The sequence below is a fragment of the Arthrobacter sp. 01T425 genome (assembly GCF_056398725.1).
In genome coordinates, this window is the sequence record NZ_JBFTPY010000004.1 from 55,499 (window position 1) to 168,435 (window position 112,937).

General features: G+C 66.3%; 114 protein-coding genes and 3 tRNA genes (2 of these 117 running past the window's edge). 83 read left to right on the forward strand and 34 right to left on the reverse strand.

Features of this window, described 5'->3' with window-relative positions; translation table 11 throughout:
* Nucleotides 1–411 carry the beginning of a DNA-3-methyladenine glycosylase family protein gene (locus AC1DNG_RS06900; protein WP_476886990.1) on the reverse strand. The gene continues 570 nt to the left of window position 1, outside the view, so the window shows 411 of its 981 coding nt (coding positions 1–411); its start codon is at nt 409–411; its stop codon lies beyond the left edge, outside the window.
* Between the two features lie 164 nt (nt 412–575).
* Here AC1DNG_RS06900 and AC1DNG_RS06905 point away from each other — a divergent pair, with 164 nt between their 5' ends.
* Complete coding sequence (locus AC1DNG_RS06905; RefSeq protein WP_476851356.1) at nt 576–1,004, forward strand: VOC family protein; 429 nt, start codon at nt 576–578, stop codon at nt 1,002–1,004.
* Between the two features lie 34 nt (nt 1,005–1,038).
* On the opposite strand, the gene AC1DNG_RS06910 is transcribed toward AC1DNG_RS06905, so the two are convergent.
* The gene (locus tag AC1DNG_RS06910; protein ID WP_476886991.1) at nt 1,039–2,232 is read right to left on the reverse strand and encodes an ArsB/NhaD family transporter; all 1,194 of its coding nucleotides are present in this window, start codon (nt 2,230–2,232) and stop codon (nt 1,039–1,041) included.
* An 81-nt stretch (nt 2,233–2,313) separates the two neighbouring features.
* Between AC1DNG_RS06910 and AC1DNG_RS06915 the strand changes: the two genes are divergently transcribed.
* The 6 genes from AC1DNG_RS06915 (at nt 2,314) to AC1DNG_RS06940 (ending at nt 9,196) form a co-directional block, all read left to right on the forward strand.
* Complete coding sequence (locus AC1DNG_RS06915) at nt 2,314–3,699, forward strand: cystathionine beta-synthase (protein WP_243181137.1); 1,386 nt, start codon at nt 2,314–2,316, stop codon at nt 3,697–3,699.
* Nucleotides 3,700–3,716: 17 nt separating this feature from the next.
* Nucleotides 3,717–4,925 carry a cystathionine gamma-synthase gene (locus AC1DNG_RS06920; protein ID WP_476851353.1) on the forward strand — a complete coding sequence of 403 codons (1,209 nt, stop codon included), beginning with the start codon at nt 3,717–3,719 and terminating at the stop codon, nt 4,923–4,925.
* A gap of 95 nt (nt 4,926–5,020) precedes the next feature.
* Nucleotides 5,021–5,542 carry a winged helix-turn-helix transcriptional regulator gene (locus AC1DNG_RS06925; RefSeq protein WP_223913761.1) on the forward strand — a complete coding sequence of 174 codons (522 nt, stop codon included), beginning with the start codon at nt 5,021–5,023 and terminating at the stop codon, nt 5,540–5,542.
* A complete protein-coding gene (locus tag AC1DNG_RS06930) occupies nt 5,539–6,900 on the forward strand; it encodes an MFS transporter (RefSeq protein ID WP_223913762.1) in 1,362 nt (453 codons plus the stop codon). Before AC1DNG_RS06925 ends, AC1DNG_RS06930 begins: the two co-directional genes overlap by 4 nt.
* A gap of 108 nt (nt 6,901–7,008) precedes the next feature.
* Nucleotides 7,009–8,367, forward strand: a complete 1,359-nt coding sequence (locus AC1DNG_RS06935; RefSeq protein WP_476886992.1) for a glycosyltransferase 87 family protein — start codon at nt 7,009–7,011, stop codon at nt 8,365–8,367.
* Between the two features lie 67 nt (nt 8,368–8,434).
* A complete protein-coding gene (locus AC1DNG_RS06940) occupies nt 8,435–9,196 on the forward strand; it encodes an SDR family oxidoreductase (RefSeq protein ID WP_476886993.1) in 762 nt (253 codons plus the stop codon).
* Between the two features lie 89 nt (nt 9,197–9,285).
* Here the strand turns inward: AC1DNG_RS06940 and AC1DNG_RS06945 are convergent, their stop codons facing one another.
* The 5 genes from AC1DNG_RS06945 to AC1DNG_RS06965 all read right to left on the reverse strand — a co-directional run bounded on the left by AC1DNG_RS06945 (nt 9,286) and on the right by AC1DNG_RS06965 (nt 14,618).
* A complete protein-coding gene (locus tag AC1DNG_RS06945) occupies nt 9,286–9,768 on the reverse strand; it encodes a hypothetical protein (RefSeq protein ID WP_476886994.1) in 483 nt (160 codons plus the stop codon).
* A gap of 289 nt (nt 9,769–10,057) precedes the next feature.
* The gene (locus AC1DNG_RS06950) at nt 10,058–11,266 is read right to left on the reverse strand and encodes an acyl-CoA dehydrogenase family protein (RefSeq protein WP_476886995.1); all 1,209 of its coding nucleotides are present in this window, start codon (nt 11,264–11,266) and stop codon (nt 10,058–10,060) included.
* A gap of 9 nt (nt 11,267–11,275) precedes the next feature.
* Nucleotides 11,276–12,811, reverse strand: a complete 1,536-nt coding sequence (locus AC1DNG_RS06955; RefSeq protein ID WP_476886996.1) for an APC family permease — start codon at nt 12,809–12,811, stop codon at nt 11,276–11,278.
* Nucleotides 12,808–14,019, reverse strand: a complete 1,212-nt coding sequence (locus AC1DNG_RS06960) for a glutathionylspermidine synthase family protein (protein WP_476886997.1) — start codon at nt 14,017–14,019, stop codon at nt 12,808–12,810. The genes AC1DNG_RS06955 and AC1DNG_RS06960 overlap by 4 nt, the downstream gene beginning before the upstream one ends.
* A 2-nt stretch (nt 14,020–14,021) precedes the next feature.
* Nucleotides 14,022–14,618 (reverse strand): Tat pathway signal protein, encoded by a 597-nt coding sequence (locus AC1DNG_RS06965; RefSeq protein ID WP_476886998.1) that lies wholly within the window; start codon nt 14,616–14,618, stop codon nt 14,022–14,024.
* 185 nt (nt 14,619–14,803) lie between these two features.
* Here AC1DNG_RS06965 and AC1DNG_RS06970 point away from each other — a divergent pair, with 185 nt between their 5' ends.
* From AC1DNG_RS06970 to AC1DNG_RS06990, 5 genes are all read left to right on the forward strand, one after another.
* Complete coding sequence (locus AC1DNG_RS06970) at nt 14,804–15,457, forward strand: MOSC domain-containing protein (protein WP_476886999.1); 654 nt, start codon at nt 14,804–14,806, stop codon at nt 15,455–15,457.
* 390 nt (nt 15,458–15,847) lie between these two features.
* Entirely contained in the window at nt 15,848–17,965 is a 2,118-nt protein-coding gene (locus AC1DNG_RS06975) for a DEAD/DEAH box helicase (RefSeq protein ID WP_476859379.1), read from the forward strand.
* A 233-nt stretch (nt 17,966–18,198) separates the two neighbouring features.
* Nucleotides 18,199–18,270: transfer RNA gene (locus AC1DNG_RS06980), tRNA-Thr, on the forward strand.
* Nucleotides 18,271–18,332: 62 nt separating this feature from the next.
* Nucleotides 18,333–18,406: transfer RNA gene (locus tag AC1DNG_RS06985), tRNA-Met, on the forward strand.
* Nucleotides 18,407–19,424: 1,018 nt separating this feature from the next.
* A complete protein-coding gene (locus tag AC1DNG_RS06990; RefSeq protein WP_476887000.1) occupies nt 19,425–20,786 on the forward strand; it encodes a lipocalin-like domain-containing protein in 1,362 nt (453 codons plus the stop codon).
* A 170-nt stretch (nt 20,787–20,956) separates the two neighbouring features.
* Here the strand turns inward: AC1DNG_RS06990 and AC1DNG_RS06995 are convergent, their stop codons facing one another.
* The 3 genes from AC1DNG_RS06995 to AC1DNG_RS07005 form a co-directional block, all read right to left on the reverse strand.
* Nucleotides 20,957–21,553: a recombinase family protein gene (locus AC1DNG_RS06995; protein WP_476887064.1), complete on the reverse strand. Its 597-nt coding sequence runs from the start codon at nt 21,551–21,553 to the stop codon at nt 20,957–20,959.
* Nucleotides 21,554–22,553: 1,000 nt separating this feature from the next.
* On the reverse strand, nt 22,554–22,808 hold the full coding sequence (locus tag AC1DNG_RS07000) for a hypothetical protein (RefSeq protein ID WP_476887001.1): 255 nt from the start codon (nt 22,806–22,808) through the stop codon (nt 22,554–22,556).
* A 276-nt stretch (nt 22,809–23,084) separates the two neighbouring features.
* On the reverse strand, nt 23,085–23,555 hold the full coding sequence (locus tag AC1DNG_RS07005; protein WP_476887002.1) for a hypothetical protein: 471 nt from the start codon (nt 23,553–23,555) through the stop codon (nt 23,085–23,087).
* A gap of 567 nt (nt 23,556–24,122) precedes the next feature.
* On the opposite strand from AC1DNG_RS07005, the gene yidC reads away from it, so the two are divergent.
* From yidC to AC1DNG_RS07020, 3 genes are all read left to right on the forward strand, one after another.
* Complete coding sequence (gene yidC / locus AC1DNG_RS07010) at nt 24,123–24,923, forward strand: membrane protein insertase YidC (RefSeq protein WP_476887003.1); 801 nt, start codon at nt 24,123–24,125, stop codon at nt 24,921–24,923.
* Nucleotides 24,920–25,579 (forward strand): NAD(P)H-binding protein, encoded by a 660-nt coding sequence (locus AC1DNG_RS07015; protein ID WP_223913773.1) that lies wholly within the window; start codon nt 24,920–24,922, stop codon nt 25,577–25,579. The genes yidC and AC1DNG_RS07015 overlap by 4 nt, the downstream gene beginning before the upstream one ends.
* 85 nt (nt 25,580–25,664) lie before the next feature.
* Nucleotides 25,665–27,236 (forward strand): Na+/H+ antiporter, encoded by a 1,572-nt coding sequence (locus AC1DNG_RS07020; protein ID WP_476887004.1) that lies wholly within the window; start codon nt 25,665–25,667, stop codon nt 27,234–27,236.
* A gap of 15 nt (nt 27,237–27,251) precedes the next feature.
* Here AC1DNG_RS07020 and AC1DNG_RS07025 read toward each other — a convergent pair whose 3' ends face one another.
* Nucleotides 27,252–28,430: an ROK family transcriptional regulator gene (locus AC1DNG_RS07025; protein WP_476870447.1), complete on the reverse strand. Its 1,179-nt coding sequence runs from the start codon at nt 28,428–28,430 to the stop codon at nt 27,252–27,254.
* A 103-nt stretch (nt 28,431–28,533) separates the two neighbouring features.
* Here AC1DNG_RS07025 and AC1DNG_RS07030 point away from each other — a divergent pair, with 103 nt between their 5' ends.
* From AC1DNG_RS07030 to AC1DNG_RS07050, 5 genes are all read left to right on the forward strand, one after another.
* Nucleotides 28,534–30,240: a glycoside hydrolase family 13 protein gene (locus AC1DNG_RS07030; RefSeq protein ID WP_476859387.1), complete on the forward strand. Its 1,707-nt coding sequence runs from the start codon at nt 28,534–28,536 to the stop codon at nt 30,238–30,240.
* Entirely contained in the window at nt 30,237–31,232 is a 996-nt protein-coding gene (locus tag AC1DNG_RS07035; RefSeq protein ID WP_476887005.1) for an aldo/keto reductase, read from the forward strand. The genes AC1DNG_RS07030 and AC1DNG_RS07035 overlap by 4 nt, the downstream gene beginning before the upstream one ends.
* A gap of 163 nt (nt 31,233–31,395) precedes the next feature.
* Nucleotides 31,396–32,259 (forward strand): HpcH/HpaI aldolase/citrate lyase family protein, encoded by an 864-nt coding sequence (locus tag AC1DNG_RS07040; RefSeq protein ID WP_223913776.1) that lies wholly within the window; start codon nt 31,396–31,398, stop codon nt 32,257–32,259.
* Between the two features lie 25 nt (nt 32,260–32,284).
* Complete coding sequence (locus tag AC1DNG_RS07045) at nt 32,285–33,229, forward strand: DUF2797 domain-containing protein (protein WP_476887006.1); 945 nt, start codon at nt 32,285–32,287, stop codon at nt 33,227–33,229.
* Between the two features lie 128 nt (nt 33,230–33,357).
* The gene (locus tag AC1DNG_RS07050) at nt 33,358–33,582 is read left to right on the forward strand and encodes a DUF3188 domain-containing protein (RefSeq protein WP_476887007.1); all 225 of its coding nucleotides are present in this window, start codon (nt 33,358–33,360) and stop codon (nt 33,580–33,582) included.
* Here AC1DNG_RS07050 and AC1DNG_RS07055 read toward each other — a convergent pair.
* Nucleotides 33,572–35,269: a SulP family inorganic anion transporter gene (locus tag AC1DNG_RS07055; RefSeq protein WP_476887008.1), complete on the reverse strand. Its 1,698-nt coding sequence runs from the start codon at nt 35,267–35,269 to the stop codon at nt 33,572–33,574. The two genes, AC1DNG_RS07050 and AC1DNG_RS07055, sit on opposite strands and share 11 nt — an antisense overlap.
* Nucleotides 35,266–35,679, reverse strand: a complete 414-nt coding sequence (locus AC1DNG_RS07060; RefSeq protein ID WP_476887009.1) for an ArsR/SmtB family transcription factor — start codon at nt 35,677–35,679, stop codon at nt 35,266–35,268. Before AC1DNG_RS07060 ends, AC1DNG_RS07055 begins: the two co-directional genes overlap by 4 nt.
* A gap of 197 nt (nt 35,680–35,876) precedes the next feature.
* Between AC1DNG_RS07060 and AC1DNG_RS07065 the strand changes: the two genes are divergently transcribed.
* From AC1DNG_RS07065 to AC1DNG_RS07080, 4 genes are read left to right on the forward strand one after another with little or no spacing between them, the layout of a single operon-like run.
* Nucleotides 35,877–36,359, forward strand: a complete 483-nt coding sequence (locus tag AC1DNG_RS07065; RefSeq protein ID WP_476887010.1) for an FAS1-like dehydratase domain-containing protein — start codon at nt 35,877–35,879, stop codon at nt 36,357–36,359.
* A gap of 2 nt (nt 36,360–36,361) precedes the next feature.
* Complete coding sequence (locus AC1DNG_RS07070) at nt 36,362–36,799, forward strand: MaoC family dehydratase (protein ID WP_476887011.1); 438 nt, start codon at nt 36,362–36,364, stop codon at nt 36,797–36,799.
* A 14-nt stretch (nt 36,800–36,813) separates the two neighbouring features.
* Nucleotides 36,814–38,139 (forward strand): MFS transporter, encoded by a 1,326-nt coding sequence (locus AC1DNG_RS07075; RefSeq protein WP_476887012.1) that lies wholly within the window; start codon nt 36,814–36,816, stop codon nt 38,137–38,139.
* Between the two features lie 56 nt (nt 38,140–38,195).
* Nucleotides 38,196–39,263 (forward strand): UDP-N-acetylmuramate dehydrogenase, encoded by a 1,068-nt coding sequence (locus AC1DNG_RS07080; RefSeq protein WP_476855670.1) that lies wholly within the window; start codon nt 38,196–38,198, stop codon nt 39,261–39,263.
* An 80-nt stretch (nt 39,264–39,343) separates the two neighbouring features.
* Here the strand turns inward: AC1DNG_RS07080 and AC1DNG_RS07085 are convergent, their stop codons facing one another.
* A complete protein-coding gene (locus AC1DNG_RS07085) occupies nt 39,344–39,862 on the reverse strand; it encodes a hypothetical protein (protein WP_476855671.1) in 519 nt (172 codons plus the stop codon).
* Between the two features lie 89 nt (nt 39,863–39,951).
* Here AC1DNG_RS07085 and AC1DNG_RS07090 point away from each other — a divergent pair, with 89 nt between their 5' ends.
* On the forward strand, nt 39,952–41,058 hold the full coding sequence (locus tag AC1DNG_RS07090; RefSeq protein ID WP_476855672.1) for a winged helix DNA-binding domain-containing protein: 1,107 nt from the start codon (nt 39,952–39,954) through the stop codon (nt 41,056–41,058).
* A gap of 69 nt (nt 41,059–41,127) precedes the next feature.
* Here the strand turns inward: AC1DNG_RS07090 and asd are convergent, their stop codons facing one another.
* The 10 genes from asd to AC1DNG_RS07140 all read right to left on the reverse strand — a co-directional run bounded on the left by asd (nt 41,128) and on the right by AC1DNG_RS07140 (nt 51,493).
* Nucleotides 41,128–42,270, reverse strand: a complete 1,143-nt coding sequence (gene asd, locus AC1DNG_RS07095; protein ID WP_476887013.1) for an aspartate-semialdehyde dehydrogenase — start codon at nt 42,268–42,270, stop codon at nt 41,128–41,130.
* Between the two features lie 45 nt (nt 42,271–42,315).
* Nucleotides 42,316–42,543, reverse strand: coding sequence for an NF038396 family protein (locus AC1DNG_RS07100; protein WP_028276519.1), 228 nt, complete (start codon nt 42,541–42,543; stop codon nt 42,316–42,318).
* Nucleotides 42,543–43,136, reverse strand: a complete 594-nt coding sequence (locus tag AC1DNG_RS07105) for a dihydrofolate reductase (protein WP_476887014.1) — start codon at nt 43,134–43,136, stop codon at nt 42,543–42,545. Before AC1DNG_RS07105 ends, AC1DNG_RS07100 begins: the two co-directional genes overlap by 1 nt.
* Nucleotides 43,133–43,936, reverse strand: coding sequence for a thymidylate synthase (locus AC1DNG_RS07110; protein WP_079550143.1), 804 nt, complete (start codon nt 43,934–43,936; stop codon nt 43,133–43,135). The genes AC1DNG_RS07105 and AC1DNG_RS07110 overlap by 4 nt, the downstream gene beginning before the upstream one ends.
* 33 nt (nt 43,937–43,969) lie before the next feature.
* Nucleotides 43,970–44,371 (reverse strand): GntR family transcriptional regulator, encoded by a 402-nt coding sequence (locus AC1DNG_RS07115; protein ID WP_476855674.1) that lies wholly within the window; start codon nt 44,369–44,371, stop codon nt 43,970–43,972.
* Entirely contained in the window at nt 44,368–46,014 is a 1,647-nt protein-coding gene (locus AC1DNG_RS07120; RefSeq protein ID WP_476887015.1) for a hypothetical protein, read from the reverse strand. The genes AC1DNG_RS07115 and AC1DNG_RS07120 overlap by 4 nt, the downstream gene beginning before the upstream one ends.
* 78 nt (nt 46,015–46,092) lie before the next feature.
* Entirely contained in the window at nt 46,093–47,070 is a 978-nt protein-coding gene (locus AC1DNG_RS07125) for an NUDIX hydrolase (RefSeq protein WP_476855676.1), read from the reverse strand.
* An 11-nt stretch (nt 47,071–47,081) separates the two neighbouring features.
* Nucleotides 47,082–49,346: an RNA degradosome polyphosphate kinase gene (locus AC1DNG_RS07130; RefSeq protein ID WP_223913793.1), complete on the reverse strand. Its 2,265-nt coding sequence runs from the start codon at nt 49,344–49,346 to the stop codon at nt 47,082–47,084.
* 89 nt (nt 49,347–49,435) lie between these two features.
* Nucleotides 49,436–50,458 (reverse strand): mycothiol synthase, encoded by a 1,023-nt coding sequence (mshD, locus tag AC1DNG_RS07135; RefSeq protein ID WP_476887016.1) that lies wholly within the window; start codon nt 50,456–50,458, stop codon nt 49,436–49,438.
* A 336-nt stretch (nt 50,459–50,794) separates the two neighbouring features.
* Nucleotides 50,795–51,493 (reverse strand): winged helix-turn-helix transcriptional regulator, encoded by a 699-nt coding sequence (locus AC1DNG_RS07140; protein WP_277526303.1) that lies wholly within the window; start codon nt 51,491–51,493, stop codon nt 50,795–50,797.
* Nucleotides 51,494–51,736: 243 nt separating this feature from the next.
* Here AC1DNG_RS07140 and AC1DNG_RS07145 point away from each other — a divergent pair, with 243 nt between their 5' ends.
* The 7 genes from AC1DNG_RS07145 to AC1DNG_RS07175 all read left to right on the forward strand — a co-directional run bounded on the left by AC1DNG_RS07145 (nt 51,737) and on the right by AC1DNG_RS07175 (nt 57,999).
* Nucleotides 51,737–52,471 (forward strand): permease, encoded by a 735-nt coding sequence (locus tag AC1DNG_RS07145; protein WP_476887017.1) that lies wholly within the window; start codon nt 51,737–51,739, stop codon nt 52,469–52,471.
* A gap of 167 nt (nt 52,472–52,638) precedes the next feature.
* Nucleotides 52,639–53,253: a nitrobindin family protein gene (locus AC1DNG_RS07150; protein WP_476887018.1), complete on the forward strand. Its 615-nt coding sequence runs from the start codon at nt 52,639–52,641 to the stop codon at nt 53,251–53,253.
* A 53-nt stretch (nt 53,254–53,306) separates the two neighbouring features.
* Complete coding sequence (locus AC1DNG_RS07155; RefSeq protein ID WP_476851316.1) at nt 53,307–54,056, forward strand: flavodoxin family protein; 750 nt, start codon at nt 53,307–53,309, stop codon at nt 54,054–54,056.
* Between the two features lie 101 nt (nt 54,057–54,157).
* On the forward strand, nt 54,158–55,240 hold the full coding sequence (ygfZ, locus tag AC1DNG_RS07160; protein ID WP_476887019.1) for a CAF17-like 4Fe-4S cluster assembly/insertion protein YgfZ: 1,083 nt from the start codon (nt 54,158–54,160) through the stop codon (nt 55,238–55,240).
* Nucleotides 55,241–55,254: 14 nt separating this feature from the next.
* Nucleotides 55,255–55,650 (forward strand): ankyrin repeat domain-containing protein, encoded by a 396-nt coding sequence (locus AC1DNG_RS07165; RefSeq protein ID WP_028276529.1) that lies wholly within the window; start codon nt 55,255–55,257, stop codon nt 55,648–55,650.
* 139 nt (nt 55,651–55,789) lie between these two features.
* The gene (locus AC1DNG_RS07170) at nt 55,790–56,353 is read left to right on the forward strand and encodes a PadR family transcriptional regulator (RefSeq protein ID WP_476887020.1); all 564 of its coding nucleotides are present in this window, start codon (nt 55,790–55,792) and stop codon (nt 56,351–56,353) included.
* A gap of 83 nt (nt 56,354–56,436) precedes the next feature.
* Nucleotides 56,437–57,999 (forward strand): MFS transporter, encoded by a 1,563-nt coding sequence (locus AC1DNG_RS07175; RefSeq protein WP_476887021.1) that lies wholly within the window; start codon nt 56,437–56,439, stop codon nt 57,997–57,999.
* A gap of 16 nt (nt 58,000–58,015) precedes the next feature.
* Here AC1DNG_RS07175 and AC1DNG_RS07180 read toward each other — a convergent pair whose 3' ends face one another.
* From AC1DNG_RS07180 to AC1DNG_RS07200, 5 genes are all read right to left on the reverse strand, one after another.
* On the reverse strand, nt 58,016–58,726 hold the full coding sequence (locus AC1DNG_RS07180) for a GNAT family N-acetyltransferase (protein ID WP_223913802.1): 711 nt from the start codon (nt 58,724–58,726) through the stop codon (nt 58,016–58,018).
* Between the two features lie 114 nt (nt 58,727–58,840).
* Complete coding sequence (locus tag AC1DNG_RS07185) at nt 58,841–59,866, reverse strand: 6-phosphofructokinase (RefSeq protein ID WP_018773638.1); 1,026 nt, start codon at nt 59,864–59,866, stop codon at nt 58,841–58,843.
* Nucleotides 59,867–60,092: 226 nt separating this feature from the next.
* Nucleotides 60,093–60,347 carry a PspC domain-containing protein gene (locus AC1DNG_RS07190; RefSeq protein WP_476887022.1) on the reverse strand — a complete coding sequence of 85 codons (255 nt, stop codon included), beginning with the start codon at nt 60,345–60,347 and terminating at the stop codon, nt 60,093–60,095.
* Between the two features lie 3 nt (nt 60,348–60,350).
* On the reverse strand, nt 60,351–60,614 hold the full coding sequence (locus tag AC1DNG_RS07195; protein WP_028276533.1) for a hypothetical protein: 264 nt from the start codon (nt 60,612–60,614) through the stop codon (nt 60,351–60,353).
* A 1-nt stretch (nt 60,615) separates the two neighbouring features.
* Entirely contained in the window at nt 60,616–62,250 is a 1,635-nt protein-coding gene (locus AC1DNG_RS07200; RefSeq protein ID WP_476887023.1) for a PspC domain-containing protein, read from the reverse strand.
* A 124-nt stretch (nt 62,251–62,374) separates the two neighbouring features.
* On the opposite strand from AC1DNG_RS07200, the gene AC1DNG_RS07205 reads away from it, so the two are divergent.
* Together AC1DNG_RS07205 and AC1DNG_RS07210 are read left to right on the forward strand one after the other, a co-directional pair.
* Nucleotides 62,375–63,757 (forward strand): ATP-binding protein, encoded by a 1,383-nt coding sequence (locus AC1DNG_RS07205; RefSeq protein ID WP_476887024.1) that lies wholly within the window; start codon nt 62,375–62,377, stop codon nt 63,755–63,757.
* The gene (locus tag AC1DNG_RS07210) at nt 63,754–64,431 is read left to right on the forward strand and encodes a LuxR C-terminal-related transcriptional regulator (protein WP_476887025.1); all 678 of its coding nucleotides are present in this window, start codon (nt 63,754–63,756) and stop codon (nt 64,429–64,431) included. Before AC1DNG_RS07205 ends, AC1DNG_RS07210 begins: the two co-directional genes overlap by 4 nt.
* A gap of 82 nt (nt 64,432–64,513) precedes the next feature.
* Here AC1DNG_RS07210 and AC1DNG_RS07215 read toward each other — a convergent pair whose 3' ends face one another.
* Complete coding sequence (locus tag AC1DNG_RS07215) at nt 64,514–65,731, reverse strand: pyridoxal phosphate-dependent aminotransferase (RefSeq protein ID WP_476887026.1); 1,218 nt, start codon at nt 65,729–65,731, stop codon at nt 64,514–64,516.
* Nucleotides 65,732–66,007: 276 nt separating this feature from the next.
* On the opposite strand from AC1DNG_RS07215, the gene AC1DNG_RS07220 reads away from it, so the two are divergent.
* The 10 genes from AC1DNG_RS07220 (at nt 66,008) to AC1DNG_RS07265 (ending at nt 74,923) form a co-directional block, all read left to right on the forward strand.
* Nucleotides 66,008–66,080 (forward strand) — tRNA-Trp (locus AC1DNG_RS07220).
* A gap of 79 nt (nt 66,081–66,159) precedes the next feature.
* Nucleotides 66,160–66,444: a preprotein translocase subunit SecE gene (gene secE / locus AC1DNG_RS07225; protein WP_028276538.1), complete on the forward strand. Its 285-nt coding sequence runs from the start codon at nt 66,160–66,162 to the stop codon at nt 66,442–66,444.
* 113 nt (nt 66,445–66,557) lie between these two features.
* A complete protein-coding gene (nusG, locus tag AC1DNG_RS07230) occupies nt 66,558–67,415 on the forward strand; it encodes a transcription termination/antitermination protein NusG (protein ID WP_476887027.1) in 858 nt (285 codons plus the stop codon).
* Between the two features lie 129 nt (nt 67,416–67,544).
* Nucleotides 67,545–67,976, forward strand: a complete 432-nt coding sequence (gene rplK, locus AC1DNG_RS07235) for a 50S ribosomal protein L11 (RefSeq protein ID WP_018773647.1) — start codon at nt 67,545–67,547, stop codon at nt 67,974–67,976.
* A gap of 184 nt (nt 67,977–68,160) precedes the next feature.
* Nucleotides 68,161–68,868, forward strand: coding sequence for a 50S ribosomal protein L1 (gene rplA / locus AC1DNG_RS07240; RefSeq protein ID WP_018773648.1), 708 nt, complete (start codon nt 68,161–68,163; stop codon nt 68,866–68,868).
* Between the two features lie 173 nt (nt 68,869–69,041).
* Nucleotides 69,042–70,181, forward strand: coding sequence for a GNAT family N-acetyltransferase (locus AC1DNG_RS07245; RefSeq protein WP_476887028.1), 1,140 nt, complete (start codon nt 69,042–69,044; stop codon nt 70,179–70,181).
* 167 nt (nt 70,182–70,348) lie between these two features.
* Nucleotides 70,349–71,458, forward strand: coding sequence for a GNAT family N-acetyltransferase (locus AC1DNG_RS07250; protein ID WP_028276541.1), 1,110 nt, complete (start codon nt 70,349–70,351; stop codon nt 71,456–71,458).
* A 326-nt stretch (nt 71,459–71,784) separates the two neighbouring features.
* A complete protein-coding gene (gene rplJ / locus AC1DNG_RS07255) occupies nt 71,785–72,378 on the forward strand; it encodes a 50S ribosomal protein L10 (RefSeq protein ID WP_028276542.1) in 594 nt (197 codons plus the stop codon).
* Nucleotides 72,379–72,455: 77 nt separating this feature from the next.
* Nucleotides 72,456–72,827, forward strand: a complete 372-nt coding sequence (rplL, locus tag AC1DNG_RS07260) for a 50S ribosomal protein L7/L12 (protein WP_028276543.1) — start codon at nt 72,456–72,458, stop codon at nt 72,825–72,827.
* 242 nt (nt 72,828–73,069) lie between these two features.
* Nucleotides 73,070–74,923, forward strand: coding sequence for a bifunctional metallophosphatase/5'-nucleotidase (locus AC1DNG_RS07265; RefSeq protein ID WP_476887029.1), 1,854 nt, complete (start codon nt 73,070–73,072; stop codon nt 74,921–74,923).
* Between the two features lie 95 nt (nt 74,924–75,018).
* On the opposite strand, the gene AC1DNG_RS07270 is transcribed toward AC1DNG_RS07265, so the two are convergent.
* On the reverse strand, nt 75,019–75,504 hold the full coding sequence (locus tag AC1DNG_RS07270) for an aminoacyl-tRNA deacylase (RefSeq protein WP_223913811.1): 486 nt from the start codon (nt 75,502–75,504) through the stop codon (nt 75,019–75,021).
* Between the two features lie 90 nt (nt 75,505–75,594).
* Nucleotides 75,595–76,794 carry an acetyl-CoA C-acetyltransferase gene (locus AC1DNG_RS07275; protein ID WP_476887030.1) on the reverse strand — a complete coding sequence of 400 codons (1,200 nt, stop codon included), beginning with the start codon at nt 76,792–76,794 and terminating at the stop codon, nt 75,595–75,597.
* A 396-nt stretch (nt 76,795–77,190) separates the two neighbouring features.
* Here AC1DNG_RS07275 and rpoB point away from each other — a divergent pair, with 396 nt between their 5' ends.
* The 7 genes from rpoB (at nt 77,191) to AC1DNG_RS07310 (ending at nt 89,869) form a co-directional block, all read left to right on the forward strand.
* Entirely contained in the window at nt 77,191–80,706 is a 3,516-nt protein-coding gene (gene rpoB, locus AC1DNG_RS07280; RefSeq protein WP_028275121.1) for a DNA-directed RNA polymerase subunit beta, read from the forward strand.
* A 105-nt stretch (nt 80,707–80,811) separates the two neighbouring features.
* Complete coding sequence (locus AC1DNG_RS07285) at nt 80,812–84,711, forward strand: DNA-directed RNA polymerase subunit beta' (RefSeq protein WP_223913813.1); 3,900 nt, start codon at nt 80,812–80,814, stop codon at nt 84,709–84,711.
* 399 nt (nt 84,712–85,110) lie between these two features.
* Nucleotides 85,111–85,485, forward strand: a complete 375-nt coding sequence (rpsL, locus tag AC1DNG_RS07290; RefSeq protein ID WP_018773658.1) for a 30S ribosomal protein S12 — start codon at nt 85,111–85,113, stop codon at nt 85,483–85,485.
* A 1-nt stretch (nt 85,486) separates the two neighbouring features.
* Nucleotides 85,487–85,957 carry a 30S ribosomal protein S7 gene (gene rpsG / locus AC1DNG_RS07295; RefSeq protein WP_011692813.1) on the forward strand — a complete coding sequence of 157 codons (471 nt, stop codon included), beginning with the start codon at nt 85,487–85,489 and terminating at the stop codon, nt 85,955–85,957.
* Nucleotides 85,958–86,026: 69 nt separating this feature from the next.
* Nucleotides 86,027–88,141: an elongation factor G gene (fusA, locus tag AC1DNG_RS07300; protein ID WP_079550516.1), complete on the forward strand. Its 2,115-nt coding sequence runs from the start codon at nt 86,027–86,029 to the stop codon at nt 88,139–88,141.
* A gap of 267 nt (nt 88,142–88,408) precedes the next feature.
* Complete coding sequence (gene tuf, locus AC1DNG_RS07305) at nt 88,409–89,599, forward strand: elongation factor Tu (RefSeq protein ID WP_018773660.1); 1,191 nt, start codon at nt 88,409–88,411, stop codon at nt 89,597–89,599.
* 144 nt (nt 89,600–89,743) lie between these two features.
* Nucleotides 89,744–89,869, forward strand: a complete 126-nt coding sequence (locus AC1DNG_RS07310) for a hypothetical protein (RefSeq protein WP_256860042.1) — start codon at nt 89,744–89,746, stop codon at nt 89,867–89,869.
* 17 nt (nt 89,870–89,886) lie between these two features.
* On the opposite strand, the gene AC1DNG_RS07315 is transcribed toward AC1DNG_RS07310, so the two are convergent.
* Nucleotides 89,887–91,311: a GH1 family beta-glucosidase gene (locus AC1DNG_RS07315; protein WP_476887031.1), complete on the reverse strand. Its 1,425-nt coding sequence runs from the start codon at nt 91,309–91,311 to the stop codon at nt 89,887–89,889.
* Nucleotides 91,312–91,721: 410 nt separating this feature from the next.
* Here AC1DNG_RS07315 and rpsJ point away from each other — a divergent pair, with 410 nt between their 5' ends.
* The 31 genes from rpsJ (at nt 91,722) to truA (ending at nt 110,409) form a co-directional block, all read left to right on the forward strand.
* Nucleotides 91,722–92,030, forward strand: coding sequence for a 30S ribosomal protein S10 (gene rpsJ, locus AC1DNG_RS07320; RefSeq protein ID WP_003803825.1), 309 nt, complete (start codon nt 91,722–91,724; stop codon nt 92,028–92,030).
* Nucleotides 92,031–92,047: 17 nt separating this feature from the next.
* A complete protein-coding gene (gene rplC, locus AC1DNG_RS07325) occupies nt 92,048–92,698 on the forward strand; it encodes a 50S ribosomal protein L3 (RefSeq protein WP_003803812.1) in 651 nt (216 codons plus the stop codon).
* 4 nt (nt 92,699–92,702) lie between these two features.
* Nucleotides 92,703–93,323 (forward strand): 50S ribosomal protein L4, encoded by a 621-nt coding sequence (rplD, locus tag AC1DNG_RS07330; RefSeq protein WP_476887032.1) that lies wholly within the window; start codon nt 92,703–92,705, stop codon nt 93,321–93,323.
* Entirely contained in the window at nt 93,320–93,625 is a 306-nt protein-coding gene (rplW, locus tag AC1DNG_RS07335; protein WP_018773664.1) for a 50S ribosomal protein L23, read from the forward strand. The genes rplD and rplW overlap by 4 nt, the downstream gene beginning before the upstream one ends.
* Nucleotides 93,626–93,654: 29 nt before the next feature.
* Nucleotides 93,655–94,494 carry a 50S ribosomal protein L2 gene (gene rplB / locus AC1DNG_RS07340; protein ID WP_026266473.1) on the forward strand — a complete coding sequence of 280 codons (840 nt, stop codon included), beginning with the start codon at nt 93,655–93,657 and terminating at the stop codon, nt 94,492–94,494.
* Nucleotides 94,495–94,506: 12 nt separating this feature from the next.
* Nucleotides 94,507–94,788 carry a 30S ribosomal protein S19 gene (gene rpsS / locus AC1DNG_RS07345; RefSeq protein WP_018773666.1) on the forward strand — a complete coding sequence of 94 codons (282 nt, stop codon included), beginning with the start codon at nt 94,507–94,509 and terminating at the stop codon, nt 94,786–94,788.
* Nucleotides 94,789–94,826: 38 nt separating this feature from the next.
* Nucleotides 94,827–95,192: a 50S ribosomal protein L22 gene (gene rplV, locus AC1DNG_RS07350; RefSeq protein WP_003803798.1), complete on the forward strand. Its 366-nt coding sequence runs from the start codon at nt 94,827–94,829 to the stop codon at nt 95,190–95,192.
* On the forward strand, nt 95,193–96,035 hold the full coding sequence (gene rpsC / locus AC1DNG_RS07355; RefSeq protein WP_028275116.1) for a 30S ribosomal protein S3: 843 nt from the start codon (nt 95,193–95,195) through the stop codon (nt 96,033–96,035).
* The gene (gene rplP / locus AC1DNG_RS07360) at nt 96,036–96,452 is read left to right on the forward strand and encodes a 50S ribosomal protein L16 (RefSeq protein ID WP_018773668.1); all 417 of its coding nucleotides are present in this window, start codon (nt 96,036–96,038) and stop codon (nt 96,450–96,452) included. It begins immediately after the preceding gene.
* A gap of 2 nt (nt 96,453–96,454) precedes the next feature.
* Nucleotides 96,455–96,784, forward strand: coding sequence for a 50S ribosomal protein L29 (rpmC, locus tag AC1DNG_RS07365; protein WP_018773669.1), 330 nt, complete (start codon nt 96,455–96,457; stop codon nt 96,782–96,784).
* On the forward strand, nt 96,781–97,089 hold the full coding sequence (gene rpsQ, locus AC1DNG_RS07370; RefSeq protein WP_018773670.1) for a 30S ribosomal protein S17: 309 nt from the start codon (nt 96,781–96,783) through the stop codon (nt 97,087–97,089). Before rpmC ends, rpsQ begins: the two co-directional genes overlap by 4 nt.
* 549 nt (nt 97,090–97,638) lie before the next feature.
* Nucleotides 97,639–98,007, forward strand: coding sequence for a 50S ribosomal protein L14 (gene rplN / locus AC1DNG_RS07375; RefSeq protein ID WP_003803789.1), 369 nt, complete (start codon nt 97,639–97,641; stop codon nt 98,005–98,007).
* Between the two features lie 3 nt (nt 98,008–98,010).
* Entirely contained in the window at nt 98,011–98,370 is a 360-nt protein-coding gene (gene rplX, locus AC1DNG_RS07380) for a 50S ribosomal protein L24 (RefSeq protein ID WP_028275000.1), read from the forward strand.
* Nucleotides 98,370–98,951 (forward strand): 50S ribosomal protein L5, encoded by a 582-nt coding sequence (gene rplE / locus AC1DNG_RS07385; RefSeq protein ID WP_018773672.1) that lies wholly within the window; start codon nt 98,370–98,372, stop codon nt 98,949–98,951. Before rplX ends, rplE begins: the two co-directional genes overlap by 1 nt.
* A gap of 96 nt (nt 98,952–99,047) precedes the next feature.
* A complete protein-coding gene (gene rpsH / locus AC1DNG_RS07390) occupies nt 99,048–99,446 on the forward strand; it encodes a 30S ribosomal protein S8 (RefSeq protein WP_018773673.1) in 399 nt (132 codons plus the stop codon).
* Nucleotides 99,447–99,464: 18 nt separating this feature from the next.
* Nucleotides 99,465–100,001, forward strand: a complete 537-nt coding sequence (rplF, locus tag AC1DNG_RS07395; protein ID WP_011692797.1) for a 50S ribosomal protein L6 — start codon at nt 99,465–99,467, stop codon at nt 99,999–100,001.
* Nucleotides 100,002–100,003: 2 nt separating this feature from the next.
* Nucleotides 100,004–100,387, forward strand: a complete 384-nt coding sequence (gene rplR / locus AC1DNG_RS07400) for a 50S ribosomal protein L18 (protein WP_018773674.1) — start codon at nt 100,004–100,006, stop codon at nt 100,385–100,387.
* A 26-nt stretch (nt 100,388–100,413) separates the two neighbouring features.
* Nucleotides 100,414–101,094, forward strand: a complete 681-nt coding sequence (gene rpsE, locus AC1DNG_RS07405) for a 30S ribosomal protein S5 (protein ID WP_173403037.1) — start codon at nt 100,414–100,416, stop codon at nt 101,092–101,094.
* 3 nt (nt 101,095–101,097) lie between these two features.
* The gene (rpmD, locus tag AC1DNG_RS07410) at nt 101,098–101,304 is read left to right on the forward strand and encodes a 50S ribosomal protein L30 (protein WP_018773676.1); all 207 of its coding nucleotides are present in this window, start codon (nt 101,098–101,100) and stop codon (nt 101,302–101,304) included.
* The gene (gene rplO, locus AC1DNG_RS07415; protein WP_018773677.1) at nt 101,305–101,796 is read left to right on the forward strand and encodes a 50S ribosomal protein L15; all 492 of its coding nucleotides are present in this window, start codon (nt 101,305–101,307) and stop codon (nt 101,794–101,796) included.
* 187 nt (nt 101,797–101,983) lie between these two features.
* Nucleotides 101,984–103,294, forward strand: a complete 1,311-nt coding sequence (secY, locus tag AC1DNG_RS07420; protein ID WP_026266474.1) for a preprotein translocase subunit SecY — start codon at nt 101,984–101,986, stop codon at nt 103,292–103,294.
* A 5-nt stretch (nt 103,295–103,299) separates the two neighbouring features.
* Entirely contained in the window at nt 103,300–103,869 is a 570-nt protein-coding gene (locus AC1DNG_RS07425) for an adenylate kinase (protein WP_173403039.1), read from the forward strand.
* Nucleotides 103,870–104,115: 246 nt separating this feature from the next.
* Nucleotides 104,116–104,943 (forward strand): type I methionyl aminopeptidase, encoded by an 828-nt coding sequence (map, locus tag AC1DNG_RS07430; protein ID WP_476851482.1) that lies wholly within the window; start codon nt 104,116–104,118, stop codon nt 104,941–104,943.
* Nucleotides 104,944–105,064: 121 nt separating this feature from the next.
* On the forward strand, nt 105,065–106,099 hold the full coding sequence (locus AC1DNG_RS07435) for a P1 family peptidase (RefSeq protein ID WP_476858993.1): 1,035 nt from the start codon (nt 105,065–105,067) through the stop codon (nt 106,097–106,099).
* A gap of 188 nt (nt 106,100–106,287) precedes the next feature.
* The gene (gene infA / locus AC1DNG_RS07440; protein ID WP_009358723.1) at nt 106,288–106,509 is read left to right on the forward strand and encodes a translation initiation factor IF-1; all 222 of its coding nucleotides are present in this window, start codon (nt 106,288–106,290) and stop codon (nt 106,507–106,509) included.
* Nucleotides 106,510–106,578: 69 nt separating this feature from the next.
* Nucleotides 106,579–106,692 carry a 50S ribosomal protein L36 gene (gene rpmJ, locus AC1DNG_RS07445; RefSeq protein ID WP_009358722.1) on the forward strand — a complete coding sequence of 38 codons (114 nt, stop codon included), beginning with the start codon at nt 106,579–106,581 and terminating at the stop codon, nt 106,690–106,692.
* A 173-nt stretch (nt 106,693–106,865) separates the two neighbouring features.
* Nucleotides 106,866–107,240 (forward strand): 30S ribosomal protein S13, encoded by a 375-nt coding sequence (gene rpsM, locus AC1DNG_RS07450; protein ID WP_028275004.1) that lies wholly within the window; start codon nt 106,866–106,868, stop codon nt 107,238–107,240.
* Between the two features lie 52 nt (nt 107,241–107,292).
* Nucleotides 107,293–107,694 (forward strand): 30S ribosomal protein S11, encoded by a 402-nt coding sequence (rpsK, locus tag AC1DNG_RS07455; protein ID WP_018773682.1) that lies wholly within the window; start codon nt 107,293–107,295, stop codon nt 107,692–107,694.
* A gap of 133 nt (nt 107,695–107,827) precedes the next feature.
* Entirely contained in the window at nt 107,828–108,838 is a 1,011-nt protein-coding gene (locus AC1DNG_RS07460) for a DNA-directed RNA polymerase subunit alpha (protein WP_018773683.1), read from the forward strand.
* A 76-nt stretch (nt 108,839–108,914) separates the two neighbouring features.
* Nucleotides 108,915–109,487, forward strand: a complete 573-nt coding sequence (gene rplQ, locus AC1DNG_RS07465; protein WP_476887033.1) for a 50S ribosomal protein L17 — start codon at nt 108,915–108,917, stop codon at nt 109,485–109,487.
* A 31-nt stretch (nt 109,488–109,518) separates the two neighbouring features.
* The gene (gene truA / locus AC1DNG_RS07470; RefSeq protein WP_243181084.1) at nt 109,519–110,409 is read left to right on the forward strand and encodes a tRNA pseudouridine(38-40) synthase TruA; all 891 of its coding nucleotides are present in this window, start codon (nt 109,519–109,521) and stop codon (nt 110,407–110,409) included.
* Between the two features lie 155 nt (nt 110,410–110,564).
* Here the strand turns inward: truA and AC1DNG_RS07475 are convergent, their stop codons facing one another.
* Complete coding sequence (locus AC1DNG_RS07475; protein WP_476887034.1) at nt 110,565–112,142, reverse strand: sensor histidine kinase; 1,578 nt, start codon at nt 112,140–112,142, stop codon at nt 110,565–110,567.
* 304 nt (nt 112,143–112,446) lie between these two features.
* Here AC1DNG_RS07475 and AC1DNG_RS07480 point away from each other — a divergent pair, with 304 nt between their 5' ends.
* Nucleotides 112,447–112,937, forward strand: partial view of a response regulator transcription factor gene (locus AC1DNG_RS07480; protein ID WP_476858990.1) — the 5' portion only. It continues 277 nt past the right edge of the window; only the first 491 of its 768 coding nucleotides appear in the window; the start codon lies at nt 112,447–112,449; its stop codon lies beyond the right edge, outside the window.

Here is a 112,937-nt window from a genome sequence, read left to right on the forward strand (position 1 = left end):
CATCCTGCCGGTTGCAGGCAGCCGGATCGCGAGGTTCCGGCGCCGGGCTTCAACCACCAGGCGCGGGAGGGTCGCGTGGAATGCGGGCTCGTCGAAGCCGGACCAGTCGTCGTCGCTCCCGAGCATGCGCGGGACGGAATCGACGGCGTCCCCCGCTCCGGGACCCCAGGCCTGCGCGTCCACGGCAGGGTCAGCCCGCGTCCCGGCCGTTGCCAGGCGCAGCGTGGCCGGACCGCGGGGCGTCGTGAACGCGAACCAGATGCCGTCCGGGGCAGTGCGGATGGACGGGTCGCCGTGGCCGCGCAGCAGCGTGCCGATGGTTTGCATCAAGTCGAACGGGCCGCCCGGGTGCCACCGCAATGAGGCGTCCGCCGCGGCGGCAATGCCTGCGGGGGCGTCTGCAAGGCTCATTCGAACATGTTCCCACGGCCCGCTGACAGCAGCGGCATCCGCGGCAACGACGCAGGGGCCGTAGGGCCCTTAACCTCCCGCGCTGCCGGGGCTAAAATCCGGCTGTGGCGTGATGTGTCCGCGCCCGCCTCTTGGCCCCGAATCCTTGTTCTTGGGAGAGTGTGATGGCTGGTGGAGTGGTACATTTCGAAATCCCCGCAGAAGACGAGGGCCGCGCACGCGAGTTCTACAGTTCGGCGTTCGGCTGGGAGGTAAGCCAGGTGCCGGAGATGAGCTACGCCATGATCAAGACGACGCCGACGGATGCCAACGGCATGCCCTCCGTGCCGGGCTCCATCAACGGCGGCATGTTCCGCCGCGAAGGCGACCTCACATCCCCGGTGGTCACGGTGGATGTCGATGACATCGACGCGGCGTTGGAGAAGATCAATGCACTGGGCGGCAGCACCGTCTTACCGCGCGAGGCAATCGGCACCATGGGCTGGGCCGCCTACTTCCGGGACACTGAGGGCAATGTGGTCGGCCTCTGGCAGAACGCCCCGCGTGAGGGCGGCGCCGGGGCAGCGAACGCCGGGAATGACATCGGCGCCTGACGCGCCGGGCACGCCGGCCCGCAGTGCATCCACCTCACTGCATCCCGGTGGTGAGCCACAGCGCCACGACCGCCAACGGGACGGTGAGGACGACGGCGGCCACGCCGGCGAGGGCGAAGCCTCCCCAGCGGATCTCCACATTCAGGGAGCGGAGCCGCTCGTGCCACAGCAGCGTGGCCAGGGACGCCCAGGGGGTCACCAGCGGGCCCAGGTTCACGCCGATCAGCAGGGCCGCCAGCCGGGCCGGGGAGCCACCCACCGGTTCCAGGGCCAGATAGGCGGGGAGGTTGTTGACTGCGTTGGCTGCCCCGGCGCCCAGGCCGGCGAGCTGCAGGAGCGCCGGCAGGCTCTCGCCCGTGCCGGCGATCCCGGTCAGGAACTGGGTGAGCCCGTTGGCGTGCAGGGTCTCCACCACCATGAACAGTCCGGACGTGAGCATCAGCGGGCGCCAGGGAATCATGGACCAGCGCAGGACGGAGCGCCGCCGCCAGAGGAAGAGCAGGAGCAGGGCAGCAGCCGCCGCGAGTGCCGGGATCTGCACCGGAACCCCGGAGACAAGCGCCGGGAGCAGGACCACCATGACCCCCGACGCCGAGTACAGCAGCACCCGGTCCCGGACCTTATGGACGGGCTGGGGGCCGTACGTGCCGCGCAGGTCCTTCCGGAACGCCAGCCACAGGAGCACCAGCGGCACGAGGATGCCCACCAGGGCCGGGGCCCACACGAGCGAAGCGAACGCGGCGGGGCTGAGGTTGAGCCGCTCCTGCGCGAGCAGGTTGGTCAGGTTGGAGACCGGCAGCAGCAGCGAGGCCGTGTTCGCCAGCCACACCGTGGTCAGCGCAAACGGCAGCGGCGGAATGCGGGCGTGAATGGCCAGCAGCACGACGACGGGAGTCACCAGCACCGCCGTCGTATCCAGCGACAGGAAGACCGTGGAAACGGTGGCCAGGGCGATCGCGAGGAACCACAGCAAGAGGACCCGGCCGCGGCCCAGGGCGGCCAGATGCTCCGTGACGACGCGGAAGAGCCCGGCCTCATCCACCAGTTCGGTGACAAGGGACATGGCGACCACGAACGCCAGAATCGGCACGGTGCGTGCTGCCAGCGCCTGGAAGGCGGGGACCGGCAGCAGCCCGGACACCAGCGCCGCGCACCCGGCCAGCAGCATGCCCGCGGGCAGCGCGTAGCTCTGGAACTTCTTCAGCCGGGCGATCCTCTTCACAGCCATATCCTCGCATCTGCCAGAGCCGTGGGAGCGCCGTGGCCGCGCCGACGTGCCCGCCGCGCCGGAGACGGTAACTTTGTACCTATGAAGTACGCCCCGTCCGTCCTGGACCTCATTGGCCATACGCCGCTCGTCAAACTCAACCACGTGACCGATGGCATCGCAGCCACGGTCCTGGTGAAGCTCGAATACCTGAACCCCGGCGGTTCGATCAAGGACCGCATTGCGGTCAAGATGATCGAGGAGGCCGAACGAACGGGCCAGCTCCTGCCCGGCGGCACGATCGTGGAGCCCACCTCGGGCAACACCGGCGTCGGTTTGGCGCTCGTGGCGCAGCAGAAGGGCTACCGCTGCATCTTCGTCGTGCCGGACAAGGTCGGCGAGGACAAGCGGGCCGTGCTCCAGGCCTACGGCGCGGAAGTGGTGGTCACGCCCACCGCCGTCCCGCCGGACAGCCCGCAAAGCTACTACGGAGTCTCCGACCGGCTCGTCACCGAAATCCCCGGCGCCTACAAGCCGGACCAGTTCTCCAACCCCGCCGCCCCGGCCAGCCACTATGAGACCACGGGCCCTGAGATCTGGCACGACACCGACGGCCGCATCACCCACTGCGTGATCGGCGCCGGGACCGGCGGCACGATCACCGGCACCGGCCGGTACCTCAAGGAAGTCTCCGCCGGGCGGCCCGGCGCCGAGGGTGGCGTCGTGAAGATCATCGGCGCGGATCCCGCCGGCTCGGTGTACTCCGGCGGCACGGGCCGCCCGTACTTTGTCGAGGGCGTCGGGGAGGACATGTGGCCGGCCAACTACGACAAGTCGGTCCCGGATGACGTCATTGCCGTCAGCGACGCCGACTCCTTCGCGATGACGCGCCGGCTGGCGCGCGAGGAAGGCCTGCTGGTGGGCGGCTCCTCGGGCATGGCCGTCGTGGCCGCCATGGAAGTCGCCAAGGACCTCCCGGCCGACGCCGTCGTCGTGGTCATCCTGCCGGACTCCGGCCGCGGCTACCTGGCCAAGATCTTCAACGACCAGTGGATGCGTTCCTACGGCTTCCTGGCCGGCGGGGACGAGGCGTCGGTGGGCGAGATCCTCAAGGCCAAGACCGGTGAACTCCCGGACCTCGTGCACATCCACCCGAACGAGTCCGTCCGCGACGTCATCAACATCATGAACGAGTACGGCGTCTCGCACATCCCCGTTTTGTCCCAGGAACCGCCAGTCGTCATGGGCGAGGTGCTGGGCGCCGTGGACGAACGCACCCTCACGGCCAAGCTCTTCCGCGGCGAGGCCAAGCTCTCGGACAAGATCTCCGAACACATGGAGGCCCGGCTCCCCGTGATCGGCTCGCTCGAATCGATCTCGACCGCCCGCGAACTCCTCTCCGACGCCGACACCCTCATGGTGACGTTTGTCGGCGCCCCGGTGGGGATCCTGACCCGCCACGACCTCCTCGCGTACCTCAGCAACTGACCAGTTCAAGGAGTCCCATGTCTGTGCCCGAAAGCCCGTCCTCAAAAAACCAGGGTTTCAACACCCGCGCCATCCACGCCGGCCAGGCGTTTGAGCCCCGCACCGGGGCGGTGGTGCCCCCCGTGCACTTCTCCTCGACCTATGCCCAGGACGGCATCGGCGGGCTGCGGGCCGGTTACGAATACGGCCGGGGCACCAACCCCACCCGTGACTCGCTGCAGGAGCAGCTGGCGGCCCTGGAAGGCGGGAGCGCCGCGTTCTCCTTTGGCTCCGGCCTGGCCGCCGAGGACTCGATGATCCGCGCCCTCACCCGCCCCGGTGACCATATTGTGCTCGGCAACGACGCCTACGGCGGCACGTACCGGCTCATCAGCCGGGTCCTGGGGGAGTGGGGCATCGGCAACACCCCGGTGGACATGTCCGACCTCGACGCCGTCGCGGCCGCCGTCGCAGCGGGCGGCACGGCCGACGGTGGCGGCAAGACCCGCCTGGTGTGGGTCGAGACGCCGTCGAACCCGATGATGAAGATCACCGACATCGAGGCGCTCGCGAAGGTGGCGCACGACGCCGGCGCGCTCCTCGTGGTGGACAACACCTTCGCCTCCCCGTACCTGCAGACCCCGCTGGCCCTCGGCGCCGATGTGGTGGTGCATTCCACCACCAAGTACATCGGCGGGCACTCCGACGTCGTCGGCGGCGCGATCGTGGTCAACGACCCCGACCTCGCCGAGAAGATCGGCTTTGTGCAGTTCGCCGTCGGCGCCGTGTCCGGGCCGATGGACGCTTTCCTCACCACCCGCGGGCTCAAGACCCTCGGGGTGCGCATGGACCGGCACAGCGACAACGCCCAGGCCGTGGCCGAATGGCTGCTGGGGCGCCCCGAAGTGGAGGCCGTGCTCTACCCGGGCCTGCCCACCCACCCCGGCCACGAGCTGGCCAAAAAGCAGATGAAGAAGTTCGGCGGCATGATCTCCGTGCAGTTCAAGGGCGGCGAGGCCGCGGCCCGCAAGGTGGCCGAATCGACCTCCGTGTTCACCCTGGCGGAGTCCCTGGGCGGGATCGAATCGCTCATGAACTACCCGTCCGAAATGACGCACGCCTCGGTCAAGGGCACGGAACTGGCGGTCCCGGTCAACCTGATCCGGCTCTCGTGCGGCATCGAGGACGTGGAAGACCTGATCGCCGACCTCGACGCCGCGATTTCCTCCCTGGCCGCCGGCAGCTAACTGCACCGTAGCTGCACCGGCCACCGACCCCGGCGCCCGGATCATTCCGCCGGGCCACCCTAGCTTTCTCTAAGAGAGTCAGCTAGGGTGGCCGCATGGCACTTCGATCCGACTGGTCCCAACGGACCTGCAGCATGGCCCGCGGCCTCGACATCCTGGGCGATCCCTGGAGCGTGCTCGTCCTGCGCGAGGTGTTCTTCGGCAACGGCCGCTTCGAAGCCATGAAGGCCCGGCTGGGGGCGGCCGATTCCGTGCTCACCAAGCGGCTCGCCGGGCTCGTCGCCGCCGGGCTCCTGGCCCGGAGACCCTACGACGACGGCGGCCGCACCCGCCAGGAGTACGTCCTCACCGCCATGGGCGAAGACGCCCTCCCTGTGCTCAACGCCGTAGTGATCTGGGCCGAAAAGCATCTCCCGGCGCCGTCCGGGCAGGCACACATGTTCGTCATCCACAGCGGCTGCGGGGAGCGGACCTCCTCGGCTGACACGTGCACGGCCTGCGGGGAACCGCTGACGGCCGCCAACACGAGCTGGCACAGCCTCTCCCGCACCGCGGACCCCGTGCCGCTGGCCTCGGCCGGCACCGGGACCCCTGTCCAGAACGGAACCGCCGCATGAATGCCCCCGAAACCACCGTAACCCCGGCGCCGGTCCGCCGCCGCATCCACCCGGCGTGGACCGTCGCCGCCGTGGCTTTCCTCGCGCTGGTCGGCGCGGCAGGGTTCCGGGCGGCCCCGGGTGTGCTGATGGTGCCGCTGCAGAACGAGTTCGGCTGGTCCACCACCGTGCTCTCCGCCGCGGTCAGCATCAACCTCGTGCTTTTCGGGCTCACGGCACCGTTCGCGGCAGCGCTCATGGAACGCTTCGGCATCCGCGCAGTCACGGCCGTGGCCCTGGTGCTGATCGGCGCCGGCAGCGCACTGACGGTCCTCGTGACCCAGTCCTGGCAGATCCTGCTGACGTGGGGGCTGCTGATCGGGCTCGGCACCGGGTCCATGGCGCTGGTCTTCGCCGCGACCATCGCCAACACCTGGTTCGCCAAGAGCCGCGGCCTGGTCATCGGCATCCTCACCGCCGGCAGCGCCGCCGGGCAGCTCGTGTTCCTGCCCTTCATCGCCGCCCTTGCCCAGGACCCGGGCTGGCGGCAGGCCTCGCTCCTCATCGGTGCCGGCGCGCTGGCCGTGGTGCCGCTCGTGCTGATGTTCCTGAAGAACTCACCGGCCGACGTCGGCGTGCTGCCCTACGGGGCGACGCCGCCGGCCCCCGGCCCGAACGCCGGCACGGAATCCAGCGGGCCCGAACCGACAGGACCGGCCGCCGGGCAGGAAGTGCAGGAGCCCCGCCGGAACGCAGCGGTCCGTGCCCTGCAGGTCCTCAAACGGGCCAGCAAAGTGCGTACCTTCTGGGCCCTGGTGGCCGGCTTCGCGATCTGCGGCGCGACCACCAACGGGCTGATCGGCACCCACTTCATCCCCTCCGCCCACGACCACGGCATGCCCGAAACCACCGCGGCGGGCCTGCTCGCCGTCGTCGGCCTCTTCGACATCATCGGCACCATCGCCTCCGGGTGGCTCACGGACCGCTTCAACCCCCGGATCCTGCTCGCCGTGTACTACCAGTTCCGCGGGATCGGGCTGCTGGTCCTGCCGCTGCTGCTCAGCGCCACCGTCCAGCCCAGCATGATCGTGTTCGTGGTCATCTACGGCCTGGACTGGGTCGCCACGGTGCCGCCGACCGCCGCGATCTGCCGCCAGGTGTTCGGTGCCGACGGGAGCGTCGTGTTCGGCTGGGTGTTCGCGGCCCACCAGCTCGGCGCGGCCGCCGCTGCCCTGGCGGCCGGGGCGGTCCGGGACGCGACCGGCCAGTACACCTACGCCTGGTTTGCCGCCGCTGCCATGTGCACCATCGCCGCCGTCATCAGCGCCACCATCCGCAAGGACGCCCGGAAGCCGGAGTCCGTCCCGGTCCCGGCGTAGCTGTTCTGTAGACTGACCCGACAGCGAGGGCGCGTTTGCGCCGCCCTGGACGGAACCGACCAAACGGCCAGCGTCTACATCAGCAGCCCGATGGGGGAGTACATGTCAGTGCCCGTTTCAGACCGCAGCCCGGCGCGGTATTCACCCGTCCCGCACCTGTTCCGGCTCTCCGTCATCCCGGCCATCGCCGCGGTGGGCTACTTCATCTGGATCTCGCTCGGAGTCTGGGGCAAGCACGGCCTGGACTTCAGCGTCTACTGGTACGGCGGCAAAATCCTCAACGACGCCGGCGCGGCGCCCTCAGCCCTGTATGCGGGCAACGTGGACTGGGCCGGCGGACCGGCGCTGATGTTTACCTACCCGCCGTTCGCCGCCATCGTCTTCGGCCTCTTGGCCCGGCTGCCCCTGGCGGCGGCGCTGACCCTGTTCAACGCCGCCGGCGCCGGGGTGGCGATCCTGGCCGCGGTCCGAACGGTCCGGTACTGGAACGCGAAAGCCCCCTGGCGCGACACCTTCCGGGCACCGGGCAACGGCTGGGCCGCCGCCGTCCTGGTCCTGGCGGTGCTGAACCTGGGTCCCTGGCGCGAGACCCTGGTGTTCGGCCAAATCAACGCCCTGCTGATGGGCCTGATCGCCGTGGACCTGTTGGCCCGCAACCGGCGCTGGGCCCGCGGTTTCCCCGGCAGCGGCTTCCTGGTGGGCGTCGCCGCCGGCATCAAGCTGACGCCACTGGTGTTCGGGCTCTACTTTCTGGTCCGCAAGGACTGGCGCGGGCTGGGCAACATGGCCGCCGGCTTCACCGCCACCGTGGCGGCCGGCTGGCTGCTCCGGCCCGCCGAATCCCTGCAGTTCTGGCTACAGATGCTGCCCGACACCTCCCGGATGGGGGGAGCGGGCTACGTGGACAACCTGTCCATTAAGGGCGCCCTGCTGCACTTCGGGGTCCCGGAAGCGCACGTCACCGTGCCGTGGCTGCTGCTGAGCCTGGCGGTTGTGGCCGTGGGCGCCGCAGTGATCAAGGCCGCCAGCGATCAGGGTGCCCGCGTCGTGGCCGTATCGGCGACCGCGCTCACCATGCTGCTGATCAGCCCGGTCTCGTGGTCCCACCACTGGGTGTGGGTCGCGGCGGTCTTTCCGGCTTTCGCCTGGACCCTGCGGGAAGCTCCGCGCCGGTACGTCGGGATGCGCTGGACCATGGGCGGCGTGCTGGGCCTGTCGATCCTCGTATTCCTGTTCTCGCCCAAGACCATCGGTACGGCCCTCGGCGCCGAAAACCTCGACATCCAGACGCCCGGGCTGTGGATCATGGCCTCCAGCGCCGGCGTCTTCTGCGCCCTGGCCGTGCTGGTGTGCTGGCTCGTGGCCCTGCGGCGGGATCCGCTGGGGCCGGAGCCGGACCTTGCCCCCGAGCCGGCTGCCGAACGGGACGTCCGGGCCGCCGACTCCACTTCCTCAGCCTCCTTGTAGGCACCGCTCGTAGCAGGCCGCGCACCTGGTAGGCACCGCGCCGGCCGCCACCGCTAGGCTGGTCGGCATGAGCTCCCCCGACGGACGTAAGACGGCCCTTGTCACCGGTGTCGGCCGGCTCGCCGGAATCGGCGCAGGCATCGCACGCCGCCTCGCCGCGGACGGCTGGGACCTCGTGCTGACGTACTGGCAGGACTACGACGCGCGGATGCCGTGGGGAGTCCAATCGGACGACGTCGAGCGCCTCACCGCCGAGCTCGAGGCGATCGGTGCCGCCGTCGTGGCGCTGCCGGCGGATTTCCAGGACCCGCACGCCGTGGACCGGCTGATGTCCGCCGCCGCGGCGGATGCCGGAACCCTGCAGGGTCTGGTGCTCAGCCACGCCGAATCCGTGGACTCCTCCATCCTGGACACGTCCCTGGAGAGCTTCGAGAGGCACTTTGCGGTCAACACCCGGGCCAGCTGGCAGTTGATTGCCGCTTTCGCCCGGCAGGCCGGTCCCGAGGGCGGCGCCATCGTGGCCCTGACCAGCGACCACACCGCTTTCAACCTGCCCTACGGGGCATCAAAGGGCGCCCTGGACCGGATCGTGATCGCCGCCGCCCGCGAACTCGGCCCGCTCGGGATCAGCGCCAACGTCCTGAACCCGGGACCGGTGGATACCGGCTGGATGGATGAGCCGCTCCGTGACGAACTGGCCCGCCGGCAACCCGGCGGCCGGCTGGGCACACCGGCGGACGTGGCCGGCACCGTCGCGTTCCTGCTCTCGCCCGAGGGCCGCTGGATGTCCGGGCAGCTGGTCAAGGCCGACGGCGGATTCTCCGCCTGAGCCGCTGAACCGCGGGAACGCTCTGATTCATGGAGCGTGTGTGGTGTTGGGGCAGCGTCCGGTGGTGGCCGGACCCGGTCAGCCGGCGCTCAGCCGGCGGTCAGCAGGGCGAGGGCGGTTGCCAGTTCGGTGGCGGCCCCCTGGAGGAGGCAGGCCGTCTCCCGTGCCCGGGTCTTGCGTCCGGACTGGAGGTCGGCATCGATGAGGTCGGCGATGAGTTCGAGCCGGCACGCACCGGCCTTGGATGCGGACCAGGACAGGCTTTGGGCGGCCAGGCGCGCGCCCTCCCAGTCCCCGCCGGCCAGGGCCTGGTGAATCTTTTCGACCCGGTGGGGAAGCATGAACTGGAATGTGCTGACGAAGTCGTGGAACTTCCACGACTGGACCGTCCCCGTGCTCTCCTGAAGCCGGTCGCGGTCCAGGACGAGTGCCGCGCTGATGCGGGCCCGGTGCCGGTGGGGTCCCTGGCCGGAAGCGGACCTGTCCTGGCCGTCCCCGCCCGCGCCGGCAGTGGCGTGACGTGCCGGAAAGAAACGAAGTGTCCACGCGGCTGGCTTCGCGTTGAGACTCATGATGTCCCCCTTTACTTGGCAGCCTGTTCCACCCGTCGGGCAGGAAGAGTGCTCAGCTCCTGTCTGGGACGGGCGGGACGACGTCGGTTCGACCGGCCAGAGAAGAAGTGCCGGGGGCTATTTGGCTGCCTCTGCTCCGGTGGCGATGGCACCACTGTACGAATGCGCCCCCGGGAGGACACGAGTGTTGGCTACCCGTAAACCCGGCAGTCACCACTTGTATCACTGGCCTCATCCGTAGCGCGTGACGAGCGGACACGGAACACCGCCGCGAAATACCCCGCGGCTCTCAGCGGAAGGCGGGGAGACCCGTGATGTGCTGGCCCAGGATCAGGGTGTGGACCTCGTCGGTGCCCTCGTAGGTCCGGACGGATTCCAGGTTGGCGGCGTGCCGCAGCGGGGAATAGTCCAGCGTGATGCCGTTGCCGCCCAGAATCGTGCGCGCCTCCCGGGCAATGCTGAGCGCCTCCCGCACGTTGTTCAGCTTGCCGAGTGAGATCTGCTCCGGACGCAGCCTGCCGGCGTCCTTGAGCCGGCCCAGGTGCAGGGCCAGGAGTGTGCCCTTCTGGATCTCCAGAACCATGTTCACCAGCTTCTCCTGCGTCAGCTGGTACCCGGCCAGCGGCTTGCCGAACTGCAGCCGCTCCTGGGAGTAGGCCAGCGCGGCCTCATAGGAATCCCGCGCGGCGCCCATAGCTCCCCACGCGATCCCGTACCTGGCCTCGTTGAGGCAGGAGAAGGGACCCCTCAGCCCGCGCGCCGCGGGCAGCAGCGCCTCCGGGCCCAGCCGGACGGCGTCGAACGTGATGTCGCACTGGATGGAGGCGCGCATCGAGAGCTTCTGCCCGATCGGCGTCGCGGTGACGCCCGCGGTGCCGGCAGGGACGAGGAAGCCGCGCACGCCGTCGTCGGTCATGGCCCACACCACCAGCACGCCCGCCACGGAGGCGAGCCCGATCCAGCGTTTCGCGCCGTCCAGGATCCAGCCCGCGTCGTCGCCGGAGCCGTCGCGGCGGGCGAAGGTCTTCATCGAGGCGGGGTCCGAGCCGGCCGTGGGCTCGGTCAGGGCAAACGCGCCGATCAGTTCGCCGGCGGCCATCCGGGGGAGCCACTCCTGCTTTTGGTCCTCGGAACCCCACTTGTGGATGGCCGTCATGGCGAGGGAGCCCTGCACGGAGACGAACGTGCGGACGCCCGAATCGCCGGCCTCGAGTTCCATCGCCGCGAGGCCATATTCGACGGCGGAGCGTCCCGGGCAGCCGTAGCCCTCCAGGTGCATGCCGAGCACGCCGAGCTCGCCAAGTTCCGGGGCGAGCTCGAGGGGGAACACGGCGTCCTCGTACCAGCCGGCGATGCCCGGCCGGATCCGCTGGTTGGTGAAATCGCGGACGCGCTCGCGCACGGTGCGCTCCTCCGCGCTCAGCAGGGAATCGATGGCCAGGACATCGGAGACGTCGGAAAGGTTGGCCTCATTGTTCATGCCAGCTTCGTTGCTCATGCCAGCATCCTACGGCCGCACCTGCAGGGGCGCGCCGGCGGCGGGCTGGTGCTGCAGGAAGTAGCCCCGCGTGGACGGCGCGAAACGGCAGACGGCGGCCAGCGCCACGCCCAGTCCCAGGAGCAGCACGCCGCTGATAAAGGCCCCGCCGACGCCGAAGATCTGCGTATCACCGTAGTCCGGATCCCACATCTGCACCGCCGAGACGAAGAATGCCGCAGTCAGCATAAGGGCGCCGAGCAGGGGCATGACGCCGCGGAACCAGAAGTTCCGGGCCGAGCCGCGCAGGGTCGCGCGGAAGTACCAGACGCACGCGAAGCCGGTCAGGGCGTAGTAGAACGCGATGAACAAGCTGATCGAAGTGATGGAATCGGCGAGCAGGTTCTCGCTCAGGAGACTCATCAGGACGTAATAGGCGACGGCCGCGGCACCCATGACCTGGGTGGAATACCCCGGCGTCTGGTTGCGCGGGTGGACCTCGCCGAACCTGCGCGGCACGGCTCCGTGCACGCCCATGGACAAGGTGCCGCGGGCCGTGGGAAGGATGGTGGTCTGGGTCGAGGACAGCACCGAGGCCAGGACGGCGACGACGATCAGCCAGCCCCAGGGGCCCAGCACCACGTCCTTCATGGCCAAGAAGACATCGTTCTGGTTGGCCTCGTTGCCCAGCCCAATCCCATCCGTGCCCACCGTGGCATACATCATCACCAGCAGGGCCACAGAGACGTAGATCGCCACGAGGACAAGCGCGGAAATGACGGCGCCTCGGCCGGGCGTGGTGGCAGGGTTTTCGGTCTCCTCGTTCACCGCGAGGCAGGTGTCCCAGCCCCAGTAGATGAACAGGGCCAGCAGGGCTCCGTGCACCACCGCGCCGGGATCGGCGAACGCACCGGCGGGGTTGAACCATTCAAGGTCGAAGGCTTGGCCAGTGGCCGCGCCGGGCACCGCGCCCGCGATCCGGAAGATGATTGCCATCGCGAAGATGCCCAGCGAGAGGTACTGCACGTAGGTCAGGACCCGCTGGACATGTTCCCCGAGGCGGATGCCGCGGTAGTTCACGAAGGTCATGAACACGATGAACAGCACGCCGGTGGCGGTGACCACGAGGCTGTTCCCGGCCAGCGAACCGTCGCCGATCAGCAGCCACAGGTACTGCCCGGCGACCTGGGCGAGGTTGGCCAGGACCACGACGCCGGCCAGGGCCACGCCCCATCCGCCCAGCCAGCCGGCCCAGGGACCGAACGCCCGGCGGGCCCAGATGAAGGTGGTCCCGCAGTCCGGCATGGCGCTGTTGAGCTCACGGAAGGCGAAGGCGATGAAGAGCACGGGCACGAAGCCCAGCAGCAGGATCAACGGGGTGTAGTTGCCGTTCACCGCCACGATCAGTCCCAGGGTCGCCGCGAGCGAATAGACCGGCGCGGTGGAGGCCAGCCCCAACATGACGGAGTCTCCGAGATCCAGGATCCCGGCGCGCAGTCCCTTGGCCGGAACTGCCGCGGGACCCCCGGGGCTGCCGGCCGTCGTCGTCGTGGTTCCGGTGCTCATAGGGCAATACCTGCCTTGCTGGAGTGGGCCTGGTTCGAGGCCGGGGCGGGCGCGTCAATCGTGTTGGGCACGAAGCGGCAGAAGTAGTCGGTGATGGGCCCGTCCGACTCGCGGATGCCGCAGCCGACCGATTCGCCGTCGACCACCCAGAGGCCGAGCACAGGGCGGTTGCCGTCGAAATCGGGGAGGGCATGGAACTGCTGGTAACACCAGCCTTCCCGGCCGTAGTCGCCGGGCTGTTCGAGGTCGATGCCGGCGGCGTGGATCCTGATGTTGTCCCCTTCGCGGCCGTGCAGCGGCTTGGCCACCCACTCCTTGAGTGGCCCGGGACCGTCAAGATAGGCCGGAAGCAGGTTGGGGTGGTCCGGGTAGAGGTGCCAGAGCGCCGCGAGCAGGGCCTTGTTGGACAGGAGCATCTTCCAGGCCGGCTCCACCCAGCGCGGATTGTGGGCGCGCTGCAGCAGCCGCTGCCCGAACGGCTCCTTCATCATCAGTTCCCAGGGGTAGAGCTTGAACATGGTGCTGATCATGAAGTTGTCCAGGTCCACGAAGCGGTTGAGGTTCGGATCCCAGCCGATGTCGGACATGTTGATGCCGATGGTGGTCCAGCCGGCCTGGCTCGCGACGTCCCGCATGTAGGCTGCCGTCATCCAGTCCTCGCCGGATTCTTCCGCCTCGGAGTGAGCGACGTGGAGCGTGCTCATGCCGGTGCGGTACTGCAGCCTCTTCCATTGCCGGATGAGGGCTTCATGGATGCCGTTCCACTGGTCCTTTTCGGGAAGGACGTCCTGCAGCCAGAACCACTGGGCGACGGCGGCCTCAATGAGTCCCGTAGGGGTGTCCGCGTTGTACTCCAGCATCTTGGCCGGGCCGCCCCGGCCGTCGTAGACGAAGTCGAAGCGGCCGTAGACGTCCACATCGCCGGCCTGCAGCGATGCAGCCGCCAGTTCCAGGGCCTGCGGCCCGATCCCGATGTTGCCCATGGCGCCGGTGGCGAGGAACTTCGCGGCCTCGAGGCACATGCGGTGCATGTCCTCGGCGGCCTGTTCGAGGGTCTCCACTTCGTCCATGGTGAATTCGTAGTAGGCGCCTTCGTGCCAGTACTCGACGTTCGTGCCGTCGGGCAGCGCCGTGGTGGAGAAGACGAGGCCTTGTGCTTCAATCCGCTCTTTCCAGTCCGGCCGCGGCGCGGATCCCAGTCGTTTCATCCCTAGCCTCCCGTGCTTCCGCCCTTGGCGCTGCCGCCGAAGCCGCCCCTGCTGACCGTGCCGCCCTTGGCGCTGTACCCCGTGGACGCCTTGGCCCCGGTGGGGACGGTCCTGCTGTAGCTGGGGTAGCCCGAACGGTTCTGGCCCAACCCGGGCACGCTGGCGCCGCGGGAGTAGAAGTACCAGGCGTAGATGCCGGAGCTGCGGCCGTCCGTGCTGCTGTTGTTGCACCGGGCATCATCGACCCGCTCGCCGGTGTCGTCGTTGAAGCACACCTGGGCGTAGTCGGAGTCGTCCTCGTTGCTGGCCACCATGGCGGTGATCGTGCCGGCCAGGAGCGCCGTGACGCCCAGCCCGACGACGGCGGTACGGCGCTGCGAACGCTTCTTCCGCGCCGCCGCGGCCGCCAGGCCGCGCTCGCGTTCCAGGGCGAAGGGGTCAACGACGGCGGGGGCAGGGGCGTCTGCCGGAAGTCCCGGCGGCGCGGGCTGGCCGGACTGGTTTTGCAGCTCGGGCCGCAGCTCCGGCTGGGGAATCTGCCACGGAGGCTGCTTCCGGTCCTGCCGTGGACTGTCCGGGTGCTCGTCGTTTCGGCCCAAATGTGTCCCCTCACGTCTGGCCGCAGGGTATCCCGCGGAAGGCTTGCGTGCTTTTCCCGACGCCAGCCTAACCGGCCTCCGGATCCGGGGCGATGGAAAGGGCGTGCCGTGTCTGCGGCGGGCGCGGGAAGCGTGCCGGCGCTGAGTCCGGGGCCGCGGGCACGCCGCAGGCCTACACTGGTGCCATGGAAACCGCATCCGTGCTTGCTGTCTGCAGGGTTCACCAGCTGCTCGATGATCCTGGCAGCGTCGGGGTCACCGCGATCGACAAGCGCCCGGTGGGCGGACCGGTGAAAGTCCATAAACTTGGCCTGCGCGGTGATGTCCAGGCCAGCAGGATCCACCACGGCGGCGAGGACCAGGCACTCTACGCGTACTCGCAGGACGACGCCGACTACTGGGCCGGCGAACTCGGCCGGGACATGCCAGCGGGCATCTTCGGCGAAAACCTGCGGATCGCGGGCCTCAACGCCTCCAACGCCGTGATCGGCGAACGGTGGAAGGTCGGACTGGACGTCGAGGTGGAAGTCACCTCCCCGCGCATCCCCTGCGCCACCTTCCAGCGGCGGATGGGCGAGCCGCACTGGGTCCAGCGGTTCACCGAGGCCGGCAGGGTGGGCACCTACCTCCGCGTGGTCCGGACCGGCAGCATCGAGGCCGGAGACCACATCCACCGGCTCTTTGTTCCTGCCCACGGCGTGACAATCGCCAAGTGGTTCACCGATCCCACCCTGGAGGACATGGAGGCCCTGCGCGACGCCGACGCCGACGGCCAGATCCGCCTGCAGCCCGAGTACCACCAGAGGTTCGAACAGCTGCAGCGCCGTCTCGGGGTCTAGGCGTGGGGAGCCGGTGTGCGCAAGCTCACCAGCCCCCGTCGGCCCCTCAATTACCACTGTTCCGCTCCATGCCCTACACTTGAAATATCCCCCACTCCGGAAATCCCTTATTCCTGCCCAATTCTTGAGGCAGGACTGGCAAGTGTTGGGGCCCGCAAATGTGATGCGGGCATTTTCATAGGGAGAGCCGGCAAAAGAAAACGCTGTACAGACTGCTGGGATAGCAGCCAAGAGATGCAGCGGGAAGTCCTGCCACGGGATTGCGAAAGCGCCGGACTTCTATGTGACCCGCCGGTCAACCGTACGCCCGGCAATTCGTGTCACGCGTACTGCGGCTCCGCTCACCTCGGGTTGTGCCGCTTGGCCCCTATGGATGAGGAAATTTCACCTATGCCCGAAAATCAGAACAACTCCGTCGACACCGAACTCGCCACCGAGAACACCCAGGCCGACGTCGAGACTTCTGAAACGGCTGCCCCCGCAGCCGGCTCCGCCCCGGAATTCACCGAGGCTCCTGCGAACGTTGTAGCACCGGCGGCCGAAGCTGCCCCGCAGGCTGACACCAAGACCGAGGCCACTTCCGCCCCGGCCAAGGACGAGGACGCCGAGGAAGAAGGCGTCAAGTTCGTAGACCTCGGCATCGATGGCCGTGTCCTGGCCGCCCTGCAGGACGTCGGCTACGAGAAGCCGTCCCCGATCCAGGCAGCAACCATCCCGCTGCTGCTCGAAGGCCGCGACGTCGTGGGCCTGGCCCAGACGGGTACCGGTAAGACTGCAGCATTCGCAGTACCGGCACTGTCCCGCCTGGCCGAGCTCCACGACCTCAACGGCCCGTCCCGCAAGACCCAGGCCCTGGTGCTGGCCCCCACCCGTGAGCTCGCGCTCCAGGTTGCCGAGGCCTTCACCTCCTACGCCAAGCACATCGACGACTTCACCGTCCTCCCGGTGTACGGCGGCTCCGCCTACGGCCCCCAGCTCGCCGGCCTGCGCCGCGGCGCGCAGGTTGTTGTCGGTACCCCCGGCCGCGTCATCGACCACATCGCCAAGGGTTCCCTGGACCTGTCCGAACTCCAGTACCTCGTGCTGGATGAGGCCGACGAGATGCTCCGCATGGGCTTCGCCGAAGACGTGGAGCAGATCTTCCAGCAGACCCCCGCGGGCCGCCAGGTTGCGCTGTTCTCCGCCACGATGCCGAGCCAGATCCGCCGGCTCTCCAAGCAGTACCTGAACAACCCGGCCGAGGTGCAGGTCAAGTCCAAGACCACCACGGGCGCCAACACCCGCCAGCGCTACCTGCAGGTCATGGGCCCGCACAAGCTCGATGCGCTGACCCGCATCCTCGAGGTCGAAGAGTTCGAAGGCGTCATCGCCTTCGTCCGCACCAAGATGGCCACCGAGGACCTCGCCGACAAGCTGCGCTCGCGCGGCTTCCAGGCTGCCGCCATCAACGGCGACATCCCGCAGCAGCAGCGTGAGCGCACGGTCGAGGCCCTGCGCGACGGCAAGATCGACATCCTGGTCGCCACTGACGTCGCCGCCCGCGGCCTGGACGTCGAGCGTGTCAGCCACGTGGTCAACTACGACATCCCGCACGACACCGAGTCCTACGTCCACCGCATCGGCCGCACCGGCCGTGCAGGCCGTTCCGGCGATGCGATCCTGTTCATGACCCCGCGCGAGAAGTACCTGCTGCGTTCCATCGAGAAGGCAACCCGCCAGCCGGTGGAGCAGATGCACCTGCCCACGGCCGAGACCGTCAATACGTTGCGCCTGGGCAAGTTCGCCGAGCGCATCACGGAGACCCTCGCGTCCGAGGACGTTGCAGCGTTCCGCGACCTGATCTCCTCCTACGAAGAAGAGCACAACGTGCCGGCCTCGGAAATCGCCGCCGCACTGGCCGTCATGGCCCAGGGCGGACAGCCGCTGCTGGTCAAGGAACTGCCGGCAGCGCCCGAGTTCCAGAAGCGCGAGCGCTCCAAGGACGGCTTCGGCTCACGCGGCCCGACCCGCACCCTGACCGAGGGCAACGCCACCTACCGGATCGCCGTCGGACGCCGCCAGCGCGTCATGCCGGGTTCCATCGTTGGCGCCATTGCCAACGAAGGCGGCATCTCCTCGGCCCAGATCGGCGGCATCGACATCCGCTCGGACCACTCCCTCGTGGAGCTCCCGGCGGACCTGAGCGCCGATCAGCTCAAGGCACTGTCCCGCACCCGGATCGGCGGCGAGCTGATCCACTTGGAGCTCGACAACGGCCGTAAGCCGGCCGGCGACCGCGGCTCCTACCAGGGAAACCGCGGCGGAGACCGTGGCGGCTACTCCGGCGGCAGCGGCAACTTCAAGGGCAACGGCGGCTTCAAGCGCGAATTCCGCAAGGGCGACGGCGAGCGGTCCTCCGCTGACCGTGGCGGCCGCTCGTTCAGCGAGCGTTCCGAGCAGCGCACCTTCGGCGCGGACACCCGCAAGCCCCGCACCGAAGGCGGCTTCAAGCCCCGCAACAAGTGGTAACCACTAGCACCCTCTGAGAACGGGCCGGCTCCCTGAGCCGGTCCGTTCTTGTTTAAGCATTCCGGCCCCGTGTTCGCTTCGTCACAGCGGCGGCCGCCGATTGGTCCCGGGAGCCGATCCGGGCCCCCAGGACCGCCCCGGGAGCCCGGATTTCCGCTGTTTCCGGCCGGTCCGGCGTCGTACGGCCGCCGATTTGTTGGTGGGCGAATCTTCCGGTAGAGTATTTACTCGTTGCCCCCCTAGCTCAGTGGTAGAGCGCGTTCTTGGTAAGAACGAGGTCACCGGATCGATTCCGGTGGGGGGCTCTGAATGAGGGCCTGTGTCAAGGCGGTTTTTGACCGGCTTAGCGCAGGTTTTCCTCATTTACGGCGGTGTAGCTCAGTTGGTTAGAGCGCACGACTCATAATCGTGAGGTCGGGAGATCGAGCCTCCCCACCGCTACAGACAAGACCCCCGGAATCCTTGAGATTCCGGGGGTCTTTCTGTTTTCCGGAGTCTCTGCCGGTTATGGGGGTTTCTCTCCCTTTCCCCAGAAAGCCACCATCTTCTCTCACCGCTGGATACAAAATGGATACTCCGGACGGGTGCAAGGGCGGGTCAACAATTATATGGAGCGGTGCTGGGGTCCGCCGTGGTCTGTGGACGGGCTGGCGCCCCTTGAGCGTCGGGCTTGTCTGTTGGAACCTGAGTTGGCATGTCACGGGCCGACTGGCGGCGTAATACAACTTTGGGCGGGCGATCTGCGCGGCGGTTTCCTTCGCATCGGTCGTGACGGGACGCGTCCGTCGTTCAGGACGACCCCGGAGACGCGGTCGGCCAGATCCCGCAAAATGTCTCCGGCATCCGGCATCCGGCATCCGGCATCCGGCATCCAAAGCACGCACCGAGTTGATGAGCTCCCGGGTTGGAGACGCCTGATCTGTGTTGGGCTGGTCCACCCGGAATTTGGGGGTCTTGCCCTGCAATTTGATCAGGGGTAATGCTGGACGAGAGGGATCCGAACAGACTTCGAGCTGACGGTTTCCCGGGAGGTTGCCATGTGGAAACGTGGCGCAGCCGAGGTCGACGTGAATCGCGAAGTACCGGCCCGCGCACCGCCGCCAGTGTTACTGGATGATGGTGGTCGGGGCGAACCCTTACGTGACGGTTGCGAACGTGGCCGCACCGGTCTCGGCCGCACCAGGCAGGATTGAGGCTTGGATTCCTAAGTGTTCATCCCGACGTTGGCTACAATCGCAGGCCGGTTCGGAATGGTGCACGCATGCCGCCCTTCCAGTGGCCGCACCAGGTTCCGCGGGAAATGCTCGACCCGGATGGCCGGAGCCTCATTCTCCCGTAGGGAGCGCTTGATGCGCGGCGTTGGGAGCGGCCAACCAACGCCGCGGACCCGCGACGGAGCCGCGATTAGTTGACCGCTGACTCCGACGGCCAGTGAGGGGTTCCACCAGGAGGTTTAGCCATGTATGAGACCAAAGAACAGAAGCATCGCCCGGTGATCGAGGGCGGCGGTGAAAGTGCGGACCTCGCCCGCGTGTCAGAACCAGGAATCGACCGTCGCAGGGTCTTGGGATCGGGTCTGGCTATGGCCGCCACGGCGGGTCTGTTGGCGGGTGTCGCTCCTCGGGCAAGCGCGGCCGCCCCCGGGGATTCTGGCGGGTTCCAGGAAGTCTCCGGCCATGCCCTGTACCTCTTGCCGCAGGACCACAAATGGCACACGGGCGGAATCTTCGACACCGGACAGTTCCAGGAGTGGCACTACTGGACCGGCTTCTTCACCGATGACGACACCGGGGAACAGTTCGGCATTTTCTACAACATCACGAACAACCCGAGTGCTCCCGGGGGGCCCTCGCTGTGGGAGCAAGGCGTCAGCTTCTCGTTTGGGGACTTCGCCAAGCAGGAGTTGATCTGGGCGCACCAGCCGACTCCTGTTGGCTCATTGCAGGCGACACGGCCGCCGGACTCGACCTCGCCGGACGACTTCCAGTACAACGCCAAGGGCCAGAACGTGGAATTCACCACGGTGTACCGTGCCGAGCCGAACACGTGGCGCTTCCAGTTCACGGGTGTTGCCGCAAACAACGGGAACTCACCCATCACCATGGACATGGAGAACACGGCCCAGTCACCGTACGGCTACATGCCGGTCGGGCTTGGCGGCTTTGAGAATCAGAACATCCCCTGGAACGGGCAGAACCTGGATCCCGCCAACCTGTACGCACTGTCCTACTACTACACCGGCCCGATTTCCAGCAGCAAGGGCACCGTCACCATCGGCGGCAAGACCCGCCATCTCACCGGCACGATCTGGTTTGAGCACCAGTGGGGGAACTTCAACTCCGGGCAGCAGCCGTGGACGACTGCGTATACCTGGGGGGCACTGACGTTCAACGATGGCACCGTCTTCACCTGGCGCCAGTGGTACGGCGCGCCCAACGGATCGGCTCCCCTCCAACCCATTCTGGAGATCGGCCGCAACTCGTATGGGACGCCCAACGGCACACCGGCGGGCAGCCTTACCTTCCACGTGGGGAACAACGCGGAGTGGAAAGCGTTGAAGACGTGGAAATCACCGGTAAGCGGGCGCAACATCGCCACCCAGGTGCAACTGACCAGCACCTTCGGGACCTGGTACCTCACGAACGTCTTCGACAACTACGAGATGCCCTGGGGCTACCCGCCCTACGGGACCAATCCATACAGCTTTGTTGAATCCGCGATGTGGGTCCGTACCGGCTCGGTCGACGGGCCGATCGTCGGCCACGCCTTCATGGAGCAGGCCAACCAATTCACCCTGTACCAGGGTCCAGTTCCCGGGTAACGACTGCGGCCGCCTCGCTCACGTGCGCGTCCCGATGGGGTTCTGGCATCGGTCGGCAGGCGGCGGGTCGGATGGTGCGCCTGCGCCCACGGCATGCAATCTCACCGACACCGTCGCCCGTATACGACAAAGCCCCCGGCATAAACCGGGGGCTTTCTTGTGTCAGGGCTTCACTTGGCTAGGTAGCGGTACAGCGTCGCGACGGAGACGCCCACAGCGTCTGCAATCTCTTTGGGGCTGAGCACGCCACCAGCGTGTAGCTCCTTTGCCCATGTGATCTTGGGGCCGTCAAGCAGGGCAGGCCGTCCGCCATTGCGGCCGCGTGAGCGTGCCGCAGCGAGTCCTACGTTGGTCCGCTCCCTGAGCAAGTCCCGCTCATACTCAGCCAGCGTCCCAAAGATGCCCAGCATGAGGTTGGCCTGAGTCTTGTTACCGTCCGTGCTGAGTATGGGGTTATCCAATACCCGCACGCTCACGCCCCGCTCTGCCAAGTCCTGGAAAAGGTGAATGAGGTTCCCCAGGGACCGCCCCAAGCGGTCCAGCTTGGCGACCACCAATGTATCCCCATCCCGCAGCGCCTCAAGGCACTTATCAAAACCGGGGCGGCTGGCCTTTGCGCCGCTCACGCCCTGGTCCGTGAACAGGCGCCGTGCATCATCCTTGACGCCTGCGGCCAGCAGGGCATCCCTCTGGCCGAACGTGTTATGAGAATGCAATTCCCTTGCAAACACAGGGGCCAGCCGCTCACGGCTGGCCGTCCTCTCCATACTCAGCAAACGATCGTTTTTAAGAATCGGAATGGATAGGGTGAGCCATGAACACCCCGCAACGGCAACACATTGGCCTCCCCGCCCTGGCCGCCATGGTGGCGATGGTTGTCGTTTTCCTGATACCCGCGTAGATACCGGCACTGCGCACCGCACCGTGGGAGTGGATCGTCGTGGCCATTCAGGCCATCCTCACAGTGGCCCTGGTGGTGTATCTTGTCAGATTCGTGCGGAAGCAACGGGACGACTACTGGCGCGAACGAGGCAAAGACCCTAGGCATCCAGAGGCATGACCAGCTCCCCTCATAAGCCCATCGTTTCTGCGAACGACCGGACAGTTCAGTGCGTACCTGTCGGTGTTACCGTGAGCCATGTTCAATAGCGGCCGACCACGAACTGTAACCCGATGGCTGATTAAAGTCGCTGCCGGTGTCCTGCTTGGCCTCCTAGCCGGGGTGCTCATTAATTGGCAGTTCGCTCTAGGAATGGTTCTGATCTACTTCGTTGTCGCCTGGGCAGCAAAGCGGGGCCAGAAGCAAAAGAGGGAAACCGACGCGTACCGCGAGCAGTGGCTCGGCAAGCGGAAGAGCAACGGCGCGGAATAGCCGGATCCTTCCGCCTCGTCTTTCCATCGTTTTTGCAATATATCTATCGATCGTGCGCCCGCCTCCCTGGTCGAAACGGCAGGGAACCAGATCACGACTCAACTCTTGCGCCACCTGGCGCGCCCTTTCAACAGCACAAGGAAAAATGCAGAGACAATTCAACGCTAGGTGAGAGAGTGATGCCATTACTCATTGGGGGCAATCGTGCGAAAAACACCGGTGTTCTTGTGGGTCTTCCTGCTGCTGTCTGTCCTCTGGTACTTCGCTGTCGGAACAATCGACTCAGTTCTCATGTCCCACAAATATTCCACGTTTTCGAACTTCTGCTACAGGGAGTTATTGCCGGCCGGGACCGTCCGTGGCCCCGAGGGCTCGCCGTCGTTCCCTGGGGGCGCCTATAGCTTCGCCCCGTTGGGAGTCGAATGTGCCTTCGGAATGCGAGACGGGTCGGTGGTCAAGTCATTCCAGGTCCGGTATTTCCCGCTGGCTGCTGCTGCAATCCCTTTGCTGACCTCGCTGGCGTTCTTCGTTTTCATCCTGCTTCGTCGCCACTCATGGAGCGCCAGAAAATGATAAGTCTTAGCGCGTTCATTGGTATCGCCATCCTGAAGATATTCGCGGGCCAGGCGGCCGCCGAGGCCACCGTTCATCAAGAGTCAGTCAAGAAAGAAATCGAAGCCATCGGGGCCACTGGCTCATCCCCCGGCAGCCGTCGCCGAACTGATCGTCGACAGCAAGCTCAAGGACTTCGCACTCTCGAACTTCCCGAAGCGCCTTGAAACAGGAACACTTCAAGGTCCAAATCAGACACGAATATCCGGTATCTGATCGAGCGACGGAGATTCCCCCGCGGATCCGGAAAGCCGCCATTTGGAGCTGCGATTTAACCGCCAATCCGAACTGACGGTCACAGGGGACCACCCAAGTTAGCTCCGGGTGATGCCGCACCCGAGGCCAGAAACTACCCAGCCGCCAGGAACGGTCCGGCTTACACCGGCAATCCAGTCACCACTGCGCGCCGTCCGTTCATCGATCGCTTTCCATCCATCGGTTGGAGCGCCGGAAGGCGCGTTTACCGACTTAGCCCACGCCACCGCGGCCGCTTCAGGGGTTGGCTCTCCGGGAACACTCGTGTCAACGTCAGCAACATAGGCGCCGTGACAAGGCGCGGCACTACCGCTTGGCACGGCGCCGGTGGAGGCCGGTTGCGCCGCACACGACGACAAAGTGAACAGGATGAGGGCCAATACTCCGGCCCTCCCGACGTTTTCAGCCTTGTCCCTGACGGCAAGGACTTTGAACTTTTCCGTGATCAGGTACACCTGATACGCGGCTATGCGCCTACGGAAGACGAACCACGCCGACGCCACCAGCATGAACACGATGCCTTCCACCATTGCCGTGCCTCCACAATCCGCCGCTAGGGTGCCCCTTGCCCCGAGCCTACTGGGCGGGGATCCAGTCCCCGGGTCCTTCACCTGACATTCTGTCCGGTTGCCTCCGTCCTCTCCTGCCCCCCACAAAGGGGAGGGGGAGGGACCCGCGACAGTCCCGCCGCTGTCCCCGGTAGTGATAGTGCCCTCGACGTCGTACGAGATAGAAGCTGACAGGCCCGTCTGAGGTGGGTTTGGGCCAAAGTGGGACTGAGAGAGGGGGAGGTTGGTACCTCCCACCTCTACGCGCTCAGGGAATCCTGTTTACGGCCACGCTAGGGGATAGCTTGCGGCCCAAGCAGCGGCTGTAGCTCCGCCACGGCGCCGGCTCGTCGGTGGGGAAGGTGGCAACAACGGGAATGCACTTCGCGCAGGGAGGATTAAAAAATCAACGCCATCAGCGCAGTGCGGGCACGCCCGGACACCGGCTGAATCGTCTCCTGGTCAGCGGTGTGCCCTCCAACCACGCGAGCCCGTGACAAGCGGGACGTTTCGCCGTAGCTTTGCAGCATCTGACGGTTGGGGATATCAGTGGACCTTCTTGGCACCATCATGGCCCCGTTCAAATGGCTGGTCTCAGCCATGATGGCGGGCTTCCATGACGGACTCAGCGCCATCGGCATGCCGGCGGCCAGCGGCTGGACGTGGACGCTGTCCATCATCGGGCTCGTGCTGGTGATCCGCGCCGCCCTGATCCCGGTGTTCCTCAAACACGTCAACGTCCAGCAGCGCATGAGGCGGTTGCAACCGGACCTGAAGAAGCTCCAGGACAAATACAAAGGCAAGACCGATCCGCTCTCCCGCCAGGCCATGGCGCAGGAACAGATGGCCCTCTACAAGGCGCACGGCACCAACCCGTTCTCCGCCTGCCTGCCACTGCTGATCCAGATGCCCTTCTTCTTCGCGCTGTTCCAGATGCTGTCCGGCATCAGCGCCGCGGCCGGCCAGGGCGAAGCCATCGGGGCCATGAGCCCCGAACAGGTCGCGCAGTTCGACGAGTCCACGATTTTCGGCGCCCCGCTCTCGGCCTCGCTGCTGCACGGCGTCGGCGGCAGTCAGCTCTCGGTGTGGATCCTCACCATTGCGATGATCCTGGCCATGACGGCCTCGCAGCTCATCACGCAGCGGCAGATCATGGCCAGGAGCTTGTCCGGCGAGGCCGTGGCGCCTCCGTTCATGGGCCCGCAAAAGGTGCTGCTGTACAGCCTGCCGGTCGTCTTCGGTGTGGGCGGGATCTTGTTCCCCATCGGCGTCCTGATCTACTGGACCACCACCAACTTGTGGACCATGGGGCAGCAGTTCGCTGTCCGGTGGGACAGAATGGGACCATGACGCGCATCGCAATTATCGGCGGCCACGGCAAGGTGGCTTTGGAACTGTCCAGGATCCTCGCGGCGGAAGGGCACGGCGTGACCTCCTTTATCCGCAACCCGGACCATGCGGCCGACGTCGCGGCCACCGGCGCCACACCGGCGCTGCTGGATGTGGAGAACGCGACGACGGCGCAGATCGCCGGCGCCCTCCGCGGACACGACGCCCTGGTGTGGTCGGCCGGAGCCGGCGGCGGCAGCCCCGAACGGACCTACGCCGTGGACCGCGACGCCGCGATCCGTTCCATGGACGCCGCGGCGGAAGCGGGCGTCAGCAGGTACGTCATGGTGTCCTATTTCGGGGCCGGGCCGGACCACGGAGTCCCCGCGGACAACGGCTTCTTCGCCTACGCCGAAGCCAAGGCCGCGGCGGATGAGTACCTGCGCGGTTCAGGCCTTGACTGGACCGTCCTGGGCCCCGGGACGCTGACCGCGGGACCCGGCAACGGGATGATCGACGTCGACCCCGCCGACACGTCCGACGGCACCGAAACCGCCCGGGCCAACGTCGCCCTGGTGGCGGCGGCGGTCCTCGGGCTGCCGGCCACGATCGGGCGCACCATCGAGTTCCGGGACGGCACGCTCCCGCTCGCGGCAGCGCTGGAAACGTTGGGCTAGCCCAGGACTCTTCCCGATAGGGTGGTGGGGGCGGTCCGCGCATCCACCCGGGATGCCCCGGCCCGCCTCCGGGGAAAGCGGGCACATGGATCAGTTGGCACTCATCGTTGGACTTCTGCTGGCTACGGTGGGCGCTGTCGGTCTCGGAGAGAAGCTGCGGCTGCCCTACCCGGTGCTGATGCTGATCCTGGCCGTTGCCCTGACGTTCATCCCCGGCTTCCCGGAGATCCAGATCCCGCCCGAGCTGATCCTGCCCATTTTCCTGCCCCCGCTGCTCTTCGCGACCGCGCAGCGCAGTTCGTGGGCTGTTTTCCGGGTCCGCTGGCGCACGTTGCTGATGCTTGCCGTCGCGCTCGTGGTGGTCTCGACGGCGGTGGTCGCGGGCGCGGCCTGGCTCATGATCCCGGGTATCGGCATACCGGCCGCGATCGCCCTGGGCGCCATGGTGGCCCCGCCCGATCCCGTGGCCGTGGACTCCATCGCCAGCCGGGTCCACATGCCGCGGCGGCTCATCAACGTGCTCCAGAGCGAGGGCCTGTTCAACGACGCCGCCGCCATCGTCATCTTCCAGGCGGCCGTGGCCGCGGCCGTCGCCGGCACCAAGATCGCCTCGGACGTTGTCCTCCAGTTTGTCCTGGGAGCTGCGATCGCGGTGGTTGTGGGGATCGGCATGGGCTGGCTCACGAGCCTGATCACCCGCCTGGTGACCTCCATGGTGGCCCGGAGCGCCGTCACCCTGGTGGTGCCGTTTGCCGCCTACATCCTGGCCGAGGAGGTGCACGCCTCCGGGGTGATCGCCGTCGTCGTCACCGCGCTGGAAATGCAGCGCCACTCCCGGCCCGGGGAGGCCGCGGAGAGGGTCACCCGCACCGCGTTCTGGGACGTCGTGGAACTGCTGGTCACCGGCCTGGCGTTCGGTCTGGTGGGGCTGGAAGTACGGCAAGTCATCCACGACGAAGGCAGCGGCGTTTTCGGCATGGTCGGGACGGCCGCGGTGGTGTGCGTCCTGGTGTTCGCCGCACGCTTCGCCTGGCTGGCCATGATGTCCGGCCTCTCCCGGGCGAGGAAGGATGTTCTGCGCCCTACTTCGGCCAAGGACGTGCTGATACTCACGTGGTGCGGCATGCGCGGCCTGGCCACCCTGGCGCTGGCCCTGGCTCTTCCGCTAAACGTTGCGGACGGCACGCCGTTCCCGGCCCGCAGCGAGCTGCTGGTGATCGCCTGCGCTGTGCTGCTGGCCACCCTGGTGCTGCCCGGGCTGACGTTGCCGTGGCTCATGCGGGTCCTGAAGGCGTCCGAGGACGGTTCCGAAGAACGCGACGCCGCCCGCGTGTTGGCAAGCCGGGCGCAACAGGCAGCGATCGCGGCCCTGAAGGACAACGAGCTCATGAAGGAGCTGCCGGCGGATAAGGTGGCGCTCGTGAAGGAGAAAATGACCCGGCTGCACGCCGAGCTGCTGGACGGGAGCCTGCGGAATGAAAGCGCGGGGGAGCAGCGCAAGCGCGGCCGGGAACTGGCGATCGCGGTGCAGACGATCGCCCTCGATGCGGCCCGCCGGGAAGTCGTAGCGGCCCGTAACGAGCCGGGCATGGACCCGGAAGTCGCGGACCGGGTGCTGCGGCAGCTGGACCTGCGCACCATGATCATGCCGGACTAAGGCAACGGATCCGGGTCAGCCCCGCGCGGGGAGGGCCAGCTCCAAGGCATTCGCCTCGACGTAGTCCAGGGCGTGCCGGACCGCGCCCGCCGTGACGATCGCGTCGCCCAGGGGTGAGACTGTCACCCGCGGGGGAGTCGCGGTGAAGCGGGGAAGCAGCGCTGTGATGCCGGGCAGGAGCGCCCCGGCGGACTCGGCGACGGCGCCGCCGATCACCACCTGCTCGGGGTTGATCAGGCTCGCGATCGAGGCGATGACCCGGGCCATGCGCTCCGAAATCCGGTCCAGGATGGCCAGGGCCGCCGGGTCTCCCGCGGCCGCGTCCGCGAAGACGCGCGGCGCACTGGCAGGGCCGCCCGCGGAGGGCCCGCCGCCGGCCGCCGACCACTGCCGCACCAGGGCGGCGATGCCGTCGCTGGAGCCAACACCCTCCACCATGTCCAGATAGCCCATCTCGCCGGCGGCCCCGCCGCGGCCGTGGAGCAGGCGGCCGGATTCCATCACGCCGGCGCCGAGGCGTTCGCCGGCCAGGAGCACCACCAGATCATCCACGCCCACGCCGGACCCGCGCCAGCGCTCACCGAGCGCAGCCAGGTTGGCGTCGTTCTCCAGGAGCACGGTCCAACCGTGCAGCTCCTTCAGCGCGGAGCGGAGCCCGACGTCGAACAGGCTCCAAAACCGCTGCGTCACCAGAACGTTGCCGTCGCGGTCCACCGGCGCTGCGATCCCGGCGCCGACGGCCAGGACCCTGCCCGGGTCAGCTCCCGCCGCTTCCAGCGCCTCGCGGCAGGCGAGATCGACGACGCCGATCCGCTCCTGCGCGGGGATGTCCGCCGCGCGGAAGCTCCCGCTGGAACGGCCGATCACCGTGCCGCGGAGGTCGGCCACGGCGGCGGTGGTGGTCGCGGCACCAATGTCCAGGCCCAGCACGAAACCCGCTTCCCGGTTGAAGGCAAAGCGCCGGGCCGGCCGGCCCTTCCGCGGACTGGCAGGGTCTGCCGGCTGGTCCTGCTCCACTATCCAGCCCCGGCCGATCAGGTCCTCGCAGACGGCAATCACCGAGGCCCGTGTCAGCCCGGTCAGGGCCATCAGCTCGGTTCCGGTGGCCACATCGGCGCCGCGGATGTGGCGCAGCACTGCCTGGGCGTTGACGCGGCGCAGCAGCTGCGGCGTGGCGGCGGCTGCGTGCGGCATCACTTCTTGACCTCTTCTGTCCCCGGACCCATAATTGTTCAGGCAATATATTTAGCTTGTATCTAAATTACCAGAAGCCCTCCCAGACCCGAAGGAATCTCCTTTGACCAACACCGCCACGCTGGCAACCCTGTCCGGTTCCGATCTCGCCGCCGACCCCAACTGGTGGCGCCAGGCATCGGTGTACCAGATCTACCCACGGAGCTTTTCGGACTCCAACGGTGACGGCCTGGGCGACATCAAGGGCATCACCGCCAAGGTCCCGTACCTGAAGGAACTCGGGATCGACGCCGTCTGGCTCTCCCCGTTCTACCCCTCGGCGCTCGCCGACGGAGGCTACGACGTCGACGACTACCGCGACGTGGACCCCAAGCTCGGCACCCTGGCGGACTTCGACGAGATGTCCGCCGCGCTGCACGCCGCCGGCATCAAGCTCATCGCCGACATCGTCCCCAACCACTCCTCGAACCGGCACGAGTGGTTCCAGGAGGCCCTGGCCTCCCCGCGCGGCTCCGCCGCCCGCGAGCGCTACATCTTCCGCGACGGCCTCGGCGAAAACGGCGAACTCGCGCCGTCTGACTGGGAATCCGTCTTCGGCGGCCCCGCCTGGGAGCGCATCACCGAGCCCGACGGCACGCCCGGGCAGTGGTACATGCACATCTTCGCCAAGGAACAGCCGGACCTGAACTGGGCCAGCCGGGAAATCCGCGACGACTTCCTCAAGACGCTCCGCTTCTGGTCCGACCGCGGCGTGGACGGCTTCCGCGTCGACGTCGCCCACGCGCTGACCAAGGACCTCACCGAGCCGCTGATCTCCAAAGTGGAGCTCAGTGCCGCCAACACCGGAACGGACGGCTTCCCGGACGGCTCGCACCCGTTCTGGGACCGCGATGAAGTCCACGAGATCTACGCCGAATGGCGCGAGGTGTTCAACGAGTACAACCCGCCGCGCACCGCCGTCGCCGAGGCCTGGGTGCACGCCACCCGCCGCGCCCGTTACGCCAGCCCGGAGGGCCTGGGCCAGGCGTTCAACTTCGACCTCCTGCAGGCCGACTTCGCCGCAGGCGAGTTCCGCGAAATCATCGCCCGGAACCTCGCCGAGGCCACCGAGTCCGGGGCCTCCTCCACCTGGGTTTTCTCCAACCACGACGTCGTCCGCCACGCCACCCGCTACGGCCTGCCCCAGGGCGGCGGCAAGCACGCCCAGGGCCAGGACGGCAAGGGCTGGCTGCTGGCCGGCGCCCCCGTCGAGGAGCTCGACGTCGAACTCGGCCTGCGCCGGGCCCGCGCCGCGACCTTGCTGATGCTGGCCCTGCCGGGATCGGCCTACCTGTACCAGGGCGAGGAACTGGGCCTGCAGGAAGTCACGGAGATCCCCGACGCCGAGCGCCAGGACCCCACCTTCTTCCGGAACAAGGGCGTGGAGATTGGCCGCGACGGCTGCCGCGTGCCCCTGCCCTGGGCCCCGGAGGGCACCTCGTTCGGCTTTGGCGCCGGCGGGGCACACCTGCCGCAGCCGGCCTGGTTCAGCCGCTACGCGGTGGCAGCCCAGGACGGCGTGGAAGGGTCCACCCTCGAGCTCTACCGCACGGCCCTGAAGCTGCGCCGCGAACTGCAGACCTCGGAGGAACTGCAGTGGCAGGAATCCGGCAGCGCCGACGTCCTGCGCTTCAGCCGTCCCGGCGGCTGGCAGACGGTGACCAACTTCGGCGACGCGCCGGTTGACCTGCCGGCCGGCGAGGTGCTGGTCAGCAGCGGCCCGCTGGATGGCGGGCAGCTGCCGGCCAACACCACCGTCTGGCTGCGGTGAGCCCCGCACCGCAGGCTTCGCCCGGCACGCCCGCCGGCGCCGGGAACCTTCCCCAGGAACTCGTCTACGGCTGCATGGGCCTGGGCGGCGACTGGTCGGCCGAGCCGTACTCGTCCGCGCACGTGGACGAGGCGGCCGCGGCCGTCGAAGCCGCCCTGAACGCGGGCATCACACTGTTCGACCACGCGGACATCTACACCAACGGCAAGGCCGAAGCCGTCTTCGGCGAGGTCCTGGCCCGCACCGCCGGGCTGCGGGAGAAAATCCGGCTGCAGACCAAGTGCGGCATCCGGCTCAACGAGCAGGGCCTGGAGGCCTACTACGACCTCAGCCGGGACGGCATCCTGGAGCGGGTCAACGAAAGCCTGGCCCGGCTCCGGACGGACTACATCGACGTGCTCATGCTGCACCGCCCGGATCCCCTGATGGATCCGGCGGAGGTGGCCTCCGCCGTCGGGCAGCTCATGGCCGAAGGCAAGGTGCGGGCCGTGGGCGTGTCCAACATGTCGGGCCCGCAGATCGAGATGCTGCAGGACCGGCTCGAGGTTCCCGTGGTGGGCAACCAGCTCGAAATGAGCCTGCTGAAACGGGCGTGGCTGGAAAGCACAGTGCTCGTCAACCATGCCGAGGGCACGGACTACAGCTTCCCGCACGGGACCGTCGAGCACTGCGTCCGGAACGGCATCCGTCTGCAGGCATACGGGTCGCTGGCCCGCGGCCTCTACACCGGGGCGCCGGCGGCCGCGCGGACGCCGGCCGAGGAGGCCGCGACCTCCCTCGTGGCCGCCCTGGCCGCCGAGAAGGGGACCACGGGGGAAGCGATCATGCTCGGCTGGCTCATGAGGCACCCTGCCGGGATTGCGCCCGTGATCGGCACCGCGAACCCGGACCGGATCCTCGCCTGCGCCGGCGCCGCCGAGGCCGCCGCGGCGATGACCCGCGCCGAGTGGTACGGGCTCTGGGTCGCGGCCCGGGGAAGCAGCATCCCCTAGCCTGTCCGTCCCACCCAACTGGCCGGCAGCCGAGGCCGTTGGGGGCCTGAAAACGGCTTCTGCTGCCGGCCAGCTGGGTGTGGACGTGATTTTGGTCGTAATGGTCGCCGCCGAGGGCCGGATCGCTTAGCGGCAAGTGCCCCCGGGCGACTAGCGTAGATGCATGACCTCTACCACCACCGCCGAATCACTTCGGCCCCAACGCAACATCCCGGCCGACATCGCCCGCTCCTGGCTGCTGGTTAACGCGATGAAGACCGATCTCTTCGACCAGTCCGCCGTCTCCCGGGCCGATGCGATCATCCTCGACATCGAAGACGCGGTGGACCCCTCGCAGAAGGACGCCGCCCGCGCCAACGTCGTGAACTGGCTGACCGCCGGCGGCAGCGCGTGGGTCCGGATCAACGACGCCACCAGCCCGTTCTGGGCCGACGACCTCGCCGGCCTGCGCGGCACCCCCGGCCTGCTGGGCATCATGCTGGCCAAAACCGAATCGGCCGACCAGGTCACGGAGAGCTTCCACCGGATGGACGGCAAGACCCCGGTAATCCCCCTGGTCGAGTCCGCCGTCGGCATCGAGGAAGCCAACAACATCGCCAAGGCCCAGGGCGCCTTCCGCCTGGCCTTCGGCTCGGGCGACTTCCGCCGCGACACCGGCATGGCGGCCACCGCGGAAGCCATGGCCTACCCCCGCGCCAAGCTCGTTGTGGCCAGCCGCGTGGGCAACCTCCCCGGCCCCATCGACGGCCCCACCGTCGGCACGAACCACCCGATCCTGCGCGAACAGACCGGCATCACGGTGATGATGGGGATGACCGGGAAGCTCTGCCTCGCAATCGACCAGACGCCGGTCATCAACGAGGTCATCAGCCCCACCCCGTCCGACGTCGCCTGGGCCACGGACTTCATGGCCGACTTCGAAGCCAACGGCCGCGTCATCCGGGACGGCTCCGACCTGCCGCGCCTGGGCCGGGCCGAGAAGATCATGAAGCTCGCGGTAGCCTTTGGCGTGCAGCCGGCCCTGTAGCCGCCACACCACTCGAGGAGACCCCGTGACCGATACCCGCTATCTGGTGCACGGGGTCTTTTGGGATGCTCCGGCGCCCGGGCCCGCCGCAGCGTCCGGCGGCAGGCCGCCGGCGATGCGCCTGCAGGACCCTGGCGGCGCCCTCACCGCAGTGACGCTCGACGCCGGCACCCGCCTCGGTTTCCGGCTCGCCGCCGCGGGGAAACAGTGCCTTGGGCATCACTTGGTGCACGGACCCGCGGACCGGGACCACGTCCTGTGCCCGGACCGGGCTCCCGCCGCCAGGGGCAGCCAGTGCGGGCGGTGCTTCGTCCTGGATGAATTCCGGCTGATCCATGACTTCCACCGCGGCGGCCGGGTCCCGCCGGGCCTGCGCGCGTACCTGATGCAGCCGCACTGGCTCTACGTCGCCACCTTCGCCAACGGGGCCAGCAAGGTCGGCACTGCGTCCCACCGGCGCAAATGGAACCGGCTCGCCGAGCAGGGCGCCGTCGTCGCCCGGTACGTCGCCCGTGCCGAGGACGGCCGCGTGGTCCGCCTCCTTGAAGACATGATCACGCGCGAGGCCGGGCTGCCGCAGCAGGTCCGCGCTGCCGCCAAGGCCGCTGCGCTGCTCGCCCCGGCGGCCGCCGCCGACCTCGACGCCCTGAACGGACGGCTGGCAGGGGAGGCCCGGACGCTGATTGCCGGTGCCGGCGGGGAGGGCTTCGCGGTGGTGGATGAGCGGTGGGACCGGCCGGGACTCTCCGCGAAGGCCTGCGCCCCGGCCGCCCGGCATGCCTATCCGCACGACCTGGCGGCCGGAGCGCACGGGTTCCGGATCGACGCGCTGAGCGGCAGCATTGCCCTCGCGGCGCTGGATGGCAGCGGACTGGAATTCGTGGTGAACCTGGGCCAGCTCAAGGCCCGGGTGATCGAACTCGGTGACCACGGCTCGGATGTCCCGGCCGTGCAGGAAGCCTTGTTCTGACGCTGGAATTGCCCCGCGGCGCGCAAATTACCGGACGCGCCCGTATTCCCGCGTCGGCAGGCAATGTGAGTGTCGCCAGGAATTTTGCGGCTCGCGGCGTTGTCCGGCCGCCCCGGTAGACTGGCACGGTGCTGAATGAATTCTGGGCCACCGCGTCAACCACCTACAAGGTGCTCGTCTTCAGCGCCATGGGCCTGATCGCCCTCGGCATCATCCTCAGCGTAGTGGGCAACAGCACCGGCAACCAGCCCCTTGCCCTCGCCTCACTGGCAGTGATCGGGCTCGGCCTGGTCCTGCACCTTGCCGGGCTTGTGGTCCGCGGCCAGGCGATCCGGAAAAACCTCAAGCGCTAGCGGCCGCGTTCCGCACCACATGGCTCCGGGCATGCTCCACCGCGTCCGGGAGGGATGTGAACAGGTGCTTGTGATGCCGCAGTGAGCGGATGACCCCCACATTGGTCACGAGCTCCAAATGCTGCGGCTGGACCCCCTTCAGCAGGACCGTGACCCCGCGCAGCTCCAGCGCGGAGACCACCTCAACGAGCATGTGGGCGCCCGTGGCGTCCAGCATCCGCAGCTGGGAGAGCCGGATGACGGCCACCTGGATGTCCCTGACCTGGCTGATCTCCTGCAGGACCCGCTCCGCTGCACCGAAGAACATGGCCCCGTCCAGCCGGAAGATGGCGATGTGTTCGTCGCCCGGAACCGGCGGCCCCGGGATGTCTTCGCGCCGGACCCCGCTCAGGGAAGCGAATGTCCGCAACGTGAATACGGCGGCCGCGGCGAGTCCGATCTGGATGGCCACAATGAGGTCGAAGGCGACGGTAATGAGGGCGGTGACCACGAAGACCGCGGCGTCGGCCCGGGTGGAGCGCAGGATCGCCGTCACGGTGTGCCGCGAGACCATGCGGACGGCCGTGACCATGAGGATGCCGGCCAGCGCCGCCAGCGGGATCCTGCCGACCAGCCCCGCCGCCAGGTAGATGATGGCCAGCAGCACCAGGGCGTGCACCACGGCGGAGAGCCGGGTCTTGGCCCCGGAACGGACGTTCACGGCGGTCCGGGCGATCGCGCCCGTGGCGGGCATGCCGCCGAAGAATCCGGCAGCGATCGAGGCCAGCCCCTGGCCGGTGAGCTCCCGGTCCGGGCTGTACGCGCCGGACGGACGGCCGTCGGGGCCGACCATGCCGGCGGCCACCCGGGCCGAGAGCAGGGATTCGATGGCGGCGAGCGTCGCGATGGACACGGCCGGCATCAGCAGGCCTCCCAGCGCGGCCGGATCGACAGAGGGCATCGAGGGCGCCGGCAGGGAGTGCGGAAGCGCGCCGATCCGGGGTATGTCCAACGCCAGCATCTCCGCCGCCGCGGTGGTGAGCAGCACCGCGATCAGGCTCGCGGGCAGGGACTTATTCAGCCTGGGCAGCAGGTACATCACGGCCGCGACGCAGGCCACCACCGCGAGCGTCTCCAGCACGGTCGGCATGGTGGCCTGCGACGCGCTCTCGACGGCGGCCAGGAGGGTGTTGTGGCCCGGCGTTCCCTCGGTGCCCGTGGCCAAGGGAACCTGCTGGAGGAAAATGATGGCGGCGATGCCGAGCGTGAAACCCTCCACGACCGGCCACGGGATGAACGCGACGGCCCGGCCCAGCCCGCTGGCGCCCAGGACCACGACCAGCAGCCCGGCCAGTACAGAGACCAGGGCAATGCTGCCGACGCCGTGGACGGCGACCACCGGGGCCAGGACCACCACCATGGCGCCGGTCGGGCCAGAGACCTGGACGTTGGATCCGCCCATGACGGCGGCGACAAGTCCTGCCACCACTGCGGTGATGAGTCCGGCCTCCGCCCCGACCCCGGAACTGACCCCGAAGGCCAGGGCCAGGGGGAGCGCCACAATGCCCACCGTGATGCCGGCGAACAGGTCCGTCTTCCAGGCGGACCTCAAGAGCTCGTAGTCGCGGCGGGACGGCACAAACCGGGCGAAGCGTCCCCGGGCCGTGGCAGATGTCGTCGCCGGGTCTGCTGCCTGGGCGGCGCTCACGTTGCCGCGGCGTCGAGGTGGCCGGTACTGTCGGCGTCGCCCGCGCGGTCGAGGTGGCCTGCCGGCAGCTCCTGCGCTATCCGGAGCTGTTCGCTGGAACCGGCCAGGGTGTCCAGCAGGAAGACCCGGGCAATCGCGAGCAGCTCCTTGATCTTGGGATGCGCCAGCCGGTAGGTCACGACATTCGCCGTCCGGACCGATGTCACCACACCGTGCCGGCGCAGCGTCCCCAGATGCTGGGACAGGTGCGAGGGCTCCAGCCCCGTCTCGGCGAGCAGGTAACTGACGGGCGCCGTAGTGTCGGGCGCGGCCGCCAGAAGCTCGAGGATCCGGATTCGGGCCGGGTGCGCCAGAGCTTTGAACAGATTGGCCTTGATTTCATACAGGGGGGTCTGAGCGGCGGAGATCATGGCGGGGAAACACTTTCTCGCATCCGTTCGCGGCCGGGGTCCGGCGGCGCCCTCGGCGATTCGGATTGATGGATTGATGTTTTCATCATATCGCGCCGGTCAAGACCCGCCGGAGCGCCCGTCAGTGCCCGTCCGGTCCCCGGCGCGCACCCTGTCACGAAGCCGGGCGGCTCCGGGCGTGGCGATAGGCTGGAACCATGACTATCAATCCGGACCTGCAGGGGCGCAGCTACCCTGCCGCAGAGGTGTATGACGTCGGCCGCGAGAAGATCCGCGAGTTCGCGCGCGCGGTCAAGGCCACCCACCCTGCCCACTTCGATGTTGCCGCCGCCGAGGCGCTGGGTCACAGCGACCTCGTGGCGCCGCCGACCTTCGCCATTATCGTCGCGCAGCGCGCCGACGCGCAGCTGATCGAGGATCCGGAATCCGGGATCGACTTCTCCCGCGTGGTCCACGCCGACCAGCGGTTCACGCACCACCGCCCGATCGTCGCGGGCGACCGGCTGGTCGCCGAACTGCACGTCGACGGCGTCCGCGCCATGGGCGGCGGAGCCATGATCACCACCCGCTCGGAAATCTTCGCCCTTGCCCCCGGCGATGCCGCCGGCGATGCCACCGGTGTCCGGGAGCCGGTCGCCACCACCACCTCGTCCATCCTGGTCCGCGGAGAGGGACAGTAGCCATGAGCATCGACATCGCAGCACTCATGGTCGGCCAGGACATTGGCAGCCGCAGCATTACCGTCACCCGCACCGACCTCGTCAAGTACGCCGGCGCATCCGGTGACTTCAACCCGATCCACTGGAACGAGGCCTTCGCCACCGGCGTCGGCCTGCCGGGCGTGATCGCGCACGGCATGTTCACCATGGGTGCGGCCGTCCAGCTCGTGACCGACTGGGCCGGCGATCCCGCCGCCGTCGTCGACTTCCAGACCCGCTTCACCAAGCCGGTTCCCGTCGCCGACACGACGGGGACACCGGAAGCCGGTGCCGTGATCGAGGTCAGCGGGGCCATCGGGGCCCTCGACGCCGACGCCGGCACCGCCCGCGTCGACCTCACGGTCGTCTCGGCCGCCCAGAAGGTCCTCGTCAAGGCCCAGGCCGTCGTCAGGGTGGCCTAGCCCATGGCGTTGCTGTGAATCTGGCTGCTGTGACCAAGGAAGTCTTCGTCCCGCCCGCCGAGATCACGCACTGGCGAAACGCCGTGGTGGTGGCCTACGCCGCGAGCGGAATCGCATTCTCCACCTGGGTGTCCCGGCTGCCGGCCATCCGCGACGGTCTGGACCTGACCCCGGGCACGATCGGGCTGCTCCTGCTCTGCATGACGGCGGGATCCTTCGTGTCCGTGTCCGCCTCGGGCCTGATTGTTCTTCGCCTTGGCTCCAAGCGCACCATCCGGATCGGCAGCATCATGGTCGGATTCGGGCTGGCGCTGGCAGGCTTCGGCACCTCGGTGCTCGCCAGCCCGGTGGCGGTTGCCGCGGGTCTGGCAATCATCGGGCTGGGCACCGCCAGCTGGAACACCGCGTCCAACGTCGAAGGGGCGGCGGTGGAACGCGCCGTCCGGCGGCACATCATGCCCCGGCTGCACGGCTCCTTCAGCCTGGGCACTGTTGCGGGCGCCGGGCTGGGCGCCTGGGCTGCCGCCGCCGGGATCCCCGTCTTCCTGCACCTGGCAGTGGTGGGCCTGCTGGTGGCCGGCTCGGTGACCACCGCGGCGGCCTGGTTCCGGGCGGACATCACGCCCCTCGAGGCGGAGCGGCCCTTCAAGGCGTCCGGGACAGACACCTTCGAGGATCCTTCCACCGGGCCCATCCCGATCGTCCGGCAGGCGGACGCGGTCCCGGAGCCGCCGCTGGACAACAAACGCCTCATTGCCCAGGCCTGGCGTGACAGGCGCACCCTGCTGCTGGGCGTGCTGGTCCTCGGGCTGGCCCTGGCCGAAGGAGCGGCGGGGGACTGGGCGGCGCTGGCGCTGGCCGACGGCCACGGCCAAACCGACGCCGCCGGAGCCGCCGGGTACGGGCTGTTCGTCACCTTCATGACCATCGGCCGCTTCGCCGGCACCCTGGTCCTGGACCGCTTCGGCCGGGTCCCGGTGATGCGCTGGTGCGCCGCGCTGGCGGTTCTGGGCCTCGGCCTGTTCGTCTTCGCCCCGGTACCGTGGCTGGCCTACGTGGCCCTGGCCATCTGGGGACTCGGCGCGTCCCTGGGCTTCCCGGTCGGCATGTCCGCCGCGGCCGACGACCCCGTCAAGGCCGCCGCGCGGGTGTCCGTGGTGTCCACGATCGGCTACGGAGCGTTCCTGTGCGGGCCGCCGCTGCTGGGCCTGCTGGCCGAGCACGTCGGCATTCTCCACTCGCTGCTGGGCGTCATGGTGATGCTGATCGTCAGTTTCCTGCTCTCCCCGGTGGCCCGCAAACTCCCCGCGCCCGCGCCCGTGCCGGGACAGTACAGCTAGCCAGGTGCCGCCAGTACCGGCTTAGCCGGGCGGATGATCCCGGCTAGGCTGGTCAGGTGACCCAGATCCAGCTCTCCGCCCTGACCACCTCCGCCGTCGGCGGCCCCGCCGGCAGCTATATCGAGGCCCGCACCGAGGCCGAGATCATCGACGCCGTGCGCACCGCGGACGCCGCCGGCCAGTCCCTGCTGATCATCGGCGGCGGCTCCAACCTGTTGGTGTCCGACGCCGGGTTCCCCGGCACGGTCCTGAAGATCGCCTCGGAGGGGTTCACCGTCGACGCCGAGGACTCCTGCGGCGGCGTGGCGGTGGTGGTCCAGGCCGGCCACAACTGGGACGCCTTCGTTGAACACGCTGTGAAGCATGCCTGGTCCGGCGTCGAAGCACTCTCCGGGATCCCCGGTGCCACGGGCGCCACCCCCGTGCAGAACGTCGGCGCCTACGGGGCCGACGTCTCCCAGACGATCGCCGTCGTGCGCACCTGGGACCGGGAACGCAACGCGGTGAAGACCTTCACGAATTCCGAACTCAAGTTCGGCTACCGGGACTCCATCCTTAAGCAGACCACCGTCAACGGCTCACCGCGCTATGTGGTGCTCACCGTGGAGTTCCAGCTCCCGCTCGGCCGGAAGAGCGCCCCGGTCCGCTACGCCGAACTCGCCCGGGTGCTCGGCGTCGAGCAGGGCCAGCGCGCCTACTCCACCGACGTCCGGCGCGAGGTGCTGCGGCTCAGGGCGTCCAAGGGCATGGTCTGGGACGCGGACGACCGTGACACCTACTCCACGGGATCCTTTTTCACGAACCCGATCGTGGCCGAGGACGTCGCGGCACGGCTGCCGCAGGAGGCCCCGCGGTACCCCGCCGGTGCGGACGGGCTGACCAAGCTCTCGGCGGCGTGGCTGATCGACCAGGCCGGGTTCGCCAAGGGCTTCGGCCTGGACCCGGACAGCGTCTCGGGCGGCAGGGCCTCGCTGTCCACCAAGCACACCCTTGCCATCACCAACCGGGGAGGGGCGAGCGCGGCGGACATGCTGGCCGTCGCGCGCGAGGTCCGCCACGGCGTCGTCGAACGTTTCGGCATTGAACTGCACCCGGAGCCGCTGCTGATCGGCGTCGATCTTTAGGGAAAATCCGGCCCAGGGAAAGGGCCGCCGCCCGGGCAAGGCCGGGAGGCAGCGCCGGCCCGGGCGCCCCCGCGCCCCGGCTACGGTTCCGTGTGGCGGGGTGCCACCTTGCTGAAAAGCATGAAGGTGAAACCGGAGGCCGCGGCCCCGAGCAGGAAGACCTGGCAGAACGCCACGGACTGGACGCTGGGCCCGCTTTGCAGCACCAGTCCGGCGCACGCAAACGCCACGGCGCCGGCGAGGAACGCCAGGGAGCCGAGCAGGAAGGCCTGCACGGTGGCCGGAAATTCGCCGCCATAGTCGAGCTGGAGCTCCCGGCCCTGCGGGGCGATGCTTCCGTGCTTCACGGCCGCCTGCACCCGTGCCTGAGACCGTGCCCGCGGCTGCAACGCCGCGGCCGTGACGAAGCTGGCCACGGACACCGCCATGGACGAGGCGGCCACCAGCTGCAGGGTGCTCATCATGGGCGAGAGCCGGGTACCGCTGGCGATGGCGACGGCGAGCCCGGCAGCCATGCCGGCGGCGCTGGACGCCCAGCCCAGCAGGGCCAGCTTCCGGCACAGGGGCCGCAGTAGCGGCCACACCTCACTCATAGTCATGATTCAAGGGTAGGGAAGCCTGCTGGATGGCGGCTGGGAACAGCCGGGCAACAACCCGACAGGCAGCACACGCGACTTACCATGGTTCCATGGCAGCAGTGACGGGCGTCCGCCGGCTTGGCCCCGGAATCATCGGCAGGCTGCGGCTCGCCGCCCAGGGACTGCTGGGACCGGGGTTTCAGTCCGTCCCCGACGCCGTCCGCGGCATGACTGCGATGCAGGCCCAGGACCTGCAGGCCGTGCTCTGGGCCGTCGGCCAGCGCGTGCCGGGTTCCCGCGCCGAAGACGTACGCGGGGCGCTGGACCGGGCGGAGATCGTCCGTTCCTGGCCAATGCGCGGCACCTTGCACGTGCTGGCGCCCGAGGACTTGAAATGGATGCTGGCCATCACCTCCGACCGGCTGATCCAGGGCCTGGCCCGGCGCCACCGGGAGCTCGAGATCACGGCCGCGGACGTCGACGCCGCCGCGGCAACTGCCCTGCAGCTGGTCTCCGGAGGAGCTGCCAGCCGGGCGGAGCTGTTCCAGGCCTTCGAACGGGCGGGCCAGTCCACGGCGGGCCAGCGCGGCATCCATCTGCTCGGGATCCTGTGCCAGCGGGGGTTGCTGGTGCAGGGTCCGCTGGCCGGCAACCAGCAGCTGGTCGTGGCCTTCGGCGACTGGATCACCGAGTCGCGGACCCTGGACCGTTCCGACGGCATCGCCGAGTGGCTGCTGCGCTACCTTCGCAGTCACGGCCCCGCCACGGAACGTGATTTTGCCTGGTGGGCCGGCATTCCGCTGACGGAAACCCGGGCCGCCCTGGCCCGGGTGTCGGACCAGCTGGCGGAACTGGAGTTTGAGGGGACCAGCTACTGGCTCTCTGCAGAGACAGCCGCGCTGCTCGACGACGGCGTCCCCGGTCAGCGCACGGTGCTGGCGCTGCCGGGGTTCGACGAATTCCTGCTCGGCTACGCGGACCGGTCCCTCGTGCTGCCGCCGGAGCACGCCGACAAGATCGTCCCCGGCGGCAACGGCGTGTTCAAGAAGACCATTGTGGCCGGCGGCGGCGTGATCGGCACCTGGGCCGGGCCGCCGGGCCGCAGGGGAGCCGGCGTCGTGCCTGAACCCTTCGACGTCGTTAACGGGCTGCGGCCTGCAGCCCAAAAGTCTTTTGGGCTGCAGGCCGCGAAATACCGCAGATTCCTTGGCGCCTGAACAGGCGCCGGAAAAGGTGCCCGGACGGGTGCCTGAACGTCCGCCTGAAGGGGTGTCCCGGACGGGCTCCTACAGGTTTCCGGTGGCGATGCGGAGCATGCGCCGCAGCGGCTCCGCGGCGCCCCACAGCAGCTGGTCGCCCACCGTGAACGCGCTGATGTACTGCGGACCCATCTCGAGCTTGCGGATCCGGCCCACCGGAATGTCCAGGGTGCCGGACGCCGCCACGGGCGTGAGCTCGGCCATTGAGGCTTCCTTGGTGTTTGGCACCACGCGGGCCCACTGGTTGTCCGCGTCCACGAGCTTCTCGATCTCGGCGACCGGGAGGTCCTCGCGCAGCTTCAGTGTCAGGGCCTGGGAGTGGGAGCGCATCGCACCGATCCGGATGCACAGGCCGTCCATGACGACGCGGTTCGCGGCGGAGGTGCCAAGGATCTTGTTCGTCTCCACCCCGGCCTTCCATTCCTCCTTGGACTGGCCGTTGCCGAGGTCCGCGTCGATCCAGGGGATCAGCGAACCGGCCAGCGGAACGCCGAACTGTGTGGCGTCGATGCCGGCGCGCTGGTGTGCCAGGACCTTGCGATCGATCTCGAGGATCGCCGACGCCGGGTCGTCCAGTTCGGTGCTGACCTCGGCGTTGAGGCTGCCGAACTGGTTCAGCAGTTCACGCATGTGGCGTGCCCCGCCGCCGGAGGCCGCCTGGTACGTCATGGACGTGCCCCATTCGACCAGGTCGTTCTTGAAGAGCCCGCCCAGGCCCATCAGCATGCAGGACACGGTGCAGTTGCCGCCGACGTAGTCCTTCACCGCGCCGGAGAGGCCGGCGTCGATGACGTCCCGGTTGATGGGGTCCAGCACGATGATGGAATCCTCATTCATGCGCAGCGTGGAGGCGGCATCGATCCAGAGGCCGTCCCAGCCGCGGCTGCGGAGCTCGCCGTGGACCTGCTTGGTGTAGTCCCCGCCCTGGGCGGTGACAATAATGGGCAGCTTCGCCAGGGTCTCGAGGTCGAACGCGTCCTCAAGCTTGCCGGCGGCGCCCGCAGCGGCGCCGGCCAGGGCCGGGGCGGCACCGCCCGCGTTTGAGGTGGAGAAGAAGACCGGGTTGATGTTGGCGAAGTCGCCCTCATCCTGCATGCGCTGCATGAGGACGGAACCGACCATGCCACGCCAACCAACCAGGCCGACGGACGGGGTAGCTGCTGTAGTCATGGGCCCAGTTTAGACTTCACGGCCAGCCCGGCGCAGTCGGTTACGTCACGCGTTATAGTCGCCGCGGGGCTCTTCCAGCAGTGCCGCCTTGCGCCGGCGCAGCGCGAAAACCGCCCCGAACGTGAAGACCTGGGTCACCACCACCAGCACGATCGCCCCGAGGATCTTGTTGCCGCCCAGGATCATGGTCAATCCCACGACCGCGGAGAGCAGTGCGAGCAGGGGCAGGAGCATGTACCCCAGGACAAAGAGTGTCTCGGGCTTCCGGAGCATTACTTGGCCTCCGTCCGGCGCCACAGCGTGATCCGGTAGCGGGTGCCGTTGGCGGAGGTCAGCCAGCCGTTGGCCGGGAGGCTGGCCGAGGCGGTCCAGTCGTAGCCGAGTTCCGGAGCGAAGGTGTCCCCTTCGGCGTTGGTGTCGATGGTGGTGACGACGGCGACGTCGGCAAGGTCCAGGGACTGGGCAAAGATTTCGCCGCCGCCGATGATCCACACGGTCTCATGGCCGGCCACGAACTGGGATTCGAGCAAGGCGTCATCGAGCGACGCGACGGCGACGGCGCCTTCCGCGCCCGGGGTGTCCTGCCAGGTGGCCTGGCGGGTGATGACGATGTTCGTCCGGCCGGGCAGGGGGCGGTACTTGTCCGGGAATGATTCCCAGGTCTTGCGTCCCATGATGACCGGGTGGCCGGTGGTGAGGCGGCTGAAGTGCGACATGTCCTCGGGCAGGTGCCACGGCATGTCACCGGCCTTGCCGATCACCCCGGTGCTGGTCTGGGCCCAGACGAGCCCGAGGCCAGTGGTGGACGCTCGGAGTTGTTCCGTGAAATCGCCGGGCTGCACGCCCGCGGTGTTGTCGTTGCTCATACGGCTATCGGGGCCTTAATCGTCGGGTGGTGCTGGTAGCCGACCACCTCGAAGTCCTCGAGGGTGTAGTCGAAGATGGAGTCCGGCTTTCGGGTGATGTTCAGCTGGGGGTAGTCGTAGGGCTCGCGGGCGAGCTGCTTGAGGACCTGGTCCATGTGGTTGTCGTAGATGTGGACATCCCCGCCGGTCCAGACGAATTCGCCCGGTTCCAGGCCGGTCTGCTGCGCGATCATGCGTGTCAGCAGGGCGTAGGACGCGATGTTGAAGGGCACGCCCAGGAAGGTGTCCGCCGACCGCTGGTACAGCTGGCACGAAAGCTTGCCGTCCGCCACGTAGAACTGGAAGAACGCGTGGCACGGGGGCAGGGCCATGTCCTTGAGTTCGGAGACGTTCCAGGCCGAGACGATGTGCCGGCGCGAATCCGGGTTGGACTTCAGGTTCTCGATGAGCTCGGCGATTTGGTCGATGTGCCCGCCGTCGGGCGTGGGCCAGGAACGCCACTGGACCCCGTAAACGGGACCGAGTTCGCCGTCGGCGTCGGCCCATTCGTCCCAGATGGTGACGCCCTGGTCCTGCATCCATTTGACGTTCGTGTCGCCGCGGAGGAACCAGAGCAGCTCCACCGCCACGGACTTGAAATGCACCCGCTTGGTGGTGATCAGCGGGAAGCTCTTGCTCAGGTCGAAGCGGAGCTGGCGGCCAAAAACGCTCAGGGTGCCGGTGCCGGTGCGGTCCGATTTGTGCGTGCCGTGCTCGAGGACGTCGCGCAGGAGGTCTTCATAGGGCGTAGGGATGCTCACCGTTCCAGTCTACTGAGAACTCGCCGGCTCTCCTTATTTGTGTGACCCTCCCTGCCTCGCCCGCAGGATCGCCAGCAGTGCCGCGTCGTCGAGGCCGGCAGTGCGGCCTTCCGCAATGCAGCGGTCGACGGCGGCGATCACCTCCACCGGGACCGTGCCCGGCGGAGGTGCGGGCGGGGTCAGGATCGGCTGGCTGCCGGCGACCACCGTGCCGTTGCGCCGCCGGGTTTCGACCAGTCCGGCCAGTTCGAGTTCCTTGTAGGCCCGCGCGACTGTCCCGGCCGCGAGGCCCAAGTCCGACGCGAGGCTGCGGACGGTCGGCAGCCGGGTTCCCGCGGCCAGCGTCCCGACGCTGATGAGGGAGGCGATCTGCGTCCGGATCTGCTCGAAAGGGGGAACTGGCGAACGCAGGTTGATGGCGATGCCCGCCGTCACGCGGCGACTTCCTTCCGCGGCAGGGGAGCGGGGGTCTTCCGGGCCAGGCCGCCCACGGGGATGACGGCGATGGCCACGGCACTGGCGGCCAGGACAGCGCCGGCCAGGGTCGCCGGCCACCACGATCCGGCGGCCGGATCGACGGCGTCGCCGAACGCGTCCGGCCCGAACACCGTCGCCCAGGCATTGGTCTGGGTCAGCAGCAGGACACCGGCCTGGGCCGTGAGGGTTGCTGCGAGGGTCCGCACGACGCGGTGGACCGTGATGGCGCGCAGCGCGGCGTCCAGACCGCGCGGGGCGTCGCGGACGCCCTGGCGGGACCGGGCCCGGAGGAACGCCGGCAGGGCGGCAACGCAGGTCCCGGCGGTGAGTAGTGCAACCGGAACCCAGCCGGGATCTTCGGCCAGCAGGGCCTGTCCCGCGGCGGTGACGGCGAGGGCTGCCAGGAAGACCAGCAGCGCCAGGACCGCCGTGGTCAGCAGGGCGGGGCTGACCGGCTGCCGGGGCCAGGTGCGCGGCGCCTCCGGCGTTCCGTAGTTGCGCTGCAGGACCAGCTCGCCTCCCGCGATGACCAGCAGGACGCAGGTGCCCATCACGGCCACGAGTCCCGCAAGTCCGTAGCCGGCGGCCGCCATGATCACGGGGGCGAGGAAGGCTCCGGCGACTAGCGGCACGGCAGCCGCGAGGCCCAGGAGCGCTCCAAGTGAGGAAACCAGCCTCGCGGCCGGGTGCTGGCGGCCGGCGGCGATCCCTGATTCCGGCCGGTTCCGGACGCCCAGCCCGGCGGAAGCAAGCCGAGGCGGCCGCCACCACCACATCACGAGCAGAACCACGGTCGCCGCGAGGCCGGCGAAGTTCGTCCACGATCCCGTTTGCTGGGCCGGATCGGGACGGGCCGCGAAGTTCCCCGCGATGACCGCCAAGCCGGCAGCCACTGTGGACACTGTGCGCAGCAGCCGGTTCATCGCGATGGTCCGCAGTACAGCGTTGTCCGCCGCGTCAAGGGCCTCCAGCTGCCGGCGGCGGGCGATCAGCCACAAAACCAGCCACGTGCCGACGGCCAGCACCAGCAGGGCGCCCCCGAGCCAGGCGGCCACCTCCGGTCCGGGGATACGGCCGTCGCCGCCGCTGTTGTAGTAGCCGTATGCGCCGTCGCTGACCGTAGTGGGAGCCACGGCCGCGAACCCGGGCAGCGTGGCAGTCCGGGCGATGGCCGCGGCAGCCGAGACGAAGATTGCAGCCGTGGTCAATGCCAGCCTGCGGGGCAGGAAGTCTTTGATGCGCCGCACGGACAGCACGGCCTGCCGCCGCATTCGCCGCGGACCCGGGTAGGTGACCTGTCCCAGGGCATGCACGCCCAGGCAGCCCAGGACCGGCCATGCCAGCGCCGGGATGATCGAGTCGGCGCCCACCACGGCGGACGCTGACGGATTGGCCGGGATGATGCCCAGGGTCATGGCGCCCTGGAGTGAGCTCGCGAGCCAGCCGATCACACCTACCCACAGCCCGTGCTCCGACACTGTCTGCGGCGACGTTCCGGTCCCGGGAGCCCAGATCACCCACCGCAGGACGGCATACACCAGCAGGGCGGCGATCGCCGGGCCGAGCAACAGCATCGGCGGCACGTTCAACAGGACCGGCACGGAATCCCCCAAGATTCAGCAGTAATGTATCAAGCTATTGATACAAACTAGGCTTAGGGCCCCCCGGGGTCAAGGACCTCAGTCGTCGAACGGCTTGAACCGCTCCACCGCGACCACTTTTTTCTTGCTGCCGCGGGCCACGTGGCAGACCACGATCTCGCCCGGCGCCAGGAACGGGTCCGAGGACGGCAGCAGGTCCCGCAGCCGGGAGTTCATGTGCTTCGCGAGTTGCTTCAGGACCGTGGGCAGGGCCGGACGGTGCGTACACAGCGCCACGGCCCGCTGCTTGTCGAACAATCCCTCGACGACGGCTGCCGTCTTGTGCGGGCTGCGGCTGTGCCGGTGCTCGGTGAGGGCCTCGTTGAGCTTGACCTTGGCGTCGGCCGCCTTGGCGTAGGGAGCGATGGTGGCCACGCACCGCAGCCACGGGCTTGAAACGATCCGCGCGGGCTTCCACGCCTGCAGGAGCCGCCCCACCGACTGCGCCTGCCGCATGCCGGTGGCGGCCAGCGGGCGGTCGCCCTCGGCCTTGGACCAGGACGAGCGGGGCTTGGCCTTCGCATGGCGCACGATCAGCAGCGGCCAGGTCGCCAGCTCCCCGCGGTCGTGGGCGTTCACCAGGTGCTGCAGCGGCTCGATGTCGCTCGGGTTGCTCAGGAGACGGGCGGCCTTCTCGGGCGGGCACCACATGACGCTGTCGACTTCCGTGCCGTCCGGGATCAAGACGGCGCCGTCGACGTCGACCGCCCAGTAGTGGACCACCTTCAGCCCGGCCGCCACGTGGTAGTGGATGGGCGGGAGCGGGATCCCCAGCGGAGCGGTGAGCCCGATCTCCTCCTCCACCTCGCGCACGGCGCACTCCGGGATGGTCTCGCCGGCGTCGATTTTGCCCTTCGGCCAGGACCAGTCGTCATACCGCGGACGGTGGATCAGCAGGACCTCGAGCTGGTCCTTGTTTACCGAATTGAGGCGCCACGGGATGGCGCCCGCCGCCGTGACGGAAACCTCTTCGCCGGGTTGGTCAGCCTGGTCCGCAACCAGTGCATCGCTGCTCACACTCACGATCCCTACCGCAGGCTGGTCGAGCGCTGGCGCGAGCGGGAGGCGAGCAGCCAGGACTGCACGTCCTTGAGGTCCTGGCCGTCTTCCGCCAGGTGGTGGCGGGTCCATTCACCCTGCTTGTCCAAATGCCAACTCGCGGTTTCGGGCACCATGTAGCGGTTGAGCAAGTCCAAGACGTAGCTCGTGTCGTCGCCGCTCGTCAGCTGCACGAGGGCTTCAACGCGGCGGTCGAGGTTGCGGTGCATCATGTCGGCCGAGCCGATGTAAACCACCGGGTCGCCGGCATTGGCGAAAGCGAAGACGCGGGAGTGTTCCAGGAAGCGGCCCAGCACGGAGCGGACCGTGATGTTCTCGCTCAGGCCCGGAACGCCGGGCCGCAGGGAGCAGATGCCGCGGACAATGACATCCACCTGCACCCCGGCCTGGGACGCGCGGTACAGGGAATCGATGATGGCTTCGTCCACCATCGAATTGACCTTGATCTGGACGCGGGCGGGGATGCCGGCCCGGGCGTTCCTGATCTCGGTCTCGATTCTGTCGATCAGCCCGGAACGGACCGAGCGCGGCGCCACGAGCAGCCTCTTGAACGTGGACTTCGGCGCGTAGCCGGAGAGCTGGTTGAACAGCTTCGAAAGGTCTTCGCCGACCTGTTCGTTCGCCGTCAGCAGGCCCAGATCCTCGTAGTAGCGGGCGGTGCGGGGGTGGTAGTTGCCGGTGCCGATGTGGCAGTAGCGGCGCAGGCCGTCCACTTCCTGGCGGACCACGAGGGAGAGCTTGCAGTGGGTCTTGAGCCCCACGATGCCGTACACCACATGGACGCCGGCCTGTTCCAGTTTCCGGGCCCAGGAGATGTTCGCCTGCTCGTCAAAGCGCGCTTTGATCTCCACGAGCGCCAGGACCTGCTTGCCGGCCTCGGCGGCGTCGATCAGGGCATCGACAATCGGGGAGTCACCGGAAGTGCGGTACAGGGTCTGCTTGATGGCCTGGACTTTGGGGTCCGCGGCTGCCTGTTCCAGGAACGCCTGGACCGACGTGGAGAAGGAGTCGTACGGGTGGTGCAGGAGGATGTCCCGTCGCCGCATGGCGGCAAAGACGTTGGCCGCCTTGGACGTTTCCGATTCGTTGAGGTAGCGCGAGGTGTGCGGGACGTGCTTGGGGTAGTGCAGGTCCGCCCGGTCGATCCCGGCAATCACCGAGAGTCCGCGCAGGTCCAGCGGCGCCGGGACGGAGTAGACCTCGGATTCCTCGACGCCGAGCTCGCGGATCAGCAGGGCACGGATGTTCGGGTTGATGTCATTGGTGACCTCAAGGCGGACGGGCGGGCCGAACCGGCGGCGCAGGAGTTCCTTCTCCAAGGCCTGCAGCAGGTTTTCGGCGTCGTCCTCTTCGACCTCGACGTCCTCGTTGCGGGTCACGCGGAAGATGTGGTGTTCCAGGACCTCCATGCCGGCGAACAGCTGGTCCAGGTGCACGGCGATCACTTCTTCGAGCGCGATGAACCGTGCCACCCGTCCCGGGACGGAGCCGGCGCGGGCGCCGTCGATGGAGATCAGGCGCGGGAGCTGGTCAGGGACCTTGACACGGGCGAAGAGCTCCTTGTCGCTGACCGGGTTGCGGACCACCACGGCGAGGTTCAGGGACAGCCCGGAGATGTAGGGGAACGGGTGCGCCGGGTCCACGGCCAGCGGCGTCAGGATCGGGAAAACCTTTTCCGCGAACATGGCGCTGAGCTGGTCCTTGGCCTGCGAGTCGAGCTCCTCCCAGTGCATCAGGTGGATGTGCTCATAGGCCAGCGCCGGACGGATCTGTTCGGCGTAGACCCGGGCGTGGCGCTGCTGCAGCCGGTGGGCCTCCTCGCCGATCTGCTCCAGGACCTGCATGGGGCTCAGCCCGGCAGGGGAGGGGACGGCGAGCCCCGTGGCGATCCGCCGCTTCAGCCCGGCCACCCGGACCATGAAGAACTCGTCCAGGTTGGAGGCGAAGATGGACAGGAAGCTGACCCGCTCCAGCAGGTACAGGTTGGGGTCCTCGGCCAATTCCAGGACCCGCGCGTTGAACGCAAGCCAGCTCAGTTCCCGGTCCAGGAACCGGTCGGGGCGGATGTCGCCTTCCGGTTCCAGGTTCGGTGCGAACTCCGGAATGTCGATCCGGTCCTGCGTGGCGCGCGAGGCCGGCACTTCGGAGGAGCCAAAGCGGGCACGTACCGGACGCGCCCCCTTTTCCGGCGTTGCTGGTTCAGACGTGGATGTCCGGGCGGTATCCCGTGGCATGGTGTCTCCTCAATGCTGGCGCGATGTAGCTTCAACCTTACAAGCAATCATGGCCGGATGACCCCAGGTTTCGGCCCGGGCCGGGACGGTTATCCGCCGACTTGACTAACGCCGTCCGACGCGGGAGCGGCGGCCGGTGATGGCTGCTGCGGCAGCGGCGCGTACATCACGTCGACATCCCAGCGGGTGAATCCGAGCCGGCGGTAGAGGGCGACGGCGGGGGTGTTGTCGGCATCGACGTAGAGCATGACGGCGCGGAGCCCCAGGTCCTGAAGATGCCTGATGCCGGCGACCGTGAGGGCCTTGCCCAGCCCGGATCCCTGGGCGTCGGGGGTCACGCCCACCACGTAGACCTCGCCCATTGCGGGGTGGTCGCCGTGCCGGGGGTGCACCTTGGTCCAATGGAATCCCAGGAGCCGGTCCGCCGGATCGACGGCCAGCAGGAAGCCCGCGGGATCAAACCACGGTTCGGCCATCCGGGCGTCCAGATCGGCCCGCGTCATGTTGCCTTGCTCCGGGTGGTGGGCGAAGGCGGCCTTGTTTGCGGCCAGCCAGGCGTCCTCGTCCCGGCCGGGCACGAAGGCGCGGAGCTGTACGCCGTCCGGGAGTTGGACCTCCGGCAGGGCCGCTGCCGCCGTCATCAACCGCATCTTCCACAGCTCACGCACGGCTCCGTAGCCGTAGCGGGCCGCGAGGTCGGCCGCGGCCTCGTGGTTTCCGTGGGACCAGGCTTTCAGGCCGGCGAAGCCGCGGACGGTCTTCAGTTCGCCCAGCAGGCGGTCGCCCACGCCCTGGTTGCGGTAGCTGGGATGGACGGCGACCTCGAGGATGCCGGTGCCGTCGGGTTCCTCGATGACGACGGCGACGCCGGCCAGGTCCTGCGCCGTCGCGGGATCCAACTTGTCGTCCGGGGCATAGAGGGCCAGGGCAAGCACCGAGTGCTCGCCCGCATCGCCGGCGCGCAGCGTGACAAGGGTCTGTTCGGACAACGGCGGATTGCCGTCGGACTCTTCCGCCGCGGCGACAAGGGCGGCGACGTCCCGCAGCAGCGCGGCGTCCACGGTTCCTTTTTCAGTGTGTACGGGCCAGTTTTCCGGGTGCGCAGGGCTCATGGTGCAAGGCTATCGGGTGCATGGGGGTCGGCGGCCGATTTTGTCGAACTGCGGACGGCCGCGTATAGTCGTTATCTCGTCCGGCGTTGAGCCAGATGCGAGGGGGATCCACCACTGGGGTGGCCTCGATACGTTCGACCCGTATGTCCTCCACTGATAAATACTGAGAAGTACTGCTAGATACTGAGAAGTTTGTGCCGATGGTTTGGTGCACCAAGTAAGGCCCCGGACTTTGGATTCCAGAGTCCGGGGCCTTCTGCGTTCAGTGCCTGCGTTCAGTACTTGTGTACAGTGCCTGCGTACCGGCGCCGCCGCGCTGTGGCGGCCGTGGCGCGCTCAGGCCTCGGTCAGTTCGTCCTCGGGCTGGCGGACCAGGGTCAGGCGGTAGCCGACGTTGCGGACGGTGCTGATCAGGTTCTCGTGGTCGGCGCCCAGTTTGGCCCGCAGCCGCCGGACGTGGACATCCACGGTGCGCGTGCCGCCGTAGTAGTCGTAGCCCCAGACTTCGGTCAGCAGCTGCTGGCGGGTGAACACCCGGCCGGGGTGCTGGGCCAGGTATTTCAGCAGTTCAAATTCCTTGAAGGTCAGGTTGAGCGCGGCGCCGTTGACCCGTGCGGTGTAGCTGGCCTCGTCAATCACGACGCCGGCGGCCCGGATTTCGGTCGGCACGTCTTCCTTGTCCGGAACGGCGCGCGCGACGCCGAGCCGGATCCTGGCCTCGACTTCTGCCGGGCCCGCGGATTCCAGGAGGATGTCGTCCACGGCCCACGCCGAGGACACCGCGGCCATGCCGCCCTCGGTGAGGATCAGCATCAACGGGGCGCTGAGGCCGGTGGCCTTGAGCAGCTGGGTGAGGGAACGTGCGCCGACCAGGTCCTTGCGGGCATCGAGCAGGACGATGTCGCAGGGGTCGGTCTCGAGCAGGGCAGTGGGCTCGGCCGGAAGGATATGCACCCGGTGGTTCAGCAGTTCCAGAGCAGGCAGGACGTCCACGGATGTTCCCGTGCTGTTCGTCAATAGCAGGATGTGCGACATTGTTCCTCCAAGGGGTGTCCGCGCATCGTTGGGCGTCTTGTTGCTGATGTTGAGTATACCTAAAGGCCCCATTCCGGCCATGGTCCCGTCACCTCCGGCGCCTCCTTTTGCGACACATACCGTTCACATAGGGCAGGATTGAACCGTCAGGGCCCGCGGCCCGTCGAAATTGAGCCGAGTCGAATTGGGGTCCGCAGTGAGCGAAGGTCTGGCCATGCTGGGTCTGCCGATGGCGAGCAGACAGTGAAGCCGTGGAGCGTCGGGATCATCGGCCTGGCCGGTCTCGCGGCGATTGTCGCCGGAGCCTATACCTCGCCTGAGGTCCTCCTGGCCGTCGCGGCGCTCGCCGCCGCCGGCATCGGTATCGGCTGGCCCTACTTTCTCGGCATCCCCGCCAAGAAGACCCTTGCGGTCTTGATTGGCCTGCCCGGCGTCGGGTCGGCAGTGGCTGCGACCTATCTCCCGGCTCCGGGCTTCCTGGACTGGACGCCGTCATTCCTGGCCGTCGGGGTCATGGCAATCTTCGTCATGCAGCTGATCCGGGGCACCGGTCAGGCCCAGCGCCTCGAATCCACCCTGGGCTCGTGCGCGGGTGTCCTGCTCTCCTGCCTCGGCGCCGGCTGGATTGCGAGTTCGCGCTTCAACGGGGTCCGCGAAATGATCCTCGTGGCGGCCATCAGCTCGGCGATCGCGCTGCTGGCGGGGCTGATCCGCTGGCCGGACCGGATCGTGGCGCCGCTGGGCATCGTGAGCGCCGGCCTTGCCGGGCCGCTCGCCGGCCTGGTGTTCTCCGACATCGCCGTGCTGCCGGCGGCCCTCGTCGGTGTCGTCGTGGGGGCGGTGCTGGTAAGTTTCCGCCGCCTCGTCATCCTCAACGGTGAAGGCCTTAATGTTTTGGCGGCCGTGGGCATGGGGCTCGGGCCGGTTTCTGCTGTCGGTTCCCTGGCCTACTTCATAGACAAACTACTCATCTACTAAGCGTTAGGATGGCATCATGTCCGTACTTGCATATGAGATCTTTTTCCTTGTCCTGCTTGGCGTGGCCAGCCTGTCCATGGCGTGGTTTGCCGGCTTTGTCGTGTACCGCCTCTTCAAAGGCCAGAAGTAACACGTTCCAGACCCCGTAGCTTCCAGAGGTAGATGCTGTGCCGATTGAAATCCCTACTGATCTGACCCCCGAAATCGTTCCGCTGTCCTGGCTCATTGGTGAGTGGGAGGGCAGCGGCCGGCTGGGGGCTGGAGACGAGGACTCCGACCACTTCCTGCAACACGTCTCGTTTACGCACAACGGCCTGCCGTACCTGCAGTACCGCGCCGAGAGCTGGCTGACCGACGACGAGGGCACGAAGCTGCGTCCCCTTACCGTCGAGACCGGCTTCTGGGCGCTGGAGCGTAAGCAGCGCGAGGAGGACGGCGGCCCCGGCCTGATCCCGGCGGACATCGTCCCGGTGCTCAAGAGCGCCGACGAGGTGGAGGCCCTGCGCAACAGCGACGGCGGCTTCGACATCTCGGTCTCCATCGCCCACCCCGGCGGGATCTCGGAGCTGTACTACGGCCAGATCAAGGGCCCCCAGATCCAGCTCAGCACCGACATGGTGATGCGCGGCAGCCACTCCAAGGAGTACACGGCGGCCACCCGGATCTTCGGGCTGGTGGAAGGAAACCTGCTGTGGCGCTGGGACGTGGCCACCGGCAAGAATTCGACGGCGGGCGGCGGCCTGGAGGCCCACGCATCGGCCATCCTCGCCAAAGCAGGCTAATTACGCGGTCTCACTGATTTTTCCGTTGTCACCATCGACCCAGGAGAAATACCGTGAATGACACAGTCACCAGCTCAGCCGGCAGCACAGCACCCGGCAGCGCCAGCTACGCCGACCTCAAGGCCGTGTTCTTCAACGGCACGCTCAAGAAGTCCCCGGACGTGTCCAACACGCAGGGCCTGATCGAGGTCAGCCGCCGGATCATGGAGAAGCAGGGCGTCAGCACCCGCGTGATCCGCACGGTGGACCACGACATCGCCAGCGGGGTCTACCCGGACATGCGCGAACACGGCTGGGCCACCGATGAGTGGCCGGAACTCTACCCGGCCGTCCAGGAAGCGGACATCGTCGTCGTCGCGGGGCCCATCTGGCTGGGGGACAACTCCTCGCAGACCAAGAAGCTCATCGAGCGCCTCTACGCCCACTCCGGGCAGCTGAACGCGAAGGGCCAGTGGGCCTACTACCCGAAGGTGGGCGGCTGCCTCATCACCGGCAATGAGGACGGCATCAAGCATTGCGCCATGAACGTCCTGTACAGCCTCCAGCACGTCGGCTTCACCATCCCGCCGCAGGCCGATGCCGGCTGGATCGGTCCCGTCGGGCCGGGACCGAGCTACCTTGACCAGGGGTCCGGGGGGCCGGAGAGCGATTTCACCAACCGCAACACCACCTTCATGACCTGGAACATGCTGCACCTGGCGCGCATGCTCAAGGACGCGGGCGGCATTCCCGCATACGGAAACCTGCCCGACGCCTGGAAAGCGGGCACCCGCTTCGACTTCGAAAATCCGGAATACCGCTAGGACCGGCCTGCCCCACAGTCCGGCGGAGCCAGATTGTCCCTGCCGGGGCCGGAACCTGCCGGGGCCGGAATACGCACAGAGCTAAGGACGTTCCTTTCAATATGACTATCAAAAGCCCCCTGTTGTCGCGCCCGGCCGCGGTTGAGGCCGGCGGCGCCGATGCCCGCGTCGCCGCCCACTACGGCGAGCCGCTCCGGGAGCAGCGGGCGCTGGCCGCCGGCACCGCCGTCGTCGATCTCTCACACCGCGGCGTGGTGACGGTCAGCGGGCCGGACCGCCTGAGCTGGCTCAACACGCTGTCCTCCCAGCAGCTCACTTCCCTGGCCCGTGGCCAGTCCACCGAACTGCTGTTGCTGAGCGTGCAGGGCCGGATCGAATTTGACGCCAGGGTGGTGGATGACGGCGCCACGACCTGGCTGATCGTCGAGGCAGCCGAGGCGGCCCCGCTCGCCGAATGGCTCAACATGATGAAATTCATGCTCCGGGTCGAAATCGCGGACGTCTCCGCCGACTGGGCCGTACTCGGCTCCACGCACCGCATCCCGGAATGGGACGCGCTGCAGGCGTGGGAAGACCCGTGGCCGCACGTCGGCGCCGGCGGCTACTCCTACGCTGTGGTGGGCGAGGACGCCCATCCAGGACTGGAACGGCCGTGGTTCGAGTACCTGGTCCCCGCGGACGAACTGGTCGCGACCGTGGGCGACCGTGCCCTCGCCGGCACCATGGCCTCCGAAGCGCTGCGGATTGCGGCGTGGCGGCCCCGGTGGGGCGCGGAAACGGACGACAAGACCATCCCGCATGAGCTCGACCTCCTCCGCACTGCCGTGCACCTGGCCAAGGGCTGCTACAAGGGCCAGGAGACGATCGCGCGCGTCCACAACCTGGGCCACCCGCCGCGCCGTCTCGTGTTCCTCCAGCTCGACGGTTCCCAGCACACCCTGCCCGCGGCCGGCAGCGAGGTGCGTGCGGGCGAGCGCAAGGTGGGCACCGTGACCTCCGTGGCGCAGCACTACGAGATGGGCCCCGTCGCCCTGGCCGTGATCAAACGCTCCGTCGCCCCGGACGAGGTCCTGACCGTCGTGGACGGGGACGAGCCGTACTCCGCGGCCCAGGAAGTCATTGTGGCCCCCGACGCCGGCCAGGTGGTGGGCCGCCAGACCGGCTTCCTGCGGGGCACCCGATGAACGGCGGGTCCAAAGTGAACGAGCCGGGCGCCGCGCCCGACGACGAGACACTCGCGCTGGCGCACGCGCTCTTCGACGCCGCCCGCGAGGGCAACTCCGCGCTGCTGGGCAGCTACCTGGCCGCCGGTGCCCCGGCCACGCTGACCACCTCCTCCGGCGACTCGCTGGTGATGCTGGCGGCCTACCACGGCCACGCCGGCACTGTCCGGCTGATCCTGGACCACGGCGGCGACGCCAACACGCCGAACGACCGCGGCCAGACCCCGCTGGCCGGTGCTGTCTTCAAGGGCTACACGGACGTGGCCCGGGAACTGCTGGACGCCGGGGCCGACCCGGACGCCGGCACCCCCACCGCGCGGGCCGCCGCGCAGATGTTCGCCCGGACGGACATACTGGCCCTCCTCGGCTGACCAATCGCGCCTGGGGCCGGGGCGCGGCCGGCCCGGGTTGGGGAGGATTGCCCTCAAATACTCCACGTGGAATAATCTTTAGTGGAGTAACTGCCGTTTAGGCCGAAGAGAACACTGCTAAACCGAGAAGGACTGCACCATGGCCCGGGCAACCGCATTGACACCCCTGGGTGTCGCCGCACTTTCCCTGCTCGTGGAAGAACCGATGCATCCCTACGAGATGTACCAGCTCCTGATCGCGCGGCACGAGGACCGGCTGGTCAAGGTGCGGCCAGGAACGCTTTATCACGCCGTCGGGCGGCTCGAGGATCAGGGGCTGGTCACAGCCACGGGAACGGACCGGGGAGGCAACCGTCCGGAGCGCACCACTTACTCGATCTCGGCTGCCGGCCGCGAAGCGTTCACGACGTGGCTGCAGGACATGCTCGCCGCCCCGGTCAACGAATACCCGGCCTTCCCGCTGGCCGTCTCCGAGGCCTACAACCTGCCCGCCGGCGTCGTCGTCGAACTCCTCGACCGGCGCCTTCAGGCGTTGGAGGAACAGCTCGGCTTCCTGGTCTCCGGCGAGGAACTGCTCGCGAAGAAGGGCGTGGAGCGCAAGTACTGGATCGATGTCCAGTTCCAGCAGAGCACGCTGCGCGCCGAAATCGCCTGGATCCGCAGCCTCCAGGACCAGCTCCGCTCCGGCGAACTGCCGTGGTGAACCCCGCGCAGGACCGCGGCCGGGACCCGGCCGCCCCCACACACAGCCCATCCACCGTTTCACACCAGCCCCTAAGGAACCGCATGGAAAACGTAGCCCGGCCATGGCCGGCACTCTGGTCCCTGGTGATCGGCTTCTTCATGATCCTGATCGACACCACCATCGTCTCGGTGGCCAACCCCAGCATCATGGAGGGCCTAAACACTGACATTAACTCGGTGATCTGGGTCACCAGCGCCTACCTGCTCGCCTATGCCGTGCCGCTGCTGATCACGGGCCGGCTCGGGGACCGTTTCGGTCCGAAAAAGCTCTACCTCTCCGGACTCGTCGTCTTCACCGTGGCATCGCTGTGGTGCGGCCTCTCCGGCAGCGTCGAGATCCTCATCGCGGCCCGTGTGGTCCAGGGCCTCGGCGCGGCGATGATGACGCCGCAGACCATGGCCGTCATTACCCGGATCTTCCCCCCAGACCGCCGCGGAGCGGCCATGGGCATCTGGGGTGCCACGGCCGGCGTCGCCACGCTGGTTGGCCCGATCCTCGGCGGCGTGCTGGTGGACGGCCTCGGCTGGGAATGGATCTTCTTCATCAACGTTCCCGTCGGGATTGTCGGCTTCATCCTCGCCCAGCGTTTCGTGCCCTCGCTGACCACCCACCCGCACAAGTTCGATATTCCCGGCGTACTGCTCAGCGCCCTCGGCCTGTTCCTCCTGGTCTTCGGCATCCAGGAGGGCGCGACGTACGACTGGGGCACCATCGCCGGCCCCATCACCGTCTGGGGCCTGATCATCAGCGGCATCGCCGTGCTGGTGGTCTTCGTCCTGTGGCAGAAGTTCAACACGGGTGAACCGCTGCTGCCCCTGTCCCTTTTCAAGGACCGGAACTTCTCGCTCGCCAACATTGCGATCACCACGGTGGGCTTCACCGTCACCGCGTTCAGCCTGCCGCTGATCTTCTACTACCAGATCGTCCGCGGACTGACCCCGACCCAGTCGGCGCTCATGATGGTGCCGATGGCGCTGATCTCGGGCGGGCTCGCCCCCGTCGTCGGCCGGATCATCGACAAGGTCAACCCGAAATTCATCACCGCGACCGGCCTGGTCCTGATGTCCGTGGCGCTGTTCTGGAATGCCCTGCTCATGCACCCGGACACCCCCATCTGGCTGTTCCTGCTGCCGAGCGCAGTGCTGGGCTTCGCCAATGCAGGCATCTGGGCGCCGTTGAGTTCCACCGTCACACGCAACCTGCCGCCGCGGCAGGCCGGAGCCGGCTCAGGCGTCTACAACACGACCCGCCAGATCGGCGCCGTACTCGGCAGCGCCGCCATCGCCGTCCTGATCCAGTCGCGGCTGGCGGCCGAGCTCCCCGCCCGGCCCGGAGCAGGCGCAGACGCCAGCCCGATGGGCTTCGGCGGGGCCCTGCCGGCGGAGCTTCATGAGGGGTTCTCGACGGCGATGGGCCAGTCCATCCTGCTGCCGGCGGCGGTCATCCTGCTCGGCGCTGCCGTGGCGCTGTTCTTCGCCAAGCCCAAGCCGGTCCGGGGCTGGGGCGAACCAGATGCTGCCGCAGCCACAGCCGCAGCAACGGACACGGGTAAGGCAGACACCGACAGGGCAGACACGGACAGGGCCGCCGCGGAGCGCGGCTAGCCTGGCGGCATCCGGATCAGCCCAGCAGCACGCTGGTCTGGATGCCGCCCGCGGAAAATCCCAGGCTCCGGGCCAGCGCCAGCGACCCCTTGTTGCTGACTTCTGAACGCCACTGCAGCGTCAGTCCGGCTGCGAGGGCCTCGTGGGCGGCTACTGAGGCGGCCAGCTTGCCCAGGCCGTGGCGCCGCCATTCGGGCGCGACCAGAACGCCCATATGGGCCAGGAGCCCTTCCCATTCGGCATACGCCCCGCAGGCCACGGGCGTCCGCCGCCCGTCTTCCAGATGCAGGACGGTGAAGCGGTGTTCCAGGTCGGCGAGGCCCACCTCGTTGACGTCGTCGGGCGGGCAGAAGGTCTCCAGCTCGATCGCTTCCGGGTTCCCGTGCGAGACCGTCAGCTCCCCGGCAGGCTGCTGCAGGGGGAGGTCGTCGGCGAAGAAGAGTGCCGCGGCGCCGAGCCCGTGGCCGCCGTGCCCGCGGGTGATGGTCAGCAGCGTCACGTGCTGGGCCAGTTCCTCGTCCGAGAGACCCTCGGCGGCGTCCAGCGCCCACTGCGGGCCCACCAGGGCGGAGTTGCCGAACAGGCGGACGAACTGCAGCGACCGGGCTGTCTCATCCGCCCGGGTGAGCCTCACGCCGGCGGCAGCCGCGAAGGCGCCGTCGTCGAACCCCAGGCGGCGCGCCCATGCGAGCTGGACAATTTCTGCGGAACCGGGCTCAAGAGTCATGAATCAACCCTACCCATCGCGGCCGCGCGCCCGGCTCTTCCCTGCCTGGCTGCGGCGCTGCCCGCCCGCTTCTTCCCTGCGGGCCGTCCCCGAGCCGGACCCGCCGGTGTCCGCTTAGCCGAAGAGGACTGCGGCCTCGTCGTAGCGGCTCTGCGGTACGGACTTGAGGTTGCCGAGTGCGGCGTCGAAACCGACGTGCACAATATCCGTGCCGTGCAGCGACACCATGGTGCCCCAGCGCTTTTCCACTACCGAATCGATGGCGGCCATGCCCAGGCGGGTGGCCAGGACCCGGTCGAACGCCGTCGGGACGCCACCGCGCTGGATGTGGCCAAGGACCGTCGCGCGGGTCTCGATGCCGGTGCGTGCCTCCAGTTCGGGGGCAAGCATTTCGGCGATGCCGCCGAGGCGGGGCCGGCCAAAGGTGTCGAGGCCGCGCTCCGAATGCGGGGACTCCTGGCCTTCGGGCACAAACCCCTCGGCGACGACAAGCAGCGGGGCGCGGCCACGGTCGTGGGCGGAGACGACCCATTCGGCGATCTGTTCCATGGAGGCCTTCTGCTCCGGGATCAGGATGGCGTGGGCGCCCGAGGCCATGCCGGCGTGCAAGGCGATCCAGCCCACATGCCGTCCCATGACTTCGGCAATCATGCAGCGGTGGTGGGACTCTCCGGTGGTGCGCAGCCGGTCGATTGCCTCGGTGGCGATTTCCACGGCCGTGTCGAAGCCGAAGGTGTAGTCCGTGGCGTCGAGGTCGTTATCGACCGTCTTGGGCACGCCCACGATTTTGAGGCCGGCGTCGGTGAGCCGCTTTGCGGCGGCCAGCGTGCCCTCGCCGCCGATGGCGATGATGGCGTCGATCCCGAGCCGGTCCATGTTGGCTTTGATGACCTCGGGACCGCCGCCGTTCTCAAACGGGTTGGTGCGGGACGTGCCCAGGATGGTGCCGCCCTGCTTGGCGATGCCGCGGACCATGGTGCGGGGAATTTCCACGATGTCGCCCTCGACAACGCCGCGCCAGCCATCCTTGAATCCTACGAACTGCTGGCCGTGGACCGCGATTCCTTTGAGGACGGCGCCACGGATGACGGCGTTCAGGCCGGGGCAGTCTCCGCCGCTGGTGAGGATTCCAATTTTCATGTCTTGGCTCAAATCCTGGTTTGAAGGGGTACAGGCAGAGCGCCACGCTGAGCTCACCCTAGAGTCTAGTGGCGGGTGTGGGGCAGGACACAAACGGTTACAAAAGGTGCCCCCGCCATGATGGCGGGGGCACCTTTTCGTGGTGCGGCGCAGCTACCGGGGAAGGTTGCCGCCGGGCCGGGCCGCGGGGCCGGGCCGGCCTGTGACGGATGGCCTGTGATGGATGTCAGGGCCGGGAGGAACGCTTCGAGAGGAAGCTTTCGAGGACGATTGCGTTGCGCTGGTCCGGGAGGAGGAGCCAGGCCGCGAGGTAGACCACGAACGCCGGGCCAGGGAGCAGGCTCAGGAGCAGGTAGGCGATCCGGACATAGGCCACATCAACCTTCAGTTTGGCGGCAACCCCGCCGCAGACGCCGCCAACCCAGCGCTGCGGACCACGTTTCAGGCCGAGGCCCCGGATGGTGTCAAAGAATTTATCCATGGGTCAAGACTTCCCTGTAGTTGACTTATTGTCACGCCTGCGTGCCGAGACCAGGCCGCCCACTACCAGGGCACCCCCGGCCCCGATCATCAGGCCGATCAGCACATAGGTGCCGTTGAGGGCCACGAGGCCGAGCCGGGAAATGATGATCAGTGCAGCCAATGCCACCACTGTCAGTCCCCAGACCACTGTGCCCACCCGGGCGGGCGAACCCGCTTCGGGGTCGTGCCCGGCATCGGCCAGCGGCGAGTCGTCATAGCTGCTCATGTCAGTCGCCTTCCTTGATGGTCACGTTGCTGACGGTGCCGGAGATCTCCAGGACCAGCCGGGCGCCCGGCTTCGCGGTGTTGTAGTCGCTTTGCTGCGTCGTCATGCCGCCGCGGTCCTGGTTGCCGTCGTGGAGGTTGCCCATGGTCATGTCCGCCTGGACGTGCACCGGAACGGTGGCGGGGATGACGACGGTGAGGTTGCTGGCCGTCGCGTCGATCGGAACTACGACGTCGGAGCCCAGGGGCGGATTCAGCGCCAGCTTGGTCAGGTCCGCGGTTCCGGCGCCGCCGGTGATCTCGAAGCCGCCTTGGGCCTGCTGAATGCTCGCCGGCGTCCAGTCGGCGTTCTGGAAGCGGAACCGGTCCCCGTGCGGGACCACGCTGAAGATGGCGCCGATCAGCAGGGCCACGACCGCGAAGAAGCCCAGGATCCCGGAGGTCCGGCCCCGCAGCCCTGCGAACAGGATCCCGAGGCCCAGGATGGCCGCGCCGAAGGCCCAGACCAGCGCGTTGCCGGCATCGCCGAGATCGATCACGTTGGCGGCGTCGAGGGCCTTGATGCCCCCGCCCACCAGGAGGGCGGAGCCGACGGTGATGGCGACCGCCGGAGCGCCCGGGCCAAGGTTGCGCGCGGCCGGTGCAGGCGGTGTGGCGCCGGACCCCGGTCCGTAGCCGCCTGGGGGAACAGGACCGGGCGGGACGGGGCCGGACGCAATGGGTCCCGACGGCGGAGGCGGACCCCAGCCCGGGCCGGTGCCGGTGACTCGAGAGCTGTCAGTCGGGTCGCCATACGTCCGGCCGCCGCCCTGCGGGAAGCTGCCTGCTGATTGCGGCCCGTCGGCGGTGCGGGGGCCAGCCGCAAAAGCCGCGGCGCCGGCCGGGCTGCCTGAGTCGTAACGCGAAGGCATGCCAGTGGCTCCGTCCCGGATCTTGTTGCGTTGGGTCAGGTAGTAGACGAGGTAGATGGCACCGCCCACCCAGAAGACGGTCCAGACGAAGGCGCCGAAGCCGAAGCGGTCCCAGCCCCAGACCCCGGTGCCCAGGCTGGGGAAACCGATGACCGAGGTGATGAGCGCGCCGGTCATGCCGGCTGTCCACCGCCCTGCGGCGGCCTCCTGGACGTGAATGCGGCCGTCGGGTTCGGGCAGCAACGCCCAGGCCAGGCCGTAGGCGAGAACGCCAATTCCGGCGAAGACGGTCAGGACGATCAGGACGCCGCGGATAATCAGCGGGTCGACGCCGAGCCGGTGGGCTATGCCGCTGGCCACGCCGCCGATCCAGCGGTCGCGTCCGCGGTAAATGCCCTGGCTGCGGATCCAGTCGAAGAAATTCTGGGTTTGCCGGCCTGGCAACGGCCCATTCGGATCGCCGGGCGGGTAAAGCCGCGGCGGCTCCGGCGGCGCGCCGCCCGGCCCGGAGGAGGCCGGAGCGGGCTGGCCCGTGCCTGGAAGTTCGGGGTCGGGACGTTCCGTGTGCGGAAGGTCCGTGACGGAACGTTCAGTGTGCGGAAGATCCGTGGCGGGAGGTTCCGGTTCTGGAAGTTCCGATTCTGGAAGTTCGGGGTGGGATCGATCCGTGGCCGGCCGGTCTGCGGAGGCCGGGCCTTCATCGGGGTGCGGAGTGTGCGGGTTCATACTTCGATCCTTCCCGTTCCCGGCGCCGGCCTCTACTGGGGAACACCCTGAACGGTCCCTGAGTGGCCCCCGGTTGGGCCCTCAAACGCGTCCGGGAAACCCCGATCCGTGCTTGGATTGAGGCATGACAACCGCGCCCGCCCGCCCGCCGCTGGTCCGCAGCAGCGACCGCGTGATTGCCGGCGTGTGCGCGGGCCTCGCCAACCACCTGGGCTGGCCAGTGCGCATGGTCAGGATCGGCATGGCAGTGGCTGCGCTCGCCGGCGGGGCGGGGGTGGCCTTCTACGCCTGGCTTTGGATCATGGTCCCCACGGCGGATGAGAGCGCCCGGCGCAGCGCCCGCCGCCCGGCATCGCCCATCGCTCCGGCAGTGAGCTTCCCGGACACCCCAGGCGTGGCAAACCTGCCCGACGCCCCCGGCATGCCTGGAGCCCCCGGAACCAGTGGAACGCCAACGACGGCGGCGCCGGGGTCCTGGCGGTCCAAAGTTTCCGGCATGCCCTTCGGCAAGGAGATCCTGCTGGGCGCGGGCCTGTTGCTGGCCGCCGGGATCCTGATCGCCCGGCTCCTGGGGGTCGACGTGCCGCTAGGTACCCTGATCCCGGTCGCGGCGATCCTGGGCGGTGCCGCGATCGCCTGGATGCAACTGGACGAGACCCGCCGGGCGGGGCTCGTGGACAAGACCAAAGCGGACCAGGCCGGCGGCTGGGCCCGCCTCGCGGCCGGGCTCGCCCTCGTCGTGGCCGGCGTGCTGGTCATGGTGTCCGGCTCGGGGTCCTGGGAACAGACCTGGCTCGCCCTCCTGGCCTCGGTGGCCGTGCTCGGCGGCGTGGCCCTGGTGCTTCTGCCATGGGGGCTGAAGTTCTGGCGCGACCTGGAAACAGAGCGCGCGGGGCGGGTCCGCGCCACCGAGCGTGCCGAGATCGCCGCCCACCTCCATGACTCCGTGCTGCAGACCCTCGCCCTGATCCAACGCCGGGCCGGCAACGAGCACGATGTCATCAGGCTGGCCCGCGCGCAGGAGCGCGAGCTGCGTGGCTGGCTGTACCGGGACGCCGACAAGGAATCCGGTCAGCTGTCCGACGGCATCAAGGCCGCCGCAGCCGAGGTCGAGGACGCCCTGGGGAACGCCGTCGAGGTGGTCAGCGTGGGGGACTGCGCCATGACTCAACGCCACGAGGCCCTCGTTCAGGCATCCCGAGAGGCCATGCTGAACGCCGCCCGGCACGGCGGCGGCGCCGTGTCCGTCTACCTGGAAGTCACCGACGCCGCCGCGGAAGTTTTCGTCAAGGACAGGGGCCCGGGCTTCGATCCGGATTCCGTTCCCCCGGACCGGCTCGGCGTCAGAGAATCGATCATCGGCCGGATGAACCGCCACGGCGGCACCGCCGCGATCACCAGCAGCCCGGACGGCACCGAAGTGCGGCTCCGGCTGCCCGTCGCCGCCGCCTCGGCCGGAACCGCCGCGGCCGCCGCCAACAACGCCAACGGAGAGGCCAAACCGTGACCAGCCCAGCATCAGCATCAGGAAGCCCCGCACCGATTCGCGTGGTGATCGTGGACGACCACGCCATCTTCCGCTCCGGGTTGAAGGCGGACCTGGACCCGGACATCGCCGTCGCAGGGGAGGCCGGAACAGTGGAGGAGGCAATCGCCGTCATCGCACTCCAGCGCCCCGACGTCGTGCTCCTTGACGTCCATCTTCCCGGCGGCCGGGGTGGCGGCGGACGCGAGGTCCTGGCCGGCTCGGCGCCCCTGCTGGGCACCACGCGGTTCCTGGCGCTGAGCGTCTCCGACGCGGCAGAAGATGTGGTGTCCGTAATCCGGGCCGGCGCGCGCGGCTATGTCACCAAGACCATTTCCGGCGCGGAGATCAGCGGCGCCGTCCGCCGCGTGGCCGGCGGCGACGCCGTCTTCTCACCCCGGCTGGCGGGCTTCGTCCTGGACGCGTTCGGCACGGCCCCCGCGGACATCGCCGACGGCGAGCTCGACAAGCTCTCGGCGCGGGAGCTCGAAGTGATGCGCCTTATCGCCCGCGGCTACAGCTACAAGGAGGTGGCCAAAGAACTGTTCATCTCGATCAAGACCGTTGAAACCCACGTCTCGGCCGTGCTGCGCAAGCTTCAGCTCTCCAGCCGCCACGAGCTGACCCGCTGGGCCGCCGAGCGCCGCCTGCTTTAACCCAAGGATGCGCTATCACTTAGGGTCCTTATCGCACTGGAATAAGGACCCGAAGTGATAGCGCATCGGGGTTTGTGACGTGTTAGTTCGCCTTGCCGAGGAAGTCCTGCAGGCGGGCGACGCCCGTGGCCAGGTCGTCGTCGCCGAGTGCATAGGACAGGCGCAGGTAGCCGGACGGGCCGAACGCCTCGCCGGGAACCACGGCCACCTCGACCTCGTCAAGGATCAGCGCCGCGAGTTCGGCAGAGGTGGCCGGCCGCACCGGGCCGTTCGCAGACGGGAACTCCTTGCCCAGCAGCGCGCGGACGTCCGCGTACACGTAGAACGCGCCCTTCGGTGTCGGGCAGTCAACGCCGTCAATCGCGTTCAGGCCCGCGACGATCGCCTTGCGGCGGCGGTCAAATGCCACCTTCATCTCATCGACGGCGGTCAGCGGCCCGGACACGGCCGCGAGGGCGGCGACCTGGGGGATGTTGGAGACGTTCGACGTCGCGTGCGACTGCAGGTTGGTGGCGGCCTTGATGACGTCCGCGGGCCCGATCATCCAGCCCACACGCCAGCCGGTCATGGCATAGGTCTTCGCCACGCCGTTGAGGATAACCACCCTGTCGCCGAGCTCGGGCACCGCGGTGGCGATCGAGGTGAACGGCACGCCGTCGTAGGTCAGGTGTTCGTAGATCTCGTCGGTGACAACCCACAGGCCCTTGGACGCTGCCCACTGGCCGATCTCCTTGACCTGCTCCGGCGAGTACACGGCGCCGGTGGGGTTGGAAGGGGAGACGAAGAGCAGGATCTTGGTGCGCTCGGTGAGGGCCGCTTCCAGCTGGTCCACGGTGACCAGGTAGCCCTGCTCCGGGCCCGCGAACACCTCTACCGGCACGCCGCCGGCCAGCCGGATGGCCTCCGGGTATGTGGTCCAAAACGGGGTAGGAACAATGACCTCGTCGCCCGGATCCAGCAGGGTGGCGAAGGTGTTGTAGACGGCCTGCTTGCCGCCGTTGGTCACCAGCACCTGGGACGCCGCCGCCTGGTAGCCGGAATCCCGGAAGGTCTTGTCCGCGATGGCCTGCTTCAGTTCGGGGAGCCCGCCGGCGGGGGAGTAGCGGTGGTATTTCGGCTGGCTGGCGGCCTCGATGGCGGCCTGCACAATGTAGCCGGGGGTCGGGAAGTCGGGTTCCCCGGCTCCGAAGCCAATAACCGGACGGCCGGCTGCCTTCAGCGCCTTCGCCTTGGCATCGACGGCCAGAGTGGCGGATTCGGCTATGGCGGAAATGCGCTGGGAAATGCGGGCAGCAGACATGGGCGGGTCCGTTCTTCGCTTGCAGCTGGAAGGCTGGATGTGGGATTCGACGAAATCTACTCTATGCTGTTCAGCGGATCCCCCGGGGTGCCTGAACCCGAATGTGACTGACGGCTGTCAGTTGGTATTCGCAGGCACGCAGGGGTCCGAAGAGGGCCGGTTCGACGTAGACGCAGTTGTTGCGTAGACTGGTTCTCCGGTGTTGAAAACACGATGATGGCCTGCGCCTCAGGGAAGCCTGTGGGACGCATCGGCCGGAGCGGTTTTTCTCCCCGAAGGGTAGTGGCGCAATTGGTAGCGCAGCGGTCTCCAAAACCGCAGGTTGCAGGTTCGAGTCCTGTCTGCCCTGCGCATGCTGTTCCGGATTATCCGGAACCAGCGCAGCAACCATGGTTCAGTTCAGAGCCGGGTATCCGATCATTGCGAGGATGAGTGAGGACCAGGTGACCGAAACAGCTGCCAGCAGCTCCAAAGGCCGCCCCGCCAAGAATGCCGCCAAGCCCGGCTTCTTCGCTCGTATCGCGATCTTCATCCGCCAGGTCATTGGCGAACTGAAGAAGGTCGTCGCACCGACCCGTAAAGAACTGATCAACTACACACTCGTGGTACTGGTGTTCGTGACCATCATGATGGTGATCGTCACCTTGCTGGACCTGGCCTTTGGGACCGCGGTCAGCTGGGTCTTCGGCGGCAGCGGCCCCACGGACAGCTAAGGCGACCGGTCCGCAGACTGCGTGGATGCCCCGGGAAACCGGAGATTCCGCGGGGTGTGCGGAATTGAGTCATTTAAATAGGCATGTTAGGCAATGAGGAAGCAGGAGACCAAGTGTCTGAGCAGGAGCTCGAGGTAACTGAGACTGAGCTGGATAAGAGCCAGGGCGCCGCGGTGGAAGCCGCGGAAGAGTCCGAGGCTGTGTCTGCTGCGCCCGAATCCGACGTCACTGACGAGGCCGTAGCCACGGAAGCAGAAGCGGCAGACGACGCAGAGGCAGCAGTTGCAGCCGACGCCGACGCTGATGAGGCTGACACCGACGCTGATGAGGCTGACGCCGACGTGCTGGCAGCGGCGGCCGCCAAGGCCGACGTCGACCCCGCGGACGAGTTCAAAGCCAAGCTGCGCCGCCAGGAGGGTGACTGGTACGTCATTCACTCCTACGCAGGCTACGAGAACCGCGTCAAGGCCAACCTTGAGACCCGCATCCAGACCCTGGACATGGAAGATTACATCTTCGAAATCCAGGTTCCGATGGAGGAAGTCGTTGAGATCAAGAACGCCCAGCGCAAGGTCATCAACCGTGTCCGCATCCCCGGTTATGTCCTGGTCCGCATGGACCTGACCGACGCTTCCTGGGGTGCCGTCCGCCACACCCCCGGTGTCACCGGCTTCGTGGGCAACGCCCACAACCCGGTCCCGCTGCGCCTCGATGAGGTCTTCTCCATGCTCGCGCCGGTATTCGAAGAAGAGCAGGCCGAGAAGGGCAAGCCGGTCAAGCACGCCGCCGCCCAGGTCGACGTCGACTTCGAGGTTGGCGAGTCGGTCATCGTCAAGGAAGGCCCGTTCGAGACCCTCCCCGCCACGATCTCCGAGATCAAGATCGATTCCCAGACCCTCGTGGTGCTGGTGTCCATCTTCGAGCGCGAGACTCCGGTCACCCTGGCGTTCAACCAGGTCAGCAAGATCTAGCTTTTCCCTAAGAATTCGCCCCGGGCTGCCCGCTTAGCAGCCACGGAGCGGCCGGCCGCCTTGCCATGGCGGCCACCAACCTGAGGCACGCTCCTGTGCCCCAGGACGTATTTGAGAGAAGGACCTACATTGGCTCCCAAGAAGAAGGTCACCGGCCTCATCAAGCTGCAGATCCAGGCAGGTGCCGCTAACCCGGCCCCGCCGATCGGTCCTGCGCTCGGCCAGCACGGTGTCAACATCATGGAATTCTGCAAGGCGTACAACGCTGCGACGGAAGCCCAGCGCGGCAACGTTATCCCCGTGGAAATCACGGTCTACGAGGACCGTTCCTTCACGTTCATCACCAAGACCCCGCCGGCTGCAGAGCTCATCAAAAAGGCTGCAGGCGTCGCCAAGGGTTCGGCTACCCCGCACACCGTCAAGGTTGCCAAGCTGACCCAGGCCCAGGTCAACGAGATCGCCACCACCAAGATGGAAGACCTCAACGCCACCAGCCTCGAAGGCGCAGCGAAGATCATCGCCGGCACCGCCCGCTCCATGGGTATCACCGTCGAGGGTTAATTCCCCACCGCTGATGCGCCGGGATCGGGAAACCGGTCACGACGCCGTCAGCACCGCCGGCCAGCCGGCACCACCTAAACAATGAAGAGCGGAATTCCGGAACGGATACACCAGCCGGAATGCCGCCTGTGGCAGGGCCCAGCGCGGTCCGCAGACCACAACTGCACAAGGAGAAATAAGCAGCATGGCAAAGCGCAGCAAAGCATATGAGGCAGCCGCGGCCAAGATCGACGCGGAGAAGTTCTACGCGCCGTTCGAGGCAGTGACGCTCGCCAAGGACACCAACCCGTCCAAGTTCGACGCCACCGTTGAGGTCGCTTTCCGCCTCGGCGTTGACCCGCGTAAGGCCGACCAGATGGTCCGCGGCACCGTCAACCTGCCGCACGGCACCGGTAAGGTCGCCCGCGTCCTCGTCTTCGCAACGGGCGACAAGGCTGAGGCCGCAATCGCGGCCGGCGCCGACTTCGTTGGTTCCGATGACCTGATCGAAAAGATCGCCGGCGGCTGGACCGACTTCGACGCCGCCGTCGCCACCCCTGACCTCATGGGCAAGGTTGGCCGCCTCGGTAAGGTCCTGGGTCCGCGTAACCTGATGCCGAACCCGAAGACCGGCACCGTGACCGCTGACGTCGCCAAGGCCGTCAACGACATCAAGGGCGGCAAGATCGACTTCCGCGTCGACAAGCACTCGAACCTGCACTTCATCATCGGCAAGGTTTCGTTCGACGCCATCAAGCTGGCCGAGAACTACGCAGCCGCACTGGAAGAGGTCCTGCGCCTCAAGCCGTCCGCTTCCAAGGGCCGCTACATCCAGAAGGCCACCGTGGCCACCACGTTCGGCCCGGGCATCTCGGTTGACCCCAACGTCACCAAGGTCCTGACCGAGGTCTAGTCCTCACCGGATCCACGGAACTGCGGCTTCGCTGACGTCGCCGGTTCCAGCCAAAGGCCGTCCCGCAACTGCGGGGCGGCCTTTCGCCGTCCTGCGCCGGGACCCCGTGGCGTGCGAAACGTTTGGCATCCGGGACCCTTGGTGCCGCCGGACTTGCCGGTTAGGCTGTCCCGGTGACTACGCCGTCGTACCTCATCGAGGAACTCTCCCTGCCCGCCAGCCTTGATGCTGCCGACACCGATGCCGCTGATACGGCAGAGTTCCTCGAATTCATGGAACTCTGTGATGAGCTCATCCTGCAGACTTGGGGCAACCTGGACCGGGCATCGTCCGCGGCGGCCCGCCTGCAGTACTGGCGGGACACGGCGTACACCCGGCTTCGGCTCTTCTTCGTCCGCGTCGACGGGCGCATGGCGGCCAACTCCTGGGTCCGCTGTGAACTGCAGGAGAATCTGGGCAGTGCGCTGCTGCACGTGAGCGTCCTGGATGCCTTCGCCGGGCGGGGGATCGGCCGGGCACTGCTGGAGCACGCCGAGGCGCTGGCCTCCGCCGACGGGAGGACCATTCTGCAGACCTTCACCGAGCACCCGGCCGATTTCGACGTCGATGGCACCAACCTCATCAAGCCCGCCACGGGGACCGGAGCGCTGCCCGCCGGCGCGCCGGGCGTCCGTTTCGCCGGAAAAGCCGGCTACCGCCTGGAGCAGGTCGAACGGTTCAGTTCGCTCGACGTCCCGCCCGCCGCGGACCTCGACGCCCTGGAACGGGACGCCCTGGCCCGCGCGGGGGACTATGAGCTGCTGCACTGGACCGATTCCTGCCCGGAGGAACATGCCGCCCAGCTCGCGGTGCTCATGTCCCGCATGAGCACCGATGCCCCCTCCGGTGCGCTGAGTTACGAGCCGGAAATCTGGGACGTCGCCCGGGTCCGCCACGTCGAGGACACCTGGCGGCGCGCCGGCCAGTCCTCCCTCGTGGTGGCGGCACGGCACCGGGCCAGCGGCGAACTGGCCGCCTATACCGTCCTGCAGACAACAGCCGACAAGCCCTGGCTGTCCAACCAGGACGATACCCTCGTCGCTGTGGGCCACCGCGGCCACCGGCTTGGCATGCTCATCAAGATCCGCAACCTGCGCCTGCTGCGGGAGTCCTACCCAGCGGTCCGGCGCGTCCTGACGTACAACGCCGCCGAAAACGACCATATGCTCGGCATCAACATCGCGTTGGGCTTCAAGCCGGCGGGCTACGACGGCGAATGGCAGCGGACCGCTGCCGCCGCGGACGCAGCCACCTGCAATGAGATCCGGAACTGACCAGGCGCCGGCTGGGGCGGAAGCTGCCGGGCGCAGACTGGAGCGGAAACTGCCCGGCGTCACCAATGGAACAGCGGCCCAAACCAGCATATGCTGGCGGTTGAAAGCCCGGTTTGAGCCGGGCCGTACCGATGGTGGGTGGCACAACGGCTGGGAAGATGCCCTCTATGGCAAACGATGTACGGATTGAGCAGCTGTGGATCCCCGATTCCCTTGACGCGCCCGATGCCGCCGACTTTCTCGCCGCCATCGAGGTGGGGCGCAGGGTCCGGATGCAGACCTGGGGCACCGACGACCTCGCCTACGCGCCGCAGGAAAAGCTGCTTGAGATGGCGGACCCCTACGAACGCCAGGTGATCCTCGTCGCCAAGATCGACGGCGTGATTGTCGGGACTGCGGACATCGCCCTGCCGCTGGTGGACAACCTCGATCTCGCCGAATTCACGCTCGACATCCTGCCGGAATTCCGGCGCCAGGGCGTGGGGAGGCAGCTGCTGGCGGCCGCCGAACATTTCGCCCGGGACGAGGGCCGCCACACGATCCTGATCGACACCAACCACCCGGGATCAACCCTGACGGACCCGGAGGCCGAACAGCTCGTGCCCGGCAGCGGTGTCGGGTTCGTCCCGCTGGGCAGCCGTGACGTGGAATTTGCCCGCCATACCGGCTACACCCTGCAGCACATCGAGCAGTTCAGCTCCTGTGCGTTGCCGCTGGACACCAAGCTCGTCGCCGATCTGGAGGCCGAGGCCGAGGAAGCCAATGCCGGCCGATACCGTCTGCACCACTGGACGGACCGGTGTCCTGACCAGTGGCTCGAGGCCGTCGCCGCGCTGGAAAACCAGGCAGGCGAGGACGAAGTGCCGGGGCCGGATGCCCAGGAAATGGTGTTCGACGGCGGCATCCTCCGGGAAGCGGAGGAAGTCACCATAGCCCAGGGCCGCCGGACGGTGGTCACCGCCGTCGAGCACATCGCCAGCGGAACGCTCGTGGGCCTGACCACCATCAGTGTCCTGGCCCTGCGCCCGGACGTCGTCTTCCAGGACGACACGGTGGTGCTGCAGGAACACCGCGGCAACAAGCTCGGGCTGCTGATCAAGGTCGCCAACATGGAACGGCTCAGCGAACAGTTCCCGGACGCCCGGGTCCTGTACACGTGGAACGCCCCGGAGAACCGCTACCTCCTGAAGGTCAACCAGCAGCTGGGCTTCACGACAGCGGGCGTGACGGGTCTCTGGCAAAAAGAACTCCCCAACTTCGGACCGGCTGTCAGCTGAGGGCTGTTCACCCGGCACTGCCCGCCGGGCCCGATTTGGAACACGCGCGCCGTGTCCCGTAAGCTTGGAGGACCAAAGACCGTCGGTTGTTGGAAATCCACTCTCCCAAGCAAGACTCACTTCTGCAGTCGCGCCGGGAGAGCGCAGTGGATTTCCGGACGAAGGACCCTGAACATAGGGCGGCCGGCGCAGGTGAACGAAGCAAAGCTCCGCGGTCATGGACCGCGTCGAGACAAGCCCCGTGCATCTGCGCGGGGCGTTTTTTAGTTTTTAGCTCTTTTGAGCGGGGACCCGGACATACCGGCACTATCCCCGGAAGGAGGGTTATGGCAACGCCTAGCAAGGTTTCAGCAGTAGCTGAGATCACTAACGATTTCAAGGAATCGAACGCCGCTGTCCTGACCGAATACCGCGGGCTCACCGTTGCACAGCTCAAGCAGCTGCGTGTCTCTCTCGGCCAGGAAACCAAGTTCTCGGTCGTCAAGAACACCCTGACCGCCATTGCAGCCAAGGAAGCTGGTGTCGAAGCATTCGACGGTCAGCTCGCCGGCCCCACTGCAATCGCGTTCATCAAGGGTGACGCAGTTGCAGCTGCCAAGAGCCTGACGGATTTTGCCAAGGCCAACAAGCAGCTGGTCATCAAGACCGGTTACTTCGAGGGCAAGGCACTGAACGCCAGCGAAGTTGCTGCCCTGGCAGCACTCGAGTCCCGTGAGCTGCAGCTCGCCAAGGTTGCAGGGATCCTCAAGGCTCCTGCTGCCGCCGCTGTACGCATCATCGACGCACTGCGCCTCAAGCTTGAAGAAGAGAACGGTGCACCGGCAGCAGCCGAAGCACCCGCCGCTGAAGAAGCTCCCGCAGCAGATGCAGCAGCCGAGGCCGAAGCACCGGCCGAAGCCGCAGCCCCCGAAGAGAACTAGTCCTCTTCTCCATAAGACTCCGGTGCGACAGCGAGCCTCAGGGCCGCCGCGCACCACTATAGGAAGGACGCCACACCATGGCGAAGCTCACCAACGAAGAGCTCATTGAAGCTTTCAAGGAACTGACCATCATCGAGCTCTCCGAGTTCGTCAAGCTCTTCGAAGAGACCTTCGAAGTTACTGCTGCTGCCGTTGCCGTTGCCGGCCCCGCCGCTGCTGCAGAAGAAGCTGAAGAGAAGACTGACTTCGACGTCATCCTCGAAGCTGCTGGCGACAAGAAGATCGCAGTGATCAAGGAAGTTCGCGCCATCACCTCCCTGGGCCTCAAGGAAGCCAAGGACCTGGTTGACAGCGCACCCAAGGCTGTTCTCGAAGGCGCCACCAAGGAAGCTGCCGAGAAGGCAAAGGCTCAGCTCGAAGAAGCTGGCGCCCGCGTTACCCTCAAGTAACACCCGCCGTCCGGATCCATCGCGGTCCGCACTGCTCAAAGGAAACCCCGTCCACTCAGTGGGCGGGGTTTCCTGCGTTCCCGGACCGGAATCCACGCTGGCTGGAGCGCTCCCGTCGCCCGGGATGAACGGCGTCCAAGGATTTGGCAAAGTTTTTCTGATACCCCTGTCGCAGTTGTAAAGCCGCCCCTAGACTGTGGATTTGTGCCCACCGGCCCCCTACGTTCAGGAGTTCACCCACCATGCCGAACCCACACGATGCACCCTCCCGCCGCGCGATGCTCACAGCCGCCCTCGTCGGCGGCAGCGCTGCCGCAGCCGCACTGGCGGGAGCCCCCGCAGCCCAAGCCTCTGGCGAACGGGCGGCCACGGGCGGGCCGGACGGCAAGGCGCACTTCACGCTGACAGTGCTCGGCACCACAGATCTGCACAACAACGTCTTCAACTGGGACTACTTCAAGAACGTGCCCTATGCCGACGCCGTCGGGAACAAGATCGGGATTGCCCAGGCTGCCACCCTGATCAACGCAATGCGGGCCGAGCGCGGAGCGGCGAACACCTTGACCATCGACGCCGGGGACACCATCCAGGGCACGCCCCTGGCCTACTACTTCGCCAAAATCCAGCCCATCTCGGCCACCGTGAAACACCCCATGGCGCTGGCCATGAACGCGATCGGCTATGACGCCGCGGGGCTGGGAAACCACGAGTTCAACTACGGCATTCCACTGCTGCGCACCTGGGAGAAGCAGCTGGACTTTCCGCTCCTGGGCGCCAACGTGCACGACGCCGTCTCGGGCCAGCGCGCCTTCACGCCGTACGTCCTGAAGCGGGTCAAGACGGACAACGGCTGGGTGACGGTGGGCCTGGTCGGGTTCGTGACGCCCGGCTGCGCCCTCTGGGACCGCGACAACGTCCAAGGCAGGCTCGATTTCAACGGCATCGTCGAAGAGGCCAAAGCTGTCATTCCGCAGGTGAAGGCCGCCGGCGCGGACATCGTCATTGTCACGAGCCATTCCGGGGCGACTCCGGGGTCTTCCTACGGCGACGCCCTGCCGTTCCCGGAGAACGCCTCCACCCAGCTGGCGGAGGAAGTGCCCGGCATTGACGCCATCCTGGTCGGGCACGCACACCTGGAGATCCCCGAGCGTTTCGTCACCAACAAGGCCACCGGCAAGCAGGTGCTCCTGACCGAGCCGCTCAAGTGGGGCATGCGGGTATCTGTCATGGACCTCGAGCTCGCCAAGGTGCAGGGGCGGTGGGCCGTCACGTCGGCGCATGCGCACTTGCTGGACGCCAAGACGGTGAACCCGGATCCCGCCGTCGTCCGGGCCGTGCAGGCCGGGCATGAGGCCACGGTGAACTACGTCAATGAGGTCATCGGAACCTCCACGGCACCGCTCAGCACGGCCACCGCCTGCTGGGAGGACTCCGCAGCGATCGACGCCATCAACTATGTCCAGGCGAGCACCGTCAAGGCTGAGCTGGCCAACGGTCCCGCGGCCGGGCTGCCCGTGCTGTCCATTGCCGCGGCCTTCTCCCGTGCTGTGGATGTCAAGGCCGGGCCGCTGACCATCCGCGACGTCGCAGGGCTGTACATCTTCGACAACACGCTGCTCTCCGTCAAGGTCACGGGCGCGCAGGTCAAGGCATACCTGGAGTGGTCCGCCCAGTACTTCAAACCGGTGACCGCTACCACAGCCAGGGCCCAGGACGTCACCAATGCCGTGACCGCCACGGCACCGAACGGCACGCCGGACTACAACTACGACGTTGTCTACGGCCTGGACGCGCCGCTGAACTACGAGATCGACCTCGCCCGGCCGGCAGGGGACCGGATCGTCAAGCTGACCTACGGTGGCGAGCCGCTGCGGCTCGAGCAGGAATTCGCGCTGGCCATCAACAACTACCGGCAGAGCGGGGGCGGCAACTTCCCGGCCGTGAAGAGCGCGCCCGTGCTGTCCAACAGCCAGCAGGAGATCCGGCAGCGCATCATCGACTACGTCGTGGACCGCGGGACATTGGACGTTGCCGTGTTCAGCCAGGCCAACTGGCGCCTCACCGTCAACGGGGCACCCCTCACGGTTACGGCCTGACGCCCGGTCAAACAGCAACGCGGGGTCACTTCCGGCCCATCCCGGCCGTCCGGATGGGCCCGAACTGACCCCGCGTTGTTGTTAACCCGGGCGCGCTAGTTGGGTTCAGTGATGTCGGCGACGACGGCGCCCAGCGCCGCCGTCAGGGCATCCGCGTCCACGAACGCGCTGTAGCCATGTTCCCCGGCGCCCATGGAGATCCGCCGGCCCGTGATGGTCTGGTCGGCGTAGACGGGCCAGGGGCGGATGCTGCCGAGCGGCGTGATGGTCCCGCGCTCGTACCCGGTGGCCTCGAAAGCCGTATCCGCCGCCGGCAGCGAGAGCTTGTTGACGCCCAGCAGCGCCCGCAGTTTGGGCCAGGAAATCTGCCGGTCGCCGGGGACCAGCGCGAACAGGAAACTGCCGTCCTTGTGCTTGACCACGAGCGACTTCACGATATCCGCGGGCCGGATCCCGAGGATACCGGCCGCCTCCTCAAGGCTGCGGGCGGCGAGGCGTTCGACGATCTCCACGTCCAGCCCCCGCGCCGCGGCGTCGGCGAGGAACCGTTCGCGGCCGCTGGTTGTTTTCTGCTCTGGCATCGCGTCAAACCTTCCTGACTCCTGGCGGCGGTTCCCGGTCCGCCCGGCCGCCCTGTGGTCCGGGCCCGCCCGGCCCGCCGGTTACCGGTCTTAGTCGCGGTACAGCAGCAGCGCTTCGCCCTGGCCGCCGCCGCCGCACAGGGACACGGCCGCCTTGCCGGTACCCCGGCGCTTGAGCTCGTGGGCCGCGTGCAGGGCCAGCCGGGCCCCGGAGGCCCCGATCGGGTGGCCCAGGGCGATGGCACCGCCATGGATGTTGCACTGCGCCAGCGGATAGTTGAGGTCCTTCAGGGACTGCACCGCGACGGAACCGAAAGCCTCGTTGATTTCGATGAAGTCGAGGTCCGCGGCGGACCAGCCGGCCTTGTCCAGGGCGTTCTTGATGGCGTTCGACGGCTGGGAATGCAGCGAGTTGTCCGGACCGGCGACCTGGCCCGGCTTGCCGACCACCGCGAGATACTCGAGGCCGTTGTCCTCGGCGAACTTCCGGCTGCTCAGCACCAGGGCGGCAGCGCCGTCGGACAGGGGAGAGGAGTTGCCGGCGGTGATGGTTCCGTCCGTGACGAACGCCGCGCGCAGGCCGGCCAGCGACTCGACGGTCGTGTCGGGCCGGATGCCCTCGTCGGAGGTGACGGCGATCGGATCGCCCTTGCGCTGCTTGACGCTCATCGGGGCGATCTCGCCGTCGAAGACGCCGTCCTTCGCGGCCCGGGCGGCACGCTGGTGCGACTGGGCCGCCACCTCGTCCTGGGAGGCCCGGTCAATGCCGAGGGTCAGGTTCTTGCTCTCGGTCGACAGTCCCATGGACTGCCCGTCGAAGGCGTCGGTCAGGCCGTCGTGCGCGGCCACGTCCAGGGCCTGGACCGTGCCGTACGCCCAGCCCTGCCGCGAACCGGGCAGCACGTGAGGTGCGCGGGTCATGGACTCCTGGCCGCCGGCGACCACCACCGTGGCGTCGCCGCTGCGGATCATCCGGGCGGCGTCGATCACGGCGGTGAGGCCCGAGAGGCAGACCTTGTTGATGGTCACCGTCGGCACGTTCCAGCCGATGCCGGCGCCGATGGCGCTCTGGCGCGCAGGGTTCTGGCCCGCGCCGGCCTGCAGGACCTGGCCGATGATCACGCTGTCCACCTGGTCGGCCTTGACGCCGCTGGCGGCCAGGGCCGCGCGGATGGCGTGGGTGCCGAGCTCGACGGCGGTGAAGCTGGCCAGCTGCCCGTTCAGGCGCCCCTGGGGGGTGCGGGCTGCGGCGAGAATGACAACATCGTTGTTGTCGGCAGGATTGCTCATGGTGTTTTCTTCCGATCTACTTTCGACTTATGTCTACGTTATCGTGAGCCCCGTCACCTATCCATTCGGCAGGGTGGACACCGTCGCCGCGAAGAGTCGGGGAAATTCCGCCAAACTTCGTGCTTGCAATCCCGCCGGAAGTGGGGTAGACAAGTAGGTTGCTTTGCCGTATCGTAGATATTTGCGTCTTCCCTGTTTACCTTCAGCCTTCATATAGCGGTGGGCTTAGCCTGACAGCTGTTCCATCAATGTGCCGTCTACCACGTGCACCAGCTATGGACAGCGCGGGTCCCGGGTCATATAGCGGAACCGGACTGGTAGCGCTGCGGAGTCATTCTGCAGAGTGCATAACGGGGGAGATCTGACAACGCCTGAAGGTCTGTGGAAGGATCCCTCTTGGTCGCCTCGAGCACCTCTAATGTAAACAACGCTACCGCTATCAATGCCGACAGCACCGACGGTGCAACCCGCCGGCTCTCATTCGCAAAGATTCACGAACCCCTTGATGTTCCGAATCTGCTCGCCCTGCAAACCGACAGCTTTGACTGGCTGGTCGGGAACGAACGCTGGCAGGCGCGCGTTGCGAAGGCCGTCGAAGAAGGCGACCTCAGCGTCGCCACCTCCTCGGGTCTGTCCGACATCTTCGAAGAGATCTCCCCGATCGAAGACTTCCAGGGCACCATGTCCCTGAGCTTCTCCGAGCCGGAGTTCGCTGACCCCAAATACACCATGGCTGAGTGCAAGGACCGGGACGCAACGTACTCGGCTCCGCTGTACGTCAAGGCCGAGTTCATGAACAACAACACGGGCGAAATCAAGCAGCAGACCGTGTTCATGGGTGACTTCCCGCTGATGACCGAGAAGGGCACCTTCGTCGTCAACGGCACCGAGCGTGTCGTCGTCTCCCAGCTGGTCCGCTCGCCGGGCGCCTACTTTGAGCGCACCGCCGACAAGACCAGCGACAAGGACATCTTCACCGCGAAGATCATCCCCTCCCGCGGCGCCTGGTTCGAGCTCGAAATCGACAAGCGCGACCAGGTCGGCGTCCGTCTTGACCGCAAGCGCAAGCAGTCCGTCACCGTGCTGCTGAAGGCCCTCGGCTGGACCGAAGGCCAGATCCTCGAGGAATTCGGCCAGTACGACTCCATGCGCGCCACGCTGGAGAAGGACGCCACCGAGACCCGCGAAGACGCGTTGCTGGACATCTACCGGAAGCTGCGACCGGGCGAGCCGCCCACGGTTGAGGCTGCCCAGTCCCTGCTGGACAACCTGTACTTCAACTCCAAGCGCTACGATCTGGCCAAGGTCGGCCGTTACAAGATCAACCGCAAGCTTGGCATCGACCGCTCCCTTGGCGACAAGGAAGCTTCGGTCCTGCACGTTGAAGACATCGTGGCCATGATCAAGTTCCTGGTTGCGCTGCACGCCGGCGAGAAGACCCTCATGGGCAAGCGCGACGGCCAGGACCACGAGCTCCGCGTCGAGATCGATGACATCGACCACTTCGGCAACCGCCGCATCCGCGCCGTCGGCGAGCTCATCGAGAACCAGGTCCGCACCGGCCTGTCCCGCATGGAGCGCGTTGTCCGCGAACGCATGACGACCCAGGACGTCGAGGCCATCACGCCGCAGACCCTGATCAACATCCGTCCAGTCGTGGCAGCCATCAAGGAGTTCTTCGGAACTTCCCAGCTGTCCCAGTTCATGGACCAGAACAACCCGCTCTCGGGTCTGACCCACAAGCGCCGCCTGTCCGCGCTTGGCCCGGGTGGTCTGTCCCGTGACCGTGCCGGCATGGAAGTTCGTGACGTGCACCCGTCCCACTACGGACGTATGTGCCCCATCGAAACTCCTGAAGGCCCGAACATTGGTCTGATCGGTTCGCTGGCTTCCTACGGACGCATCAACCCGTTCGGTTTCATCGAAACCCCGTACCGCCTTGTCGCCGAGGGTGTCGTCTCCGATGAGGTCAAGTACCTCACGGCCGACGACGAAGCCGAGGTCCTGATCGCACAGGCCAACGCACCGCTCGACGAGAACAAGCGTTTCGCGGAAGAGACCGTCCTGGTCCGTGCCCGCGGTGGTGGAGGCGAGCCTGTGCTGGTTCCCGCCGCCGACGTCGAGTTCATGGACGTTTCCCCGCGCCAGATGGTGTCCGTGGCTACCGCCCTGATCCCGTTCCTCGAGCATGACGATGCCAACCGTGCACTCATGGGTGCCAACATGCAGCGCCAGGCCGTGCCGCTGGTCCGTTCCGAGGCACCGTTCGTCGGTACCGGCATGGAGCGCGCCGCAGCCGTCGACGCCGGTGACGTTGTCATCGCCAAGAAGGCCGGTGTGGTTACCGAGGTCTCCGCTGAGCTGGTCATCATGCTCAACGACGACGGTACGGAAACCAACTACCGCATCAACAAGTTCGCCCGTTCCAACCAGGGCAACTGCTACAACCACCGTGTCCTGGTAAGCGAAGGCCAGCGCCTGGAGGTCGGCGGCATCATCGCTGACGGCCCGGCAACGGACCAGGGCGAGCTCGCCCTCGGTAAGAACCTGCTCGTGGCATTCATGTCATGGGAAGGCCACAACTTCGAGGATGCCATCATCCTCTCCCAGCGCATCGTGGCCGAGGACGTCCTGTCCTCGATCCACATCGAGGAGCACGAGATCGATGCCCGCGACACCAAGCTTGGTGCCGAGGAAATCACCCGTGACATCCCGAACGTGTCTGAGGAAGTCCTGGCAGGCCTGGACGAGCGCGGCATCATCCACATCGGTGCCGAGGTTGAGGCCGGCGACATCCTGGTCGGTAAGGTCACCCCCAAGGGCGAGACCGAGCTGACCCCGGAAGAGCGCCTGCTGCGCGCCATCTTCGGTGAGAAGTCCCGCGAAGTGCGCGACACCTCCCTGAAGGTGCCGCACGGCGAGTCCGGCACCGTGATCGGTGTCCGCGTCTTCGACCGCGACAACGACGACGAGCTGCCCCCGGGCGTCAACCAGCTGGTGCGCGTCTACGTCGCTGCCAAGCGCAAGATCACCGACGGCGACAAGCTCGCCGGCCGCCACGGCAACAAGGGTGTTATCTCCAAGATCCTTCCGATCGAGGACATGCCCTTCCTTGCCGACGGCACCCCCGTTGATATCGTCCTGAACCCGCTGGGTGTTCCGGGCCGCATGAACGTCGGCCAGGTGCTGGAAACGCACCTCGGCTGGGTTGCCAAGACCGGCTGGAAGATCGAGGGCGAGCCCGAGTGGGTCAAGCAGCTGCCGAACCTGCCGCGCGAGAGTGGCCAGACCACTGTGGCGACGCCGGTCTTCGACGGTGCGCGTGAAGAGGAAATCACGGGCCTGCTCGATTCCACCAACGTCACCCGCGACGGCGACCGCCTGATCAACTCTTCCGGCAAGACCCGTCTGTTCGACGGCCGCTCCGGCGAGCCGTTCCCGGATCCGATCTCGGTCGGCTACATGTACATCCTGAAGCTCCACCACCTGGTGGACGACAAGATCCACGCCCGCTCCACCGGCCCGTACTCCATGATCACGCAGCAGCCGCTGGGTGGTAAGGCACAGTTCGGTGGCCAGCGCTTCGGTGAAATGGAAGTGTGGGCGCTCGAAGCTTACGGCGCCGCGTACACGCTCCAGGAACTGCTGACGATCAAGTCGGATGATATCCACGGTCGTGTGAAGGTCTACGAAGCCATCGTCAAGGGCGAGAACATCCCCGAGCCGGGCGTTCCTGAGTCCTTCAAGGTCTTGATCAAGGAAATGCAGTCGCTGTGCCTGAACGTGGAAGTGCTTTCCACGGACGGAACCACAATTGAAATGCGTGACTCTGATGACGCAGTCTTCACGGCTGCGGAAGAACTGGGCATCGATCTGTCTCGTGCAGAGCCCAGTTCCGTAGAAGAGGTTTAGCAGGGGGTTTACGACGGCGGGTTCGCACTCGCCGTCGTAAGCCACCTCCCTCTTCCCGTAACCCAAGACTTCAGAATTTAGAGAACAAGAGAGAACAGGGACCATATGTCCAGCGAATCCTCCTTCGGCCTCATGCAGATCGGCCTCGCCACCGCGGAAGACATCCGTGGCTGGTCGTACGGCGAGGTTAAGAAGCCGGAAACCATCAACTACCGCACGCTCAAGCCCGAGAAGGACGGCCTCTTCTGCGAGAAGATCTTCGGCCCGTCCCGCGACTGGGAATGCTACTGCGGTAAGTACAAGCGCGTGCGCTTCAAGGGCATCATCTGCGAGCGGTGTGGCGTTGAGGTCACCCGTGCGAAGGTCCGCCGTGAGCGCATGGGCCACATCGAACTCGCCGCCCCGGTCACGCACATCTGGTACTTCAAGGGTGTTCCCTCCCGCCTGGGCTACCTCCTTGACCTGGCACCGAAGGACCTCGAAAAGGTCATCTACTTCGCCGCCTACATGATCACGAGCGTCGACGCCGACAGCCGCCACGAAGAACTGCCCAACCTCCAGGTTGAGCACGACATCGAGAAGAAGCAGCTGATCGACAACCGCGACTCGGACATCGCCACGATCGCCCGCGACCTTGAGAACGAGCTTGCCCGTCTCGAAGGCGAAGGCGCGAAGGCTGCCGACAAGAAGAAGGCCCGCGACTCCGCTGACCGCCAGATGGCGAACGTCCGCAAGCGTGCCGACGCCGAAATCGAGCGCCTCGAGCAGGTCTGGGACCGCTTCAAGAACCTCAAGGTCGCCGACCTCGAAGGTGACGAAGGCCTGTACCGCGAACTGCGCGACCGCTACGGCATGTACTTCGAAGGCTCCATGGGTGCCGAGGCCATCAAGAAGCGTCTTGAGAACTTCGACATGCAGGCCGAGTCGGACATGCTGCGCGACATCATCGCCAACGGCAAGGGCCAGCGCAAGACCCGTGCCCTGAAGCGGCTCAAGGTGGTCAACGCGTTCCTGACGACCAACAACAGCCCGCTCGGCATGGTGCTGGACGCCGTCCCGGTGATCCCGCCGGAACTGCGCCCGATGGTCCAGCTGGACGGTGGCCGCTTCGCGACCTCCGACCTCAACGACCTCTACCGCCGCGTGATCAACCGCAACAACCGCCTCAAGCGCCTGCTTGACCTCGGTGCTCCGGAGATCATCGTCAACAACGAGAAGCGCATGCTTCAGGAAGCTGTTGACAGCCTCTTCGACAACGGCCGCCGCGGCCGTCCGGTCACCGGACCGGGCAACCGTCCGCTGAAGTCCCTGAGCGACATGCTCAAGGGCAAGCAGGGCCGTTTCCGCCAGAACCTCCTCGGCAAGCGCGTCGACTACTCCGGCCGTTCGGTCATCGTCGTCGGCCCGCAGCTGAAGCTGCACCAGTGTGGTCTGCCCAAGCAGATGGCCCTGGAGCTCTTCAAGCCGTTCGTGATGAAGCGCCTGGTGGACCTCAACCACGCCCAGAACATCAAGTCGGCCAAGCGCATGGTGGAGCGTTACCGTCCGCAGGTCTGGGACGTCCTCGAAGAGATCATCACCGAGCACCCCGTGCTGCTGAACCGTGCACCTACCCTGCACCGTCTCGGCATCCAGGCGTTCGAGCCGCAGCTTGTTGAAGGCAAGGCAATCCAGCTGCACCCGCTGGTTTGTGGCGCTTTCAACGCCGACTTCGACGGCGACCAGATGGCAGTCCACCTGCCGCTGAGCCCCGAGGCCCAGGCCGAGGCCCGCATCCTGATGCTCTCCTCGAACAACATCCTGAAGCCGTCTGACGGCCGCCCGGTGACCCTGCCGTCGCAGGATATGATCATCGGTCTCTACCACCTGACCACCAAGCGTGTCGGTTCAGCTGGCGAAGGCCGGATCTTCTCCTCGGTCGCGGAAGCCATCATGGCCTACGACCTTCACGAGCTGCACCTGAACTCCAAGGTCAAGATCCGGCTCGAGGGCTTCGTGCCCTACGCCGGCTGGGAAGCCCCGGAGGGCTGGGAGCCCGGTCAGATGGCACTGGTCGAGACCTCCCTCGGCCAGGTCATCTTCAACCAGACGCTGCCCGCGGATTACCCGTGGGTTGAGGATGTTGCCGACAAGGGCGAGCTGTCCCGGATCGTCAACGACCTCGCCGAGCGCTACCCGAAGGTGATCACGGCGGCAACGCTGGACAACCTGAAGGATGCCGGTTTCTACTGGGCCACCCGCTCCGGCGTGACCGTTGCCATCTCCGACATCGAGGTGCCCACGGACAAGCCGCGGATCCTCGCCGGTTACGAGACCATGGCCGCCAAGATCCAGGGCCAGTACGACAAGGGCCTGATCGACGACGACGAGCGTCGCCAGGAACTGATCGAGATCTGGAACAAGGCAACGAACGAGATCGCCCAGGCGATGCGGGACAGCCTGTCCCCGATGAACACGATCAACCGCATGGTGTCCTCGGGCGCACGTGGTAACTGGATGCAGGTCCGTCAGATCGCGGGTATCCGTGGCCTGGTGGCCAACCCTAAGGGTGAAATCATCCCGCGTCCGATCAAGTCCTCCTACCGCGAGGGCCTCTCGGTGCTGGAATACTTCATCGCCACGCACGGTGCCCGTAAGGGTCTGGCTGACACCGCCCTGCGTACCGCCAACTCGGGTTACCTGACCCGTCGTCTGGTGGACGTGTCGCAGGACGTCATTGTCCGCGAAGAGGACTGCGGTACCGAGCGCGGCCTGATGACCGCCATCGCGGTGGCCGACGCCAACGGCGTCCTCGTCCTGGACGAGAACGTCGAGAACAGCGCCTACGCCCGCACCCTGGCCGTCGACGTCGTCGACTCCAAGGGCAAGGTCCTGGCAGCTGCCGGCACCGACTGCGGCGACGTCGTCATTGCCGAACTGTTCGCAGCCGGCATCACCGAGGTCAAGGTCCGCTCCGTACTCACCTGTGAGTCCAGCGTCGGCACCTGCGCCCTGTGCTACGGCCGTTCGCTGGCCACTGGCAAGACCGTCGACATCGGTGAGGCCGTGGGCATTATTGCCGCGCAGTCCATCGGTGAGCCGGGTACCCAGCTGACCATGCGTACGTTCCACACCGGTGGTGCTGTTTCCGCCAGCGGTGGCGACGACATCACCCAGGGTCTGCCCCGTATCCAGGAGCTCTTCGAAGCCCGTACTCCGAAGGGTGTCGCACCGATTGCTGAAGCAGCCGGCCGCATCACCATCGAAGAGTCCGAGCGCCAGATGCGCCTGGTCATCACCCCGGATGACGGATCTGAAGAGATCGCCTACCCGGTGCTGCGCCGTTCACGTCTTCTCATCGAAGACGGCGATCACGTCAGCGTTGGCCAGAAGCTCATCAACGGCCCGGTCGACCCCAAGCAGGTGCTGCGCATCATGGGTCCCCGTGCCGCGCAGAAGTTCCTGGTGGATGAAGTCCAGGGCGTGTACCGCAGCCAGGGCATCGGTATCCACGACAAGCACGTCGAGGTTATCGTCCGCCAGATGCTGCGCCGCGTCACGGTCATCGAGTCCGGCGAATCGGATCTGCTGCCCGGCGAGCTCGCCGAACGCAGCCGTTTCGAAGAGGCCAACCGCCGCGTTGTCTCCGAGGGCAAGACGCCGGCTTCCGGGCGTCCCGAGCTCATGGGCATCACCAAGGCGTCTCTGGCGACCGAGTCCTGGCTGTCCGCAGCTTCCTTCCAGGAGACCACCCGCGTCCTGACGCAGGCGGCCATGGAAGGCAAGAGCGATCCGCTGCTCGGCCTCAAGGAAAACGTCATCATCGGTAAGCTCATCCCGGCCGGCACGGGTCTCCCGCGCTACACCGAGGTCACCGTGGAACCCACTGAAGAAGCAAAGGCCAACCTGTTCACCGGTCCCAGCGCATTCAGTGACTTCTCTTACGACTCGCTGGGCGGCGACGGAGCTCCCGAGTTCCATGCCATCCCGCTGGATGACTACGATCTCGGCAGCGACTTCCGCTGAGCTGAGTGACTGACAGGCCCCGTTCCCACCTCGGTGGGGGCGGGGCCTTTCCAGTGGTAAAACCCCGCCGATTAAGGGCTGGGACCCGTCCGTGTTAGACTTGAGACTAATTGTTATTGTGGCAGTGGATGAGTGCGCCGGTTTGAGCCAGACAGCTTGCAGCTGAAAGGTTCAACCAGGACGACGTTTCCGGTTTGCAGGGTTCTTGTGCAACGTATGCCACATTTTCGCATGCCTAGGGGCAGTTCGGGTCGAAAGTCCTTGGACCCCGGCGTGCGGTCCGACTATTAAGGCTTCGCCTCAGCTGCTCTGGAGAGAACTTCAAAGCTCGGGCGGCGAGGCGCAGCGACAAGAGAGCGGCCGCCAACGGCCGCTCCGGATAAAACGGAGAACACGAGAGTGCCTACGATTAACCAGCTGGTCCGCAAGGGCCGCACGCCTAAGGTCAAAAAGACCAAGGCTCCCGCGCTTAACGGCAGCCCGATGCGCCGCGGTGTTTGCACCCGCGTTTACACGACGACCCCGAAGAAGCCGAACTCGGCTCTGCGTAAGGTTGCTCGCGTACGCCTCAACGGCGGCATTGAAGTCACCGCATACATCCCCGGTGTGGGCCACAACCTGCAGGAGCACTCCATTGTGCTCGTCCGCGGCGGCCGCGTGAAGGACCTTCCGGGTGTCCGCTACAAGATCGTCCGTGGCGCCCTCGATACCCAGGGTGTCAAGAACCGTAAGCAGGCTCGCAGCCGCTACGGCGCAAAGATGGAGAAGAAGTAATATGCCTCGCAAGGGTCCGGCCCCCAAGCGGCCGCTAGTTCTAGATCCCGTTTACGGCTCCCCGCTGGTCACCCAGCTCATCAACAAGGTGCTGGTTGACGGCAAGAAGTCCACCGCAGAGCGCATCGTTTACGGTGCACTCGAGGGTGCTCGCGCCAAGTCCGGCGGCGACCCCGTTGCAGCCCTCAAGAAGGCCATGGAGAACGTCAAGCCTTCGCTTGAGGTCCGCTCCCGCCGTGTTGGTGGCGCCACCTACCAGGTTCCCGTTGAGGTCAAGCCGGGCCGTTCCACGGCCCTCGCCCTCCGCTGGCTGGTTGGCTACTCCAAGGCCCGCCGCGAAAAGACCATGACCGAGCGCCTCCAGAACGAAATCCTGGATGCCTCGAACGGTCTCGGTGCCGCTGTGAAGCGTCGCGAAGACACCCACAAGATGGCCGAGTCCAACAAGGCCTTCGCACACTACCGCTGGTAATACTTCCCGGACGCCGCCGGCTCGACTGAGCCGGCGGCGAACGTGCAGTCCATCCGAAAGGGAGACACCGTGGCACAGGACGTGCTTACCGACCTTAGCAAGGTCCGCAATATCGGCATCATGGCCCACATCGATGCCGGCAAGACCACTACTACCGAGCGCATCCTCTTCTACACGGGTGTGAACCATAAGATCGGCGAAACGCACGACGGCGCTTCGACGACTGACTGGATGGAACAGGAAAAGGAACGCGGCATCACCATCACGTCTGCCGCCGTGACCTGCTTCTGGGAAAACAACCAGATCAACATCATCGACACCCCCGGCCACGTGGACTTCACGGTCGAGGTTGAGCGCTCCCTGCGCGTCCTCGACGGCGCAGTCGCCGTGTTCGACGGCAAGGAAGGCGTGGAGCCGCAGTCCGAGACTGTTTGGCGCCAGGCTGACAAGTACAACGTTCCGCGCATCTGCTTCGTCAACAAGATGGACAAGCTCGGCGCTGACTTCTACTTCACCGTCGACACCATCATCAGCCGCCTCGGTGCCAAGCCGCTCGTCATGCAGCTGCCGATCGGCGCCGAGAACGACTTCATCGGCGTCGTCGACCTCCTTTACATGCGTTCGCTGGTCTGGCCCGGCGACGCCAAGGGTGACGTCACCATGGGTGCCAAGTACGAGATCCGCGAGATCCCGGCTGACCTCCAGGCGAAGGCCGAAGAGTACCGCGCAACGCTCATTGAGACCGTTGCCGAGTCCTCCGAGGAACTCATGGAGAAGTACCTTGAGGGCGAAGAGATCAGCATCGATGAGCTCAAGGCCGGCATCCGCAAGATGACGATCAACTCTGAGATCTACCCGGTCTTCTGTGGTTCTGCATTCAAGAACCGCGGCGTTCAGCCCATGCTCGACGCTGTGGTGGACTACCTGCCGAACCCGCTCGACGTCCCGCCGATGATCGGTCACGATCCCCGCGACGAAGAGAAGGAGCTTACCCGTAAGCCCTCCTCTGAAGAGCCCTTCTCCGCACTGGCGTTCAAGATCGCCGCGCACCCCTTCTTCGGCCAGCTGACCTTCGTCCGCGTGTACTCCGGTCACGTGGAAGCAGGCTCGCAGGTGGTCAACTCCACCAAGGGCAAGAAGGAGCGCATCGGCAAGCTGTTCCAGATGCACGCCAACAAGGAAATGCCCGTCGAGGGCGCTACCGCCGGCCACATCTACGCAGCGATCGGCCTCAAGGACACCACCACGGGCGACACCCTGTGCGATCCGGCCAACCAGATTGTGCTCGAGTCCATGAGCTTCCCGGAGCCCGTGATCTCGGTTGCGATCGAGCCGAACACGAAGGGTGACCAGGAGAAGCTCTCCACGGCCATCCAGAAGCTCTCCGCTGAGGACCCGACCTTCCAGGTCTCCCTCAACGAGGACACCGGCCAGACCATCATCGCCGGCATGGGCGAGCTCCACCTGGACATCCTGGTGGACCGCATGCGCCGCGAATTCAAGGTCGAGGCAAATGTTGGCAAGCCGCAGGTTGCTTACCGCGAAACCATCAAGCGTGCTGTAGAGCGTCACGACTACACGCACAAGAAGCAGACCGGTGGTTCCGGCCAGTTCGCAAAGATCCAGATCGCGATCGAGCCGCTGGACACCTCAGGTGGCGAGCTGTACGAGTTCGAGAACAAGGTCACCGGTGGCCGCGTTCCGCGCGAGTACATCCCGTCGGTCGACGCCGGCATCCAGGATGCGCTTAACGACGGCGTCCTGGCCGGTTACCCGGTTGTCGGCATCAAGGCGACGCTGATTGACGGCGCTTACCACGATGTTGACTCCTCGGAAATGGCGTTCAAGATCGCCGGCCGTATGGCTTTCAAGGAAGCCGCACGCAAGGCGAACCCTGTCCTGCTCGAACCGCTGATGGATGTCGAGGTCCGCACCCCTGAGGAATACATGGGTGAAGTTATCGGTGACCTCAACTCCCGCCGTGGCCAGATGCAGTCCATGGAAGATGCCCAGGGCGTCAAGGTTATTCGCGCACACGTCCCGCTGTCCGGCATGTTCGGCTACATCGGTGACCTGCGCTCGAAGACCCAGGGCCGCGCTGTGTACTCCATGACGTTCAACAGCTACGCCGAGGTCCCGAAGGCAGTCGCCGACGAGATCATCCAGAAGAACCGCGGCGAGTAGTCTTTTAGACGCCTCGCAGCAACAAGAAACTCGGGTGCGTCTCCGCCAGCGGAGACACATCTGGTGCAAGTGGCCGGACTCCGGTCAGCTGTAGTCCGGCCAGGCCGGAGTTCGGCCGCCTGCACGAACAGGCTCTAGGCACTAGCATTAGTACCTGAATCTGCAATTTCATCAATCCAAAGCCCCCCAAGTAGACTTACTGGAGTTTCTGCCGCGACAAGCGCGGCCGAAGGGTAAGTCAATTTGAAAACGTTCTAGGAGGAACCTGTGGCAAAGGCAAAGTTCGAGCGGACTAAGCCGCACGTTAACATCGGTACCATTGGTCACGTTGACCACGGTAAGACGACGCTGACGGCCGCCATTTCCAAGGTGCTGTACGACAAGTACCCGACTCTCAACGAGAAGCGTGACTTCGCGTCGATTGACTCTGCTCCCGAAGAGCGTCAGCGCGGCATTACCATCAACATCTCCCACGTTGAGTACCAGACCGAGAAGCGCCACTACGCACACGTAGACGCTCCGGGTCACGCTGACTACATCAAGAACATGATCACCGGCGCTGCTCAGATGGACGGTGCAATCCTCGTGGTTGCCGCCACTGACGGCCCGATGGCTCAGACCCGCGAGCACGTTCTGCTCGCCCGCCAGGTTGGCGTTCCCTACCTGCTGGTCGCGCTGAACAAGGCTGACATGGTTGACGACGAAGAGCTCCTCGACCTCGTTGAAATGGAAGTTCGCGAGCTGCTCAGCTCGCAGGGCTTCGATGGCGACGAGGCTCCGGTTGTTCGCGTTTCCGGCCTGAAGGCCCTCGAAGGCGACCCCGTCTGGGTCAAGTCCGTTGAGGACCTCATGGCTGCTGTCGACGAGTCCGTTCCGGACCCCGTACGTGACCGTGACAAGCCCTTCCTGATGCCGATCGAAGATGTCTTCACGATCACCGGCCGTGGCACCGTTGTTACGGGCCGCGCCGAGCGTGGAACCCTCGCCATCAACTCCGAGGTCGAGATCGTCGGCATCCGCCCGGTCCAGAAGACCACGGTTACCGGTATCGAGATGTTCCACAAGCAGCTCGACGAAGCATGGGCCGGCGAGAACTGTGGCCTCCTGCTCCGCGGTCTGAAGCGCGACGATGTCGAGCGTGGCCAGGTTGTCGTCAAGCCGGGTTCCATCACCCCGCACACCGACTTCGAGGCTAACGTCTACATCCTCTCCAAGGACGAAGGCGGACGTCACAACCCGTTCTACTCCAACTACCGCCCGCAGTTCTACTTCCGCACCACGGACGTAACCGGCGTTATCACCCTGCCGGAAGGCACGGAAATGGTTATGCCCGGCGACAACACTGAGATGACCGTTGCGCTCATCCAGCCGATCGCAATGGAAGAGGGCCTCGGCTTCGCTATCCGCGAAGGCGGCCGCACCGTTGGTTCAGGACGCGTCACCAAGATCATCAAGTAATTACTTGCCGATCTGATGCTTTGCCCCTGATCAGCCAGCCGTCTGGCAGCTGAGAAGAGGATCGGGAACAGCCCCGCTGCACTTGCAGCGGGGCTGTTCCTTTTAAGTTCCTGATACCTTTGCAGGAAGGGAAGGGAGCTCACCATGGGCTGGTTCATTTTTCTGTTGATCGCCGCCGCGGTCGTTGTCGCGTTCTTTTGGGCGAAGAGGCACTTCCGCCAGGAGATCGAGCGCGCCAAGCGCATCAATAGGTCCAACCGCAACCAGTAGCAGCGGCCGGGCGGGGCTCAGGCCCGGCGTGCCCGCGCGAGGGCCTGGTACCAGTAGTACGAGTCTTTCGGCGTGCGCTTGAGGCTCGTGAAATCGACGTGCACCAGGCCGAAGCGCTGCGAGTAGCCGGCCGCCCATTCGAAGTTGTCCATCAACGTCCAGACGTAATAGCCGAGCAGTTCGACGTCGTGGGCCACGCCCCCGGGGGAGGTCGCCTCCACCGCCTGGCTGAGGTGTGCGGCGAGGTAGCTGATCCGGCCGGCATCGGGAATGGGGCCGGTGACGTGGTCCGGTTCGGGGAAGCTCGCCCCGCTCTCGGTGATGTAGAGCGGCGGCAGCGAGGACCCGTACCGGTCCTTCAGCTCCCGGAGCAGGATCCCCAGGTGGTCCGGAGCGACCGGCCAGCCGAATCCTGTGCGTTCATACTCCGGGAACGCGGCCATGTGGAACGGGACTTTCAGCATCGCCTCTGCGGTTGCCGAGGGGCTGTCGACGCCGCGTCCCGTGGCCACCTTCACGGGGTAGTAATAGTTCAGGCCGTAGAAATCCAGCGGCTGGTGGATCGTGGCCAGATCCGCGTCGCTGATGCTCCGCATTGAACGGAACCACGGCCGGGCGATCAGCGGCAGCCGGGGAAAGCGGCCCAGGAGGATCGGGTCAGCGTAGAGCCGGTTCAGCACGAAGTCGAACACCCTGGCCAGCATCCTGTCTGTTGGCGAACCCGAAGCAGGCCGGACGGGGGAATGCAGGTTCGTGACCCCGACGGCGCCGGCGACGCCCTCCGCGCGCAGCGCCTGAACCGCCAGCCCGTGCCCCAGGAGCTGATGCCGCACCGACGGCAGGGCATCGAAGAGCAGGCCTCGGCCGGGTGCGTGGACGCCCAGGGCGTAGCCGTTCAGGGTAACCGAGGCGGGCTCGTTCAGCGTCACCCACTGCGCCACGCGGTCGCCGAACCGCTTGCCGGCGGCCGCGCTGTACTCGGCGAACCGTTCCGCCGTCGAACGGTTCATCCAGCCGCCCCGGTGCTCGAGGGGCAGCGGCGTATCCCAGTGGTAGAGAGTGGCCATGGGGGAGATGCCGGCGGCGAGGAGCCGGTCGATCAGGCGGTCGTAGAAGTCCAGCCCGGCCGAATTGAAGCGGCCGCTGCCCTCGGGCTGGACCCGCGGCCACGAGATCGAAAAGCGGTAGGAATCGATCCCGAGATCCCGCATCAGTTCGATGTCTTCCTCGGCGCGGTTGTAGTGGTCGCAGGCCACGGCGGGGGAGTGCCCGTGCAGGATGTTGCCGGGCTTTTCGGCAAAGGCGTCCCAGCCGGAGGGCCCGCGGCCGCCGGCGGCAAGGCTGCCCTCGATCTGGAATGCCGCGGAGGAAACACCCAGGGTGAATCCCGGGCTCAGGCGTGCGGCGAGGGCCTGAACTGCTACAGAGTCCTGCACAGTCATGCCCCTATCATCCATTCGACGGCGATTCAGGACAATGGCCCTCCGGCAGTGATTGCACCGCCGTGCAGAGGGCTGATTCGCTTCTGCCCGCAAATTCCGGCATACTAGATGAGTTGTTCAAGCGCTCTTTCGCGTCCCGATCCGGATAATGCCGGATGCCAGGGTCCAAGTAAGAGACCAAACATAACCCACTCCCCATGGAATTGCGGACGCGTACGTGTGAAAACATGCGACACGCCCGACCGCGGGGGTCGGTTGCGTCGGCAGGTTGAGGAACCCGGATCTTTCCGGATTCAGCTTGTGCGGCGGGTGGTAGTCACGACTTCAAATGCTTCGGCAGCCATACAACTAGTAAGTGAACAGGGCAGCCCTAATCAGGGGAAGCACAGACTGAAAGAGAGTCAGGCGACATGGCGGGACAAAAAATCCGCATCCGGCTGAAGTCATATGACCACGAGGTCATTGACGTTTCAGCACGGAAGATCGTTGAGACGGTCACGCGCGCAGGCGCAACTGTAGTTGGCCCCGTGCCGCTGCCGACGGAGAAGAACGTTTACTGCGTTATTCGCTCTCCGCACAAGTACAAGGACAGCCGCGAGCACTTCGAAATGCGCACGCACAAGCGTCTTATCGACATCATCGACCCCACGCCCAAGGCTGTTGATTCGCTCATGCGTCTCGACCTGCCGGCCGACGTGAACATCGAAATCAAGCTGTAGGGAGGTGCTGAGAGACTATGACCGCAACCCGTAACGTAAAGGGCCTGCTGGGCACGAAGCTCGGCATGACCCAGGTCTGGGACGAGAACAACAAGCTCATCCCCGTCACTGTGGTCCAGGCTGACTCGAACGTCATCACGCAGCTGCGCAACGCAGAAACTGATGGCTATGTCGCCGTTCAGATCGGCTACGGCCAGATCGATCCCCGCAAGGTCACCAAGCCGCTGGCTGGTCACTTTGAAAAGGCAGGCGTCACGCCTCGCCGCCACGTCGTAGAACTGCGCACTGCAGATGCTGACTCTTACGAGCTGGGCCAGGAGCTCTCCGTAGAGCTCTTCGAAGCCGGCCAGAAGATCGACGTCGTTGGCACCACTAAGGGTAAGGGCTTCGCCGGTGTTATGAAGCGTCACGGCTTCCACGGCGTTGGAGCTTCCCACGGTGCCCACAAGAACCACCGTAAGCCCGGTTCAATCGGTGGCGCATCCACCCCGAGCCGCGTCTTCAAGGGCATGAAAATGGCCGGCCGCATGGGCGCCGTTCGTCACACCACGCTGAACCTCACGGTCCACGCGGTTGACGTCGAGAAGTCGCTGCTCCTGATCAAGGGCGCCGTTCCCGGCGCCCGCGGCCAGGTCGTACTCGTACGCACCGCCGTGAAGGGAGCCTAGTTCAATGACTAGCACTGTCAAGGTTGACCTGCCTGCAGAGATCTTCGACGTACAGACCAACGTGCCGCTGCTGCACCAGGTCGTCGTTGCCCAGCTCGCTGCTGCTCGCCAGGGTACCCACAAGACCAAGACCCGCGCCGAGGTTTCCGGTGCAGGTCGCAAGCCGTTCAAGCAGAAGGGCACCGGCCGCGCCCGTCAGGGTTCCATCCGTGCTCCTCACATGACCGGTGGTGGCGTTGTCCACGGCCCCACGCCGCGTGACTACAGCCAGCGCACCCCCAAGAAGATGATTGCTGCTGCACTGCGCGGCGCACTCTCGGACCGCGCCCGCAACGGCCGCGTCCACGTCGTTGCTGACCTGGTTGCCGGCTCCACGCCGTCCTCCAAGGGAGCACTGGCAACCCTGCGCGGAGTTTCCGAGCGCAAGAACCTGCTCGTTGTCATTGAGCGCGCCAACGATGTTGCTGCACTGTCCGTGCGCAACCTCGAGGAAGTTCACGTTCTGTACGCAGACCAGCTGAACACCTACGACGTTCTCGTTTCCGACGACGTAGTCTTCACCAAGGCTGCCTACGAAGCATTCGTTGCTGACAAGGTTGCAAAGAACGAGGAGGATGCCAAGTGAGTGCAGCCACCATCAAAGACCCGCGCGACGTCGTGCTTGCACCCGTTGTCTCGGAAAAGAGCTACGGCCTGATCGACGAGGGCAAGTACACCTTCCTGGTGGACCCCCGCTCGAACAAGACCGAGATCAAGCTGGCCGTGGAGAAGATTTTCTCCGTCAAGGTCGAATCGATCAACACCATCAACCGTGCCGGTAAGCGCAAGCGCACCAAATTCGGCTGGGGTACCCGCAAGAACACCAAGCGTGCAATTGTGAGCCTCAAAGAAGGCACTATCGACATCTTCGGCGGTCCGCTTTCGTAGCGGAGACCACTTTAACGAGGAAATAAATTATGGGAATCCGTAAATACAAGCCGACTACCCCGGGCCGTCGCGGCTCGAGCGTAGCGGACTTCACTGAAATCACGCGGTCGACGCCGGAAAAGTCGTTGGTACGTCCCCTCCCGAAAAAGGGTGGCCGTAACAACTCCGGTAAGATCACGACCCGTCACAAGGGTGGTGGACACAAGCGCCAGTACCGTCTGATCGACTTCCGTCGCCACGACAAGGACGGCGTCAACGCCCGCGTTGCCGAAATCGAGTACGACCCGAACCGCACGGCTCGGATCGCCCTCCTGCACTACGTTGATGGCACCAAGCGTTACATCATCGCCCCGAACAAGCTGTCCCAGGGCGACTTCGTAGAGGCCGGCGCCGACGCTGACATCAAGCCCGGCAACAACCTTCCGCTGCGCAACATCCCGGTCGGTACCGTAATCCACGCAGTCGAACTGCGTCCGGGTGGCGGCGCCAAGATGGGCCGCTCCGCCGGCGCATCGATCCAGCTCGTTGCAAAGGAAGGCCGTTTCGCCCAGCTGCGTCTGCCTTCCGGCGAAATCCGCAACGTTGACGTGCGCTGCCGCGCAACCGTCGGCGAGGTCGGCAACGCCGAGCAGTCGAACATCAACTGGGGCAAGGCCGGCCGTATGCGGTGGAAGGGCGTTCGCCCGACCGTCCGTGGTGTCGCCATGAACCCGGTTGACCACCCCCACGGTGGTGGCGAGGGTAAGACGTCCGGTGGACGTCACCCCGTCAACCCGAACGGTAAGCGCGAAGGCCGCACCCGCCGTCCCAACAAAGAGAGCGACAAGCTTATTGTTCGTCGCCGTCGTACTGGCAAGAACAAGCGATAGGAGCCTGGACACATGCCACGCAGCCTGAAAAAAGGTCCTTTCGTTGACCAGCACCTCTTTGTAAAGGTAGCCAGGGAAAACGAAAAGGGCACCAAGAACGTCATCAAGACCTGGTCCCGCCGTTCGATGATCGTCCCCGACATGCTCGGCCACACGATCGCCGTACACGACGGACGCAAGCACATCCCCGTGTTTGTCACTGAGTCGATGGTCGGGCACAAGCTCGGCGAATTCGCTCCCACGCGGACATTCCGCGGCCATGTCAAGGACGACCGTAAGGGCAAGCGCCGCTAGGCGCCTGCACTTACGTCAAAGACGAGAGAAGGAAAGCAATGGAAGCCAAGGCAATTGCGCGTCACATCCGCGTAACGCCTATGAAGGCCCGGCGCGTCGTCAACCTTGTTCGTGGTAAGCAAGCGAATGAGGCTCTGGCAATTCTGAAGTTTGCCCCCCAGGCAGCTTCGGAGCCGGTATTCAAGGTAGTTCAGTCGGCAATCTCCAACGCCCGGGTCCTCGCGGACCGCGACGGCGTGGCGTTTGACGAAGGTGACCTCATCATCAGCGAAGCGTTTGTTGATGAAGGCCCGACCATGAAGCGGTTCCAGCCGCGAGCCCAGGGTCGTGCATTTCAGATCAAGAAGCGCACGAGCCACATCACCGTGGTAGTCGCTACCCCGGAGAAAGAGGAGGCTCGCTAAGTGGGACAGAAAGTTAACCCGCACGGGTTCCGACTCGGCATCACCACCGATCACGTATCGCACTGGTTCGCCGACAGCACCAAGGCCGGCCAGCGGTACAAGGACTTCGTTCGCGAAGACATCCGTATCCGCCAGCTCATGTCCACGGGCATGGAGCGCGCCGGTATCGCCAAGGTCGAAATCGAGCGCACCCGCGACCGTGTCCGCGTGGATATCCACACGGCACGTCCGGGCATCGTCATCGGCCGCCGCGGCGCTGAAGCAGACCGCATCCGCGGCGAGCTTGAGAAGCTCACGGGCAAGCAGGTTCAGCTGAACATCCTCGAGGTCAAGAACCCCGAGATGGAAGCCCAGCTTGTTGCCCAGGGCGTTGCTGAGCAGCTGACTTCCCGCGTGGCTTTCCGCCGTGCGATGAAGAAGGCCATGCAGTCCGCACAGCGCGCCGGTGCCAAGGGCATCCGGATCGCTTGCTCGGGTCGACTGGGCGGCGCAGAAATGTCCCGCTCGGAGTTCTACCGCGAAGGCCGTGTGCCCCTGCACACCCTGCGTGCGAACATCGACTACGGCTTCTACGAGGCCAAGACCACCTTCGGCCGCATCGGCGTGAAGGTCTGGATCTACAAGGGCGACGTCACTGCCAAGGAACTGGCTCAGCAGGCAGCTGCTGCTCCGTCCCGTGGCCGTGCCGGCGACCGCCCGGGCCGCCCGGGTGGCGCCGACCGTGGTGACCGCCGCCGTCGTCCCGACCGCCCCGCAGCCGAGGCAGCACCTGCCGCCGAAGCTCCGGCTGTCGAAGCCGGTGCCGCAGGCACGGCACAGTCAGTAGAAGGAGGACAGGCTTAAATGCTTATCCCACGTCGAGTCAAGCACCGTAAGCAGCACCACCCGGGTCGTTCCGGCGCTGCTACGGGCGGCACCCAGGTCTCCTTCGGTGAGTGGGGCATCCAGGCGCTGAGCCCGGCCTACGTCACGAACCGTCAGATCGAATCTGCCCGTATCGCGATGACCCGCCACATCAAGCGTGGCGGAAAGGTCTGGATCAACATTTACCCGGACCGTCCGCTGACGAAGAAGCCGGCCGAAACCCGCATGGGTTCCGGTAAGGGTTCTCCGGAATGGTGGGTCTCAAACGTCAAGCCGGGCCGGGTTCTCTTCGAACTCTCCGGTGTCAGTGAAGAGGTAGCTCGCGAGGCCCTGCGCCTGGCAATCCACAAGCTGCCGTTGAAGGCACGCATTGTGCGTCGCGAAGGTGGTGAGTAGAAATGGCAGTAGGATCCAAGGAACTTGCATCCGCACAGCTGGACGGTTTCGACAACGAGCGTCTCGTTGAAGAACTCCGCAAGGCCAAGGAAGAGCTGTTCAACCTGCGTTTCCAGTCCGCCACCGGTCAGCTGGAGAACCACGGTCGTCTGCGCGCGGTAAAGAAGGACATCGCCCGCATCTACACCGTTCTCCGTGAGCGCGAGCTCGGCATTCGTGCCGAGGTTGCCGCACCGGTTGTGGAAGCCAAGGAAGAGAAGAAGTCCAAGAAGGCTGCAACCAAGAAGGCTGAGAAGGCTGAAACGGTTGAATCCGAGGAGGATGCCAAGTGAGTGAAAAGGACGAGAACGTGACGGAAACTGTTTCCGACGCAGCCAAGGCTGACGAGCGCGGTTACCGTAAGACGAAGCGCGGCTACGTCGTCTCGGACAAGATGGAAAAGACCATCACTGTCCAGGTCGAAGACCGCGTGAAGCACGCCCTCTACGGCAAGGTCATCCGCCGCAACGCCAAGATCAAGGCTCACGACGAAGAGAACAGCGCCGGCATCGGCGACCTCGTGCTCCTCGCCGAGACCCGCCCGCTGTCCGCTACCAAGCGGTGGCGTCTGGTCGAGATCCTCGAGAAGGCCAAGTAACACCTGCACCTGTTTGCCTGGTGATACAGCAGAAGCCCTCGTTCCCCTTTGGGGGAGCGGGGGCTTCTGCGTTGCCGGCAGCCGCCGCAGCCGGCAGCCTGCGTCTGGCGGCAGCAGTTTACCGTGTTCGTCACGCGAAGCAGCCTTCGGGGGGCTTACGACGCCGGCGGGCCGGGTTCCCGGGGTGCGCGGCGGCGGGCGGGCCCAAAGCCTGTCCGGCGTAACGGCGTCGCGGCTGCGCGGGAGGGGTGTGCGGGCTCCATGGCTGTGATAGGGGGATACGCCCAAAACGTGCTAAGATTTTGAGTTTGTATGGCGCCTTTTGCGCGCCGTCATCAACCTCGTAAACAATCGTGCCACGGCATAGTGCCCCCTTGCGCCCCGACTCGTCGGGAACCGCCTGGGAAGCAAATGTTTTTGGCACGGGCGTTTAGGCCTGGTCTGGCAAAATCCAGGCAGGTCAAGAGACACCCCGATCAACCGTTCCGCAAGGCTCATTCCGTAGGAAGATTTTCGGTCTGAGAACCAGCGCGACGCAAGGAGTAAATAGTGATTCAGCAGGAGTCGCGACTCAAGGTCGCCGACAACACGGGTGCTAAGGAAATCCTTACCATTCGCGTTCTCGGTGGATCTGGCCGTCGCTACGCAGGCATTGGCGACGTAATCGTCGCTACCGTCAAGGACGCAATTCCGGGCGGCAACGTAAAGAAGGGCGACGTCGTCAAGGCTGTCATCGTCCGTACCAAGAAGGAACGCCGCCGTGCGGATGGTTCCTACATCAAGTTTGACGAGAACGCAGCCGTCATCCTGAAGAACGACGGTGACCCCCGCGGTACCCGTATCTTCGGACCGGTTGGTCGTGAACTTCGCGACAAGAAGTTCATGAAGATCGTTTCTCTGGCTCCGGAGGTGCTCTAGTCCATGGCTAAGATCAAAAAGGGTGACCTCGTTCAGGTCATCACTGGCGCCAAGGCTGAGCGCGGCGGCGACAAGGGTAAGCAGGGCAAGGTTCTGCGCGTGTACCCGGAGACCAACCGCGTGTTGGTTGAAGGCATTAACCGCGTAACCAAGCACACCAAGGTCGGTCAGTCGCAGCGCGGCACCAAGACCGGTGGCATCGAGGTCGTCGAGGCTTCGATCCACATCTCCAACGTGGCTCTGGTTGACCCGTCCACCAAGAAGCCCACCCGCGTCGGTTTCCGCACCGAGACCGTTGAGCGCGATGGCGTGAAGCGTGACGTGCGCGTCCGCGTGGCCAAGAGCTCAGGGAAGGACATCTAATGACTGAGACTCTCGAGACTCCGGCAAGCAAGATCGTTCCTCGTCTGAAGACCAAGTACGCCGATTCCATCAAGAACACGCTGACTGAGGAATTCAAGTACCAGAACGTCAACCAGGTTCCCCGCCTGGTGAAGGTCGTTGTGAACATGGGTGTTGGAGATGCCGCCAAGGACTCCAAGCTGATCGACGGCGCTGTCCGCGATCTGACCCTGATCACCGGCCAGAAGCCGCAGGTAACCAAGGCCCGCAAGTCGATCGCACAGTTCAAGCTGCGCGAAGGCATGCCGATCGGTGCACACGCAACTCTGCGTGGGGACCGCATGTGGGAATTCCTGGACCGTCTGGTCACGCTGGCCCTGCCGCGTATCCGCGACTTCCGTGGCCTCAGCGGCAAGCAGTTCGATGGCAACGGCAACTACACCTTCGGTCTGACCGAGCAGGTTATGTTCCACGAGATCGACCAGGATTCCATTGACCGCGTTCGCGGTATGGACATCACCGTCGTGACCACTGCCAAGACCGACGACGAAGGCCGCGCGCTGCTGAAGGCGCTTGGCTTCCCGTTCAAGACCGAAGACTAATCTAGCTACGTAAAAGGTCCGCCCGCGCTCCGTTCCGAATTCTGTTCGGGACAACCGGCACGGCGGAAACCGTTATGAGGAAGGGCAAGAGCCCACATGACAATGACAGATCCCGTCGCAGACATGCTTACGCGTCTGCGCAACGCTAACTCGGCATACCACGATTCCGTGACCATGCCGTACAGCAAGCTCAAGGCACGCGTTGCCGACATCCTGAAGGCTGAAGGTTACATCGCCTCCTGGAAAGAAGAAGACGCTGAGGTTGGCAAGAAGCTGACCCTCGAGCTCAAGTTCGGTCCGAACCGCGAGCGTTCAATCGCTGGCGTTCGTCGTATTTCCAAGCCGGGACTGCGCGTTTACGCAAAGTCCACCAACCTGCCGCACGTGCTCGGTGGCCTGGGTGTCGCAATCCTGTCCACCTCTTCCGGCCTCTTGACTGACAAGCAGGCCGGCAAGAAGGGCGTGGGCGGCGAAGTCCTCGCTTACGTCTGGTAACGGGAAAGGAAGAGAATAATGTCACGTATTGGACGTCTCCCCATCACCGTTCCTGCCGGCGTTGAGGTCAAGGTTGACGGCTCTGTCGTCAGCGTCAAGGGTTCCAAAGGCGAGCTGAGCCACACTGTGGCCAGCCCGATCGAGGTTTCCCTGGAAGATGGCACCCTGACTGTCGCCCGCCCGAACGACGAGCGCGCCTCACGTTCGCTGCACGGCCTGACCCGCACCCTGATCGCCAACATGATCCAGGGTGTCACCGCAGGCTACGAGAAGAAGCTTGAGATTGTCGGTACCGGTTACCGCGTCCAGGCCAAGGGTTCTGACCTGGAGTTCGCTCTGGGCTACAGCCACCCGGTCAACGTCTCGGCACCGAACGGCATCACCTTTGCAGTTGAGACCCCGACCAAGCTCTCTGTTTCAGGTATCTCCAAGCAGCAGGTCGGCGAGGTTGCTGCCAACATTCGCAAGCTGCGGAAGCCGGACCCCTACAAGGGCAAGGGCATCCGTTACGCAGGCGAAGTCATCCGCCGCAAGGTCGGAAAGGCTGGTAAGTAACCATGGCGATCGCAATTAACAAGAAGCGTACGAACAAGAGCAAGTCTGCCCAGCGCAGCCGCCGCCAGCTTCGTATCCGCAAGCGCATCTCCGGAACGGCTGTACGCCCGCGTCTGGTCGTCAACCGCTCCGCACGTCACGTATTCGTCCAGGTTGTCGATGACACCAAGGGCCTGACCGTGGCAAGCGCCTCCACACTGGAAGCCGACCTTCGTGCATTCGACGGTGACAAGACCGCCAAGGCCAAGCGCGTTGGCGAACTGGTCGCCGAGCGTGCCAAGGCTGCCGGTATCGAAGCAGTTGTCTTCGACCGCGGTGGTAACAAGTACCACGGCCGGATCGCCGCCGTCGCTGACGGCGCACGTGAAGGTGGGCTGGCACTGTGACCGAAAATAACGAAAAGGACATTCAGGTGACTGAAGCTGTAGCTGCTCCGGCAACTGAGACCGCTGCGCCTGCTACCACTGACGACCGCCGTGGTGGCGCTCGTCGTGGCGAGCGTGGCGACCGCGGCCAGGGCCGTGGCGACCGTGGCGGCCGTGGTGGCCGTGACGGCGGCCGCGAGGCCGAGAAGAGCCAGTTCGTAGAGCGCGTCGTAACCATCAACCGCGTTTCCAAGGTCGTCAAGGGTGGTCGTCGCTTCAGCTTCACCGCCCTCGTCGTCGTCGGTGACGGCAACGGCATGGTCGGCGTCGGCTACGGCAAGGCAAAGGAAGTTCCTGCCGCTATCGCGAAGGGCGTTGAAGAGGCCAAGAAGTCCTTCTTCCGCGTTCCCCGCATCGGCAGCACCATCCCGCACCGCGTTCAGGGTGAGGCCGCCGCAGGCGTCGTCATGCTGCGCCCGGCTTCCGCCGGTACCGGTGTTATTGCCGGTGGCCCGGTCCGTGCAGTACTGGAGTGCGTGGGCATCCACGACATCCTCTCCAAGTCGCTCGGTTCTTCCAACGCCATCAACATCGTTCACGCGACCGTTGACGCGCTGAAGCGCCTCGAAGAGCCGGCAGCAGTGGCAGCACGCCGCGGCCTGCCGCTCGACGAGATCGCCCCGCCGGCAATGGTCAAGGCGCTCCTGAACCAGAAGGCAGGTGTCTGAGTCATGGCTAAGAACGTGCTTGTCTCCGACGCAAAGTTGGAGATCACTCAGATCAAGTCCGCCATTGGCGGCAAGCAGAACCAGCGCGACACCCTGCGGTCCCTCGGCCTGAAGCGGATCGGACACACCGTTGTCCGCACCGCCGACGCCGTGACCGTCGGGATGCTCAACACGGTTCCGCACCTGGTAAAGGTAGAGGAGGCGAAGTAAATGGCAGAGAAGAACACCGCCGAAAAGGCACAGGGCGCCGCTGAGAAGCAGAACGCACTGAAGGTTCACCACCTGCGTCCCGCCCCGGGTGCCAAGACCGCCAAGACCCGTGTTGGTCGTGGTGAAGGTTCCAAGGGTAAGACCGCTGGTCGCGGTACCAAGGGTACGAAGGCCCGCTACCAGATCAAGGCTGGCTTTGCCGGCGGCCAGCTGCCGCTGCACATGCGCCTGCCGAAGCTGCGCGGCTTCAAGAACCCGTTCCGGGTTGAGTACCAGGTTGTAAACCTGGACAAGCTCAACGAGCTGTTCCCGGAAGGTGGCGCTGTCACCGTGGAGAACCTGGTCGAAAAGGGTGCCGTTCGCAAGAACCAGCCCGTCAAGGTGCTGGGCACCGGCGACATCACCGTCAAGGTTGACGTCACCGTCCACGCATTCTCGGCCAGCGCTGCTGACAAGATTGCTGCAGCAGGCGGAAGCACCACCGCCCTCTAACGAGGCGGCGGGGCAGTTGCCCGTTGTTGAAACTCCCGGTACCAGGGGCTCAGGCCCCCGGTGCCGGGAGTTTTTTTCATTTTCCGGGCCCCGCCGATTGTTCGCGGGGCGCATCCACCCGTTAGACTCGGTTGTTGGGTTTATTTGACCTGTCTCACACGACTTTACTTATTACTCAGGAGGACGCTTGCTTAGCGCATTTGGCCGGGCCTTTCGCACGCCTGATCTGCGACGCAAGTTGTTGTTCACGCTGGGAATCATCACAATCTTCCGCTTGGGTGCCTTCATCCCCTCGCCTGGTGTGAGCTACCAGAATGTCCAGCAATGCTTGCAGAACGGTCAGACCTCGGGCGGGATCTACCAGCTCGTCAACCTGTTCAGCGGCGGTGCATTGCTGCAGGTGTCCATCTTTGCCCTCGGCATCATGCCGTACATCACCGCCAGCATCATCGTCCAGCTGCTCCGGGTGGTCATTCCCCGTTTCCAGCAGCTCTATGAGGAGGGCGCGTCAGGGCAGTCGAAACTGACCCAGTACACCCGCTACCTCACGATCGCACTTGGCCTGCTCAACGCCACGACACTGGTGTCGCTGGCACGCTCCGGCCAGCTGCTGCCTAACTGCCAGCTTCCGATCATCCCGGACAGCTCGATCGTCACCACGGTCCTGATCATCATCACGCTCACGGCCGGCACAGGCCTGATCATGTGGATGGGCGAGCTCGTGACGGAAAAGGGCGTCGGCAACGGCATGTCCCTGCTGATCTTCACGTCCATCGCCGCAGGCTTCCCCGGCTCGCTCGGTGCGATCTGGAAGGCCCAGGGCCCCGGCACGTTCTTCCTGGTCCTCATCATCGGCCTGCTCACCGTGGCGCTCGTGGTCTTCGTGGAGCAGTCCCAGCGCCGGATCCCGGTGCAGTACGCCAAGCGGATGATCGGCCGCCGCACGGTCGGCGGAACCAGCACCTACATCCCCATCAAGGTGAACATGGCCGGCGTCGTGCCCGTCATCTTCGCCTCGTCCATGCTCTACCTGCCGGGGCTGATCTCACAGTTCAACCAGCCCAAGGCCGGCGAGCCGGTACAGCCCTGGGTTGAGTGGATCAACAACAACCTCACCAAGGGCGACCACCCGATCTATATGGCACTGTATTTCGCCATGATTGTGTTTTTCACCTACTTCTATGTTGCGATTACTTTCAACCCCGAAGAGGTCTCGGACAACATGAAGAAGTACGGCGGCTTCATTCCGGGCATCCGCGCCGGCAAGCCGACCGCGGACTATCTTCAGTACGTCCTATCCCGGATCACCCTGCCCGGCGCCTTCTACCTCGGCTTCGTGGCATTGATCCCGCTGGTTGCACTGGTCCTGATTAACGCGAACCAGAACTTCCCGTTCGGCGGCACCTCGATCCTGATCATGGTGGGCGTCGGTCTGGAGACCGTGAAGCAGATTGATGCGCAACTACAGCAACGTCACTACGAAGGGCTTTTGCGATGACGAGAATGTTGATTATCGGACCTCCCGGGTCCGGCAAGGGAACGCAGGCGGAACGCATTTCAGAACGCCTCGGCGTCGTTGCGATCTCCACCGGAGACATCTTCCGCGCCAACGTCAAGGGTGAGACTCCGCTCGGCGTCGAAGCCAAGAAGTACATGGACGCCGGCGACTTCGTCCCGGACAGCGTCACCAACAAGATGGTGCGCGACCGCCTCAATGAGGACGACGTCGAGGCAGGCTTCCTGCTCGACGGGTACCCGCGCACCACCGCGCAGGTGGACTACCTCGAAGACATCCTCGCCGGCGCTGACCAGAAGCTCGACGTCGTGCTCCAGCTCACCGCTGACGACGAGGAGCTGGTTACCCGCCTCCTGGGCCGTGCCAAGGAAACTGGCCGCAGCGACGACAACGAAGGCGTTATCCGTCACCGGCTGGACCTGTACCACGAGCAGACCGAACCTGTGGTGGCCAAGTATGCCGAACGCGGCATCCTGACCCAGGTGGACGGCATCGGTGCCATCGACGAAGTCACCGAGCGCGTCATGGAAGCGATCAAGTCGGCCCAGGCCGCCTGATCCTCGCCCCCTGATCCACGCATGCTCATTGCGGCTGACGCAGAACAGAGACGCAGTGCAGAAGGGCGCGTTCCGTACCATCGGGTACGGGACGCGCCCTTCGGCGTTGGGCGGCCCCGCAGCGAGCCCGTTCCGAACCGTTGAACCGGTACGGGAGAATAGAGCTTGAAGACTTGGGTTGATGACCCATGGTGGAGGCCCGGGATCCAGCCCGCCCGGACCGCGAGAGAAAATTTTGAGGTAGCGATGGCATTCGGCCAGGCACGCATTGAATACAAGACCAACGCCCAGATGCGCACGATGCACGAGGCCGGACTGGTCCTGAGCCGGGCACTGGATGCAGCGGTGGCCGCCGCGGCCCCCGGCGTCACCACTGCCCGGCTGGATGAGGTCTTCGCCGCCGTGCTCCAGGACGCCGGCGCCAAGTCCAACTTTCTCGGCTACCACGGGTTCCCGGCCACGATCTGCACCTCGGTGAACGAAGAAGTGGTGCACGGCATCCCCGGCGGCCGGGTCCTGGCGGACGGCGACATCATCTCGATCGACGGCGGTGCGATCGTGGACGGCTGGCACTCCGATTCGGCGCGGACCGTGATTGTCGGCACCGCCGATCCCGAAGACGTTCGCCTCTCCGAGGTTACCGAGGAAGCCATGTGGCGTGGCATCGCAGCCCTGGCCACCGGGAAATTCGTGGGCGATATCGGCAACGCCGTGGACGACTACGTCTCCTCCGTGCCGGGCAAACCGCTGGGCATCCTGGAGGACTATGTAGGGCACGGAATCGGCTCCGAGATGCACATGGCGCCGGACGTGCTGAACTACCGCACCGGCCACCGCGGGCCGAAGATCCGCCCGGGGCTGTGCCTCGCAATCGAGCCCATGCTGGTCCGGGGCAGCATCGAGACCGCAATCCTGGACGACGACTGGACCGTCGTCACCACGGATGGCAAGCGCTCCTGCCAGTGGGAGCACTCGGTGGCCGTGCACGAGAAGGGGATCTGGGTCCTCTCGGCACCTGACGGGGGAGCGGCGAAACTGGCGCCGCTCGGCGTCGTGCCCGTCCCGATTCCCTAGGCCCGACTCACACGGCGACTCGCGGGATTTCTGGCGACGCGCAAAATCCCTGGCGACACCGGAATACGGTAGCGCCAGGGATTTTGCGTGTCGCAGGTCAGCCGGGGCGCACAATGGAGCCATGGGAGCAACAGGAGCCATCACAGACGTGGCCGGCATCCGGATAGGCCAGGTCCAGAAGTCCGGCGACGGCTGGCTGAGCGGAGTGACTGTGGTTCTCCCGCCGCCGGGCACCGTCGGCTCGGTCGACGTCCGGGGCGGCGGGCCTGCGACGCATGAGACGGACTCACTGGATCCCACCACGCTGTCCCAGACCGTGGACGCCGTGGTCCTGACCGGGGGCAGCGCCTTTGGCCTCGCAGCCGCGGGCGGCGCCATGCGCTGGTGCGAGGAGAACGGCCGAGGCTTCACGGTCCCCGGCGGGCTTGTTCCGATCGTGCCGGCGGCCGCGATTTTCGACCTGGGCCGCGGCGGCGATTTCTCCGCCCGCCCCGGAGAGGCGATGGGCTACGCGGCGACGGCCGCCGCCGCCGGGCAGCCGGAAGGGCACGACGTCGAACGCGGCAACGTCGGCGCCGGCACAGGAGCGGCAATCGGCAGGGGCACGTACAAAGGGGGAGTGGGCACAGCCTCCCTCACACTAGAAAACGGGGTGACCGTCGGCGCCATTGCGGTCGTCAACGCGCTCGGACTGCCGTGGGGCACATCGCCGCAGCAGGCGGAACCCGGCAGCGTGCGTCTAAGCGACGAAGGAGCGAGCACGCAGAGGGTTTCGGCTGTTGGGGCGGGAGGTGAGGCCGAAGCCGCAGACTACGGCGTTGGCGGTACGCCCCCGCCGCTCAACACCACGCTCGTCGTCGTCGCCACGGACGCCGTCCTGGACAAGGCGGACTGCAAGCGGACGGCCTCGGCGGCCCATGCCGGACTGGCCCGGGCTTTGAATCCAAGCCACACCCTCGCCGACGGCGATACCGTGTTCGCGCTGGCGACGGGCGCCGTCGCGCTTGACCGCAGCACCCCGGCGGCCCGGCAGATCAGCCTCATTACCCTGCAGAGCGCGGCCGCCGACGTCGTCCGGCTGGCCATCCTCGACGGGATCTCGCAGGCGGAGGCAGTGACGACGGCGGCCGGGACGCTAGGTGCGTACGGACGCTGAGTGCGCTACGATGGGCGGATTTAACTTCGGATTTAACAATCGGGCCGCGATGGCGTAGTGTTGTCTGTTGGTTGTCTGCCCCGTTGTGCCCTTTTGGGGTCGGGTGGCACCAGCCAATCAATCAAAAACGTCCGCGGTCATGACCGGTGCAAACCGGGAGGCTGCGGCAACAACAGTTAGCGGAGGGTATGGCCAAGAAGGACGGGGTCATTGAGATCGAGGGCGTTGTGACCGAGGCGCTGCCCAATGCGATGTTTCGCGTTGAGCTCACCAACAAGCACATCGTTCTGGCACACATCTCTGGAAAGATGCGCCAGCACTACATCAGGATCCTCCCCGAGGACCGCGTAGTGGTGGAGCTGAGCCCTTACGACCTGACACGTGGTCGTATCGTCTACCGCTACAAGTAAACACTGGGCGGCCAGGGCAATAGCCGAGGGCCGGTCCAGCTGACCAACTGCAACACGCAAAGGAACGCCATGAAGGTCAAGCCGAGCGTCAAGCAGATCTGCGAAAAGTGCAAAGTGATCCGCCGTAATGGCCGGGTCATGGTGATCTGCGAGAACCCGCGCCACAAGCAGCGCCAGGGCTAATTTCCTTCACGGGAAACCCTGGGTTGCTAACCCACGCAAGTAAATAAAGGCAGCACAAGCTGAACTGGGACGTATGAGCCCGGACAGCTAACCCCCGGTCGGAGGCTGGGGCCGCACTGAACATGCGGGTGTACTGCCTACGACCTCCGGTTTATACAAGGAGTACTGCCAATATGGCTCGTCTCGCTGGCGTAGACATTCCCCGCGAAAAGCGGCTGGAAATTGCGCTTACTTACATCTACGGCGTGGGCAAGACCCGTGCACACGAAACCCTGGCTGCTACCGGCATCAGCGCTGACGTTCGGGTCAAGGACCTGACCGACGCGCAGCTGGTTGAGCTGCGTGACTACATTGAAGGCAACTACAAGGTTGAGGGTGACCTTCGCCGCGAAGTAGCCGCTGATATCCGCCGCAAGGTTGAAATCGGCAGCTACGAAGGTATTCGCCACCGCAAGGGCCTGCCAGTGCGCGGTCAGCGTACGAAGACGAACGCGCGTACCCGCAAGGGTCCGAAGCGCACCGTCGCAGGCAAGAAGAAGGCCCGTTAATCCCTGAGGGATTAACTCGGTTTTCCCCCGATAACTTTCTGTAGGAGAAAAAATGCCCCCGAAGACTCGTGGCGCGGTTCGCAAGCCGCGTAAGAAGGACAAGAAGAATATCGCGCTGGGCCAGGCGCACATCAAGAGCACCTTTAACAACACCATCGTGTCCATCACGGACCCGAACGGTGCTGTCATCTCCTGGGCTTCGTCCGGTGAGGTTGGCTTCAAGGGCTCGCGTAAGTCCACCCCGTTCGCTGCCCAGATGGCCGCCGAAGCCGCCGCAAAGCGTGCACAGGAGCACGGCATGCGCAAGGTTGACGTGTTCGTTAAGGGACCGGGTTCCGGACGCGAAACCGCCATCCGCTCGCTGCAGGCCGCTGGCCTCGAGGTTGGCTCCATCCAGGACGTCACCCCCAGCGCCCACAACGGCTGCCGTCCGCCGAAGCGCCGCCGCGTCTAAGGCTTTCCAGCGCCCAGGAGCTTGCCCGGACCCTCACCGGTCCGGGCAGGCCCGGCCGCGTTAAGTCTTCAGACCGATCTTTCCACCACCTGTGTTGCGTCATATAGCGGATGCTCGCCGAAAGGAAACCTAAGTGCTCATTGCACAGCGCCCCACCCTCTCCGAAGAGGTCGTCTCCGAAAACCGCTCACGGTTCATCATCGAACCGCTGGAGCCGGGCTTTGGTTACACCCTCGGAAACTCCCTCCGCCGTACCCTGCTCTCCTCCATCCCCGGTGCCTCTGTAACGAGCATCCGGATCGATGGCGTGCTGCACGAGTTCACCACGGTTCCGGGTGTCAAGGAAGATGTCACTGAGATCATCCTGAACATCAAGAACCTGTCGGTTTCCTCCGAGCACGACGAGCCGGTTGTTGCTTACCTGCGCAAGCAGGGACCGGGAGTCGTCACCGCCGCGGACATCGCTCCGCCGGCCGGCGTCGAATTCCACAACCCGGATCTGCACATTGCCACGCTGAACTCGAAGGGCAAGTTCGAACTCGAACTGACCATCGAGCGCGGTCGCGGCTACGTTTCGGCAGCTCAGAACAAGTCCGGCGACTCCGAGATCGGCCGCATCCCGGTCGACTCGATCTACTCGCCGGTTCTGAAGGTTACTTTCCGCGTGGAAGCTACCCGTGTTGAGCAGCGCACTGACTTCGACAAGCTCATTGTCGACGTCGAGACCAAGCAGGCAATCGCCCCGCGCGACGCCGTTGCTTCGGCAGGTACCACCCTGGTGGAACTGTTCGGTCTTGCCCGCGAGCTGAACACCGCAGCTGAAGGTATCGAGATCGGTCCGTCGCCGACGGATGCTGCCCTGGCAGCCGACATGGCACTGCCGATCGAGGATCTGGACCTGACGGTCCGGTCCTACAACTGCCTCAAGCGTGAGGGCATCCACACCGTGGGTGAACTCGTTGCCCGCTCCGAGGCTGACCTCATGGACATCCGCAACTTCGGCGCGAAGTCCATTGATGAGGTCAAGGCCAAGCTGGTCGAACTGGGCCTGTCCCTCAAGGACTCCCCTCCCGGTTTCGATCTCGCAGCACGTGCCGCAGCCATCGAAGAGGACGACGCCGCGTTCAGCGACGACGAGCTCTAACCAACAGATCTTGGCCGGCTGGCTGGATGCACCCTGGTGTGCGCAGCCCAACGGCTTCCAATGAGGAGAAACTATAATGCCTACCCCCGCTAAGGGTCCGCGCCTCGGAGGCGGAGCGGCTCACGAGCGTCTTATGCTCGCGAACCTGTCCGCCGCACTTTTCGAGCACAAGCGGATCACCACCACGGTGACCAAGGCCAAGCGCCTGAAGCCGTACGCCGAGCGCCTGGTGACTTTCGCCAAGCGTGGCGACCTCGCGTCCCGCCGTCGTGTACTCGGCCTGATCAGCAACAAGGGCGTCGTCCACGAGCTGTTCACCGACATCGCACAGGCAGTGGAAAACCGCGATGGCGGCTACACCCGCATCACCAAGATCGGCAACCGCAAGGGCGACAACGCTCCCATGGCTGTCATCGAACTGGTTCTCGAGCCGGTTTCCGCAAAGCAGGCCGTGGTAGCCGAGGCTACCTCTGCTGCCAAGCGCGACGCTGACAAGAAGGACGCCGAAAAGGCCGACGCAGCTCCGGTTGCCGAGACCGAAGAGGCTGCTGAGACCGAAGAGGCTCCAGCCGCTGAGGCCGAAGCCGCTACCGAAGAGGCTCCGGCCGCTGAGGAAGCAGCCGCTGAGTCCGAGAAGGACGCGAAGTAATTCGCTAAATCTTTCTTATAGACTTAAGTCTATGAACGAGCTCAAACCCGCTGCCCCCGTCTTGGGGGGCGGCGGGTTTTTGCGTATCCGGCTGGATGTGGCCTACGACGGCGGCCCGTTCAGCGGGTGGGCCGTGCAGCCGGGACTGCGCACCGTCCAGGGCGTCCTGGAGGAGGCCCTCGCGCTGCTGATCCGCCGCCCCGTCCGGGTCACGGTTGCCGGGCGCACCGACGCCGGGGTGCACGCCCGCGGCCAGGTGGTCCACCTGGACCTCAGCGAGGCGGAGTGGCTGGGCCTGAACCGGGGCGCCGAACTGGATCCCGCCGTCGCCCTTCTCCGCCGCATCCGCGGTGCCTTGAGCCGTGGCCTGGGCGACCTCAGCGGCGCCATCGAGGTGCACCGGGTGAGCGTGGCACCCGTTGGCTTCGATGCCCGGTTCTCCGCCCTCTGGCGCCGCTATTCGTACCGGATCGCGGACGGCCCCGCGCTGTGGGACCCGCTGGGACGCGCCTCGACCCTGTGGCACAAGGTTCCGCTGGACGTCGGGCTCCTCAACGAGGGCGCCGCGCCGCTGCTGGGCCTGCAGGACTTCCGCTCGTACTGCAAGCCCCGCGAGGGGGCCACGACCATCCGTGAACTGCAGCGCTTCGAATTCGCGCGCGGCACGGACGGGGTCATTGTCGTCACCGTTCAGGCTGACGCGTTCTGCCACAACATGGTCCGCTCCCTGGTGGGCTCGGCGTTGTACGTGGGGGAGGGCGAAGAGGCCCCGGAATGGCTCTACGAGCGGCTCCTCGCCCGGCAGCGCGACGCCCGCTCCGTTCTCGCAGCCCCGCACCCGCTAGTGCTCGAGGAAGTGGCCTACCCGACAGAGAGCGGCATGCTGGCCCGGGCCGAACTGACGCGGGCACTGCGGGCCTAAACTGCGCCACCGATTTTCCCCACCTTTGCCGGAGCGAGGCCGCTATACGCCGGCGGGTCGGCGCAACACGCCGGCGTCGGCCACCAAAGGTGGGGAATCTCTGACGCCACCACAGCCATGTGGGCACGAAAAGGCGGTGGGCCTGCGGGCCTAAATTAGGCGGGAAGCTCGAGGGTGAAAGTGCTGCCGTGGCCCGGACTGGTGCGGCACGAGATGGATCCGCCATGCCCTTCCACGATGGCCTTGGTGATGGACAGCCCCAGGCCGGCGCCCGGAATGGATCCGTCCCGGACGGCCGGGCTGCGGAAGAAACGGGTGAAGACCCGCCCGGCGTCGGCGGCGGTCATGCCCATCCCGGTGTCCTCGACGTGAAGGCGCACCAGGCCGTCGCCGGAGCTGGCGGAGACCCGCACCGATCCGCCGTCGGGCGAGTACTTGATCGCGTTGGAAACCAGGTTGTCCAGGGCCTGGCTGATCCGGAGCGGGTCCACGTGGGCCCAGAGCGGACCCTGGACGTCCGTGGCGAGGCAGACGCGGGACGCCTGGGCGTGGGCCTGGGCCGAGCCGAGGCTCGCCTCCACGATGCCGGCGAGGTCGGTGCGGCGCGGATGGACATGGACCGCGGCGCTGGCGGACATGAGAAGATCCGAGACCAGGGCCAGCAGCCGCTCCGCGTTGCGCAGCGCCACTTCGACGCGGCGGACCACCGGACTGTCCAGGCCCTCGGTGTCGGCGAGCACCAGGTCCAGGTTGCCGATGATGGACGTCAACGGCGTGCGGAATTCGTGGGAGACAGTGGAGACGACCTCGTCCTTCGCTGCGAGGGCGTCCACCAGGCCGGTGACCTCGTTGAAGACCACCACGGCGCCGCGGAAGTCGCCGGCGTCGTTCTTCAGGGGCCGGGCCCCGGTAGAGACCACGCGGCTGGCCGCTTCCTCACCGAAGCAGACAAGGTAGTCGGCAAACGACTCGCCGGCAAGCGCCCGCCGGATGGGACGGCGCTCCAGCGGCAGGGGGGTGCTTCGGTCCTGCCCGGTCAGCACGAGATGGCCCTCTTCCGGCAGTACTTCCCCCGCCGCTTCGGCCGTAGGACGGGGCGCCGCGGCCGCGGATTCCTCGAGTTCGGCCTGCCACGTGTTCGTCAGCAGCCGGCGGCCGCTGGCGTCCACTGCCACGATCCCGACGTCGACGGTGTCAAGAATGGTGTTCAGGAGCCGTTCGCGCTCCCGGCTGTCCGCGAGTAGGACCTCCAGCTCGGCTTCCTTGGACCTGATCCGCCGCTGCTCGCGCCGCAGGCGCGCCCGCGCGAAACGCATGGCCAGGGACACCGCGAGCATCATCAGGGGCACCAGCAGGGCTTCGGCCGTGCGGGCCGCAAGCGGTGCCGATCGGTCCGCCAGGAGCCAGGGCAGGGCGGCCAGGAGGGGCACCGAGAAACTCAGTGAAAGGCTCGCGGGGGCGGAGAGCCTGGACGCCGAAATCCACACCACGGGCAAGACGGAGAGCACACCGGGATCCGGCAGCCCGGCGGTGGTGCCGTCCCGGAGCAGCCCAATCGCAACCAGGTCCAGGACAGGGATGACGAGCGGGGCCAACGGCCCAAAACGCTGCCAGGGGACCAGTACGCAGGCCACCAGGAGGGCGGCCTGCAGGGCAAAGGCGTACCGGCACAGGATGCTGTCCGGAAGGCCGGGCCAGGCGGCCGGGGCAGCCATGACAATTCCGGCCAGCATCACAGCCAGCGGCAACTGGCATACGAGGACCCGCCCGCGCGGCCCCAAAGCCTTCCCGTGTCGATCCATACTTCGGATCAGCCGCTGTCTAAGCAAAGACGCCGTGCCCCCTTCCCGTTGCTCCAGTTTTACACCCTGTGTCACGCAAATTTGACATAAATCGAAGTTTTGCCATTTCTGTTACCGGGCAGCCGCGAATTTGCCCCTTAGGGTGGGTATTCTGACATTGCTGGTGGGGGCCGGCGAGATCATTGCTGCCGCCGCATCCGCGAACGGCAGCGTAGCGTGACACATGAGGGGGGCCATGACCGACATGGGAGTCGCCGTCGTTGTAGAAGACGACGAAGATGTTCGGAACCTTGTCGAAGCCGTATTGAGCCAGGCGGGGTTCGAAGTCCACTCGGCGGCCGGCGGACGTGAAGGGGTCGACGTCGTCAGGGCACGGGAGGCAAGCGTGGTCACCCTCGATGTCGGGCTTCCCGACATCGACGGTTTCGAGGTGCTGCGCCGGATCCGGCAGTTCAGTGACGCGTACGTGGTCATGCTGACAGCGCGAACCGACGAACTGGACACCCTGACGGCGTTTCATACCGGGGCTGATGATTTCCTGGCGAAGCCATTCCGGCCCCGGGAGCTGCGCGCGCGCGTGGGTGCCATGATGCGCCGGCCCCGGCAGGACCTCGGCGCCGCGGACGGATCCGCGCTGGATTCTGGGGCGGCCGCCGCCCCTGCAGCGTCCCAGAGTCCAGTGCTGCACCACAACGGCCTGGACCTGAACCCCGAGACCCGGTCCGT

Coding starts and splice junctions, on each gene's coding strand:
- AC1DNG_RS06905 (WP_476851356.1), top strand. CDS start 576: ATGGCTGGTGGAGTGGTACATTTCGAAATCCCCGCAGAAGACGAGGGC.
- AC1DNG_RS06910 (WP_476886991.1), bottom strand. CDS start 2,232: ATGGCTGTGAAGAGGATCGCCCGGCTGAAGAAGTTCCAGAGCTACGCG.
- AC1DNG_RS06915 (WP_243181137.1), top strand. CDS start 2,314: ATGAAGTACGCCCCGTCCGTCCTGGACCTCATTGGCCATACGCCGCTC.
- AC1DNG_RS06920 (WP_476851353.1), top strand. CDS start 3,717: ATGTCTGTGCCCGAAAGCCCGTCCTCAAAAAACCAGGGTTTCAACACC.
- AC1DNG_RS06925 (WP_223913761.1), top strand. CDS start 5,021: ATGGCACTTCGATCCGACTGGTCCCAACGGACCTGCAGCATGGCCCGC.
- AC1DNG_RS06930 (WP_223913762.1), top strand. CDS start 5,539: ATGAATGCCCCCGAAACCACCGTAACCCCGGCGCCGGTCCGCCGCCGC.
- AC1DNG_RS06940 (WP_476886993.1), top strand. CDS start 8,435: ATGAGCTCCCCCGACGGACGTAAGACGGCCCTTGTCACCGGTGTCGGC.
- AC1DNG_RS06945 (WP_476886994.1), bottom strand. CDS start 9,768: ATGAGTCTCAACGCGAAGCCAGCCGCGTGGACACTTCGTTTCTTTCCG.
- AC1DNG_RS06950 (WP_476886995.1), bottom strand. CDS start 11,266: ATGAGCAACGAAGCTGGCATGAACAATGAGGCCAACCTTTCCGACGTC.
- AC1DNG_RS06955 (WP_476886996.1), bottom strand. CDS start 12,811: ATGAGCACCGGAACCACGACGACGACGGCCGGCAGCCCCGGGGGTCCC.
- AC1DNG_RS06960 (WP_476886997.1), bottom strand. CDS start 14,019: ATGAAACGACTGGGATCCGCGCCGCGGCCGGACTGGAAAGAGCGGATT.
- AC1DNG_RS06970 (WP_476886999.1), top strand. CDS start 14,804: ATGGAAACCGCATCCGTGCTTGCTGTCTGCAGGGTTCACCAGCTGCTC.
- AC1DNG_RS06975 (WP_476859379.1), top strand. CDS start 15,848: ATGCCCGAAAATCAGAACAACTCCGTCGACACCGAACTCGCCACCGAG.
- AC1DNG_RS06990 (WP_476887000.1), top strand. CDS start 19,425: ATGTATGAGACCAAAGAACAGAAGCATCGCCCGGTGATCGAGGGCGGC.
- AC1DNG_RS06995 (WP_476887064.1), bottom strand. CDS start 21,553: ATGGAGAGGACGGCCAGCCGTGAGCGGCTGGCCCCTGTGTTTGCAAGG.
- AC1DNG_RS07000 (WP_476887001.1), bottom strand. CDS start 22,808: ATGAACGGTGGCCTCGGCGGCCGCCTGGCCCGCGAATATCTTCAGGAT.
- AC1DNG_RS07005 (WP_476887002.1), bottom strand. CDS start 23,555: ATGGTGGAAGGCATCGTGTTCATGCTGGTGGCGTCGGCGTGGTTCGTC.
- AC1DNG_RS07015 (WP_223913773.1), top strand. CDS start 24,920: ATGACGCGCATCGCAATTATCGGCGGCCACGGCAAGGTGGCTTTGGAA.
- AC1DNG_RS07020 (WP_476887004.1), top strand. CDS start 25,665: ATGGATCAGTTGGCACTCATCGTTGGACTTCTGCTGGCTACGGTGGGC.
- AC1DNG_RS07025 (WP_476870447.1), bottom strand. CDS start 28,430: ATGCCGCACGCAGCCGCCGCCACGCCGCAGCTGCTGCGCCGCGTCAAC.
- AC1DNG_RS07040 (WP_223913776.1), top strand. CDS start 31,396: ATGACCTCTACCACCACCGCCGAATCACTTCGGCCCCAACGCAACATC.
- AC1DNG_RS07060 (WP_476887009.1), bottom strand. CDS start 35,679: ATGATCTCCGCCGCTCAGACCCCCCTGTATGAAATCAAGGCCAATCTG.
- AC1DNG_RS07065 (WP_476887010.1), top strand. CDS start 35,877: ATGACTATCAATCCGGACCTGCAGGGGCGCAGCTACCCTGCCGCAGAG.
- AC1DNG_RS07070 (WP_476887011.1), top strand. CDS start 36,362: ATGAGCATCGACATCGCAGCACTCATGGTCGGCCAGGACATTGGCAGC.
- AC1DNG_RS07085 (WP_476855671.1), bottom strand. CDS start 39,862: ATGACTATGAGTGAGGTGTGGCCGCTACTGCGGCCCCTGTGCCGGAAG.
- AC1DNG_RS07090 (WP_476855672.1), top strand. CDS start 39,952: ATGGCAGCAGTGACGGGCGTCCGCCGGCTTGGCCCCGGAATCATCGGC.
- asd (WP_476887013.1), bottom strand. CDS start 42,270: ATGACTACAGCAGCTACCCCGTCCGTCGGCCTGGTTGGTTGGCGTGGC.
- AC1DNG_RS07100 (WP_028276519.1), bottom strand. CDS start 42,543: ATGCTCCGGAAGCCCGAGACACTCTTTGTCCTGGGGTACATGCTCCTG.
- AC1DNG_RS07105 (WP_476887014.1), bottom strand. CDS start 43,136: ATGAGCAACGACAACACCGCGGGCGTGCAGCCCGGCGATTTCACGGAA.
- AC1DNG_RS07130 (WP_223913793.1), bottom strand. CDS start 49,346: ATGCCACGGGATACCGCCCGGACATCCACGTCTGAACCAGCAACGCCG.
- mshD (WP_476887016.1), bottom strand. CDS start 50,458: ATGAGCCCTGCGCACCCGGAAAACTGGCCCGTACACACTGAAAAAGGA.
- AC1DNG_RS07140 (WP_277526303.1), bottom strand. CDS start 51,493: ATGTCGCACATCCTGCTATTGACGAACAGCACGGGAACATCCGTGGAC.
- ygfZ (WP_476887019.1), top strand. CDS start 54,158: ATGACTATCAAAAGCCCCCTGTTGTCGCGCCCGGCCGCGGTTGAGGCC.
- AC1DNG_RS07170 (WP_476887020.1), top strand. CDS start 55,790: ATGGCCCGGGCAACCGCATTGACACCCCTGGGTGTCGCCGCACTTTCC.
- AC1DNG_RS07175 (WP_476887021.1), top strand. CDS start 56,437: ATGGAAAACGTAGCCCGGCCATGGCCGGCACTCTGGTCCCTGGTGATC.
- AC1DNG_RS07180 (WP_223913802.1), bottom strand. CDS start 58,726: ATGACTCTTGAGCCCGGTTCCGCAGAAATTGTCCAGCTCGCATGGGCG.
- AC1DNG_RS07185 (WP_018773638.1), bottom strand. CDS start 59,866: ATGAAAATTGGAATCCTCACCAGCGGCGGAGACTGCCCCGGCCTGAAC.
- AC1DNG_RS07190 (WP_476887022.1), bottom strand. CDS start 60,347: ATGGATAAATTCTTTGACACCATCCGGGGCCTCGGCCTGAAACGTGGT.
- AC1DNG_RS07195 (WP_028276533.1), bottom strand. CDS start 60,614: ATGAGCAGCTATGACGACTCGCCGCTGGCCGATGCCGGGCACGACCCC.
- AC1DNG_RS07200 (WP_476887023.1), bottom strand. CDS start 62,250: ATGAACCCGCACACTCCGCACCCCGATGAAGGCCCGGCCTCCGCAGAC.
- AC1DNG_RS07205 (WP_476887024.1), top strand. CDS start 62,375: ATGACAACCGCGCCCGCCCGCCCGCCGCTGGTCCGCAGCAGCGACCGC.
- AC1DNG_RS07215 (WP_476887026.1), bottom strand. CDS start 65,731: ATGTCTGCTGCCCGCATTTCCCAGCGCATTTCCGCCATAGCCGAATCC.
- secE (WP_028276538.1), top strand. CDS start 66,160: ATGAGTGAGGACCAGGTGACCGAAACAGCTGCCAGCAGCTCCAAAGGC.
- rplA (WP_018773648.1), top strand. CDS start 68,161: ATGGCAAAGCGCAGCAAAGCATATGAGGCAGCCGCGGCCAAGATCGAC.
- AC1DNG_RS07250 (WP_028276541.1), top strand. CDS start 70,349: ATGGCAAACGATGTACGGATTGAGCAGCTGTGGATCCCCGATTCCCTT.
- rplJ (WP_028276542.1), top strand. CDS start 71,785: ATGGCAACGCCTAGCAAGGTTTCAGCAGTAGCTGAGATCACTAACGAT.
- rplL (WP_028276543.1), top strand. CDS start 72,456: ATGGCGAAGCTCACCAACGAAGAGCTCATTGAAGCTTTCAAGGAACTG.
- AC1DNG_RS07265 (WP_476887029.1), top strand. CDS start 73,070: ATGCCGAACCCACACGATGCACCCTCCCGCCGCGCGATGCTCACAGCC.
- AC1DNG_RS07270 (WP_223913811.1), bottom strand. CDS start 75,504: ATGCCAGAGCAGAAAACAACCAGCGGCCGCGAACGGTTCCTCGCCGAC.
- AC1DNG_RS07275 (WP_476887030.1), bottom strand. CDS start 76,794: ATGAGCAATCCTGCCGACAACAACGATGTTGTCATTCTCGCCGCAGCC.
- AC1DNG_RS07285 (WP_223913813.1), top strand. CDS start 80,812: ATGTCCAGCGAATCCTCCTTCGGCCTCATGCAGATCGGCCTCGCCACC.
- rpsG (WP_011692813.1), top strand. CDS start 85,487: ATGCCTCGCAAGGGTCCGGCCCCCAAGCGGCCGCTAGTTCTAGATCCC.
- AC1DNG_RS07310 (WP_256860042.1), top strand. CDS start 89,744: ATGGGCTGGTTCATTTTTCTGTTGATCGCCGCCGCGGTCGTTGTCGCG.
- AC1DNG_RS07315 (WP_476887031.1), bottom strand. CDS start 91,311: ATGACTGTGCAGGACTCTGTAGCAGTTCAGGCCCTCGCCGCACGCCTG.
- rpsJ (WP_003803825.1), top strand. CDS start 91,722: ATGGCGGGACAAAAAATCCGCATCCGGCTGAAGTCATATGACCACGAG.
- rplC (WP_003803812.1), top strand. CDS start 92,048: ATGACCGCAACCCGTAACGTAAAGGGCCTGCTGGGCACGAAGCTCGGC.
- rplD (WP_476887032.1), top strand. CDS start 92,703: ATGACTAGCACTGTCAAGGTTGACCTGCCTGCAGAGATCTTCGACGTA.
- rplB (WP_026266473.1), top strand. CDS start 93,655: ATGGGAATCCGTAAATACAAGCCGACTACCCCGGGCCGTCGCGGCTCG.
- rpsS (WP_018773666.1), top strand. CDS start 94,507: ATGCCACGCAGCCTGAAAAAAGGTCCTTTCGTTGACCAGCACCTCTTT.
- rplV (WP_003803798.1), top strand. CDS start 94,827: ATGGAAGCCAAGGCAATTGCGCGTCACATCCGCGTAACGCCTATGAAG.
- rplP (WP_018773668.1), top strand. CDS start 96,036: ATGCTTATCCCACGTCGAGTCAAGCACCGTAAGCAGCACCACCCGGGT.
- rpmC (WP_018773669.1), top strand. CDS start 96,455: ATGGCAGTAGGATCCAAGGAACTTGCATCCGCACAGCTGGACGGTTTC.
- rplX (WP_028275000.1), top strand. CDS start 98,011: ATGGCTAAGATCAAAAAGGGTGACCTCGTTCAGGTCATCACTGGCGCC.
- rplE (WP_018773672.1), top strand. CDS start 98,370: ATGACTGAGACTCTCGAGACTCCGGCAAGCAAGATCGTTCCTCGTCTG.
- rpsH (WP_018773673.1), top strand. CDS start 99,048: ATGACAATGACAGATCCCGTCGCAGACATGCTTACGCGTCTGCGCAAC.
- rplF (WP_011692797.1), top strand. CDS start 99,465: ATGTCACGTATTGGACGTCTCCCCATCACCGTTCCTGCCGGCGTTGAG.
- rplR (WP_018773674.1), top strand. CDS start 100,004: ATGGCGATCGCAATTAACAAGAAGCGTACGAACAAGAGCAAGTCTGCC.
- rpmD (WP_018773676.1), top strand. CDS start 101,098: ATGGCTAAGAACGTGCTTGTCTCCGACGCAAAGTTGGAGATCACTCAG.
- rplO (WP_018773677.1), top strand. CDS start 101,305: ATGGCAGAGAAGAACACCGCCGAAAAGGCACAGGGCGCCGCTGAGAAG.
- AC1DNG_RS07425 (WP_173403039.1), top strand. CDS start 103,300: ATGTTGATTATCGGACCTCCCGGGTCCGGCAAGGGAACGCAGGCGGAA.
- map (WP_476851482.1), top strand. CDS start 104,116: ATGGCATTCGGCCAGGCACGCATTGAATACAAGACCAACGCCCAGATG.
- AC1DNG_RS07435 (WP_476858993.1), top strand. CDS start 105,065: ATGGGAGCAACAGGAGCCATCACAGACGTGGCCGGCATCCGGATAGGC.
- infA (WP_009358723.1), top strand. CDS start 106,288: ATGGCCAAGAAGGACGGGGTCATTGAGATCGAGGGCGTTGTGACCGAG.
- rpmJ (WP_009358722.1), top strand. CDS start 106,579: ATGAAGGTCAAGCCGAGCGTCAAGCAGATCTGCGAAAAGTGCAAAGTG.
- rpsM (WP_028275004.1), top strand. CDS start 106,866: ATGGCTCGTCTCGCTGGCGTAGACATTCCCCGCGAAAAGCGGCTGGAA.
- rpsK (WP_018773682.1), top strand. CDS start 107,293: ATGCCCCCGAAGACTCGTGGCGCGGTTCGCAAGCCGCGTAAGAAGGAC.
- rplQ (WP_476887033.1), top strand. CDS start 108,915: ATGCCTACCCCCGCTAAGGGTCCGCGCCTCGGAGGCGGAGCGGCTCAC.
- truA (WP_243181084.1), top strand. CDS start 109,519: ATGAACGAGCTCAAACCCGCTGCCCCCGTCTTGGGGGGCGGCGGGTTT.
- AC1DNG_RS07475 (WP_476887034.1), bottom strand. CDS start 112,142: ATGCTGGCCGGAATTGTCATGGCTGCCCCGGCCGCCTGGCCCGGCCTT.